This is a genomic window from Thioalkalivibrio halophilus (assembly GCF_001995255.1).
Classification (GTDB): domain Bacteria; phylum Pseudomonadota; class Gammaproteobacteria; order Ectothiorhodospirales; family Ectothiorhodospiraceae; genus Thioalkalivibrio; species Thioalkalivibrio halophilus.
Window position 1 is genome coordinate 1 of sequence record NZ_MUZR01000004.1, and the last position, 93,527, is coordinate 93,527.

At 67.9% G+C, this 93,527-nt stretch carries 74 protein-coding genes, 1 tRNA gene and 1 pseudogene; 42 read left to right on the forward strand and 34 right to left on the reverse strand.

What is annotated here, in order from left to right; genetic code table 11:
• Nucleotides 1-260 (reverse strand): radical SAM protein (locus B1A74_RS01145; RefSeq protein WP_143592220.1); only part of this gene is annotated, 260 nt, incomplete at its 3' end.
• Between the two features lie 224 nt (nt 261-484).
• Between B1A74_RS01145 and B1A74_RS01150 the strand changes: the two genes are divergently transcribed.
• The 3 genes from B1A74_RS01150 to B1A74_RS01160 all read left to right on the forward strand — a co-directional run bounded on the left by B1A74_RS01150 (nt 485) and on the right by B1A74_RS01160 (nt 5,128).
• Nucleotides 485-3,394, forward strand: coding sequence for a molybdopterin oxidoreductase family protein (locus B1A74_RS01150; RefSeq protein ID WP_077243530.1), 2,910 nt, complete (start codon nt 485-487; stop codon nt 3,392-3,394).
• 73 nt (nt 3,395-3,467) lie between these two features.
• Complete coding sequence (locus B1A74_RS01155; protein ID WP_018869064.1) at nt 3,468-4,163, forward strand: 4Fe-4S dicluster domain-containing protein; 696 nt, start codon at nt 3,468-3,470, stop codon at nt 4,161-4,163.
• Nucleotides 4,164-4,189: 26 nt separating this feature from the next.
• Nucleotides 4,190-5,128, forward strand: coding sequence for a dimethyl sulfoxide reductase anchor subunit family protein (locus B1A74_RS01160; protein WP_018947098.1), 939 nt, complete (start codon nt 4,190-4,192; stop codon nt 5,126-5,128).
• A gap of 117 nt (nt 5,129-5,245) precedes the next feature.
• On the opposite strand, the gene B1A74_RS14525 is transcribed toward B1A74_RS01160, so the two are convergent.
• From B1A74_RS14525 to B1A74_RS01175, 4 genes are all read right to left on the reverse strand, one after another.
• Nucleotides 5,246-5,380 carry a hypothetical protein gene (locus B1A74_RS14525; RefSeq protein WP_279625487.1) on the reverse strand — a complete coding sequence of 45 codons (135 nt, stop codon included), beginning with the start codon at nt 5,378-5,380 and terminating at the stop codon, nt 5,246-5,248.
• A 75-nt stretch (nt 5,381-5,455) separates the two neighbouring features.
• A complete protein-coding gene (locus B1A74_RS01165; RefSeq protein WP_077243531.1) occupies nt 5,456-7,318 on the reverse strand; it encodes a diguanylate cyclase domain-containing protein in 1,863 nt (620 codons plus the stop codon).
• Nucleotides 7,319-7,340: 22 nt separating this feature from the next.
• Entirely contained in the window at nt 7,341-11,213 is a 3,873-nt protein-coding gene (locus B1A74_RS01170; protein ID WP_077243532.1) for a PAS domain-containing protein, read from the reverse strand.
• Nucleotides 11,210-12,181: an ABC transporter substrate-binding protein gene (locus tag B1A74_RS01175; RefSeq protein ID WP_077243533.1), complete on the reverse strand. Its 972-nt coding sequence runs from the start codon at nt 12,179-12,181 to the stop codon at nt 11,210-11,212. Before B1A74_RS01175 ends, B1A74_RS01170 begins: the two co-directional genes overlap by 4 nt.
• 103 nt (nt 12,182-12,284) lie before the next feature.
• Between B1A74_RS01175 and B1A74_RS01180 the strand changes: the two genes are divergently transcribed.
• A complete protein-coding gene (locus tag B1A74_RS01180; RefSeq protein WP_077243534.1) occupies nt 12,285-13,955 on the forward strand; it encodes a Na/Pi symporter in 1,671 nt (556 codons plus the stop codon).
• A 9-nt stretch (nt 13,956-13,964) separates the two neighbouring features.
• Here B1A74_RS01180 and B1A74_RS01185 read toward each other — a convergent pair whose 3' ends face one another.
• Nucleotides 13,965-17,486: an EAL domain-containing protein gene (locus tag B1A74_RS01185; RefSeq protein WP_077243535.1), complete on the reverse strand. Its 3,522-nt coding sequence runs from the start codon at nt 17,484-17,486 to the stop codon at nt 13,965-13,967.
• A gap of 519 nt (nt 17,487-18,005) precedes the next feature.
• Between B1A74_RS01185 and B1A74_RS01190 the strand changes: the two genes are divergently transcribed.
• Nucleotides 18,006-19,040 carry an Rpn family recombination-promoting nuclease/putative transposase gene (locus tag B1A74_RS01190; RefSeq protein ID WP_077243536.1) on the forward strand — a complete coding sequence of 345 codons (1,035 nt, stop codon included), beginning with the start codon at nt 18,006-18,008 and terminating at the stop codon, nt 19,038-19,040.
• A 192-nt stretch (nt 19,041-19,232) separates the two neighbouring features.
• Here the strand turns inward: B1A74_RS01190 and B1A74_RS01195 are convergent.
• A tRNA-Arg gene (locus tag B1A74_RS01195) sits at nt 19,233-19,309 on the reverse strand.
• A 160-nt stretch (nt 19,310-19,469) separates the two neighbouring features.
• On the opposite strand from B1A74_RS01195, the gene pgaA reads away from it, so the two are divergent.
• The 5 genes and pseudogenes from pgaA (at nt 19,470) to B1A74_RS14440 (ending at nt 26,866) form a co-directional block, all read left to right on the forward strand.
• Entirely contained in the window at nt 19,470-21,932 is a 2,463-nt protein-coding gene (pgaA, locus tag B1A74_RS01200) for a poly-beta-1,6 N-acetyl-D-glucosamine export porin PgaA (RefSeq protein WP_077243537.1), read from the forward strand.
• Nucleotides 21,932-23,983, forward strand: a complete 2,052-nt coding sequence (pgaB, locus tag B1A74_RS01205; RefSeq protein ID WP_077243538.1) for a poly-beta-1,6-N-acetyl-D-glucosamine N-deacetylase PgaB — start codon at nt 21,932-21,934, stop codon at nt 23,981-23,983. The genes pgaA and pgaB overlap by 1 nt, the downstream gene beginning before the upstream one ends.
• A 74-nt stretch (nt 23,984-24,057) precedes the next feature.
• Nucleotides 24,058-25,323 carry a poly-beta-1,6-N-acetyl-D-glucosamine synthase gene (pgaC, locus tag B1A74_RS01210; RefSeq protein WP_077243563.1) on the forward strand — a complete coding sequence of 422 codons (1,266 nt, stop codon included), beginning with the start codon at nt 24,058-24,060 and terminating at the stop codon, nt 25,321-25,323.
• Nucleotides 25,316-25,747: pseudogene (gene pgaD, locus B1A74_RS14435) on the forward strand (poly-beta-1,6-N-acetyl-D-glucosamine biosynthesis protein PgaD); the annotation flags it as partial. The gene pgaC and the pseudogene pgaD, both read left to right, overlap by 8 nt.
• Nucleotides 25,748-25,981: 234 nt before the next feature.
• Nucleotides 25,982-26,866 (forward strand): c-type cytochrome, encoded by an 885-nt coding sequence (locus B1A74_RS14440; RefSeq protein ID WP_244269148.1) that lies wholly within the window; start codon nt 25,982-25,984, stop codon nt 26,864-26,866.
• A gap of 60 nt (nt 26,867-26,926) precedes the next feature.
• On the opposite strand, the gene B1A74_RS01220 is transcribed toward B1A74_RS14440, so the two are convergent.
• From B1A74_RS01220 to B1A74_RS01230, 3 genes are all read right to left on the reverse strand, one after another.
• Nucleotides 26,927-28,438, reverse strand: a complete 1,512-nt coding sequence (locus B1A74_RS01220; RefSeq protein WP_018947092.1) for a YifB family Mg chelatase-like AAA ATPase — start codon at nt 28,436-28,438, stop codon at nt 26,927-26,929.
• A gap of 90 nt (nt 28,439-28,528) precedes the next feature.
• Nucleotides 28,529-28,798, reverse strand: coding sequence for a ubiquinone biosynthesis accessory factor UbiK (gene ubiK / locus B1A74_RS01225; protein WP_018869073.1), 270 nt, complete (start codon nt 28,796-28,798; stop codon nt 28,529-28,531).
• 48 nt (nt 28,799-28,846) lie between these two features.
• Entirely contained in the window at nt 28,847-29,632 is a 786-nt protein-coding gene (locus tag B1A74_RS01230; RefSeq protein WP_077243540.1) for a pteridine reductase, read from the reverse strand.
• 30 nt (nt 29,633-29,662) lie between these two features.
• Here B1A74_RS01230 and B1A74_RS01235 point away from each other — a divergent pair, with 30 nt between their 5' ends.
• Nucleotides 29,663-30,865 (forward strand): class I SAM-dependent methyltransferase, encoded by a 1,203-nt coding sequence (locus tag B1A74_RS01235; protein WP_077243541.1) that lies wholly within the window; start codon nt 29,663-29,665, stop codon nt 30,863-30,865.
• A 61-nt stretch (nt 30,866-30,926) separates the two neighbouring features.
• Complete coding sequence (tsaD, locus tag B1A74_RS01240) at nt 30,927-31,946, forward strand: tRNA (adenosine(37)-N6)-threonylcarbamoyltransferase complex transferase subunit TsaD (RefSeq protein WP_077243542.1); 1,020 nt, start codon at nt 30,927-30,929, stop codon at nt 31,944-31,946.
• An 18-nt stretch (nt 31,947-31,964) separates the two neighbouring features.
• Here the strand turns inward: tsaD and plsY are convergent, their stop codons facing one another.
• The gene (gene plsY, locus B1A74_RS01245) at nt 31,965-32,609 is read right to left on the reverse strand and encodes a glycerol-3-phosphate 1-O-acyltransferase PlsY (RefSeq protein WP_018947088.1); all 645 of its coding nucleotides are present in this window, start codon (nt 32,607-32,609) and stop codon (nt 31,965-31,967) included.
• A 72-nt stretch (nt 32,610-32,681) separates the two neighbouring features.
• Here plsY and B1A74_RS01250 point away from each other — a divergent pair, with 72 nt between their 5' ends.
• From B1A74_RS01250 to ccoS, 10 genes are all read left to right on the forward strand, one after another.
• Nucleotides 32,682-33,443 carry an alpha/beta fold hydrolase gene (locus tag B1A74_RS01250; RefSeq protein ID WP_018947087.1) on the forward strand — a complete coding sequence of 254 codons (762 nt, stop codon included), beginning with the start codon at nt 32,682-32,684 and terminating at the stop codon, nt 33,441-33,443.
• A complete protein-coding gene (gene bioC / locus B1A74_RS01255) occupies nt 33,440-34,318 on the forward strand; it encodes a malonyl-ACP O-methyltransferase BioC (protein WP_077243543.1) in 879 nt (292 codons plus the stop codon). Before B1A74_RS01250 ends, bioC begins: the two co-directional genes overlap by 4 nt.
• Before the next feature lie 269 nt (nt 34,319-34,587).
• A complete protein-coding gene (ccoN, locus tag B1A74_RS01260; RefSeq protein WP_077243544.1) occupies nt 34,588-36,075 on the forward strand; it encodes a cytochrome-c oxidase, cbb3-type subunit I in 1,488 nt (495 codons plus the stop codon).
• Nucleotides 36,076-36,094: 19 nt separating this feature from the next.
• Nucleotides 36,095-36,829 carry a cytochrome-c oxidase, cbb3-type subunit II gene (ccoO, locus tag B1A74_RS01265; RefSeq protein WP_018947084.1) on the forward strand — a complete coding sequence of 245 codons (735 nt, stop codon included), beginning with the start codon at nt 36,095-36,097 and terminating at the stop codon, nt 36,827-36,829.
• 24 nt (nt 36,830-36,853) lie between these two features.
• Nucleotides 36,854-37,075, forward strand: coding sequence for a cbb3-type cytochrome oxidase subunit 3 (locus tag B1A74_RS01270; protein ID WP_019570135.1), 222 nt, complete (start codon nt 36,854-36,856; stop codon nt 37,073-37,075).
• Nucleotides 37,072-38,004: a cytochrome-c oxidase, cbb3-type subunit III gene (gene ccoP / locus B1A74_RS01275; protein ID WP_077243545.1), complete on the forward strand. Its 933-nt coding sequence runs from the start codon at nt 37,072-37,074 to the stop codon at nt 38,002-38,004. Before B1A74_RS01270 ends, ccoP begins: the two co-directional genes overlap by 4 nt.
• A 146-nt stretch (nt 38,005-38,150) precedes the next feature.
• Nucleotides 38,151-39,557 (forward strand): cytochrome c oxidase accessory protein CcoG, encoded by a 1,407-nt coding sequence (gene ccoG / locus B1A74_RS01280; protein ID WP_018947081.1) that lies wholly within the window; start codon nt 38,151-38,153, stop codon nt 39,555-39,557.
• A gap of 90 nt (nt 39,558-39,647) precedes the next feature.
• On the forward strand, nt 39,648-40,475 hold the full coding sequence (locus B1A74_RS01285; RefSeq protein WP_077243564.1) for a FixH family protein: 828 nt from the start codon (nt 39,648-39,650) through the stop codon (nt 40,473-40,475).
• 39 nt (nt 40,476-40,514) lie between these two features.
• Nucleotides 40,515-43,004, forward strand: a complete 2,490-nt coding sequence (locus B1A74_RS01290; protein WP_077243546.1) for a heavy metal translocating P-type ATPase — start codon at nt 40,515-40,517, stop codon at nt 43,002-43,004.
• A gap of 53 nt (nt 43,005-43,057) precedes the next feature.
• Complete coding sequence (gene ccoS / locus B1A74_RS01295) at nt 43,058-43,333, forward strand: cbb3-type cytochrome oxidase assembly protein CcoS (RefSeq protein WP_077243547.1); 276 nt, start codon at nt 43,058-43,060, stop codon at nt 43,331-43,333.
• A gap of 271 nt (nt 43,334-43,604) precedes the next feature.
• On the opposite strand, the gene rpoH is transcribed toward ccoS, so the two are convergent.
• The 4 genes from rpoH to ftsY all read right to left on the reverse strand — a co-directional run bounded on the left by rpoH (nt 43,605) and on the right by ftsY (nt 47,218).
• On the reverse strand, nt 43,605-44,474 hold the full coding sequence (gene rpoH / locus B1A74_RS01300; RefSeq protein ID WP_024329221.1) for an RNA polymerase sigma factor RpoH: 870 nt from the start codon (nt 44,472-44,474) through the stop codon (nt 43,605-43,607).
• Nucleotides 44,475-44,602: 128 nt separating this feature from the next.
• A complete protein-coding gene (locus B1A74_RS01305) occupies nt 44,603-45,532 on the reverse strand; it encodes a cell division protein FtsX (RefSeq protein ID WP_077243548.1) in 930 nt (309 codons plus the stop codon).
• Nucleotides 45,529-46,206 (reverse strand): cell division ATP-binding protein FtsE, encoded by a 678-nt coding sequence (ftsE, locus tag B1A74_RS01310; protein WP_019570142.1) that lies wholly within the window; start codon nt 46,204-46,206, stop codon nt 45,529-45,531. The genes B1A74_RS01305 and ftsE overlap by 4 nt, the downstream gene beginning before the upstream one ends.
• Nucleotides 46,207-46,213: 7 nt before the next feature.
• Nucleotides 46,214-47,218 carry a signal recognition particle-docking protein FtsY gene (gene ftsY / locus B1A74_RS01315; protein WP_077243549.1) on the reverse strand — a complete coding sequence of 335 codons (1,005 nt, stop codon included), beginning with the start codon at nt 47,216-47,218 and terminating at the stop codon, nt 46,214-46,216.
• Between the two features lie 55 nt (nt 47,219-47,273).
• On the opposite strand from ftsY, the gene B1A74_RS01320 reads away from it, so the two are divergent.
• From B1A74_RS01320 to B1A74_RS01340, 5 genes are all read left to right on the forward strand, one after another.
• On the forward strand, nt 47,274-48,671 hold the full coding sequence (locus B1A74_RS01320) for a M16 family metallopeptidase (protein WP_077243550.1): 1,398 nt from the start codon (nt 47,274-47,276) through the stop codon (nt 48,669-48,671).
• 53 nt (nt 48,672-48,724) lie between these two features.
• A complete protein-coding gene (locus B1A74_RS01325) occupies nt 48,725-49,966 on the forward strand; it encodes a M16 family metallopeptidase (protein ID WP_244269149.1) in 1,242 nt (413 codons plus the stop codon).
• On the forward strand, nt 49,950-50,600 hold the full coding sequence (rsmD, locus tag B1A74_RS01330) for a 16S rRNA (guanine(966)-N(2))-methyltransferase RsmD (protein ID WP_024329226.1): 651 nt from the start codon (nt 49,950-49,952) through the stop codon (nt 50,598-50,600). The genes B1A74_RS01325 and rsmD overlap by 17 nt, the downstream gene beginning before the upstream one ends.
• A 96-nt stretch (nt 50,601-50,696) precedes the next feature.
• Nucleotides 50,697-52,319: a BCCT family transporter gene (locus B1A74_RS01335; RefSeq protein ID WP_077243551.1), complete on the forward strand. Its 1,623-nt coding sequence runs from the start codon at nt 50,697-50,699 to the stop codon at nt 52,317-52,319.
• A gap of 9 nt (nt 52,320-52,328) precedes the next feature.
• Nucleotides 52,329-53,207, forward strand: coding sequence for an NAD(P)-dependent oxidoreductase (locus B1A74_RS01340; protein WP_024329228.1), 879 nt, complete (start codon nt 52,329-52,331; stop codon nt 53,205-53,207).
• Between the two features lie 6 nt (nt 53,208-53,213).
• Here B1A74_RS01340 and B1A74_RS01345 read toward each other — a convergent pair whose 3' ends face one another.
• Nucleotides 53,214-54,119 (reverse strand): fructosamine kinase family protein, encoded by a 906-nt coding sequence (locus B1A74_RS01345; RefSeq protein WP_024329229.1) that lies wholly within the window; start codon nt 54,117-54,119, stop codon nt 53,214-53,216.
• A 71-nt stretch (nt 54,120-54,190) separates the two neighbouring features.
• On the opposite strand from B1A74_RS01345, the gene B1A74_RS01350 reads away from it, so the two are divergent.
• Complete coding sequence (locus B1A74_RS01350) at nt 54,191-54,574, forward strand: group III truncated hemoglobin (RefSeq protein ID WP_024329230.1); 384 nt, start codon at nt 54,191-54,193, stop codon at nt 54,572-54,574.
• Between the two features lie 7 nt (nt 54,575-54,581).
• On the opposite strand, the gene B1A74_RS01355 is transcribed toward B1A74_RS01350, so the two are convergent.
• The 8 genes from B1A74_RS01355 to rpmE form a co-directional block, all read right to left on the reverse strand.
• Entirely contained in the window at nt 54,582-56,675 is a 2,094-nt protein-coding gene (locus B1A74_RS01355; RefSeq protein ID WP_077243552.1) for a transglycosylase SLT domain-containing protein, read from the reverse strand.
• Nucleotides 56,676-56,783: 108 nt separating this feature from the next.
• Nucleotides 56,784-57,326, reverse strand: a complete 543-nt coding sequence (locus B1A74_RS01360; RefSeq protein WP_077243553.1) for a pseudouridine synthase — start codon at nt 57,324-57,326, stop codon at nt 56,784-56,786.
• Between the two features lies 1 nt (nt 57,327).
• Nucleotides 57,328-57,993, reverse strand: a complete 666-nt coding sequence (locus B1A74_RS01365) for a DUF1007 family protein (protein ID WP_024329233.1) — start codon at nt 57,991-57,993, stop codon at nt 57,328-57,330.
• On the reverse strand, nt 57,990-58,934 hold the full coding sequence (locus B1A74_RS01370) for a 5'-3' exonuclease (protein ID WP_077243554.1): 945 nt from the start codon (nt 58,932-58,934) through the stop codon (nt 57,990-57,992). Before B1A74_RS01370 ends, B1A74_RS01365 begins: the two co-directional genes overlap by 4 nt.
• The gene (gene mdh, locus B1A74_RS01375; RefSeq protein WP_018869104.1) at nt 58,918-59,841 is read right to left on the reverse strand and encodes a malate dehydrogenase; all 924 of its coding nucleotides are present in this window, start codon (nt 59,839-59,841) and stop codon (nt 58,918-58,920) included. Before mdh ends, B1A74_RS01370 begins: the two co-directional genes overlap by 17 nt.
• A 25-nt stretch (nt 59,842-59,866) precedes the next feature.
• Nucleotides 59,867-61,087: a malic enzyme-like NAD(P)-binding protein gene (locus B1A74_RS01380; protein WP_018947063.1), complete on the reverse strand. Its 1,221-nt coding sequence runs from the start codon at nt 61,085-61,087 to the stop codon at nt 59,867-59,869.
• A gap of 32 nt (nt 61,088-61,119) precedes the next feature.
• On the reverse strand, nt 61,120-61,977 hold the full coding sequence (locus B1A74_RS01385; RefSeq protein ID WP_024329235.1) for a M48 family metallopeptidase: 858 nt from the start codon (nt 61,975-61,977) through the stop codon (nt 61,120-61,122).
• Nucleotides 61,978-62,188: 211 nt separating this feature from the next.
• Nucleotides 62,189-62,392 (reverse strand): 50S ribosomal protein L31, encoded by a 204-nt coding sequence (gene rpmE, locus B1A74_RS01390; protein ID WP_018869107.1) that lies wholly within the window; start codon nt 62,390-62,392, stop codon nt 62,189-62,191.
• Nucleotides 62,393-62,751: 359 nt separating this feature from the next.
• Here rpmE and rimO point away from each other — a divergent pair, with 359 nt between their 5' ends.
• Nucleotides 62,752-64,107, forward strand: coding sequence for a 30S ribosomal protein S12 methylthiotransferase RimO (gene rimO, locus B1A74_RS01395; protein WP_077243566.1), 1,356 nt, complete (start codon nt 62,752-62,754; stop codon nt 64,105-64,107).
• A 28-nt stretch (nt 64,108-64,135) separates the two neighbouring features.
• Here rimO and B1A74_RS01400 read toward each other — a convergent pair whose 3' ends face one another.
• From B1A74_RS01400 to purH, 3 genes are read right to left on the reverse strand one after another with little or no spacing between them, the layout of a single operon-like run.
• Nucleotides 64,136-66,625, reverse strand: a complete 2,490-nt coding sequence (locus B1A74_RS01400) for a glycogen/starch/alpha-glucan phosphorylase (RefSeq protein WP_077243555.1) — start codon at nt 66,623-66,625, stop codon at nt 64,136-64,138.
• A 55-nt stretch (nt 66,626-66,680) separates the two neighbouring features.
• The gene (purD, locus tag B1A74_RS01405; RefSeq protein ID WP_026279423.1) at nt 66,681-67,970 is read right to left on the reverse strand and encodes a phosphoribosylamine--glycine ligase; all 1,290 of its coding nucleotides are present in this window, start codon (nt 67,968-67,970) and stop codon (nt 66,681-66,683) included.
• Between the two features lie 37 nt (nt 67,971-68,007).
• The gene (gene purH / locus B1A74_RS01410) at nt 68,008-69,573 is read right to left on the reverse strand and encodes a bifunctional phosphoribosylaminoimidazolecarboxamide formyltransferase/IMP cyclohydrolase (protein ID WP_024329239.1); all 1,566 of its coding nucleotides are present in this window, start codon (nt 69,571-69,573) and stop codon (nt 68,008-68,010) included.
• Between the two features lie 489 nt (nt 69,574-70,062).
• On the opposite strand from purH, the gene B1A74_RS01415 reads away from it, so the two are divergent.
• Nucleotides 70,063-70,881, forward strand: coding sequence for a glycine/sarcosine N-methyltransferase (locus tag B1A74_RS01415; protein WP_018947057.1), 819 nt, complete (start codon nt 70,063-70,065; stop codon nt 70,879-70,881).
• A complete protein-coding gene (locus B1A74_RS01420; RefSeq protein ID WP_018947056.1) occupies nt 70,878-71,723 on the forward strand; it encodes a methyltransferase domain-containing protein in 846 nt (281 codons plus the stop codon). The genes B1A74_RS01415 and B1A74_RS01420 overlap by 4 nt, the downstream gene beginning before the upstream one ends.
• A gap of 9 nt (nt 71,724-71,732) precedes the next feature.
• Here B1A74_RS01420 and B1A74_RS01425 read toward each other — a convergent pair whose 3' ends face one another.
• Entirely contained in the window at nt 71,733-72,491 is a 759-nt protein-coding gene (locus B1A74_RS01425) for an arginyltransferase (RefSeq protein ID WP_077243556.1), read from the reverse strand.
• A gap of 134 nt (nt 72,492-72,625) precedes the next feature.
• Between B1A74_RS01425 and metH the strand changes: the two genes are divergently transcribed.
• From metH to B1A74_RS01440, 3 genes are all read left to right on the forward strand, one after another.
• Nucleotides 72,626-76,417, forward strand: a complete 3,792-nt coding sequence (gene metH, locus B1A74_RS01430; protein ID WP_077243567.1) for a methionine synthase — start codon at nt 72,626-72,628, stop codon at nt 76,415-76,417.
• A 174-nt stretch (nt 76,418-76,591) separates the two neighbouring features.
• Complete coding sequence (locus B1A74_RS01435; protein ID WP_018947053.1) at nt 76,592-78,142, forward strand: bifunctional GNAT family N-acetyltransferase/carbon-nitrogen hydrolase family protein; 1,551 nt, start codon at nt 76,592-76,594, stop codon at nt 78,140-78,142.
• Nucleotides 78,143-78,299: 157 nt separating this feature from the next.
• Nucleotides 78,300-79,592, forward strand: coding sequence for a response regulator (locus B1A74_RS01440; protein ID WP_018947052.1), 1,293 nt, complete (start codon nt 78,300-78,302; stop codon nt 79,590-79,592).
• A gap of 35 nt (nt 79,593-79,627) precedes the next feature.
• Here B1A74_RS01440 and B1A74_RS01445 read toward each other — a convergent pair whose 3' ends face one another.
• The gene (locus B1A74_RS01445) at nt 79,628-80,425 is read right to left on the reverse strand and encodes a dienelactone hydrolase family protein (protein ID WP_018947051.1); all 798 of its coding nucleotides are present in this window, start codon (nt 80,423-80,425) and stop codon (nt 79,628-79,630) included.
• Between the two features lie 156 nt (nt 80,426-80,581).
• On the opposite strand from B1A74_RS01445, the gene B1A74_RS01450 reads away from it, so the two are divergent.
• The 4 genes from B1A74_RS01450 (at nt 80,582) to B1A74_RS01465 (ending at nt 83,739) form a co-directional block, all read left to right on the forward strand.
• The gene (locus B1A74_RS01450) at nt 80,582-81,475 is read left to right on the forward strand and encodes an HDOD domain-containing protein (protein WP_018947050.1); all 894 of its coding nucleotides are present in this window, start codon (nt 80,582-80,584) and stop codon (nt 81,473-81,475) included.
• A gap of 117 nt (nt 81,476-81,592) precedes the next feature.
• Nucleotides 81,593-82,177, forward strand: a complete 585-nt coding sequence (locus B1A74_RS01455) for a Slp family lipoprotein (protein WP_281623685.1) — start codon at nt 81,593-81,595, stop codon at nt 82,175-82,177.
• Between the two features lie 47 nt (nt 82,178-82,224).
• Nucleotides 82,225-82,710, forward strand: a complete 486-nt coding sequence (locus tag B1A74_RS01460) for a Slp family lipoprotein (protein ID WP_018947048.1) — start codon at nt 82,225-82,227, stop codon at nt 82,708-82,710.
• Between the two features lie 30 nt (nt 82,711-82,740).
• Entirely contained in the window at nt 82,741-83,739 is a 999-nt protein-coding gene (locus B1A74_RS01465) for a quinone oxidoreductase family protein (protein ID WP_018947047.1), read from the forward strand.
• Nucleotides 83,740-83,781: 42 nt separating this feature from the next.
• Here B1A74_RS01465 and B1A74_RS01470 read toward each other — a convergent pair whose 3' ends face one another.
• The 4 genes from B1A74_RS01470 to B1A74_RS01485 all read right to left on the reverse strand — a co-directional run bounded on the left by B1A74_RS01470 (nt 83,782) and on the right by B1A74_RS01485 (nt 88,379).
• Nucleotides 83,782-84,996: a TraB/GumN family protein gene (locus B1A74_RS01470; RefSeq protein WP_077243557.1), complete on the reverse strand. Its 1,215-nt coding sequence runs from the start codon at nt 84,994-84,996 to the stop codon at nt 83,782-83,784.
• A gap of 64 nt (nt 84,997-85,060) precedes the next feature.
• Complete coding sequence (locus tag B1A74_RS01475; protein ID WP_077243558.1) at nt 85,061-86,137, reverse strand: tetratricopeptide repeat protein; 1,077 nt, start codon at nt 86,135-86,137, stop codon at nt 85,061-85,063.
• Nucleotides 86,134-87,549: an adenylate/guanylate cyclase domain-containing protein gene (locus B1A74_RS01480; protein ID WP_077243559.1), complete on the reverse strand. Its 1,416-nt coding sequence runs from the start codon at nt 87,547-87,549 to the stop codon at nt 86,134-86,136. Before B1A74_RS01480 ends, B1A74_RS01475 begins: the two co-directional genes overlap by 4 nt.
• A complete protein-coding gene (locus tag B1A74_RS01485) occupies nt 87,546-88,379 on the reverse strand; it encodes an inositol monophosphatase family protein (RefSeq protein ID WP_077243560.1) in 834 nt (277 codons plus the stop codon). Before B1A74_RS01485 ends, B1A74_RS01480 begins: the two co-directional genes overlap by 4 nt.
• A gap of 115 nt (nt 88,380-88,494) precedes the next feature.
• Between B1A74_RS01485 and B1A74_RS01490 the strand changes: the two genes are divergently transcribed.
• Both B1A74_RS01490 and B1A74_RS01495 read left to right on the forward strand, forming a co-directional pair.
• Nucleotides 88,495-88,842: a DUF3301 domain-containing protein gene (locus tag B1A74_RS01490; protein WP_018947042.1), complete on the forward strand. Its 348-nt coding sequence runs from the start codon at nt 88,495-88,497 to the stop codon at nt 88,840-88,842.
• The gene (locus B1A74_RS01495) at nt 88,829-89,773 is read left to right on the forward strand and encodes a hydrogen peroxide-inducible genes activator (RefSeq protein WP_018947041.1); all 945 of its coding nucleotides are present in this window, start codon (nt 88,829-88,831) and stop codon (nt 89,771-89,773) included. Before B1A74_RS01490 ends, B1A74_RS01495 begins: the two co-directional genes overlap by 14 nt.
• A gap of 15 nt (nt 89,774-89,788) precedes the next feature.
• Here B1A74_RS01495 and B1A74_RS01500 read toward each other — a convergent pair whose 3' ends face one another.
• Nucleotides 89,789-90,706: a GGDEF domain-containing protein gene (locus B1A74_RS01500; RefSeq protein WP_024329249.1), complete on the reverse strand. Its 918-nt coding sequence runs from the start codon at nt 90,704-90,706 to the stop codon at nt 89,789-89,791.
• Between the two features lie 280 nt (nt 90,707-90,986).
• Here B1A74_RS01500 and B1A74_RS01505 point away from each other — a divergent pair, with 280 nt between their 5' ends.
• Nucleotides 90,987-92,948, forward strand: coding sequence for an ABC-F family ATP-binding cassette domain-containing protein (locus tag B1A74_RS01505; protein WP_077243561.1), 1,962 nt, complete (start codon nt 90,987-90,989; stop codon nt 92,946-92,948).
• A gap of 74 nt (nt 92,949-93,022) precedes the next feature.
• The gene (locus B1A74_RS01510) at nt 93,023-93,319 is read left to right on the forward strand and encodes a hypothetical protein (protein ID WP_077243562.1); all 297 of its coding nucleotides are present in this window, start codon (nt 93,023-93,025) and stop codon (nt 93,317-93,319) included.
• The last annotated feature ends 208 nt before the right edge of the window (nt 93,320-93,527 follow it).

Genomic DNA, 93,527 nt, shown 5'->3' on the forward strand with positions numbered 1-93,527 from the left:
AGCCGCGCCGCCAGATCCGGAATGTTGTGGCGCACCAGCGGCTCGCCCCCGGTCAGGCGCACGCGCCGGGTGCCAAGGCGCCCGAAGGCCGCCATCACCCGCTCGATCTCGTCGAAGGTCAGCCAGTGCTCGGGCACTTCGAAATCGCGAAAGCCCTCCGGCATGCAGTAAAAGCAGCGCAGGTCGCAGCGGTCGGTGACCGACACGCGTACGTATTCGATCGTACGGCCAAAGGGATCCACAAGTCCGCGATCGTTCATCGAAGCTCCCGGCCTCGGGCGAGGCGATATGTTTGGCAGGACATATCGTAGGTCATGCGTGTCAGCATGTCGGAAATCGCACAGTTCCGGCGCAAGAATAAATAAATTCTTTCGCGAATAACTCCAGTCTATGCGTGCATAGAAAAGTCTCGTTGGCACCCGGCTCGCCGGGCATCCACAATACGCGGTGGACAACTGAACCGACAGTCAACGAGGTCGCGCCCATGAGTGCCCTGCCCGAATTCGAAGATCACGGCAAGCAGGAGATCAAGTACACCACCTGTTACATGTGTGCCTGTCGCTGTGGCATCAAGGTCACCGTGGAGGACAACAAGGTCCGCTACATCCAGGGGAACCGGCATCATCCGATCAACAAGGGCGTGCTCTGTGCCAAGGGCAACGCCGGGATCATGAAGCAGCAGTCCCCGGCCCGCCTGCACCAGCCGATGCGCCGCAAGCCGGGCACCGAGCGCGGCGCCGGCGAGTTCGAGCCGATCTCCTGGGACGAGGCCATCGATACCCTGTCCGAACGCCTGAAAAAGATCCGCGAGACCGATCCGCGCAAGCTGGCGTTCTTTACCGGCCGTGACCAGATGCAGGCCCTGACCGGCCTGTGGGCGACCCAGTTCGGCACCTACAACTGGGCGGCCCACGGCGGCTTCTGTTCGGTGAACATGGCCGCCGGCGGCCTGTACACCACCGGCTTCGCCTTCTGGGAATTCGGTGATCCCGACTGGGACCGCACCAAGTACCACATGCTGTGGGGCGTGGCCGAGGACCATGCCTCCAACCCGATCAAGATCGGGCTGGAGAAGCTCAAGCGCAACGGCGGCAAGTTCGTGGCCATCAACCCGGTGCGCACCGGCTACCAGGCGATCGCCGACGAATGGGTGGGCATCAAGCCCGGCACCGACGGCCTGTTCGCGCTGTCGATGCTGCACGTACTGCTGAAGAACAGCCAGTTCGACTGGGACTTCCTGGTGCGCTACACCAACGCCACCCAGCTGGTGGTGCAGACCCCGGGGCAGCAGGGCGACGGCCTGATCCTGCGCGACGACAACGGCAACCCGCTGGTCTGGGAGCTGGAGAAGGAAGACTTCGTTGACGGCAGTCAGGTGGACATCAAGCCGGCGCTGTTCGGCGAGTACACCGCGCCCGACGGCCGCCCGGTCAAGACCGTGATGACCCTGCTGGCCGAGCGCTATCTGGATGACGAGTACTCCCCGGAGAACACTGCCGAGATCACCGGCGTGCCGGCCGAGCAGACCGAGCGCCTGGCGCTGGAGATGGCCCACGTCGCGTTCAAGGAGACCATCGAGCTCGATATCGAGTGGACCGACTCCTGGGGCCGCAAGCACGACAAGGTGTTCGGCCGCCCGGTGTCCATGCACGCGATGCGCGGCATTTCCGCGCACTCCAACGGCTTCCAGACCTGCCGCGCGATCCACTTCCTGCAGATCATGCTGGGTTCGGTGGACTGCCCCGGCGGTCACCTGGCCAAGCCGCCGTATCCCAAGCACGTCCCGCCGGGCATCAAGCCGGCGAAGGAATGCGCGCCGAACACCCCGCTGAAGAGCCCGCCGCTGGGGTTCCCGACCGCGCCGGAAGACCTGGTCATCGATGACGACGGCAACCCGCTGCGCATCGACAAGGCCTATTCCTGGGATGCGCCGATCTCCAACCACGGCATGATGCACATGGTCGTGACCAACGCGGTCAAGGGTGACCCGTACCCGATCGACACGCTCATCTTCTTCATGGCGAACATGTCGTGGAACTCCACGATGAACACCGCCGAAGTGATGGACATGCTGCGGGCCAAGGACGAGAACGGCGAGTACAAGATCCCGTACCTGGTGGTCTCGGACGCGTTCAACTCCGAGATGGTCAGCTTTGCCGACCTGGTGCTGCCGGATACTACCTATCTGGAACGCTACGACACCATCTCCATGCTCGACCGCCCGATCTCCGAGCCGGCCGCGGCGGCCGACTCCATCCGCCATCCGATTCTCGAGCCGGATCGCGACGTGCGCCCGTGGCAGGAGGTGATGGTCGAGCTGGCCGGCCGCCTGAAGTTCCCGGCATTCACGAAGGACGACGGCAGCCGCAAGTTTGCCGACTACAAGGACTTCATCGTCAACTTCGAGAAGGAGCCGGGCATCGGCTTTCTGTCGGGTTATCGTGGCAAGGATGGCCAGAGCCACCTGCGCGGCGAGCCGAACCCGAAGCAGTGGGAGGCGTACATCGAGAACCAGGGGTTCTTCATGTATCACCTGCCGGAGAGCCAGCAGTTCTACCGCTACGCCAACCAGGAGTATCTGGAGCTGGCGAAGCACGCCGGCTGGGTGGGCAAGACCGACCCGATCACCATCGAGCTCTACTCCGAGACCCAGCAGCGCTTCAAGCTGGCCGGTCAGGGCCTGTATGACGGTCCGCAGCCGACGAAACAGGAGCACAAGGATCGCCTGACCGAGTTCTTCGATCCGCTGCCGATCTGGCACAAGCCGCTGGAGCAGACCCGCATCGACGAGGACGAGTACCCGTTCTACGCGGTCAACCAGCGCCCGATGTTCATGTATCACTCCTGGGATTCGCAGAACGCCTGGCTGCGCCAGATCTGTGCCCAGAACTACCTGTACATGAACCGCCAGAAGGCCGAGTCCATGGGCATCGAGGACCTGTCCTGGGTGTGGCTGGAGTCGCACAACGGCAAGATCCGCGTGCAGGTGAAGCTGATCGAGGGCTGCGAGCCCAATACCGTCTGGACCTGGAATGCGATCGGCAAGCAGAAGGGCGCCTGGGGGCTGAAGGACGACGCCAACGAGTCGCAGAAGGGCTTCCTGATGAATCACCTCATCAGCGAGCTGCTGCCGAAGAAGGGCGACCCGGTGGACGATATCACCAACTCCGACCCGGTCACCGGCCAGGCCGCGTGGTATGACCTGAAGGTCAAGATCACGCCGGCCGAGCCGGAGGAAAGGGGCTCCTGGCCGCAGTTCGACAAGGTCAAGGCCACGCCGGGCATGTCCGAATCGCCGGACCAGCTGCGCTACCACGCGCACAAGCCCGTGCACCTGAACCGCGACATCCGCGACGTGCTGACCCGCGGCTCGCTGGACGACGACAAGAACTGAGCCGGCCCGCCCCGTGGCGGCCCGGCGCCGTCACGGGGCTCGCCCGCACGAACGATCTGAGGGAGTACCAACCATGCGTCTTGGACTCGTAATCGACATGGATACCTGCGTGGGCTGCCATGCCTGCGCGGTGGCCTGCAAGCAGTGGAACACCAGCGGCACCACCGGACCGCTGACCGACTATCAGCCCTACGGGGAAGACCCCAGTGGCGTGTGGTTCAACCGCATTCGCCACTATGAGGTCGGGGACTACCCCAACAACAAGACCGTCAACATCCCGATGTCCTGCATGCACTGCGAGCATGCCGACTGCGTGAACGTCTGCCCGACCGGCGCCTCCTACAAGCGCCCGGAAGACGGCATCGTGCTGGTCGACCAGGACAAGTGCATGGGCTGCAACTACTGCGCCTGGGCCTGCCCCTACGGCGCCCGCGAGCTGGACCGCGAAGACGGCGTGATGAAGAAGTGCACCCTGTGCGTGGACCGCATCTACGACGAGGCCCTGCCGCCGGAAGAGCGCCAGCCGGCCTGCGTGATCACCTGCCCGGCGCATGCGCGCTTCTTCGGTGACTTCGACGACGAAGAATCCGAGGTCAGCCGTCTGGTGCGCGAACGCGGCGGGGTGAAGCAGATGCCCGAGCTGGGCTACAAGCCGGTCAATACGTATCTGCCGCCGCGAGTCACCCGCCCCATTCCCACCGACGATGTGCGTGCCAATACGCTGATCAGCTCGGTGAAGGACTGGGTCAACAAGATGGTGGCGCGCTAAAGCGCCGCACCCGGGGAGAAAACACCATGCATCCTGCACTTTCCGTCATCCTGTTCACGGTCACTTCGGGCGCCGGCTATGGTCTGTTCGTCCTGCTGGTGATCTTTCATCTGGCCGGCATCGGTCCGGCGATGAGCCACGGTGAACTGATCGCCCACGGCGTTGCCGCGCTGGGCCTGATTACCTTCGGCCTGCTCCTTTCCACCGGCCACCTGGCGAACAAGAAGAACGCCTGGCGTTCGTTCATGCGCTTCAAGACCTCCTGGCTCTCGCGCGAGGCGGTGTTTGCCGTGCTGTTCTATCCGTTTGCGCTGGTTTATGGCCTCTGCGTGTTGCTGTTCGGTCCGGAGATCGGCCCGCTGGGCATGGTGGCCGGCCTGGTGGCCGCGATCCTCGCCGTGATCACGCTGTTCTCGACGGGCATGATCTACGGCTGCCTGAAGACCATCCGTCAGTGGAACACCGCACTGACCCCGGCCAACTACATCATGCTGGGCGTGGCCACCGGCGCGGTCGCCTATGCGGCCATTGCCAGCGCCTTTGGCAACGCCACCGCGATGCACGCCGGCGTGGCCATCGTGATGCTGCTGATCGCCGCGGTCCTCAAGGGGATCTACTATTTCTGGATCTCGCGCGTGACCGGCCCGACGATCAACACGGCCACCACCTTCAACCGTGCCACGGTGCGGCTGCTGGATACCGGCCACACCGCCGGTACGTTCCTGACCGACGAGTTTGGTTACGACCCGGGCAAGAACACCACGGACATCCTGAAGATGGCGGTGTTCCTGCTGGGCTTTATCGTCCCCGCGCTGGTGTTCGCGGCGGTGCTGACCGGCGCCCCCGCAGCGATCGGCTGGCTGGCCCTGGTGTCTACCCTGATCGGGGTCGGCATGGAGCGCTGGCTGTTCTTCGCCGAGGCCAAGCACGTGGTCCGCCTGTATCACGGTGCCCAGCACACCTGACCCGACGCGGCCGTAGTGCCGCAGCAAAAGACCCCGCAACCGGGTTCCCGGGTGCGGGGTCTTTTCGTTCAGGGGAACCCGACGCAGATGCCCGTCGGGTCGTTCGGGGATGCCGGGTTACTTGTTCTTGCCGGCCTCGCGCACGTTGTGCACGACCACATAGCCCACCCAGCCGAGGAAGACAAGGATGCCTAGCAGGGTCGCAATGGTCAGGATGCCGATCGGGGACTGAAACAGGATTTCGGTAATCATGGCGCTCTCCCTGTGGTATATGCCGCACCTGCTACGAAAATAGACCTGTTCCCCGCGGGGCTGCCATGACCTGTCTCAATCTTTCGGCGGCTCTTCCTCTCTGGCGCTGCCGTTGACGACCACACAGTTGCGTCCCCGGGATTTGGCCGCGTAGAGGGCATCATCGGCCCGCCGCAGCGCATCGTCGGCGCCCCTGTCGTCCGCGCGAAGGATGGTCACCCCGATGCTGGTCGTCACCCCGGTGGTGTTCGGGCGTTCGGGCTGCGGCTCCATCGCCTCCACACGGGCCCGTACGCGCTCCGCGGTGTGCTCGGCGCCTTCCGGCGAGGTGCCGTGGAGGAGGATCGCGAATTCCTCGCCGCCCAGGCGTGCGGCGCGGTCGCCGGCCCGCAGCGCGGATGCGATACAGTCGGCGAACTCGACCAGCACCTGATCGCCGATCTCGTGACCGTAACGGTCGTTGAACCGCTTGAAGTGGTCGATGTCCAGCATCAGCAGGCCGGCGGTGTAGCCCGGTTCCCGGCGCATGCGCGCGTATTCGCGCTCCAGTTCGTCCATGAACAGCCGGCGGTTGGCCAGCCCGGTCAGCGGGTCGGTGCGCGCCAGCGTTTCCAGGCGCTGCTCCATTCGTTTGTGTTCGGTGATGTCCTGGACCACGCCCACCATGCGCCGGGCGTGCTGATCACGGTCGCGCTCGATCACTTGCCCTGCATCCAGCAGCCAGGCCTCGGACCCGGAGGGGTGGCGCACCCGGAATTCCGCGGAATAGCGCAAGGTTTCGCCCGCGAGGTGTCGCTGCAGCGCGGTGTCCCGGCGCTCGCGATCATCCGGATGCAGGACCTGCTCCCACAGCGTTATGGGCCCGATTCCTTCCGCCTCCGCCAGGCCTGTGAGCTCGCCCCAGCGGCGGTCGACATACATCGAATCCTGATCGACCCGCCAGTCCCACAGACCCAGGTGGGCCCCTTCGAGTGCGGCGGCCATGCGCGCCTCCGATTCGCGGACCCGTCCCTCCAGACTCGCGCGGCTGCGGGCATAGCGGATCGCGCGCACCAGGGTGGAGGTCTCGATACGACCCTTGACCAGGTAGTCCGCCGCCCCGGCCTCCAGTGTCCTGAGAGCGAAATCCTCGTCGTCGTAACCGGTCAGCACGATGATCGGCGTCTCCCGGAACCACTCGCGTGCGGCGCGTACGGTGTACAGCCCGGTGCTGTCAGGCAGTGACAGGTCGAGCAGAACGACGGCGGGCGACACCTTGTCCAGGACCTGCGGCACCGCCGACAAACGGTCGACCCAGGTGACGTCGAAGCGATCGCGGGCGGAGCCCCGCAGGCCGAAGCGCACCAGGTCGGCGTCTCCCGGCTCGTCTTCCACCAGTAGCACCGGCACGCCCTCCCTGCGGGTGTCCTCCGGGGCCGTTGCATGGTCTCCGCCTTTCCGGGGCGCTTCCGGCGAGGCGTCGCGACGCTCGGTCGGGGAAGGGGCGGGGGTCGGAGACGGGGCGTGCTCCGCCAGCGGCAGGTTCCAGTCCTGCGCCAGTCGCTGTACCCGGACGCAGAACTGTTCCATGTCCAGCGGCTTGACCATGTAGTCGGCCGCACCGTTTTGCCGGCTGGCGCGGATGTCGCGTTCCAGATCCGAGGTGGACAGGACGACCACCGGGGTCGCGTCCGCCTGATCGGTTTCGCGCAGGCGTTGCAGGAACTCCAGGCCGCCCATGTGCGGCATGTTCAGGTCCAGCAGGATCAGCCCCGGCTGCGGGGCATGGTCGTAGGGCGCCTCACCCGCCAGAAACCGCAGGGCCTCGCGCCCGTCGTTCACGTGATGCAGGCGCGCGGTGACCCCGGCTTCCTCGAAGGCCATGCGCGTCAGGTGGACGTCCGCCGGTTCGTCTTCCACCAGCAGGACGTCGGTGACCGGCTCGGCGTTCTCGCTCATCGGGTGGTCTCCACGGGCCCCTTCATCCGTTCGATTCGTTATCAGTCTGCTCGTCGCCCGGGATCCGGCGGGGTATCCGGAACCAGAAGGTGCTGCCGTGTCCCGGTCCGTCCGATTCGGCGCCGATGCGGCCGCCGTGATGTTCCACGATCCGGCGGCACAGCGCCAGACCGATACCGCTGCCCTCGTATTCGCCGTGACCGTGCAGGCGCGAGAAGACCCGGAACAGTCGATCCTCCTGATCCTGCGGGATGCCAACCCCGTTGTCGCGCACGCGGACCTCCCAGTGGTCGCCATCGATGCGTCCGTCGATGCGGACCTCGGGGCGCGTGTCGCCCGGCACGTACTTCAGCGCATTGTCGATCAGGTTCTGCAGCAGGCGTACCAGCTCGTCCTGGCTGGCGACCAGGCGCGGCCAGTCGCCTTCGACGTCGATGCGCGCGGATGTTTCGGTCACTGCCGGCTGCAGGAACGCCAGAGCGGTGTCCAGGACCTCGCGGGTGTCCAGCGGAGCCATGGGGTCGGTCTTGCGTCCCACTCGGGAGTATTCCAGCAGGCCCACGATCATGCGGTCCATGCGTCGGGCGCCCTCGGTGGCGTAACCGAGGAAACGCTGCTGGTCGGCATCCAGCTGTTCGCCCAGGCTGCGCTCCAGCAGCTGCAGGTAGCTGCTGACCATGCGCAGCGGCTGGCGCAGATCGTGGGATACCCCGTAGGCGAACTGCTCCAGCTCCTCGTTGGAGCGGCGCAGCTCCAGATTCAGCCCTTCCAGGGCCTGTTGCACCCGGTGGCGTTCCAGTACGTTGCCCAGCAGGTCCGCCACGTGCCGCAGGGTCTCGGCATCCTCCGGCCCCCAGGATGCCGTGCCGTGTACGTCCACTACACCCAGCAGGCCCACGGGGTCGCCGGCGGCCTGTAGCGGAGCGGCCATCATCGCCCGTATGCCCAGAGCCCGCATGAGCTCGTGTTCGGCGGAGGAGCTCTCGCCGGTGTGAGCGTTACCGGGCATCTGCATCAGCTGTCCCTGCTCCATCCGTTGCCGCCAGGCCGGCAGATCGTCCAGGTTCAGCGCCTGCAGTTCATCCTTTTTCCGCGGGATGCCCGGGGCCGCCCATTCGTGGGTGTTGTCCATCAGCGACCCGTTGCGCCGCAGCAGAAGAACCGCGGACCGGCTGGCTCCCAGCAGTTCCCCCAGCACCTCCAGCGATTCCTCGATCGCCCGGTCCACGTCGCGTCGGGTCACCAGACGCGTAGCGATGTCGGAGGTCGCGCGGTCGGCGGCCTGGCGCCGGGCCAGGGCTTCTTCCGTGGCCTTGCGTTCGGTGATGTCGAGCACCGTCCCCAGCATCCACAGAGGCGTGCCCTCGTCGTCGAATTCGACCTCGCCCTGCTGGTAGACCGTGCGGATCTCGCCGTCCGGGCGCAGGATCCGGTGTTCCACCCGGTAGGGCACACCCGGGCCGCTCACCGAGGCATCGATGGCCGCGCGGACCGTGTCGCGGTCGTCGGGGTGGACCCGTTCCATGAAGGCCGCCTCGGTCGCGCCCCATTGGTCGTGGTCCAGTCCGAAGATGCGGTAGACCTCCTCTGACCAGCGGATCTCGCCGGAGCGGAAATCGGATATCCAGTTGCCCATGTGGGCGATGCGCTGGGCCTCGGCCAGTTCGTTCTCGCGCTGGCGCAGCTCGGCCTCGACCTCCTTGAGCCGCTGGATGTCGACGTGGATGCCCGTCATTCGCCGCGGCTCGCCCAGCGGGCCCCACTCGACCACGCGTCCTCGACCCAGGGTCCACAGCCATCCACCGTCGGCAAGGCGGTAGCGGAACTCGATGGAGAATTTCCCGCCCTCGGCCAACTGGCGCTGTACTTCCGCTTCCGCCTGGACAAGATCCTCCGGGTGGATCCGGTTGCGCCAGTCCTCGTAGGCCAGCAACCGGCCCTCCCCCGGGTCCTCGCCCAGCATGCGCCAGCACTGATCATCCCAGTGGATCCGGTCTTCCGGGACATCCCATTCCCAGATGCCGAAGCGCGCGGCCTCCTGGGCCAGGCGGAAGCGGGCCTCGCTGTCGGCCAGGGCCCGTTCCATCACCTTGCGCACCGAGATGTCCTGGAAGGACACCACCACGCCGGTCAGTTCGCCGGTGTCGTCGCGCGTGGGCGAGGCGTAGACCAGGACCGGGAAGGCCTCACCGTCCTGGCGCCAGAAATGATCTTCCCAGGCCTCCACCGTCTCGCCACTGAGCAGGACCCCGTGGATCGGGCATTCTTGCGCGGGATAATGCGAGCCGTCGGGATGGCTGTGATGTGTCGTGGCGTGAGAATCCCGCCCCAGGGCCTCGGTCTGGTCGGCGAAGCCCAGCAGGCGACAACCGGTGGGGTTGATGAAGCTGAAACGACCCTCCCGGTCGATGCCGAACACGCCTTCGCCCAGGCTGGCCAGCAGGTTCTCGCGGAAGCGGCGTTCCTCGCTGCGCGCAACCTCCATCGTGAATCGCTGGCTGACGTCGCGCACGATCATCAGCACTTCGCGGTCGTTCAGCGGGACCACCCGGGCCTCGAAATGGCCGGGCATGCCCAGTGCAGTCGTGTCGTATTCGAAGTCGCGGACCTCGCCGCTGTCCAGTGCCTCGCGGATCGCCCGCGTCCCCTGTTCCGCATAGGCGGGCGGGAACAGCTCGTCCAGGCGCCGCCCGAGAAACTCCTCGGGTGGCATCAGCAGCATCTCTTCCGAGACGGCCTCGCATTCGATGAAGGTGCCGTCGCGGTCCATGCGGAACAGGCTGTCCGGCAGGGCCCGCATCAGTGCGCGCGCGTGGGCCTCGCTGCGCTCCAGCGCCGCCGCCTTGTCTTCCAGTTCCCGGCGCACGGTCGTCAGGCGACGGTTCACCAGGACCAGGCCGAGGATCAATGCGAGCATGAGACTGCCGACCACCAGCGTCAGGGTGACCTGCTGGCCGTAGACCTGCATGAATTCCCGCAGGGTAAGCTGCGGGAGGGCATCGAAGGGCGGCAGTCGGAGTTCGCGTGCCAGCTCCTCTACCGGTTCGTAGTCCATGGGTACCGCAAAGCCGTCGATACCCGCGGCCTGCGCGGGTGCCGACTGGCGGTCCAGTTCCAGCAGGGCGACCAGCATGCGGTGACTGAGCTCGCGGGGTACGTGGCCAATCGCGATGAACGGCCATTCCGGATACAGCCGGGTGGACAGCGCCAGCGGGAAATCCGCCATGTCCTGGCGGGCGATCACTCGGATCTCCTCCGGGTCGATCCGACCGGCATCCTGCAGGCGTTCCAGGACCCCGATTCGCACGAACCCCACGTCCGCTTCGCCGTCCAGCACCCGTTCCACCACACGGTCGTGTGGCATCCCGGTGAATTCGATGTCTGCATCACGCGGTGTCGCGCCGCGTTCGCGCAGTTCCCGCGCCTGGGCCTGGTAGCCGCCCAGTGATTCGGGCACTACGGCCGCGATTCGCTGCCCGGCGACGTCTTCCCAGTCCTGGATGTGATCGTGGTCGGCGCGGGTAAAGGCGACTCCGCCGAATCCGCGTACCGGTGTTCCTTTTCGCACCGGGATCAGGGTCGCCAGGGCACCCGACAGATGGCTGTCGCTGCGAATGCGGATGAAATGGGTGGGGTTGGTCAGCAGGAAATCCAGCCGGTTGTTGCGCAGCTCCTGATCCAGCGCCGAGTATTCGGCGATCACCGCGTCCACCGTCACATCATCCAGTTCCGCGTCCAGGTGCTGGATCAGCGGCTCCCAGCGATCCCGGGCCACATCTTCCGGTTCGAAGGCCAGGATCCCCACGGTCACGCTGCGTTCGGCCACCGCCGGTGTTGCCGCCAGCATCAGCAGGGCGATAAGCAGGGGTGCCGCGATCCCGATTGCGTATCTCATCGGGGGTCCTCGCGTGGCAGCAGGTCGTGGCGTACCAGCTCATCTCCAAAGTCGCGGTCCAGCGGTGCGCCTGCGTCTTCCGACAGACCGGCAATCTCCCGTGCCGCCAGCAGGACCCGGGAGTCGGAACCATCCAGAAGCCGGCGGTTGCTGGCCGGGTCCGGCAGCACCAGTCCACGGAAGGTCTCCATGGCGCGGTGGCCGGGGACCCCGAGGCGTTCCGCCATGCGGTAGCCCGCGTCCACCGGATTGGCGCGCAGGTGATGCAGGGCACGGAAATGCGCCGCGATCAGGTGGCGGGTTGATCGCTCGAGGCGTTCCAGGTGGCCGGCCTCGATCGCGAGGACATCGAAGATCGTGTCCGGCATCGCCCGGCTGTCGAACAGGACGTGCGCGCCGTCGTCCCGCAGGCGGTCGGCGACGGGCTGATAGGTCACCACGGCATCCACTTCATCCCGCTCCCAGGCGGCCTCCTGCTCGTCGATGGTCAGCGACACGGTTTTCACCTGGTCACGACCGAGGCCCGCCGTGTCCAGGGTGTGGTGGAGCATCAGGGCCCCCAGGGCCGAGTCTTCCACGCCGACCCGGCGCCCGGCCAGATCTTCCAGGGCCTCGATTCCGGGGCGCGCCAGCACCATGTCGGCCCCCGCGGAGATGTTGAAGACCAGCACGATGCGAAGATCCGTCCCCCGGGCGCGCACCCGCAGCACCTCATCCAGGGTCAGCGCCGCACCATGGACCTCTCCGGTGGCCAGCCGGCGCATGGATTCGCTGGCGGAGGCGGTCTCGCGCAGTCGGACCCGCTCGGGGTCCAGCCAGCCCATGGCCCGCGCCAGGAACATCGGCTCGTAGCCCGGCCATACGTGGCCGGCAATCTCCAGTGGCGGCTCCGGGCGGCCACAGGCCCCCAGCAGGGCGGGGAGGGTGGCGCCAGCGGCGACCAGAAAATGGCGTCGATCCATGTACATGTCCGCGTCTGGCGGGGGCGGCCCGGCTGGTCCGGGCGGTTGATAAGGTGTTCCAGTCTACAGCCTCCCGGTCCGGTGCGTCCCCGTTGGTTACAATGCCGCGATGAATGGCGAATGGATGATCACCTTCGAGATCGCGGCCACGCTGTTCGCCGGCCTCGGGCTGTTCTTCGTCGGTATCCGGCTGATCGGCGAACACCTGCGCCAGCTCGCGGATCAGCGCCTGCGGGCGCTGGTGGGGCGCGCGACCGGTTCCAGCCGCGCGGCGGCCCTGCTCGGTCTGGTCGGCGGGGCCATCACGCAGAGCATCCACGCGGTGATCTTCGTGCTGATCTCGCTGGTGACCGCCGGCGTGCTGGACGCCCGGCGGGCGCAGCCGGTGATCAACTACGCCAACCTCGGGACCTCGCTGCTGGTCCTGATCGCTGCGCTCGATCTGACCCTGCTGGTGTTCATCCTCGTCGGGGTGACCGGACTGCTGTTCTACTTCGATCGCGACCGGTCGGCGCGGGTGCGCCACCTGATCCGGGCCATGCTCGGCATCGGGCTGCTGTTCCTCGGCCTGATGTTCATCAAGGAGGGGGCCAAGCCGCTGAGCGAACTGGCCTGGATGACCGATCTGATGTCGCTGTCGGCGCAGTCGCTGCTGATCGCGTTCGTGACCGGACTGGTGTTCGCGGTGATCGCGCATTCGGCTTCCAGCATCACCATCGTGACCATGGCGCTGGCGGCCGGCGGCGTGATCGATCTCGAATACGGCCTGGTGGTGGTCTACGGGGCGAGCTTCGGCACGGGCCTGTCGACCCTGATCCTGGCCGCCTCGCACAAGGGGCTGGGGCGCCAGCTGGCGCTTTACCAGTTCATCCTGAAGGGGCTCGGGCTGCTGGTGCTGCTGCCACTGTTCTGGATAGAGTTCTATGGTGGCATCCCGTTGGTGGCCGCCGCGTTGCAGGCTACGGGAGCCGGCATCGGCCTGCAGATCGCGTTCGCCTATATCCTCTACCAGGTGGTCTGCGACCTCGCGATGCACCCGGTCCACGGCCGGGTCTCCCGGTTCCTCGAGCGCACGGCCCCGCCCACCGAGGAAGAAGCCCTGGGCAAGCCCCGCTTCATCTATGCCGGGGCCCGCAATGATGCCGGATCGGCCCTGGTGCTGGCGGAACAGGAACAGCTGCGGCTGCTGCAGCGACTGCCCGATTATCTGGACGCCGTGCGTGACGACGCCGATGGCGCCGGACACGATCGGCGGGCCCTGCACCGCGGCAATCTGCAGGTGACCGAGGCGATCGAGCGTTTTCTCGACGATATCCTGTCCGGGGCGCTGAGCGGGGCCACGCTCGACCACGCAATCGTGCTGAAGAACCGCAACCAGCTCCTGCACCAGCTTGAGGAGACCCTGAACGACCTTGCCACGGAGATCGAACGGGCCCGGCGGGCGGGCGCCGGCAGCGAGGCCGGCGCACTGACCCACAACGTGGCCGAGACCCTGCACATGATGCTGCTGACGCTGAATGATGCGGCGCGCACCGGCGATCCCGAGGACATCGCCCTGCTGCAGTCCCTGACCCACGACCGCTCCGAGCTGATGGATTCGATCCGTCGCCGGCTGCTGGCTTCCGGGGATCTGGACGGGGCCGTGCGCGAGGCGGTCTTTGGCGCGACCAGCCTGTTCGAACGCGGTATCTGGGTGCTCCGGCGCTATGCGCTGTTGCTGGACCCGCCGGCGGGTGCGTCGTACGAGGCCGGGCCCGCGACCGAGGGTGTGGCTACGTAGACCGCGTTTTCATTCTTCCGGCCGGGATTCATGTGCGCCGATCAGGGCGCGGATCGCACCGGTCATCTGGTTGCTCAACGCCTCCATCTCGCCAAACCGGGCGAGGGCCCGTGCGGCGTGACCCTCGCGTTTGAGCCGGACCAGCTCGTCGCCCAGCTGATGGACCTGATCGTGCAGGGCGTGGATCGACGGCACGCGGTCGCCGTCGGGGTCATGGGCATGCAGCCAGCGACCGAACGGGCACCGTCGCGGATCCGGCTCGGGCGGCCATTCCGTCCGGTCCTGCAGGAACTCCTGCAGCGAGTTGACCCAGGCGCGGTGGGCGACGATGCCGAACAGCATCGGGCGCAGCTCGTTCGCGACCGGCGTGGCCTGCGTCCAGCTGGCGTGCGGCTGCCACTGCGCCTGCCACGACAGCAGCTGGTCGGCGGGCATGGGGCGGGCGATGGCATAGCCCTGGGCCATTTCGCAGCCCAGCTGCAGCAGCATCTCGCCGTGCAGTTCGGTCTCCACCCCTTCGGCGATCACTTCGCGCTGGAAGCTCCCGGCCAGCCCGATGATCCCGTGCAGGATGGACAGGTCATCCGGGTCGTACAGCATGTCGCGCACGAAGCTCTGGTCGATTTTGAGGGTCTCGACCGGCAGGCGCTTGAGATAGGACAGCGAGGAATAGCCGGTACCGAAATCGTCCAGCGAGAAACGCACGCCCAGTTCCCGGCACTCGTGGATCAGGGACGACACGTGGGTGATGTCCTGCAGGGCGCTGGTCTCGACCACTTCCAGTTCCAGATCCCCGGGCTGTACCCGGGGGTGGCGGGCGAGGGCGGCGCGCAGCCCGGCGATGAAGTAGGGGTCGCTCAGCTGCAGCGCATCCACGTTGACGCTGACCGTCAGCGGGCGGCCCTGTTCGCGCCACTGTTCGATCTGCGCGAGCACCATGTCGATCACCCGGCTGCCCAGCTCCACCATCAGCGGATGGCCTTCCAGCTGCGGCAGGAATGCGCCCGGGGGCCGCAGGCCGTGCTCCGGATGCTGCCACCGGATCAGGGCTTCGGCCCCCACCAGTTCGCCGTTGCGCATCGACACCTTGGGCTGGTAGAAGAGCACGAACTCGTCGTTCGCCAGGCCCTGGCGGATGGCCTCCAGGGCTTCGTGCTGATCGCGCAGGTTGCGATCGAATGCCACATCGAACAGGTGGTAGCGGTCCCCGCCGGCCAGCTTGGCCTGATACATCGCCTGGTCCGCCTGACGCAGCAGCTGGTCGGCGTCCATGGGTTCGGCCTGGGGATACAGGCTGACCCCGAGGCTGGCGGTGACCTGCAGGCGGTGACTGCCGTCGTGCACCGGGCGGGAAGCGGTCTCGCGCAGGCGCTGCAACAGCGGCTGGGCGGATTCCACGTCCGGCAGGTCCAGCAGCACCGCGACGAACTCGTCGCCACCCAGCCGCGCCAGCGTATCGCCTTCGCGCAGGCATCCCTTCAGACGCTCCGCCAGTGCCACCAGCATGCGATCGCCCACCTCGTGGCCGTGACCGTCGTTGATCTCCTTGAAGCGGTCCAGGTCGAGGTAGACCAGCGCCAGTTGTTGTCCACGCCGCGCCTCCTGGGCCATGGCCTGATGCAGACGGTCGGCCAGCAATACCCGGTTGGGCAGCTCGGTGAGCGCGTCGAAATGAGCCATGTATTCCAGCTGACGCTGCTGTTCCTTCAGCGGGGTGATGTCGGAGAACAGCCCGACATAGCGCTGGATCGCGCCCTCGCCATCGCGAACCGCGCTGATGGTCAGCATCTCGGCGTACAGTTCGCCGTCCTTGCGCCGGTTCCACACCTCGCCCGACCAGCTTCCCTCGGCCCGGAGGGTCTGCCACAGGTCCGCGTAGAAGGCCTCGTCGTGCTTGCCGGACTGCAGCATGCTCGGATTGCGGCTCAGCACCTCCTCGCGCCGGTAGCCGGTGATGCGCGAGAAGGCGGTATTCACGTCGAGGATGCGGCCCTGCGGGTCCGTGATGAGGATCCCCTCGTTGGCATGATGGAAGACGCTGGCGGCCTGCATCAGCCGATCTTCGGCCTCGCTGCGCTGCATCTCGGAGGCAACACGGTCAACGAACAGCCCGAGCATCGCGGGGGCCAGTTCGTGCAGGCGCTCTTTCAGCGGCTGGCGACTCAGGGTCACCAGGATGCCCAGGGCCCGGCCCTGCCGATCCATCAGGTTGTGGCCGACATAGGCCTCGATGTCCATCTCCTCGAGCAGGTGGTCCTGCGGGAACAGGCTCCGGATGTTCTCCGGGTAACAGGCGGTACCGTCTTTCGTCACGTTGGCACAGGGGGTGCCAGCCAGATCGTAGCGGAAGGGCGTCAGTGGCTGACCGTCGGCCCAGCCGGCAAACGCCTCCACCCGATGCTGCCCCTCCTCCAGGCGGCCGACGAAGGCGATCTCGGTCCCGAGCGATTCGCACAGCAGGCGGCAGGCACGCTGGAAGAACTCCTCGCCGCCCAGCCGGGCCAGTTCACCGTTGAGCGTGGAGAGGGTCTGTTCGATGAGCTTGTGTTCGGTGATGTCACGACTGATGCCGAACACGCCGCGCACCCGCCCCTGGGGGTCGAACAGCGGCCACTTGTGGGTTTGCACGTAACCCGGGCGGCCATCGGCATCGTAGAACGGGTCGACCCGATTGAGTATTGGCCGGCCCTCGGCAAAGATGGCTTTCTCTTCCTCCTCGTAGATCCGCGCGGTATCCGCGGGGAAGATCTCGCGATCATGCTTGCCCACCATCTCGCGCCAGTCATCGTGCCCGGTGACGCGTGCCATCGGCTGGCTGCAGAAGCGGATGCGGCTTTGCGCGTCCTTGAAATAGATGAAATCGGTGGTCTGGTCGAGGAAGGTGTGAAAGTCCTCGCTGAAGGTCCGCAGGCGCTCTTCGATACGGCGGCGCCGGCGGATGTTCAGCGCCAGGGCGACGACCAGCACGGACAGTACCACCAGGCCGCCGATCAGCCAGTACCGCAGCTGGCGCTCCCGGGCGACGATCTCGGTGGACTGCAGCTCGACCATTTCCTCCAGGCGTTCCTGATAATGCCAGAGGCCCTGCTGGAGGTTGCGGCCGGGGGTGATGTCCTGAATCACCGAAAGCAGCAGGGTCTGGTCGTTGAAGGGGAACGGATGGGAATGCACTTCAACGGTGCGGATCTCGCCATCGGCCAGGCGGTGGCGGAAGATGAAATAGTTGCGCCCCTCGCGCGCGGCCAGCTCGCGTTCCTCGGCGACCTGCTCCGGGGTGAAGGTGTTGATCTGCTGGATCGGCATGCCGCGCAGTTCTTCCCGCGAGTAGCCGTAGAAGGACGCCGCGGCGGGATTGGCATCGACGATCTCGCCGGACTCCGGCTCGATCCACAGCATCACCACCCCGTGCTGATCGAAGACCTCCTCGAACTCGGGTGCCCCGGCTAGCGCCGTCCCCCCGGCGGCCGCCAGGCTCAGCAGCACCAGCAGCCAGGCGGCTCGCAGCCAGTGGGTCGCGTTCGAACGCCTCATGCGCCTCCGGACGCGGGACGCCCGCGTGCACCCGGGCGGCGGGTGGCGGGTGGCGAGTCTGCATCGCGAGGGGGATGCCGGTTTCCGGAAATCATGCGCTACCGATCAGGCGAAAATGCTGGCCAATGTACTGCACGACCGGCCTTGAACACCATATTTTCAAGGCCTCGTGCGCCGAGACCGCAACGGGAAGACCCGTTGAGAAACCGGGGGACGGCAGGGCCATGGGAGCCTGCCACGATTCCGCGTGCTTGAGCCAGTGGAGTCGTTCCGTCAATGCCTGCCCGTTTCGGAACGTCCCCGCAGCGCATGCACAGGAACGTCCGCTGCCAGTGCTCGAATGCGGGGCGCCAGTTTGACGCGGGGGGTGCGCGGGCTCCCCGGGACCCGGCAGGACGTGTATTCGGGATGCTGTACCGGGCTGCCCGGGCGCCGCCGGTGATCTCGGCGGCGATTCTGGTTCGGTGCCGCGAGCGGGGGTAGAGTTGTGAGCCACGCACAATCAGGGAGGACCCAGGGATGGGGCAGGACAAGGACGCTGCGGGCCGGGCCCGTGGGCACGATTACGGGTACAAGCTGCTGTTCAGTCACCCGGAGATGCTGGCGGATCTCATTCGCGGGTATGTCCGCGAGCCATGGGTGGAGCGGCTGGATTTTTCCACGCTGAGCCGGGTGAGTGACGGCTACGTCAGCGAGGACCTGCGCGAGCGCGAGGACGACATGGTCTGGCGCGTGCGTTGGGCGGGGGACGGGCAGTGGCTGTATGTGTATTTGCTGCTGGAGTTCCAGTCCTCGCCGGAGCGGTTCATGGCGCTGCGGCTGATGACCTATCTGGGGCTGCTGTACGAGGATCTGCGCAAGGGCGCTCAATTGACGGCTTCCGGTCGATTGCCGCCGGTGTTGCCGGTGGTGCTCTACAGCGGTTCGCGCCGCTGGCAGGCGCCGGAGGAGGTTGCAGAGCTGATCGAGACGGTTCCGGGCGGTCTGGAACGCTATCGCCCGCAGTTGCGTTATCTGCTGCTGGACGAAAGCCGTTTTCGGGACGACGGGCTGCCGGAGGTGCGCAATCTTGCGGCGGCGCTGTTTGCGCTGGAGAACAGCCGTCGTCCGGAGGACATGGAACGGGTCCTGGAGAGGCTGGTGGCGTGGTTGCGGCGTCCGGAACAGACGGGACTGCGGCGGAGTTTTACGGTGTGGATCAAGCGCGTGTTGCTGCCGGCGCGCGTGCCGGGTGTAGACTTGGAACAGGTAGCGGACTTGCAGGAGGTACGCAGCATGCTTGCGGAACGTGTGGAGGAATGGACCCGGGACTGGAAGCAGCAGGGGATCGAGGAGGGGCGAAGGGAAGGACGCGAACTGGGTCGTGAAGAGGGTCGTGAAGAGGGCCGAAAGGAAGGCGAGGAAGCCGTGCTGCTGCGCCTGGTGGAGATGCGTTTCGGCGCCGAGGTGGCCGAAACGTATCGTGCCCGAATCGAACAGGCGGATTCGGAGACGTTGCTGCGCTGGTCCGAGCGGATTCTGACGGCAAAACGTCCGGAAGATCTCTTCGCCTGACGGCCGGCCGTCAGGCCAGCCGGATGGCCTTCCGTCTGCGTGCTCCGTACGCTCGCCGAGGACCGGTTCCGGCACAAAAGCTCGGAGCCGTGCATCTCGCCTGCCCCGTCTTCAATGTCGTCATCGGCCGTTGTGGGAGGTTCACCGATGAACCACCCGGATCGGATGGCAGGGCCTGGATCTTGCGGGAAATGGCGCGCCCGAGAGGATTCGAACCTCTGACTTCCACCTCCGGAGGGTGGCGCTCTATCCAGCTGAGCTACGGGCGCTTCGCGGCAGTATGCTACGCCTCGGCCGGTTCTGCGTCCAGTCTTTCGTGTGGCTGCGAGTGGATCACGCGTGTCTCACGGGACGCGCTTGTTCGCCCTCGGGGAATCCTGTTTACTCGTCCGCACTTTGCGACAGGGGCACCACGCGGCGGGAAACGGGATGACAGGGATCGGGAGTGCGGGAGACAGGAGCATCCTGCGGGCGCTGGCGGGGCTGGGCCTGACGGTGTTACTGGCCACGGATGTGGCGGCGGGGACTGACGCGGCGCGCGAGGCGGCGGTGGAGGCCGCGCGGGCCGGGGATGGCGCGGCGGCGATCGTCGAGCTCGAGCGGCTGCACCGCAGTGCCCCGACGGATCCGGCGGTGCTGGCGGATCTGGTGGTGGTCCTGCGCAACGAGGGGGAGAACGAGCGCATCGTCGAATGGATGGAGGGCCGCGCGCCGGCCTCGCTGCCGGACTATGCCCACATGAGCTGGGCGGGTGCGCTGCGCGACCAGGGGCGTTTTGCCGACGCGGCCGATGTCCTCGCCGATTCGCGCCATGCCATCGGTCCGCGGGCGCATTTGCTGTACGCGGCGGCGCTCGCCGAATCGGGTTTTCCCGACCAGGCGCTGGAGGCCCTGCCGGCGCCGGGCACCCCCGGCCTGGACGCCGACGAGCATACACTCATGGCCTACGTGCTGCGGATCGCGGGAGAGCCGCGCGCGGCCCTGCGGGCGGCGCGTCATGCGCTGGATGCCGAACCCGGGCTGGAAGATGCGCTGCGGCAGCGGATCCTGGCGCTGTCAGGGGTCGGGGCGGCGGGTTCGGCGCGGCGGCTGGCCGATGCGAATCCCGGCCTGATGTCCGCGGAGCTGCACGCCACGCTGGTCAATGATCACCTCGCGGCGCAGCTCCGCGAGGCGCTGCGGGAACGCCTCCGCCGGGAGCGTGCCGGGCAGATGGCACGGCGCGACGAGCCGGTGGAAGAGGTGCTGGAATCCCTGCAGGTGGCGCGCCTCGGAATGGATCCCGGAGGTACGGCTTTTCGGCGCAACACGCACGATCAGATCTTTGTGCTGCGCGAACTCGGCCGGCATGCCGAAGCGGTGGCCCTGTGGGAAGGCCTGGAGGATCGGGATGCCGCGCCGCCCTACGTGCGCCGCGCGGTCGCCGACGGGTATCTGGCGACCCGGGAGCCGGAGCGGGCCGGAGAGATGTACGCCGCCCTGATTGGGGAATCCGACAGCCCCGACGCCTCCCTGCTGACCAGCCGCTATTTCTCGCTGATCGAGGCCGAGGATTACGCTGCGGCCGCAGAGGTGCTGGAGCGGCTGGTGGATGAAACCCCGATCTGGCTGCGGGTCCCGGAGGAGCGTCCGGCCGACACCCCGAACTGGGAGCGCGTCGGGGTCGAGCAGATGCAGGCGATGGACCGCGCCTACCGCAATCGCGCGGATCAGGCCGATGCCATGCTGGCCGAGCGGATCCGGCGGGCTCCGGCCAACGCCGATTTGCGCAATGCCCATGCCCGCGTCCTGCGCTGGCGGGGCTGGCCGCAGGCCTCGGTCGAAGCCACGCAGCTGGCGGAACTGGAGGCCCCCGAGGCGGCCGATACTCGCCTCAATCATGCCGCCAATGCGCGTGATCTGGGGGACTTCGCGCGCTGGGAGCAGGAGCTGGAGACCCTGGAGCGGGACTTCCCGCGCAACTCCCGGGTGCGGACGCTGGCGCGTCAGTGGGAGGATCGCGGCCGCCCGGCGATCCGCGGCGAGGTGGAGTACGGGCGGACCTCCGGACCGGACGACCAGACCGGACTGACCGGCGATCGCGACCTGCGTACCGAGCTGCGTCTGGATTCGCCATGGAGTCGCCGTAACCACCTGCGGGCCTTTGCGCTGCACCGGACCGAGCAGGGTGAGTATGACGATCGCTGGCTGCGTCAGGACCGGGTGGGCGTGGGCCTGGAATGGGAGGCCCTGCGGCGCAATGCCTGGGTGCGCCTGGATGCCGACCGGCAGGACAGCTCACAGATCGGTGTGGCCGCGGGCTGGTCGCACTGGCTGAACGATCACTGGAATTACAGTCTGGAGGTCGACTCGCGGTCGCTTCACACCCCACTGCGCGCCAGCGATGCCGGGCTTGACGGGGAGCGTCTGAACGGCTCGGTCTTCTGGCGCGCGAGCGAGCGCCTGTCGGCCTACGGCGGGCTGTCCCTGCTGCGCATCGATGACGGCAACCGGCGCGTGTCCGCTACCGCGGGTGCGACGCGCAGGCTGCATGCCTCCGCGCATCACGTGACCGAGGGCGGCGTGGACCTGTTTGCCGAGCGCAATTCGCAGCCCGGCGGGCCCTATTTCAATCCGCGCCACAGTGCCAGTGGTTCCCTGCGTCTGCAGCACGACTGGCTGACCTGGCGCGATTACGACCGGTCGCTGACCCAGGAATTCCGGGTGTCGGCGGGCATGGGTTATCAGGCGGATTTCGGCTCGGCGGCGATCGGGGATGCCGGTTATCACCACCGCTGGCAGCTGGGGCCGCGCTGGTCGCTGCATTACGGAGTCGGGGCCAGTACCCGGGTCTACGACGGCGACCGCGAGCAGCGGTATTACCTGCAGGCCGGTTTCGAGGGGAGGTTCTGATGAAGCGCTGGATGCTGGGCCTGGTCGGGTTCTGGCTGGGGCTGCCGGCGGTGGCCCTGGCGGAAGCGGATACTGCGAACCCCGGGGTGCCGGAGATCCCGGAGGGCCACTATTTCACCCTCGCCTACCACGATGTACGCGACGAGGTGGAGCCGGAGATCGACGCGGACCCCTATGCGGTCAGCACGCAGCGGCTGGCGCGCTGGTTCGAATGGATGCAGGAGAACGACTGGAATCCGGTCTCGCTGGAAGATATCGAGGCGGCCGGCCGGGGCGAGGCATCGCTGCCGCCCAATGCCGTGCTGCTGATCTTCGATGACGGGCTGCGCAGCATGTATACGCATGTGTTCCCGCTGCTGGAGGAGTTCGATTACCCGGCGGTTTCCGCGATTACGACGAGCTGGCAGGAAGCGGCACGGGATGGTCGCGAGGTAGATTACGACGGCGGGCGATTTTCCGATGTGGGGGAAGACTTCGCCGATCCCGATGACCCGCGGATCGTGGCGGCGGGCGGCGAGACGCTGTACGCCGATGATTTCTTCACCTGGGACGAGGCGCGCGAGATGCACGATTCGGGGCTGGTGGAGTTCGCCAGCCACTCCCATGACCTGCACCACGGGATTCTGGCCAATCCGCAGGGCAACACGCAGCCGGCCGCGGTGGTTCGCGAGTACGACCCGGAATCCGGCGCATACGAATCGGAAGAGGCCTTCGAGCAGCGTATCCGCGAGGACCTGGAACGCAGCTCCCGGGTGCTTGAAGAGCGCCTCGGCGAGGCGCCCCGTGCGATCGTCTGGCCCTACGGGGCGGGCACCGAGGCGATCGAGGAGATCGCTGCGGAGGTCGGCATGCCGTATTCCTTTACCCTTGGCAGCCGGCTGTTCAGCCCTGCGGGCCGGCGTGCGGATATTGGTCGGATGCTGATCATGGACGATCCTCTGCCTGCCGATATCCTCGCCGGCATCACCAACCGGCTGGATCCGCCCCGGGACTACCAGCGCGCCGTGCACGTGGACCTGGACTACATCCACGATCCCGACCCCGAACAGACCAACCGTAATCTGGGCCAGCTACTGGACCGGATCAAGGACATGCAGGTGCGCAGTGTCTACCTCCAGGCGTTCGCCGATCCCGACGGGGACGGCAATGCCGATGCCCTGTATTTCCCCAACCGGCACCTTCCCGTGCGCGACGACCTCTTCAATCGCGTCGCCTGGCAGCTGCGTACCCGCGCCGGGGTGGAGGTCTATGCCTGGATGCCGTTGCTGTCCTTTGACCTGCCCGATCGCGAACGGCAGGCCGGGCTCTCGGTGCGTCACTGGACCGCCGACGGCGAGATCGAGCGCTCCGATCGCGACTACCGGCGCATGAGCCCGTTCCTGCCGGAGAGCGCGGAGCTGGTCGGGGAGATCTACGAGGACCTCGGGCGCATGGCGCCCGGCATCCACGGGATCCTGATCCACGACGATGCCTATCTGGGCGACGATGAGGACGCCGCCGCCTGCCTGCCGGAGGCCCGCTGGCCGGGCAGCGACGACCCGATCCGCGAGTGCCGCCTGGAACCGCGCGACAGGACCCGCGCGCTGATCGAATTCGGCGCGGCCATGGTGGAACGTGCCGGACGCCACATCGCGGTCGGCAACGACCTCAGGGTGGCCCGCAACATGTATGCCCGGCCGGTGCTGGATCCGGATGCCGAGGCGCGCTTCGCCCAGGCCCTGGGGCCGTTCGTCGAGCATTACGACGAGGTGGCCCTGATGGCGATGCCCTACCTGGATGGTACCGACCTGCCCGAGGAGAAGTGGTTCGACCGGCTGTTCGAAGCGGTGGATGAACACCCGAAGGGTGTCGATCGCGTGGTGTTCGAGCTGCAGACGCGGGACTGGGAAGAAAACGAGTGGATTCCCACCCGCACCCTGGTCGCCTGGATCGAGCAGCTCAAGCGCCGCGGGGCCGGCCATTTTGCCTATTACCCGGACGATCCCTTCAACGATCACCCCGAACTCGAGGTGATCCGCGAGGGCATGTCCCTGACCGGATTTCCCTACTGACATGCCGGTGCGGGACGGGAAGCGGGCGATCGCCGCATTTCGCGGTCGCCGATCAAGGATGACGGGAGTGCATGATGATCCGTGACGTAATGTTCGCGTTTGCCTTTTTCTACCCGCTGATCATGGCCTGGATGTGGATGTTCGGCGGGCTCTGGTACTACCTGCGCTGGGAACGGGGCAACCGTACGCCGCCACCGGTGAAGGGGGACCCGGGGGTCAGCATCATCATCCCCTGCTTCAACGAAGAGGCCCAGATCCGCGAGACCATCGCCTACGCCCTCGCCTCCGAATACCCGGACTTCGAGGTCATCGCGGTCAATGACGGCAGTGGCGACAACAGCGCCGCGATCCTCGACGAACTGGCGTACGAACACCCGCGCCTGCGGGTCATCCACCTGGCCTCCAATCAGGGCAAGGCCGTGGCCCTGCGCACCGGGGCCCTCGCCGCCCGCAACGAATACCTGGTGTGCATCGATGGCGACGCCCTGCTGCACCCGGAGGCGGTGCACTGGCTGGCGTTTCACCTGGCGTCGGGGCCCCGCGTCGGCGCGGTCACCGGCAACCCGCGTATCCTCAATCGCACCACCATGCTGGGCAAGCTGCAGGTGGGCGAGTTCTCCTCCATCATCGGCCTGATCAAGCGGGCGCAGCGGGTCTATGGGCGGGTCTTCACGATCTCCGGGGTGATCGCGGGGTTCCGCCGGACCGCGCTCGATCGGGTCGGGTACTGGGCTCCCGACATGGTCACCGAGGACATCGACATCTCCTGGCGCCTGCAGATGGATCACTGGGACGTGCGCTACGAGGCCAACGCCCTGACCTACATCTACATGCCGGAAACCCTGCGCGGCCTGTGGAAGCAGCGCCTGCGCTGGGCCCAGGGCGGGGTCGAGGCGCTGGTGCGCCATCTCCCGGATCTGTTCATGTGGCGACGCCGGCGTTTCTGGATGGTGGCGCTGGAATTCGGGGTCAGTGTCCTGTGGGCCTACGTGATCCTGTTCATCATGCTGCTGTTCGTGGTCGGCCAGCTGGTACCCCTGCCGCCGCAGTGGCACATCGAGACCCTGCTGCCACAATGGAACGGGGTGATCCTGGGTGTGACCTGTCTGATCCAGTTCCTGGTGAGTCTCGCGATCGACCGCCACTACGAACCGCGCCGCCGGTTCCTGCGCAACTATCTCTGGATCATCTGGTACCCGCTGGCGTTCTGGGTGCTGTCGGTGTTCACCACCGTGGCGGCTTTCCCGCGTGCGCTGTCCAAGCCGCGCGGCATGCGGGCCCGCTGGACCAGCCCGGACCGCGGCCTGCGGGCGGAAGCGTCGGGAGAGGGCCGTGACTGACGCAAGGCAGCGCCCCCGGATTCCGGAGGTCCTCGATTTTCCCGAGCTGCGCACCGCCCGCCACCGGGGGGTGGGAGCGATGCTGGCGCTCGCCGGGTGGGCGCTCTGGCTCTATCTGCTGACGCCGTTGCTGGCCCTGGGGGGCTGGGTGTTCGGGTTCGGGCGGTTCGAGGAATATGTCCTCGATGACCCGCTGCGTACGGCCTTCACGGTGCAGATCTACGTGCTGGTGGTGATCGTGGCCGGGGCCCTGTTCCTCGGCTGGGCGATCTACAATATGGTCCGTTTCCGCGGACGTGAACGCCGCCGGGCGCCGCCGCCGGTGAATGCCGAGGGTCTGGCCCGCTCGTTCGGGCTCGATCCGTTCGCCGTGCAGCGGACACAGGGTGCCCGGGTCGGCGTGGTGCAGTTTGATGAGGACGGGCGGGTGCTGGATACCCGTCTCCTGGTGCCCTTGTCGGTGGAGAAGGCGGCCGGCCCCCCCGGTGCGCATTCGGAGTATTCGAGTGCTGCACTCGGTTTGTGGCCTGCCGCTGCCGGATGCCCTATACTTCCGCCCCTCGTGCGCGCCCGTGCGCCGCAGCTTTCAGGGCCGCGCCCGGATTCCAGGGGAAACCAAAATCAAGGCCGCATTCGGCCGGATCTCGGAGGGAGAGAAGTGGCGAATCAACCGATCAAGATGGATGCCGGGAACAAGGTGCTGCTGTTCGTCTCGGCGATCGCGCTGGCGGGCGCGGTCATTTTCCTGGTGGCCCAGCTGGTGAACTGGCTCGGCCAGATGGGCACGGCGGAACGCACCACCATCACCGAGGAACAGCTCGCGGAGCGCCTGACTCCGGCGGGGCGGGTCGAGGCTGGCCCGGTCGACGCGGCGGACGAAGAAGCGGCCGATCTGAGTCCCGGGGATGTCTATCAGAATGTATGCGCGGCCTGTCATGACACGGGGGCCTCGGGGGCGCCCATCGTGGACGACACCGATGAATGGTCCTCGCGCTTCAGTGACAAGGGCATGGATACCCTCTTTGATCACTCCCTCAACGGCTTCAATGCGATGCCGGCGAAGGGCGGAGACCCGAGTCTGAGTGACGACGAGGTCCGCCGTGCGGTCGCCTATATGCTGGACCAGGCGGACGTGGATCATGGCTGGTCGCCGGACAACGGTGCCGCTGAGAACGGCAACGATGAGGAAGCCGTGAGCGAGACGGCAGAAGAGGTCGCCGCCGAGGACGAGGCCGCTGCGGAGGAAGCCGCCGCGAACGGTGAGGCCGTCAACGGCATCGATCTCGCTTCCGGCGATGCCACCCGGGCCGAGAACCAGCTGTTCGGCACCTGCGTGGCCTGCCACGGCGCCCGGGGCCAGGGCGTGGGCATCTTCCCGAGCATCGCCGGGAATACGGCGGAGTTCATTGCCGGTCGCCTGGTGGCGTACCGCGCCGGCGAGACGGTGGGTGACGATACCCACCTGATGGCCCCGAACGCGCGCAATCTGTCGGATCAGGACATCGCCGATCTGGCCGTCTATATCGCGACGCTGGAAGAGTAAACCGGGCCTTCGGTCGCAGCCCCGTCGCGGTGCGGAACCCGCGGCGGGGCTTTTTCGTGTCTACTCCACGCGCCAATGGTCCAGGGCACGGAAGCTGAGGGCCTCGGTCAGCTGGGCGCGGCCGATGGTCGGTGCCCCGGCAAGGTCGGCCAGGCTGCGGGCGACGCGCAGGATCCGGTGGTAGGCCCGGGCCGACAGGCGAAAACGTTCCGCGGCGGCATCCAGCAGCGCCCGTTCTTCCTCGGGCAGGCTGGCGTGCTGCTGCAGGGCACGGCCTTCCAGCATCCGGTTCAGACAGCCCTGGCGTTCCAGCTGGAGCCGGCGCGCCGCGGCTACGCGGCGGGCAACCGTGGTGCTGTCCTCGGCGTCCGGGTCGGGGGTGTCGCGGCCGAGTTCCGCCGGCGGAATGCGCGGTACGTCGATCGCGAGGTCGATCCGGTCCAGCAGCGGCGCCGACAGCCGCTTGCGATGGCGCCCGCGCTGCTCCGGGGTGCACTGGCACGCGTTCCCCAGGTCACAATCGAAGCCCTGCGGGCAGGGATTCATGGCGCCGACCAGCTGGAAATGCGCCGGGAATTCGGCCTGGTGGGCGGCGCGGGAGATGTGGATGACGCCGGTCTCCAGGGGCTCGCGCAGCACGTCCAGCACTCGCCGGTCGAACTCGGTCAGCTCGTCCAGGAACAGCACTCCATTGTGGGCCAGCGAGATCTCTCCCGGGCGGGGCGTCCCGCCGCCCCCCACCAGGGCCACGCCCGAGGCTGTGTGGTGCGGCTGCCGGAACGGGCGGCTGCGCCAGTCCTCGTGCAGGTGCCGGGTGCCGCGCAGGCTGTGGATCGCGGCGGTTTCCAGGGCTTCGGCGTCATCCATGGGCGGCAGGAGCCCGGGCATGCGGGCGGCGAGCATGGACTTGCCGCTGCCCGGCGGTCCGACCATCAGCAGGTGATGCCCGCCGGCGGCGGCGATCTCCAGCGCGCGGCGTGCGCGATGCTGGCCGCGTACGTCGGCCAGGTCGGGGTAGGCCGGCGGACACGCCGCCGGAGGTTCGGCGGCGGGCAGGGCGGGGCCCCCGTTGAGGGCCGCGCAGACCTCGCCCAGGTGGCGCGCGGTGACGATGTCGGCACGCCCGGTCAGGGCGGCCTCGCGACCGTCATCGGGGTTCAGGACCAGCTGGTGCCCCGCCTCGCCGGCGGCCAGTCCGGCCGGCAGGGCGCCGCCCACCGGACGGATGTGCCCGTCGAGGCTCAGTTCGCCGAGGAATTCGCGGGTATCCAGGGCGCTCTGCGGGACCTGTTCACTGGCCGCCAGGATCCCCAGTGCAATCCCCAGATCGAAGCGCCCGCCCTCCTTGGGCAGGTCGGCGGGCGCCAGGTTGACGGTGATGCGCCGACGCGGAAACTCGAAGCCTGCGGTCTGGATGGCCGCGCGCACGCGGTCGCGGCTTTCGCGCACCGCGGCCTCGGGCAGGCCGACGATCTGGAAGGCCGGCAGGCCGTTGGCCAGGTGGGTCTCGATGGTGACGGCCGGTGCGCGGATCCCGTCGGTCGCGCGCGCGGTAACAATGGCGATGGGCATCCCTGCCTCTCCCTGTTCGGGCCGGGCGTTCCGGGCCCGGCGGCAACTGGTTGGTGATGGCGCGGCCGCGGGCGGCGCCACATGCGGCGATCAGTTGTCGGAATCGGTGTCCTGCGGCCGGGCGGCCTGCTCGAGGGCTTCCACCCGGGCCTCCAGTTCGGCGAGGCGCTCGCGGGTGCGCTCCAGCAGGGCGACCTGGACGTCGAAGTCCTCGCGGGTCACCACATCCATGCGCTCCAGCCCGGCCTGCAGCGAGCTGCGCACCTGGCGGTGGACGTCTTCCTGCACGCTGCGCACCGATTCCGGCAGGCTTTCGGTAATGCGTCGGGCGAGGTCATCGAAATGTTTCGGGTCAAGCATGCCTGCGGTCTCCGGGTTTCGGTTCTTCCAGTCTAACGCGTTCCGGTGTCATTGCGAGGCCGAGCGGCCGCCATCCACCGGGATCACCTGGCCGGTGATGTAGGGGGATTCCAGCAGCAGGAAGCGCACGGTGCGGGCGATATCCGCCGGCTCGCCGGGCCGCTTGAGGGCCGTGCGCTCCACCATTGCCTCGTGGGGGGCGACGTTGGCCGGGTCTTCGGGAGTGAGGATGGCCCCCGGTGCCACGCCGTTGACGCGCACCTCCGGACCCAGCTCGCGTGCCAGCGACTGGGTCAGGGCATGCAGCCCGGCCTTGGCCGCCGAATACACCGGATAGCCGCTCAGCGGTCGCAGGGCGTGGATGTCGACGATGTTCACCACCGCGCCGCCGCTCGCCCGCAGGGCGGGGGTGCAGGCCTGGGTCAGGAACAGCGGGGCGCGCACGTTGGAGCCCATCAGGTCGTCCCATTGCGCCATGGTGATCTCGCCCACCGGCGTGGGGTAGAAGGTGGAGGCGTTGTTGACCAGAAAGTCCAGCCGGCCGCGCCAGTCATGCGCTTCCCGGGCCAGGGCCTCAGGGGCCTGCGGGTCGAGCAGGTCGGCCTGCAGCGGCCGGGCACTGTCGGGACGCCGGGCGTTCAGTTCGTCGGTCAGCGCTTCGGCATCGGCGCGCGAGCGCCGACAGTGCACGATGACGTCCAGTCCGGCGGCGTGCAGTTCGCGCGCGATGGCCGCGCCGATGCGCCGCGCGCCGCCGGTGATCAGGACCACGCGGCGTTCGCCGCCGTCCTCCGGGGGTTTCGGTGAATCCTTGCCTGGGGCACTCTCTGTCACTGCCAACTCCCTGCATGGAACGAATGACCAATGCCGCCGGCAGAATCTAGCACAGGATCCAGCAGCGACTCCGGGGATCCGGGTGCGGCCCTTTCCGCCCGCCTGGTGGACTCCCTGCAACAGAGCATCCGCGAGGCCGGAGGGTTCCTGCCCTTCGTCGAATATATGGACCGGGCGCTTTATGCGCCGGGTCTGGGATATTACGTCAACGGGGCGCACAAGCTGGGTGCGGGCGGGGATTTCGTGACCGCGCCGGAGATCTCGCCGTTGTTCGGCGAGACCCTGGCGGCATGGCTGGCGCCCGTGCTGCAGCAGGACCTGGACGGTGAGGGGGTGATCCTCGAGTTCGGTGGTGGCACCGGGCGGCTGGCAGGCGACGTGCTGGCGACCCTGCGCGAGGCGGGAGTGCCGTGGGCGGGCTACTGGATCCTGGAGGTCAGTCCGGATCTGCGCGAGCGCCAGCGCGAGTATCTGCAGGCGGTGCTGCCGGCGGAAGACTTCGCGCGGGTGACCTGGCTGGATGCCCTGCCGGGCGAGCCCTGGCGCGGCGTGGTGCTGGCCAACGAGGTGCTGGATGCCCTGCCGGTGGAGCTGTTCCGCTGGCGTGACGGGGCGGTGGGGCAGATGGGCGTGTCCGCGGACGAGGGCGGCCTGGTGCTGGCCGAACGCCCGGCGCCGGAGCCGCTGCGCAGCGCAGTGTACGAGCTGCACGCGCGCTGCGGGCCGTGGCCCGAGGGTTACACCTCGGAGTGGCGTCCGGCCCAGAACGCCTGGGTCGCGGCCGCGGCGGAGCATCTGGAGCGCGGCGCGGTGGTGATCGTCGACTACGGCTTCCCGCGCGACGCCTTCTACGCCCCGGAGCGGCATCAGGGGACGCTGGTGGGCTACCACCGTCAGCAGATGGTGCTGGATCCACTGGCGCAGCCGGGGCTGATGGATCTGACCGCCAGCGTGGATTTTACCGCGGTCGCGGAGGCCGCGGATGCCGCCGGGCTGGAGGTCGCGGTGTACGCCGCACAGGGCGAGTTCCTGCTGGCGGCCGGCCTTCCCGCGCGCTTCGATGCGCGGGTGGGCGACGCCAGTGACGCCGAGACCACCCTGCGTGCGGCGCAGGCGGTGCGCATGCTGACGCTGCCGGGGGAGATGGGCGAGCGCTTTCAGGTGATGGCCCTGACCCGCGACTGCCCGTCGCTGCCGCGGGCCGGCCTTCCCGACCGCCGGGGGCGCCTGTGATGGAGACACGGGGGCGGTGCGGGCACTTTCCCGCCGGGGCGCCGCGGGGCATGATTCCCGGATGAACGTACTCGGCATCGAAACTTCCTGCGACGAGACCGGCGTGGCGCTGATCAGCGACCGCGACGGTCTGCTCGCGCACCGGCTCTACAGCCAGACCGACCTGCACGCGGTCTACGGCGGGGTAGTGCCCGAGCTGGCCTCCCGGGACCATGTCAGGCGCTTGCTGCCGCTGGTGCGCGCGGTGCTGGACGAGGCGGGCATGCGCGGGGGGGAGCTGGATGCCATCGCCTACACCGGCGGGCCGGGGCTGCTGGGCGCGCTGCTTACGGGTGCCGCAGTGGCGCGTTCGCTCGCCTGGGGCTGGGGTGTCCCGGCCCTGCCGGTGCATCACCTCGAGGGGCATCTGCTGGCGCCAATGCTGGAGGGCGAGTTCGAGTTTCCCTTCCTGGTGCTACTGGTGTCCGGCGGCCACACCCAGCTGATCCACGCGCGTGCCCTGGGCGACTATGAGCTGCTGGGCGAGAGCATCGACGATGCCGCCGGCGAGGCCTTCGACAAGACCGCGAAGCTCCTGGGTCTGGGCTATCCGGGCGGGCCGGCGCTGGCGCGGCTGGCGGCCGACGGACAGGCGGATGTGCTGCGCCTGCCGCGGCCGATGCTTGACCGGCCCGGTCTGGACATGAGCTTCTCCGGGCTGAAGACCGCAGTGCTGACGGCCGTGCGCAAGGGCGGACATGCCCCGGCCGACGTCGCGCGGGCGTTCGAGGAGGCGGTCAGCGAGACCCTGGTGGAGAAGACCCGGCGTGCGCTGAAGCAGAGCCGTGCGCCGGCGCTGGTGGTGGCCGGCGGGGTGGCCGCGAACGCGACCCTGCGCGCGGGTCTGGAACGGATGGCGCGCGAGAGCGGCGTGCCGGTGCATTTTCCGCGGGCGGAATTCTGCACCGACAACGGGGCGATGATCGCGCTGGCCGGCCTGCGCCGGTTGCAGACCGGGCGCGCCGCCGAGGCGGTGGACGACGCCGGCACCCCGGTCATCCATGCCCGGGCGCGCTGGCCGCTGGCGGAGCTGACCGGCTGAAGCCGTGCCGCAGCCGTGCTACGCGGAGCCGTCTCCTCCGGCGTCGTCTTCCCCGGAGGCGGGCTTTTTCTTCTCGCCGATGCGGGATTCCTCGCCGCGCATCAGCCGCCGGATGTTTTCGTCATGGCGGATGAACAGGATCAGGGCCATCACCGCGACCAGCGTGACGATCCAGAAATCCGGCTCGCCCGGGGCGAAGGCCAGGTACAGCGGCGCCGCGCCGGCGGCCACCAGCGCCGCCAGCGAGGAATAGCGCCAGATCGCAGCGACCGCCAGCCAGGTCAGCGCGCTCAGCAGGGCGACCAGCGGGTTTAGCGCCAGCAGGACGCCCAGCGCGGTGGCGACACCCTTGCCGCCCTGAAAGCGGTAGTACACTGGCAGGACGTGGCCGAGGAAGGCCGCCAGGCCGACGGCACCCGCGGCCCAGCCCGGCAGGTCCGTCCACTGCAGGACGATGAAGACCGGCAGCCAGCCTTTGGCCACGTCGCCCAGCAGGGTGATCAGGGCCGCCGTGCGCCCGCCGGTACGCAGCACGTTGGTGGCCCCGGGGTTGCGCGAGCCGCTGGTGCGGGGATCGGGCAGCCGCAGCGCATGGCTGACCAGGATCGCGCTGGATACGGACCCGAGCAGATAGGCGAGGACGATGGCAATGGCGCTGAGCATGGTGGAGCGGTTCCGGTTGGCGAATGCGGGCCCATCATACGCAACGGGGCGTGGCCGGGGCAGGGGGCGCTCGTGAGCGACGGCAGCGCCCCCGCGCTGGTTCTGCTGCATGGCTGGGGATTCTCGGGCGCTGTCTGGGAGCCCGTGATCCGTGCGCTGCGGGCGCGGGGGTACGCGGGGAGGATCCATGCCCCGGACCTGCCCGGCCATGGCGCCGCCGGCGGCGGTGACGAGCTGGCCGATCCGGATGCCGTCGCCGCGCAGCTGGTGGCGGGGTTGCCCGACGATCTCGAGAGTCCCGTGTGGGCCGGCTGGTCGCTGGGCGCACTGCCCGCGCTGGCCATCCGGGGAGCAGACGCGCGGGGACGCATCCTGGTGGCGGGGAGTCCGCGCTTCGTGTGCGCGGCGGACTGGCCGGAGGCAATGGATCCCCGCGAGCTGGAGGGCTTTGCCCGCCTGCTCGGCAGCGACACCGGGCGCCTGCGCCGCCAGTTTGCTGCGCTGTGCGCGCGGGGCGCGCAGGAGCCCGCCGCGCTCGCGCGTTCCCTGCGCGGCGGGCTGGAAGCGGCGGCGGCGCGACCCGAGGCCCTGGCGGCGGGGCTCGCCGCGCTGCGTGACGCGGACCGGCGTGGCGATCTGGGCGCCGGGTCGCCGCTGGCCGCGCTGCTGGCCGAAGACGACGCCCTGATCCCGCCGGGTCTGGAACGGCATCTGGCGACCCGGGTGCCCGGGGCGCGCATCCGGCGGGTGCCCGGTCCGCACGCCCTGCCGCTGGCGGCGCCCGATACGGTCGCCGAATTCATCCATGCAACGCTGGCGGAGATCCCCGCATGAGCGACATCGACCCTTCCGGCTTCGAACTCGACAAGGCACGGGTGCGTGAAGGCTTTGCCCGCGCCGCTGCCGACTACGAAACGCACGCGGCAGTGCAGCGCGAGGTTCAGGGGCGCCTGCTCGAACGCCTGGACCTGATCCGCATGCAGCCGGAACGCGTGATCGATCTGGGCTGCGGGATCGGCGAATCGTTCGACGACCTGGCCCGCCGTTACCGCAGCGCCCGCCTGACCGGGGTCGACTTCGCGCCGGCCATGCTGCAGCGAGCCCGCCGGCGCGGGCGCTGGCTGCGGCGCCCGCGGGTGCTGTGTGCCGACATGGAGGCCCTGCCGCTGGCCGACGCCTCGCAGGATCTGGCGATCTCCAGCGCCGCACTGCAGTGGTGCAGCAGTCTGGATCGCGCGTTTGCCGAGGTCCGCCGGATCCTGGCGCCCGGTGGCCTGTGGATGTTCACCACCTTCGGCCCGGCCACCCTGAGCGAGCTGCGTGAGGCGTTCGCCGCGGTGGACGGCGGCGCGGCCGCCCACGTGAATGCCTTCATCGATATGCATGACATCGGCGATGCCCTGGTACGCGCAGGCTTCGCCGACCCGGTGATGGACCAGGAAAGCCTGACGCTGACCTACCCCGATCTGACCCGCCTGGTGCGGGATCTGCGAGGCGTGGGTGTCCGCAATGCCCTGTCGGGGCGCGGCCGCGGGCTGATGGGGCCGCGGCGCCTGGTGGCCGTGGCCGAAGCCTACGCCGAACGATTCGGCGTGGAAGGCCGTCTGCCGGCTACCTGGGAGGTGGTGTACGGGCACGCCTGGGTGCCGGACGCGCCCCCGCCGCGTGCGCCGGAAGGCCGCACCATCCCCATTCGGCCGATCTCCTGACGTCCGCCCCTCGCACTCCCTCGAAAATCCCGCGACAAAATCGCGGGTGCGTGATTTGCCTCAACACCGAGTGGAATCACTCGGTGCACTCTCGCGTCAGGGGTATCCGCCGGTGTATCCTTCAGCGGCCAGAAAGTTCCCCTGCTCTCGAACGAATGTCCGACTGCAGGGGGTGGTCTTGGTTTTTTTTGTCGACCGGTAATGGGGTAGAGTTCTGAGCCCCCGATCCATCGGGACCTTCGTGTTCCCCGCAGCAAGGTGGAAAAGTCATGTCACAAGCAGCCACTACCGCGGGTGCCGCACCCGCAGCGTCAGTCGCTTCAACCGAGCAGTACAATTACGCGATCGTCAAGAAGTTCGCGGTTGCCGCCGTCCTCTGGGGCGTGTTCGGCATGGCCGCCGGGGTCTGGATTGCCTCGCAGCTCGCGTGGCCGTTCCTGAACTTCGACATCGCGCAGATCACCTTCGGGCGCTTCCGCCCGGTGCACACCACGGCGGTGATCTTCGGCTTCGGGGGTAACGCCCTGTTCGCCACGTCCTATTACGTCGTCCAGCGCACCTGTCACGCGCGACTGTGGAACGACTCCCTGGCCAGCTTCACGTTCTATGGCTGGAACCTCGCACTCATTCTGGGTGTGATCAGTTACATGGCCGGGATCACGCAGGGTCGCGAATACGCCGAGTTCAACTGGCAGATCGACCTGATCATCCTGGTGACCTGGGTGGTGTACTTCCTGGTCTTCACCATGACGCTGCTGCGCCGCAACCAGCCGCACATCTACGTGGCGAACTGGTTCTTCATGTCGTTCATCCTTGCGACCGCGCTGCTGCACATCTTCAACAACATCGAAGTGCCGGTGGGCCTGTTCAACCCGCAGTCCTACCCGATGTTCTCCGGTGTGCAGGACGCGATGCGCCAGTGGTGGTACGGCCATAACGCGGTGGGCTTCTTCCTGACCGCGGCCTTCCTCGGGATGATGTACTACTTCGTGCCGAAGCAGGCCGGTCGCCCGATCTACTCGTACAAGCTGTCGATCATCCACTTCTGGGCGCTGATCTTCCTGTACATGTGGGTGGGTGCGCACCACCTGCACTGGACGGCCCTGCCGGACTGGGTCTCCACCCTGGCGGCAACCTTCTCCATCCTGCTCCTGCTGCCGTCCTGGGGCGGCATGATCAACGGGATCATGACCCTGTCGGGCGCCTGGGACAAACTGCGCACCGACCCGATCATGCTGTTCCTGATCACCGCGCTGGCGTTCTACGGCATGTCGACCTTCGAGGGTCCGATGATGTCGCTGAAGAGCGTGAATGCGCTGTCCCACTACACCGACTGGACGGTGGGCCATGTGCACTCCGGTGCCCTGGGCTGGGTGGCGATGATCAGCTTCGGCTCGCTCTATCACCTGATCCCGCGCCTGTGGAACGTGAACCTCTTCAGCCTGAAGCTGGTGTACGTGCACTTCTTCCTGGCGACCGTCGGCATCGTGCTCTACATCACCGCGATGTGGGTGGCCGGTATCGGTCAGGGCCTGATGCTGCGTGCCTTCGACCAGTACGGGAACCTGGCCTACACCTTCACCGAGTCCGTGGTGTTCCTGCATCAGCCGTACGTGGTGCGTGCCATCGGCGGCGGTCTGTTCCTCCTGGGCATGGTGATCATGGCGTTCAACATCTTCATGACGGTCCGCTCGGGCATCAAGGCGGAAGCCCGTGCCCGTCAGGAAGCCATCGAAGCCGAAGCCCGCACGGCCTGATCAGGGGAGAAGAGGAATCATGAAGCACGAAAGCGTAGAGACTAACGCCGGACTCCTGATCGTCCTGACTCTGGCCGTCATCAGTGTCGGCGGCCTGGTCGAGATCGTCCCGCTGTTCTACATCGACGATACCGTCGAAGAGGTGGATGGCGTCCGGCCCTATACCCCGCTGGAGCAGCGGGGGCGCGACATCTACATCCGGGAAGGCTGCTACGCCTGCCATTCGCAGATGGTGCGGCCCTTCCGTGACGAGATGCTGCGTTACGGCAATTACTCGCTGGCGGCCGAGTCGCAGTACGACTACCCGTTCCAGTGGGGTTCCAAGCGGACCGGTCCGGACCTTGCCCGGGTGGGCGGCAAGTACTCCAACGAGTGGCAGGTCCAGCACCTGATCGACCCGCAGTCGCTGGTGCCGGAATCCATCATGCCGGGTTACCCGTGGCTGGCGGAGACGCCTCTGGACATGTCCGATCTCGAGGACCGGATGATTGCCCTGAAGCGCGTGGGCGTTCCTTACTCCCTTACGGAAGAGGAGTACGAGCGTAACGTCGAGAAGTACGGCGAAGAACACGCCCGCATGTTCGACATCAACCGGGCGGAGGAAAACCTGATCGAACAGGCCCAGGCCGAGAACTTTGACGGCAACAGCGCCACCATTACCGAAATGGACGCCATCGTTGCCTACATGCAGGTTCTGGGAACCATGGTCGATTTCAGTGAATACGATGACGGCCACTTTGCCGAATTCCGGTAAGCCGTCAGGGAGCTCGATTCCGTCATGCTGAGTTTGTGGGAATGGATCCAGGACATGGGCAACAGCAAGACCCTGGCCCTGATCCTGTTCATGAGCACGTTCGTCGGGGTGGTGATCTACCTGTTCGCCAGCCCCCGGCGTGCACGGAAATTCGAGACGTATCGCTACATTCCTCTGGATGATGATGATTCACATCGGGAGCCGACGACGTCCCGGCGTGACAAAACCGAGAGTGACGAGCAATGAGCACACAGGACAATCGCAAACCGGGTCAGGGTGAGGTGGAAACCACCGGTCACGTCTGGGACCAGGACCTCGCCGAATACAACAATCCGCTGCCGCGCTGGTGGCTGTGGGGCTTTTACGCCACGGTCGTGTTCGCCCTGGTCTACTGGGTCCTCTACCCGGCCTGGCCCATCGGCGACACCTTTACCAAGGGGCTGGCCTCGGTGACTTACGAGCAGGACGGCGAGGAGGTCACCACGCACTGGAACACCCGTGCGCTGTTCTACCGGGACATGCAGACCGGTGAATACGCCGTGCGCCAGCGCAACATGCTGGAACAGGTTGCGGGCATGGAGTACGCCGAAATCCTGCAGGACGCGGACGCGATGAGCTTCGTGAACGCCTACGCCCAGGGTTCCTTCGGCACGTGGTGCGCGGCCTGCCATCAGGTGGGCGGTGCCGGCGTGATCGGCCAGTATCCCAACCTGCGGAACGACCACTGGAAGTGGGGCGGCACGGTGGAGCAGATCGAAGAAACCCTGGTTCAGGGACGCCTGGGCTACATGCCCGGTTATCGGGGCATCCTTTCGGACCAGCAGCTGGAGAACGTCTCCGCTTTCGTCCTGTCGATGAACGGCTACGACATGGATCCGGCCGCGGTCGAGGCGGGCGAGCGGATCTTCACCGGCACTGACGGCGGCTGCTTCCAGTGCCACGGTACCGGCGGCGAGGGGCTCGAATCCCAGGGTGCGCCCAACCTGACCAATGACATCTGGGGTCTGGTGGACGTCCACGGTGCCGCCGACGATGGGGAGCGTCAGCGTCAGGTCGCGCGTTTCATCGGCAACGGTGCCCAGCGCGAGATGCCGGCCTTCGCGGATCGGCTGTCGGATGAAGAGATCAAGATCCTGACGGCCTACGTGCACTCCCTCGGTGGCGGGCAGCCGTAAGCCCGCTGCTTCTTCCGCGTCGCTATTCGACCGCAAGGGTGCGAGGTTCTTGACCTCGCACCCGTATTAGCTGTTAATGATTCAAATCCCATGGGACACCGGACCTGCGGCGTCCCTGATCCGGGGCCGTTCCCCGGGAGGCATTGATGGCGGAACAGCAGCCGATGTACGAAGCCCGTATCCCGATCCATCCGCGTTCGGTTAAAGGGCGGTTCCGCAACCTCAAGACCGGTATCCTGCTCGTCGCCTACAGCGTTTATTTCCTGCTTCCGTGGATCCGCTGGGAGCGTGAGTACGGCCCGAATCAGGCCATCCTCTTCGATATCCCGGGTCGCCAGTTCTTCCTGTTCGATCTCGTGGTGTATCCCCAGGATATCTTCTGGCTCGCCGGCTTCCTGATGCTCGCTGCCGTCACGCTCTTCTTCGTGACCGGTCTGGCCGGTCGCGTGTTCTGCGGCTATTTCTGTTTCCAGACGCTGTGGACCGACGTGTACATGTTCCTGGAGCGGAAGATCCAGGGTGAGCGGCCCGCGCGGATCCGGCTGTCGAAGCAGCCATGGAATGGCGAAAAGATCCTCAAATACACCGCGACGCACGCCTCGTGGCTGCTGGTTGCGTTTGCCACCGGACTGGGGTTCGTCCTCTACTGGGGTGACGCGCCCACCATCGTGCAGCAGTTCTTCGTCGGCGAGGCCGTGTTTGCAGCCTATGTGACGGCGGGCATCCTCACGGCCACCACCTACACGGCAGCGGGGCTGGCACGCGAACAGGTCTGCACCTTTATCTGCCCGTACGCGCGGTTCCAGAGCGTGATGTTCGACAAGGACACCATGATTGTGTCCTACGACGAAAACCGCGGCGAAGGTTCGGCAGGGCGGGCGAAGCCGGTCAAGGGGTTCCAGACGCGCGAGGAGCGCCAGGCGGCGGGTGTCGGCGACTGCATTGATTGCGGCTATTGCGTGCAGGTGTGTCCCACCGGGATCGACATCCGGGACGGACTCCAGTATCAGTGCATCCACTGCGCGCTGTGCGTGGATGCCTGCGACACGATCATGGACAAGCAGGGCTGGCCCCGCGGCCTGATCCGCTACACCTCCGAACGCGAGCTGGAAGGTGGCAAGACGCACCCGATCCGGCTGAAGACCGTGGGTTACGGGGCGGTGATGCTGGTCATCCTGGGGGCCCTGGTGGCGAGCATCCTGGATCGTCCGCCGATGGATGCCAACGTGAATCAGGTGCGCCAGCCCCTCTACGTACAGATGTCGGACGGCCAGATCCAGAACTCCTACGAAATCCGCCTGAACAATACGAGTCAGGAAGTGCTCGACTTTGAACTGGGGATCGATGGCCTGGACGGTGCCACGCTGGATCTGGGGCAGGTGTCGGACATCCGCCTGGAGCCGGGCGAACGCCTGACGGTGCTGGCGCGAGTGCGCTACGATGTTCCGGCGGATGCCTCCGGATCCCGGATCCCGTTCGACTTCGTGATTACGGATCGTCAGGGTCGGATCGACCCCTACACCATCGGCTCCCAGTTCAGCTACGCGCGCTGACCGGAGGGCGGACCTCTACCCCGGCAAACGGATGTGCCGGGGTTCGCAAACACCGGACGCAACCCCGTCCCCGTGGACGTTGAAGGCATCATGAGCAACCTGGTTATTACCCTTGGCCTGGGCAGTGCCGCCCTGGCGCTGCTGTTCTTCCTGATCTACCGCTTCACGCGCCTGCGCGCCTATCACGCGGCTGCGGTCGTGGTGGCGGTCATGCTGTTCGTGTTCATCCCGGCTTCCATCCTTACCTGGCAGGGGGCGGATGTCTTCGCCATCCATCTGGCGCTGTACGTGATCGTGCCTTACGGGCTCGGGATCGTGTTCAGCCAGAAGGAGGCCGAGGCGGCCGCCGGCAAGGCCCACGTGGGGCGTCTGCACTGGGCGCCGATGGTGATCGTCGGGTTCTTCACCATCATTGCAACGGTTCAGGCCGTGCTGATTACCCTCGCGCACAATGGCATGCCGGACCGTTTCATCGGTACCCTGCTGCCCGAGCCGGACGCCCCCGTGGAGCGCGTGACCTCGGCGTTCCCGGGGCTGGTCGACGGCTTGGAGGATCGTGACCAGGCGCTGGCGGTGCATCGCATGAGCGAACTGGAGGAGCAGGCCTCGCGTGGCTGGGAGATCCGGCAGGGGTGGCTGGGAGAGCCCCGCAAGGGGGAGACCGAGACGCTGCGGGTCGAGGTCCGCGACGCCGAGGGCCGGCCGCTCGAAGGGGCAGAGGTCACGGGTACCTTCCTCTGGCTCGCCGACCATCGCAAGGATCAGCCCTTCGCCATGCGCGAACGGGGTGACGGATTCTACGAGGTCGACGTGGCACTTCCCGAGGCCGGGCGCTGGGATCTGCGCTTCTTCGTCGAACGCGACGGGGCGCAGGTCGAACAGCAGGCGAACACGCGCGTTCACGGTCACTCGGGCTGACGGCGCGGGTCCCGATGAGGCCATGCGTCTGACCCTGTCGTGAGCCAGCATGCGGTGAACGAACCGGCGCTGTCGGATGCGGCGCCGGAGGAGCACTGTTTTCACTGCGGTCTCGAGGTGCCCCCCGGTGCCGACTACCCGGTGGAGTTCGAGGGCGCCTGTCGCCCCACCTGCTGCCCCGGCTGCCAGGCCGTTGCCGGCGCGATCATCGAGCGCGGCCTGGGGTCGTATTATCATCATCGCACCGCGGCGCCGGCCGCATCGGGCGACAGCATCGTCCCCGACGAGCTGCGCGAACTCGAACTGTTTGACGCCCCGGCGGTTCAGCGCCAGTTCGTGACGGCCCGCGAGGCCACCTCCGGTGAACGTCGCGAGGCATCGTTGATCCTCGAGGGCATCACCTGTGCGGCCTGCGTCTGGCTGAACGAGCGCCACGTCCAGGCACTGGACGGCGTCGAGGAATTCCGCGTCAATTACTCCACGCATCGGGCCCGGGTGACCTGGGACCCCGGGCGTCTGGCGTTGTCCGATATCCTGCGTGCGATCCGGGACATCGGTTATCGCGCCCATCCCTACGACCCCGGCACGCGCGAACAGGCGCTGGCCCGTGAGCGCGGGCTCGCCCTGCGTCGCCTGGGGGTTGCTGCCCTCGGCATGATGCAGGTGATGATGCTCGCCGTGGCCCTGTGGCTGGGGGAGGGGGATCCGCAGCACGAGTCGATCATCGATTTCATGCGCCTGGTGGCCGCGATCTTCGCCACACCGGTGGTGCTGTACTCCGCGATTCCGTTCTATCAGAGCGCGTGGCGGGACCTGCGGCACCGACAACTGGGTATGGACGTACCGGTCAGCATCGCGATCATCGCGACCTACCTGGCCAGCGTGTGGGCGGTGTTCTCCGGCACCGGCGAGCATGTCTATTTCGAGTCGGTGGTGATGTTCGTCTTTTTCCTGCTGACCTCGCGTTACCTCGAGCTGATGGCGCGCCAGCATGCGAGCGAAGCGGTGGATCGCATGGACCGTCTGGTCCCGGCGATCGCACGCCGGGTCACCGACAATGGCGAAACCGAGTCGGTGCCCGTGGCGGAGCTCGAGCCCGGCGATCGGGTGCAGGTACGCCCGGGTGAATCCGTGCCTGCGGATGGCGTGGTGGTGGACGGGCGGTCGACGGTGAACCGGGCCCTGCTGACCGGGGAACCCGAGCCGCGCCCGGCCAGTGCCGGTACCGACGTGGTCGGAGGCACGGTGAACGTCGAGAGCCCGCTGGTGGTGGAGGTCCGCCGGGTCGGAGCGGAGACCACCCTGGCGGCGATCCAGCGGCTGCTGGATCGCGCGCAGACCGAAAAGCCCCGGGTCGCGCGCATGGCCGAGGCGGGTACCGGCTGGTTCGTCGCCGCGGTGCTGGTGCTCACGCTGCTGGCCGGGCTTGTCTGGTATTTCCTGATCGACCCGGCCCGGGCCCTGTGGGTGATGGTCGCCATGCTGGTCGCGACCTGCCCGTGTGCCCTCGCCCTGGCGACGCCGGTGGCGCTCACCGCGACCACGGGGACGCTGACGCGCGACGGCGTTCTGCTGACCCGGGGCTTTGCGCTGGAGGTCCTGCCACGCGTCACCACCGTGTGTCTGGACAAGACGGGCACGCTCACCGACGGCCGGCCCCGGCGGGTGGCTACCGAGGTCCATGACCCGGCATTCGATCCCGAGCGCGCGCTGGCGTGGGCCGCGGCCCTGGAGCGGCATTCCGAACACCCGCTGGCGCGCGCGCTGGTCGCCGAGGCGGGCGGGCAGCCGGTCGCGGCCGGGGTCGAAAATCACCCCGGCGAAGGCCTGACCGGCACGATCGACGGGCATCACGTCGCCGTCGGCGGAGCGTCACTGATGCCCGCCGCACCGCCGACCGGTCCGAACACCACGCCCGACCCCCTGGCCTCACCGGTGTGGCTGGCGGTGGATGGGCGAGTGGTGGCGACCTTCTGGCTTGCCGACACCCCGCGCGCCGAGGCCGCGGCCTCGGTGCGGGCCCTGCAGGAGCGTGGCCTGCGGGTCATTCTGCTGACCGGCGACCGGCCCGAGGCGGCGGCGAGGTTCGCCGAGCGGCTCGGGATCACGGAAGCCCACGGCGGCCTGTCGCCGGACGACAAGCTGGCCCATGTGCGCGAACGTCAGGCACGTGGCGAGTGCGTGCTGATGGCGGGCGAGGGGGTCAACGATGCCCCCGTGCTGGCCGGGGCCGACGTATCCCTGGCCATGGGTGGCGGCAGCAGCCTGGCGCGCACCCGCGCGGACCTGGTGCTGCTGTCGGATCGCCTCGACCGCCTGCCGGGCGTGTTCGAGCGGGCCGGGGCGACGCGGCACGTGATTCGGCAGAACATCATCTGGGCCATCGGCTACAACGTCGTGGCCCTGCCCGTGGCCGCCTCGGGCATCCTGACTCCGTGGCTGGCCGCGCTGGGGATGTCGCTCAGTTCGCTGCTGGTGGTGGGCAACGCCCTGCGCCTGCGGCCGCCGCGCCCGCGTGACTCGACCTGAACGGTGCCCGCGCGGGGTTTTGACGCCCGCGGCTGCCTCCGTACACTGGAGGCATGAACATCCTGTACCTGCTCATTCCGCTGGCCATGCTGTTCGCCCTGGTGGTCGGACTGCTGTTGCTGTGGGCGATCCGCTCCGGACAGTACGATGACCTCGAGGGGCCGGCCCACCGTATCCTGATGGACGACGATGACCCCAGGATTCCCACGCAGCCTCCGGCCAGCGGGTCCGGCGGGCGCGGGGCGGCGAAGGAGCGGCGTGAGGACGACGGGCAGGCCCCGACCTCCCGGCGCCCGGAGGAGGCCGGTTCGGACACGCGCGACGGTTGACCCCCTTGCGCCCCTCGCCGAAACGTCTTAATCTTGCCCACGAAAACGTAATGGATCTTGAGGTGGCGTCATGGGTGGCTGGTTTACCTTCGAAAACTTCCCGCTGACCCTCACGGCTGTCCTGGTCGTCTGGTCGTGGTTCAGCTTTTTCTCGGTGATCCTCTTCGGCTGAGGGGCTACCGAAAGACCGCTAACGAAAAAGCCCCCGGCGACGCGAATCGCCGGGGGCTTTTTCGATCACGGCCCCTGCGAAAGGGCGCGGATCCGAGACTCAGTCAGCGAAGGCCGTACGGATCTTGCGGATCGCGGCATTCTCGATCTGCCGGATGCGTTCGGCCGAGACCCCGTATTCCGCTGCCAGCTCGTGGAGGGTCGCCTTCTTTTCGCCCATGTAGCGGCGCATCAGGATGTCGCGCGAACGCTCGTCCAGCTCTTCCAGGGTCTCGCCCAGACGCGAACTGTAATGCGCGTCCCAGTCGGCCTCCTCGGCCACCCGGGCGGGGTCGTCGCTCATGTCCTCCAGGCTCAGGCGCTGTGCCGGTGCGAGGGCTGTCCGTTCGTCGTCATCGTTTTCGGGAAGCGGATCGAAGCTGGTGTCCTGGTTGGCCAGACGGTTTTCCATCTCCCAGACTTCCGCCTCGCTCACGCCGAGGTCCTCGGCCACCGCGGAGACTTCCTCGCGGTTCATCCAGCCCAGGCGCTGCTTGGCGCTGCGCAGGTTGAAGAACAGCTTGCGCTGCGCCTTGGTGGTCGCGACCTTCACAATCCGCCAGTTGCGCAGGATGTATTCGTGGATCTCGGCACGAATCCAGTGAACGGCGAAGGACACCAGGCGCACGCCCTTGTGCGGATCGAACCGGCGTACCGCCTTCATCAGGCCCACGTTGCCTTCCTGGATCAGATCGCCCAGCGGCAGGCCGTAGCCCCTGTAGCCGCGGGCCACGTGCACCACGAACCGCAGGTTGTGCAGAATCAGGCTGCGGGCGGCCTCGAGGTTGTTGCGCTCGTGCAGCTCCAGCGCGAGCTCGCGCTCCTGCTCGGCGTCCAGTACCTCGATCTGCGATACCGCCTGCATGTAATGATTGAGATCGCCCACCGGAACGGGCATGTCCGCGCGATGGGGCATCAGTGCCTGACTCATGGATTTGCATCCCTCCCTTCGTAACAGCTTCAACTTTAGCACTCAAACCATTCGAGTGCTAAACCCTCCGGGAGTTCCGCAATATGGGGTGTGCACCGCCGATTTCAACCCGGGGTCGGTCACGGGGATCACGGGGCATCCCGCAGGGCGTGTCCGCTGCCCAGACGTGCGCCCGCCCAGCCGAGGATAACCGCCGCCATGACCACGCCCAACGCAACCTCGGGGCCCGGTAAACGCAGGGCATAGTCGATATCGAAGGCCCCGGCGGCCGTCTCCAGCGGCTCGCGCGCCAGCCAGGTGCCGAGGTAGAGCAGGAGCACGGCGAACAGCCCCCCGCCCAGCCCGCCATAGACGCCCCCATAGAGCGACGGACGGCGCAGGAAGCGGTGGGTTGCGCCACTGATCCGCGCGATGGTGATCTCCTCGCGCCGCTCGCGCAGTTCGGACGCGCTGGCCAGGGCCAGCACCAGCAGGGCACCCAGGCCCAGCAGGCCGGCGACGATCGTGAGGACCCGCGTACCGAGTTGGTACAGAGCGTTGAGTTGGCGCACCCACTCGTCATCACTGACCAGCGTGGCGTCGGGGAGGCGCTCGGCCAGGGTCGCCTCCAGCCGTACGACGGTCTCGGGGTCGCTGCGGGCCGGCACCACGTCCAGGGTGTCCGGCAGGGGGTTGCCGTCCATCCAGTCGAGCAGGGCCGGATCGGCCAGGTCGGCGCGATAGTCCTCGAGGGCGCGTTCGGCCGGGACGGCCGTCACGCGGCCGACATCCGCGAGCCGCTCCAGCTCCCGCGCGTGCTCCTGCAGTGCGCCGGATTCGCCGGCTTCCAGATAGACCGCGATGCGCGGTTCATGGTCGACGTGCGCGGAGAGTGCCCGCGCATTGTCCAGCAGGACCCACAGGAATGCGGGAAGCGCCAGGATGAACCCCAGCACCGCGATGCTGATCAGGGACATGATCGGGGCCTGCAGCCGCCGTGCGAGGCTGCGCCGGGCGGCGTCCGCGTGGGCCTCGCGCCAGGCGCCCAGGCGGTCGCGCAGGGCCCGGGCGCGGTTCATGCGCCGGCCTCCTGGCGTGCGCGGGCCTCGATGCGCCCGTCCTCCAGATGCAGCACCGGATGCGGCATGCGTTCCACCAGCTCCTGGTCGTGCGAGGCCACCAGCGCGGTCATGCCGATCCGGTTGAAATCGGCGAACAGGGCCAGGATCTCGCGGGACAGTGCCGGGTCGAGGTTGCCGGTGGGCTCGTCCGCCAGCAGCAGGGACGGGCGATGGACGATCGCGCGGGCGATCCCGACCCGCTGCTGTTCCCCGGCCGACAGGGTCTGCGGCCGTGCCCCCTCGCGCTGCAGCAGGCCCACCTTGTCCAGCGCCGCGCGCACCCGGCGGCGGATCTCGGGCCGCCGGTACCCCATGATCTCCAGCGGCAGGGCGATGTTGTCGTACACCGGGCGGTCATACAGCAGGCGGTGATCCTGGAATACCAGTCCGATGCTGCGGCGAAACTGCGGGATGTCGCGCGCGGAGAGCTGATCGAGATCAAAGCCGTTGACCCGCAGGCGGCCACGGGTCGGACGTTCCAGCCCGGCAATCAGGCGCAGAAGCGTACTCTTGCCCGCACCGGACGGGCCGGTGATGAACGCCATCACCCCGGGGTCGATCTTCAGGCTGACCTGACTGAGGGCCTCGGAGTGGGAGCCGAACCGCTTGGTGACGCGCTGCAGAAAGATCATCGGCGGGTCAGTCGTCGTCCCGGCCGAGCAGGGCCCGTACGAAGCGGCGGGCGTCGAAGGGCTGCAGGTCCTCGGGCTTCTCGCCCACGCCAATGAAACGTACCGGCACGCCCAGCTGTTCCGCCAGGGCGAAGATCATCCCGCCCTTGGCAGTGCCGTCCAGCTTGGTGACGACGATGCCGGTCAGGCCCAGCGCCTCGTGGAACTGCTGCGCCTGGCTCAGGGCGTTCTGCCCGGTGCCGCCGTCCACCACCAGCAGAACCTCGTCCGGGGCCTGCGCGTCCAGCCGGCCCATCACCCGCTTGACCTTGCGCACCTCGTCCATGAGGTTGGTCTGGGTGTGCAGGCGCCCGGCGGTGTCGGCGATCATCACGTCGATACCGCGCGAGGTGGCGGCCTGCAGGCCGTCGTAGACGACCGACGCGGAGTCGGCGCCGGTGCCCTGGGCGATCACCGGCACCTCGTTGCGTTCGCCCCACTTCTGCAGCTGTTCCACCGCCGCGGCGCGGAAGGTGTCGCCGGCGGCCAGCATCACGGAGAAGTCGTCGGCGCGGAAGTGATGGGCCAGCTTGCCGATGGTGGTGGTCTTGCCGGCCCCGTTGATGCCCACCACCAGGATCGAGAACGGCCGACCCGGCTCCTCGGGCAGGGTCAGCGGTTCGGAGACCGGTTCCAGCACCTCGATCATCGCGTTTTCCAGCGCGTCCATCAGCGCCTCGGCGTTATCGAGCTCGCGCCGCTTCACCTCGCCGGTGATTCGGTCCATGATCTTCTGCGTGGCTTCCAGGCCGACGTCCGCCATCAGCAGGCGCTCTTCCAGCTCCTCGAAGAGTTCGTCGTCGATGCGCCGGCGGAACAGGCTGCCGAGATCGGCGTTGAGCACCTGGCCGGTTTTGGACAGGCCCTGGCGCAGGCGCTGGAACCACCCGCCGCGCGCCGGTTTTTCCTCGGCGGCCGGCGTGGCGTCGTTCGCGGAGTCTTCGGACTTTTTCTTTTTGCGGAAACCGAACATGCCGGGAGAGGTCTGTTGAGAGATGCACAATCCTAGCACGAGGCAGGAGCGCGAAATGCGTGTTCACGTCCCGGGGTTGGCCCGGTTGCTGTTTTGCCTGACCGCCCTGTTCGCGGCTCCCGCCGCGGCATCCGGTTCCATCACCGACAATGTTGTCGAGACCCGTCTGGACAACGGTCTGACCGTCCTGGTGCTGGAGGATCGGCGGGCGCCGGTGGTTTCCACCCAGATCTGGTATCGCGTGGGCTCGGCCGACGAATACGGCGGGGTCACCGGCATCTCGCACATGCTGGAACACATGATGTTCCGCGGTTCCGAGGCCTTCGAGCCCGGTGAATTCTCGCGCGTCGTGTCGCGCCTGGGTGGTCGCGAGAACGCGTTCGTCGGGCGCGACTACACCGGCTATCACCAGCTGCTGGGCAGCGACCACTGGGAGACCCTGCTGGAGATGGAGGCCGAGCGCATGCAGCACCTGCGCCTGACCGAGGAGGAATTCCTGCCCGAACGCGAGGTGGTGCGCGAGGAACGCCGCCAGCGCGTGGACGACCGGCCCAACGCGCGTCTGCGCGAGGCGTTCATGGCCGCGGCCTTTCATGCCGATCCCTACGGCCAGCCGGTGATTGGCTGGATGAGCGACATTGACGAGTACAGCGTGGACGCCCTGCAGGACTGGTACGACACCTGGTACACCCCGGACAATGCGGTGGTCGCGGTGGTGGGTGACGTCGACGCCGAGGCGGTGGTGGCCGCCGCCGAACGCCATTTCGGCGATATCCCCGCCGGCCCCGGCGTGGAACGTCCGGCACGCAGTGAACCCCCGCAGACCGGTGAGCGCCGCATCACCGTGCAGGTGCCGGCCGAACTGCCCTACGTGATGATGGGCTGGAAGGCGCCGTCGCTGAATTCGCTGGAAGAGCCGGATGATGCCTATGCCCTGCTGGTGCTGGAGGGGGTGCTGTCCTCCGGCGAGGCCTCGCGGCTCGCCCGCGAGCTGGAGCGCGGCCGCGAGATCGCCGGCTCCGCGTCGGCCAGCTACAGCCCGTTCACCCGCCGTGACGGGTTGTTCATGCTGGGCGGCGTGCCGGCCGAAGATGCCGATGTTGCGACCCTGGAGGCGGCTCTGCGCGAGCAGATCGAGCGCCTGCGCGAGGAGCCGGTGGGCGAAGATGAACTGGAACGCGTGCAGGCGCGGGTCGTGGCGTCCGAGGTCTACGGCCGCGACTCGGTGCATGCGCAGGCGTCGCAGCTGGCGATGCTGGAGACGGTCGGCCTCGGCTGGCGCGAGCTGGGCGAGTTCGTCGAGCGGGTGCGCGCGGTCACCGCGGAGGATGTGCGCCGCGTCGCGCAGGAATACCTGGTGCCGGAGACCCTGACGGTGGGGATCCTGGATCCGCTGCCGCTGGACGAGCGCGAGTCGGAGGAACCGGCCGCCGAATATGGAGGTGAGCTGTGATTCGCTGGACAGGAGTGGTGCTGGCGGCGCTGTGCGCGGCGCCTGCGGCGGCGATGGAGATCGATCGCTGGGAAACCGACGAGGGCCTGCAGGTGTTGTTCGTCGAGGCCCCGGAATTGCCGATGGTGGACCTGCGCCTGACCTTTGATGCCGGTGCGGCGAGGGACGGCGAATTGCCGGGGCTGGCGCGCATGACCAGCCGGAGCCTGCGTCACGGCACGACGGCGATGGATGCCGATGCGCTGGCCGAGCGCTTCGAGTCCGTGGGTGCCCGTTTCAGTACCAGCTCGCAGCGGGACATGGCCGTGGTCTCGCTGCGCAGTCTCACCGAGACGGACTGGCTCGACACCGCGATGGAAACCCTGACCACGGTGCTCGCGGAACCCGCCTTCCCCGAGGACGACTTCGACCGGGCGCGGCGTCAGGCCCTGCTGGGACTGCAGCGGGAGCGTCAGGAGCCGGGCAGCGTGGCCGCGCGGCGTTTCCACGAGCTGGTTTACGCCGATCATCCGTACGCCAACTGGCCGGCGGGGGATCGCGAGAGTCTGGAGGCGCTGAGCCCCGAGGACGCGCGCGGCTTCTTCGAGCGGTATTACACGGCGCGCAACGGCGTGCTGGCGATCACCGGCGGCGTGGATCGCCGGCAGGCCGAAGCTCTGGCGGCGCGTGTCTCGCAGGCCCTGCGCCCCGGTAAACCGGCCGAACCCCTGCCGCCGGTGCCGCCGTTGGAGGGTGCGGTGACGGAGCATGTCCCGTTCCCCTCGGAGCAGGCGCACATCCGCATCGGCGCACCGGCTCTGCGGCGTGGTGACGATGCCTATTACCCGCTGACCCTGGGCAACCACGTGCTGGGCGGAGGTGGTTTCACCTCGCGTCTGTTCCGCGAGCTGCGCAGCGAGCGCGGACTGGCCTATTCCGTCAGCAGCGGGTTCGGGTCGCGCGCCGCGGAGGGACCGTTCAACGTCTCGATGCAGACCGGCACCGAGCAGACCGCCGAGGCGGTGGAAGCCCTGCACGAGCAGATCCGGCGCTGGCATGCCGAGGGCGTGGAGCCGGCCGAGCTGGAGGCCTCGCGCGCCAACGTGGTCAACGGTTTCCCGCTGCGCCTGGCCTCCAGCTCGGGGATCGTGTCGCATCTGGCCCTGATCGGTTTCTACGATCTCGGCTCGGACTATCTGACGCACTACCCCGCACGGATGGAAGCGGTGACGCTGGACGACGTGCAGCGGGCCATACGGGAACGGGTCGATCCGCAGGCCCTGGTCACGGTGATCGTCGGTGGCGAAGAACCGTAGGCGCGGGGCGGGGGCCGCGGGGCGGCGTGGCCACGAGTCCCGGGTCCGCATCATCGGCGGCGCGTGGCGGCGGCGCTGGCTGTCGGTGGCCGACGTGCAGGGCCTGCGTCCTACCGCCGACGCCCTGCGCGAGACCCTGTTTAACTGGCTACAGCCGCATCTGCCCGGTGCGCGGGTGCTGGACCTGTACGCCGGTACCGGGGCCCTGGGGTTCGAGGCGGCCTCGCGCGGGGCGCAGTCGGTGCTGCTGGTGGAGCGCGACCGGCGTGCCGTCGCGCGGCTGCAGCAGGCCGTCGAAGAGCTGGGCGCCAGCGGCGTGGAGGTGCGCTGTGCCGATGCGGCGCGTCTGCTGGAGGCGGGCCCGGACGCCGCCGCCCCGTTCCACGTGGTGTTCCTCGACCCACCGTTCGAGCGCGACCTGCTCGCCCCGGCACTGCGCACCCTGGCGGGCGGGGGCTGGCTGGCGCCCGGGGGGCGCGTGTATGTCGAGCTGGAAGCCCATCGCGACCCGGCGGAGGTGACGGGGGCGCAGTGGCACATCCTGCGCGAGCGCACCGCCGGACAGGCCCGCGGGCTGCTGCTGGAGCCGGCGGAGCCGCTTTTTTGCAGTGCCCCGGGGCATTCGCTACCGTAGGATGATCCGTTCAAGGCATTTCCATCCGCGTGCGGGGCCGGCGTCAGCGTCCCACGACCCGGCCGCCACGCTACCCATGCAAAAGGGGAGTCATCCATGGATGAATCATCCACTCCCGGTCTGTCCCAGACCCGCGTCCGCGGTTTCGGGGTCATCTGCAGTCCGGTCTTCATCATCGCCAGCATCATCATCGTGGCCTTCGTGGTTTTCGGGGCGGCGTTTTCCGAGACGGCCGAGGGCCTGTTCGTGCAGACGCGCGACGGCATCTCCCGTTACCTCGGCTGGTACTACATGCTGGTGGTGACGATCTTCCTGATCTTTGCCCTGTACCTGATGTTCAGCCGCTACGGCGGGGTGCGTCTGGGCGATCAGTTCGAGGCGCCGCGGTTCAGTTACGCGTCCTGGTTCGCGATGCTGTTCTCCGCCGGCATGGGCATCGGGCTGCTGTTCTTCTCCATCGCCGAGCCGATGTACCACTACATGTCGCCGCCGCATGCCGAGGGTGAATCCAGCGCGGCGGCGATGGAGGCGATGCGCTACACCTTCTTCCACTGGGGGCTGCACGCCTGGGCGATCTACATCATCGTGGGCCTGTCGCTGGCGTATTACGCTTACCGGCACAATCTGCCGCTGCTGATCCGCTCCTCGCTGTACCCGTTCATCGGCGACCGCATCTACGGCCCGTGGGGACACCTGGTCGACATCCTTGCGCTGTTCGGGACGATGTTCGGGGTCGCGACCTCGCTGGGCCTGGGCGTCATGCAGATCAACTCGGGCCTCAACTTCGTCTTCGGCATCGAGGAAAGCACGCTGAACCAGGTCGTGCTGGTCGCGATCATCACCCTGATCGCGGTGGGTTCCGTGGCCCTGGGCGTGGATCGCGGGATCAAACGGCTGTCAAACTTCAACATCGGCCTGAGCGTGGTGCTGATCGCGCTGCTGCTGGTGCTCGGGCCCACGCTGTTCATCCTGCGGACCCTGGTCGAATCCACCGGCGTCTATGTCCAGAACCTGCCCGCGATGAGCCTGTGGGCCGATACCATCGAGGATTCCGGCTGGGCCACGACCTGGACCATCTTCTACTGGGGCTGGTGGATCTCCTGGGCGCCGTACGTCGGCATGTTCATCGCGCGGGTCTCGCGCGGGCGCACCATCCGCGAATTCGTGACCGGCGTGCTGCTGGCGCCGACCGCGGCCGGGTTCGTCTGGCTGTCGGTGTTCGGCGGCACGGCCATGGGCTTCCAGCTCGAAGGCGTGGCCGACGTGGCCGGGCAGGTCTCGGAGCAGATGGAGACCGCACTGTTTCTGACCATCGAGGCCCTGCCGATGCTGGACTGGATGGCGATCGCGGTGATGAGCGCGGCAACCCTGCTGATCGTCACCTTCTTCGTCACCTCCTCGGACTCCGGTTCGCTGGTGATCGACACCCTGGCCTCGGGTGACGTGCGCAATCCCACCGTGACCCAGCGCGTGTACTGGGCCGTGGCCGAAGGGGTCGTGGCCTCGGTGCTGCTGGTGGCCGGGGGGCTGGGCGCGCTGCAGGCGGTGGCGATCAGTGTCGGTCTGCCGTTCTCCATCGTGATGCTGATCATGATGGTGGGGCTGTACCGTTCGCTGCAGCAGACCGAGGCGATCACGCCCAGCCGCTATCAGCGCGAAGCCCCTCCCCCGCACACGTTGTTCGGCTACACCGAAGACCTCGACCACAAGATCCGCTAGGAGGCATCGATGTCACAGGTGGCACTGCTGGGCTGCGGGCTGATGGGAACCCCCATGGGCCTGCGGCTGATGGAGGCGGGGTTCCCGTTGCAGGCGTACAACCGTACGCCGGCGCGGGCCGAGGATCTGGTCCGCGCCGGCGCGACCGTGTATTCGACCCCCGACGGGGCGGTGCAGGGGGCGGACTGGGTGGTTCTGATGCTCAGTGATGCACGGGCCATCGAGGCCGTGCTCGCCGATCTTTCCCCGGGAACGGTCGACGGGCGCTGTTTCATCCAGATGGGCACCATTCTGCCGGCCGAGAGCCGGGTCCTGGGCGAGCGCGTGCGCGCGGCGGGCGGTTGCTACGTGGAGGCCCCGGTGCTGGGGTCCATCCCCGAGGCGCGGGAGGGCCGGCTGCTGATCATGGCCGGCGCCGAGCATGACGTGGACGTGGAGCGGGCCGCCCCGGTGCTGGAAGCGCTGGGCAGTACCGTCCGGCACGTGGGTGCGACCGGCCAGGGGGCGGCGCTGAAGCTGGCCTTCAATCAGCTGATCGCCAGCCTCACGGCGGCATTCTCCCTGAGTCTGGGGCTGGTGCGGCGCGAGGGCGTGGAGGTCGACACCTTCATGGAGATCCTGCGCGAAAGCGCCCTCTACGCACCCACCTTCGACAAGAAGCTGGACAAGATGTGCTCGGGGGACTTCGGCACCGCCAACTTCCCGGTCAAGCACCTGCTGAAGGACGTGCGCCTGACCCATCAGGCAGCCGCCGACGCGGGGCTGTCCGATCCCTGGTTGCCATTGCTGGCGGATCTGCTCGAACAGGCCGCCGATCGGGGGCTGGGCGATGCCGACTACTCGGCCATCTATTCGTCCATCGTGCCGGAGGCCGGCAACCGCAGCTGACCCGCGTCAGCGCACTTCGGCGAGCAGCTGCTGTGCCATGCGATCGGCCTGCGAGCCGTAGCCGCCGCCGAACAGGTGGTCGTGGTTGAGGATGTGGTACAGGTTGTACAGCGTCCGGCGGGTGGCATAGCCCGGATCCAGCGGCCGCTGTTCGGCGTAGGCCGCGAAGAAGTCCCGCCCGGGGTGGCCGAACAGCTCCATCATCGCCAGGTCGGCCTCCGGGTCGCCGTAATAGGTGGCCGGGTCGAACAGCGTCGGCCGGCCGTCGCCGAGGAAGTCCCAGTTGCCGCTCCACAGATCGCCGTGCAGCAGGGACGGCTGCGGGCGGTAGTCGGTGAAGAAGCCGTCCAGGCGTTCCTCCAGCTCGGCCAGGGTGTCCAGACGCCCGCGTGGGGCCCCGCGGTCGCGGGCCAGGCGACGCTGGAATCCCAGGCGCTCCTCGCGATAGAAATCCACCCAGTCCGCATGCGGCCGATTGGACTGCGGCGTGGATCCGATGAAATTGTCCTCGTCGAGGCCGAAGCGGCTGGCGGTATGCCCGTGCATGTCCGTGATGCCACGCGCCAGCGCCACCGCGTCGCGCGGGCCGCCCAGGTCCAGGTCCTCGATGATCAGGAAGCGGGCCCCGCCGGCCTCGCCGGTGCCGATGACCTCCGGGATCTTGAGCACCTCGCAGCGCTGCAGCTCGGTCAGCCCGCGGGCCTCGGCGGCGAACATGCCGGCGTGGTCGCCACGGTTGAGCTTGACGAAGAAACGGCGGCCGTCGGTGCCCTCCAGACGCAGGGCCTGGTTGATGGAGCCGCCGGAGCGCGCGCTGCGGCCTGTCGCCTCGAACGGCACTCCGGTATGGTCCGTGATGCACCGGGCCAGGGCGGCGGTCAGGTCGTCGTCCCGTGCGCTGCTTCGCGTCATGCGTCTGTCTCCCGTGGCGGATGTGGCTGACAGGTTAACCACTACACACCCCGAACGTCAGGAGTCCCGAGATGGCCTTCCGCAAACTGGAACCGCTGTGCGACAAGATCGGGGCGGACCAGATCCGCGCCGTGATCGACGAGTTTTACCGCCGGGTGTCGGCCGATCCCCGGATCGGGCACCACTTCGAGCGCATCGAGGATTTCGAGGATCACGTGCGCCGGATCAGCGATTTCTGGTACCAGAACCTGGGCGGGCGTCTGGAACAGCCTCCGACCATCGACATGGTGGGCAAGCACGCGCCGCTGAAGCTGACCGAAGACGATCTTCAGGCCTGGATGGAGCACTTCCGCGCGACCACCGACGAGATGCTGGATCCGGCGCACGCGAAGGAATGGCAGCAGCTGGCCGAGGGTATCGCCAGCCGCATGCGTCAGGACATCCTGACCGGCTGAGGCGGCGTCAGCAGGGGGCCGCGCCGCCGCCGGGAAAGCCGCAGTAGCCGCGATTCAGGGCGATGTCGTCCCCGCCGTGCACCTCGCGCAGATGGGCCTGACGGGCCTCGGCCAGGTGCGATTCCGCGGTGACCGGGTACAGCAGGCTGGCCATCGACGGCGGTTCCTGGCCGAGACGCACGGCGTACAGGATGCGGTAGGCGTACACCCGGCGGATGTACTTGCGGGTCTCGGAGAACGGGATCAGTTCCGCCCAGATGTCCGCATCCAGGGTCTCGCCGTCTTCCGGCAGCCATTGCCGGACCCGGTGGGCCCCGGCGTTGTAGGCGGCGGTGGACAGCAGCCCGTGGCCGCCGAAGCGCTCCTGATTGCGCCCGAGATAGTAGGTGCCCAGGCGGGCATTGTTCGCGGGCTCGAGGATGTCCCAGTCGGAATTCACCTGCACGCCCGCGGCCGAGGCGATGTTGCGCCCGGTGGCCGGCATGATCTGCATGATGCCCAGTGCGCCCGCGTGTGAACGCACGTCATGCAGGAATGCGCTCTCCTGGCGCGCGACCGCCATGGCCCAGGCCGGATCAATGCCCTGGTCGCGGGCGCCGGCAACGATCAGATCGTCGAAGGCCAGCGGAAAGCGCAGTTCGACATCGTCCCACTGGCGCGCGCGGGCCACGGTGAAGATCGCCCGGTCGTACCAGCCCCATTCGGCGAACTCGTGTGCCGCGGCCACCCGCTCGTCGTTGTCCATGCGCGCGACCGCATGCTGCCATTCGCGCCGCGCCTCGGCGTGGCGATCCAGCCGCAGTAGTTCGCGCATCCGCAGCATCGCGGGCTGGTTGCGTACGCGCACCCGCAGGCCGTTGTCCAGATCCGCGCGCCGATGTCCGATACGGTAAGGCTGCCCGATCCGGTCGGCGGCGAGAAACCCGTGGAAATTGCGTTCGGTGGCGGCCCGCTCGTAATGATCGCGGGCGCTGTCCGCATTGCCCAGGGCCTCTTCGGCGCGCGCGAACCAGTAGTGCCACTGGGCCTCTTCGCGGGTTTCGCGCGGCATGGCGCGGACCGCGTCGCGCACGGTTTCCCAGTCCCCCGCCCGCAGGGCCACGCGTACCTGCCACTGGCGCAGCTGGGCGTCGAAGACCTCTTCGTCCAGTCCGGCGAGGAACTCGGGGGCCTCGTCGCGGTAGCGCACCGCCAGGCGCAGGCCCAGGGCGTGGGCCACCGCGTTGCGGCCGTCGCTATCCAGGGTCGCCGGGCCGTTCGCGGCCCGCTCCTGCCAGGCGTCCAGGGCGGCGTCCAGGTCGGAGCGGATCCAGCGTTTCCAGGCGTCCTCGGCCATGGGGCCGGCCTGCGGGTGGTCGCCGGCGTCGAAGTCGGCCCGGGCGACCCGACGCGGCCGTTCCCGGAGGTTGAGCCAGCGCTCGGCCCAGGCTTCGTCGTCACGGTCGAGGTAGCGGCGCAGGTAGCGGGCCAGCCCGGTCTGGCCGGCGTCCATGGCGAGGGCGAAGCGCTGCATCGCCAGTTCACTGGTCAGGCCGTCGGCATCCCGCCAGGCGTCCAGAGCCGGGTCACAGGCCGAGGGCCGCGAATGGCCGTGCAGCCAGATCGACTCGATGTCCTCCAGCGCGGCGTCGTCCTCGCCTCGGTCCAGCAGGGCCTGGCGGCGATGGCAGTCCTGGGTCACCCCCATGGAACGCTGGTCGTCGACCATCTCCAGCAGGGTATCCCATTCGGATTCCTCGCCCAGATGGCGCAGGTAGTTGGCGTACAGGCGGTCGGCCAGCGGGGTATCGCCGTGATGCTCGAGGAATTCCCGCACCGCGTCGGGCTCCGCACGCCCGAGGTTGCGGGCGAGGCGGCGGTAGTCGAGATACGGGGCCAGGGGGTAATCGGCCAGGGTCTCGCGGGCGCGCTCGAACGCCTCGGTGTGGCCGCGATTGAGCGCCCGTTCGGCGGTGACGAACAGGCCGCGCTCGAAGGCGTAGCGAGTTTCTTCCGCGCCGGAACCGGAGTCCGCGGCAGAAGGGCCGCCGACCAGCAGGGTCAGGGTCATGGCGAGGACCATGCCGGGGGTGCCGGCGATCAGCCGCTGACGAATGCGCATGCCTGTGTCTCCTGAGCCTCCGCGTATTCCACCATCATCCGTCAGGTCCGGCGGGCTGGCAATCCCCGCGCCCGTGTTTTGCGCGGCATGACGCGCAATGCCGTCCGATCAGCCGGAAAGCAGCAGGCTCTCGCCGCGGGCCAGCCCGTCGAGGGTCCAGGAGGCGACGCGGTAGCGCACCAGGCGCAGGGTGGGGTGGCCGACCGTCGCGGTCATCCGCCGGACCTGACGGTTGCGCCCTTCGTAAAGGGTGATCGCAAGCCAGCGGGTGGGGATGTGGCGGCGAAAGCGCACCGGCGGGTCGCGTTCCGGCAGGTCCGGTGGGTCCATACGGTCGACCTTCGCCGGCAGGGTGAGTCCGTCGCGCAGTTCGACCCCGGTGCGCAGGGCCTCCAGCGCGGCCTCGTCGGGCTCGCCTTCCACCTGCACCCAGTAGGTCTTGCCCGCGGAGTCGGGGCCGGGGCGGGTGATGCGGGCGTTCAGAGCGCCATCGTCGGTGAGCACCAGAAGGCCCTCGGAATCGCGGTCCAGACGTCCGGCCGGGTGCACGCCGGGCAGGTCGATGTAATCGGCCAGGGTGGGACGGCCCTCGCGGTCGGTGAACTGGCTGAGCACGCCCCAGGGCTTGTGGAGCAGCAGGATCCGGCTCATGTCAGTCGCAGCGCAGGGTCACCCGGTCGGCGAAATGGCGCCCGAGGTTCTCCTCGGGCTCCGCGCCATAGTCCAGGGCCATGGCGCGGGCGACCATCGCCGGGTCGGGCCGTGGCCGGTCGACCTCGACTTCGCATTCCGGTGCCCCGCGCACCTGCGGAGGGCGTTCGTCAGGGTGCAGGATCTCGATGAAATAGGTGGGATCAAAGACGCGGTAAGCCACCGGCGTCCGCGCCGGGTCGGGCGCACCCTCGAGCGCCAGGGTGAAGCGGTATTCCAGGGTGTCTCCGTCCTTTTCCATCCGCGCCTCGCCCTCCGGCCGCACCTCGATCGCGTGGCCTTCGGCCTCGAAGTGTGTGTACCAGTCGTATTCCTCCAGATTGTCGAGGATCTCGCGCGCCAGCGCGTTCAGGCGCTCGACGTCGCTGTCGCCCTCCTGGTGGGCCAGGGCGTCTTCGTGGAGGTATTCGGAGTACATCGGGTCGAATTGCCACAGGTGATGCATGCGCACCAGCTGGCCGGTGGCGTCGCGCTCGAAATCGACCTCGAGATCGATCCAGGCGTGCGGATGGGCGGCTGCGGTGCCGGGCAGGCCGGCCGTCGCGGCCAGCAGCAGGAATGCGGCAAGGCGCGTCGCCAGGCGCGGTTGAATGCGGACCGGGTTCATGCCGGGATGGCCTCCGGGGTCGGGGCGGCCACATGCAGCAGCCGCTCGTGGTAGTCGGGGTGCACGCCGAGGTCATGCAGCCGGGCGTGTATGTCACTGACCGGTCCGCGCGGCTGCAGTTCGGCGGGCAGATCGGAACCCCGGGGGAGTCCCGGGACGTCGTCCACCAGACCGGTCAGCCGGCGCGACAGGCGCAGGCGTTCGGGATCGGCGGCGATCGCCTGCGCGAGGGCGGTGGCGCGGCGCAGGTTGCAGCGGCGAACCGCGTCGGGATCGGCAAGCACGCTTTCCAGGTCACCCAGGCGGCGCAGGATGCGGGCCGCTCCGCGCGGCCCCAGTCCGTGGATGCCCGGGATGTTGTCGCTGCGGTCACCGGCCAGAGCCAGCAGGTCGGCCACCTGGTCGGGGCGCACGCGCAGGCGTTTCTCGAGGGCCCGGCGGTCCATGGGCCGGCCGCGTTCCGGGTCGTGCAGGTGGTCCCGGTCGCCGAGGATGGTCTGTGCCAGATCTTTGTCGGCGCTCATCACCGCGACCGGCAGTCCCGCCGTGCGCGCGTTGCGGGTCAGGGTGGCGATCAGATCGTCGGCCTCGTATTCGGGGTGTGAGAAGCGGGCCAGCCCGAGGGCGTCCAGCAGCTCGCCGATCCGCTCGAACTGAGCCCGCAGTTCGGGGGGTGCCGGCGGACGATGGGCCTTGTACCCGGGGTCGAGGCGGTGGCGGAAACCGCGCCGCAGCGAGGTGTCGAAACAGAAGCCCAGCGGCCCCGGGGCACGCCGTGGCAACCACTGGCACAGGGAGTGGACGAAGCCGTGCAGCGCACCGCCGGGCCGGCCCTGCGGGTCGGGGTCGAGGCCGCGCGCGAACCAGGCACGGAACACGAAGATGCTGGTGTCCACGACCGTGCAGGTCGGGCACGGGGCGGGGTCACTGCAGGCGTTCAAGATCCTTCCGGATGCCGGCGATGGAACGCTCGAGATCCGCCTGTTCGTCGGCCTGGAGATCCAGTTCCACGATGCGTTCCATGCCCCCCTGGCCGAGGATGCAGGGGACGCCGGTGGCGACATCGCGCTGGCCGTATTCGCCGTCCAGCAGCGCGACCGTGGGCAGGACCCGGCGCCGGTCGAGGGCGATCGCCTCGACCATCTCGGCGATCGCCGCGGCCGGGGCCGCATAGGCGCTGGAGGTCTGCTTGAGGGCGAGGATCTCGGCGCCGCCGTGGCGGGTGCGCTCGACGATGGAGTCGAGGGTTTCGCGGTCGAGGAACCGGTCCAGCGGGATGCCGTTGACATGCGAGTAGCGCAGCAGCGGGACCATGGCGTCGCCATGCCCGCCCAGCACCAGGGCCTGGATGTCGTGCACCGACAGGCCGGTCTCCAGCGCGATGAAGGCGGCCATGCGCGAGGTGTCCAGCACGCCCGCCTGGCCCATGATCCGGTCGCGGCTCCAGCCGGTCTGCTGCGCCGCGCGCCAGGTGAGCACGTCCACCGGATTGGAGACCACCAGCAGGCGGCTGTCGGGGGCGTGGCGCCGGACCTGGTCGAGGATTTCGTCGAGGATCGCGACGTTCTTGTCGAGGACATCGGAGCGCGACATGCCCGGCTTGCGTGGCAGCCCGGCGGTGATGATCACCAGTTCCGCACCGGCGATGACGTCCGCCTCGTGGGAACCGGTCAGGCGGGTGTCGAAGCCCAGCAGGGGCGCGGTCTCCTGGATATCCAGTGCGGCCCCGGCGGCGGTCCCTTCATGGACATCCAGCAGCGCGATCTCGCGGGCGAGGTCACGGCGGGCAAGGAACTGCGCGGTGGATTCCCCCACCCGCCCGGCTCCGACGATGGCGATCTTCTGCATGGCCTGCGCTCCTCGGACTGTGTGTTCAGGTTCGCGCCACGCCGCTGTCGCGGGCCGCCCGGGCCACCGCCTCCGGGATGGTCTCGATCAGGCGCGGATCGAACGGCGTGGGCAGGATGTAGTCCGGTCCGAACTCCAGGTGGTCGCGGCCGTAGGCGTCCAGCACGCTCTGCGGCACCGGTTCGCGCGCCAGGTCGGCGATCGCGTGGGTGGCCGCGACCAGCATGGCGTCGTTGATGCGTCGGGCGCGCACGTCCAGCGCCCCGCGGAAGATGAACGGGAATCCGAGCACGTTGTTGACCTGGTTGGGGTAGTCGGAGCGGCCGGTCGCCATGATCAGGTCGTCCCGGGTCTCGCGGGCCAGGTCCGGCTGGATCTCCGGGTCCGGATTGGACAGGGCGAAGATCACCGGGTTCGGCGCCATGCTCCGCAGCATGTCCGGGGTCAGGATGTCCGGGCCGGACAGCCCGATGAACACGTCCGCGTCGCGGCAGGCGTCCTCCAGCGTGCGGTCCTCGGTGTCCACCGCGAAGATCTGCTTGTGTTCATTGAGGTCTTCACGGTGGCTGTGGATCACGCCATTGCGGTCGACCATGTGGATGAGGTGCTTGCTCGCACCCAGGCGCACCAGCAGCTGCATGGATGCGATGCCGGCAGCTCCCGCGCCCACACAGACGATTCGGGCGTCGGCCAGGTTCTTGCCCTGGATGGACAGGGCGTTGAGCAGGCCGGCGGCGGTGATGATGGCCGTGCCGTGCTGGTCATCGTGGAACACCGGGATGTCCAGGCGTTCGCTCAGGCGGCGTTCGATCTCGAAACAGTGCGGCGCCGCGATGTCCTCGAGGTTGATGCCGCCGAAGCCGCCGGCGATGCGCGCCACGGTATTGATGAAGTCCTCGGGCTGGGCGGCGTCGACCTCGATGTCGAACACGTCGACCCCGGCGAAGGTCTTGAACAGCACGCCCTTGCCCTCCATCACTGGTTTGGAAGCCAGCGCGCCGGTGTTGCCCAGGCCCAGAACCGCGGTGCCGTCGGTGATCACGGCCACCAGGTTGCCCTTGCCGGTATAGCGGTAGACCTCGTCGGGGTTGTCGGCGATGGCGCGCACCGGGGCCGCCACGCCGGGCGAATACGCCAGCGACAGGTCGTCCTGCGTGGCGGTGGGCTTGGTGACGTGGATGGCCAGTTTCCCGGCCGGTTCGCGGGCGTGGTAGTCGAGGGCGCGCTGATTGAAATCGTCGGACATGATTGCGAACGGGCCTTGTGCGGGCGGTGGGTTCAGTTGACCGGGTGGGTCGGCAGATCATTGCGGTCGCGGGCCGCCTCGTACAGCGGTCGTACCTCGTCGGCCAGCCGGGCGAGCTCGCGCTGGCGCCCTTCCGGCGCCGGGTGGGTGCTGAGGAACACCGGGTGGCGGCTGTCGCCGGACTGCTCGGCCATCTTGCGCCACAGCGCCGGGGCGGCGTCGGGGTCGTAGCCGGCGCGGGCCGCCAGTTCGATGCCGATCTCGTCGGCTTCGGTTTCCATGCGCCGGCTGTGGGGCAGCTGCACCGCCAGCACCGCGCCCAGCGCGGCGCCGGTCAGCGCCAGCTCGGAGCGGTCGCCGGTGATGGCGAAGCCGGTGACCGCCAGATTGGAGGCCATCGCCACCGACATCTTCTCGGCGCTGTGGGCGGACAGGGCATGGCCGATCTCGTGGCCGATGATCTGCGCCAGTTCGTCGTCGGTCAGTTCCAGCTGTTCGATGATGCCCGAGTAGATCGCCATCTTGCCGCCGGCCATGGCGAACGCGTTCAGGGTGTCCGGCGCCTCGATGACCGCGATCTCCCAGTCCCAGTCCGCGGTTTCGGGGCGGTACTCGATGGCCTGTGCCACGACCCGGCCGGTGATGCCGTGGACCCGTTCGGTCATCTCGGGATCGGTGTTGATCCGCCCCTCCTCGCGCGCGCCGGACAGCATTTCGACGTAGGCCTCGCGCGAGGCGTCGATCGCCTGGTTTTCGGAGACCAGCATTAGCTGGGAGCGCCCGGTCACCGGGTTGGTGGTGCAGGCGGGCAGGCCCAGGGCCATGCCCAGCACGGCGATCAGGGCCAGTACCGGCAGACGCCGGCGCAGCGGACGGAACAGCGAGTTCATGCGTGACCAGTTCATGCGGTTTCTGCCTGCAGGACCCGCGGGGTCGCGGGATAATGACACCCCTTCAGCATACACCCTGCGGGCCGCGGAGCGGAGCCCGCACGCAAACGAGGGCACCCCGAAGGATGCCCTCGCCGGATCGGCCACGCTGGCGGGGCCGATGGGCCGCCGCCTGCCTGCGGGGCCGCGTGATGCGACCTCGCGCGGGACTTCAGAACGCGAAGCGGCGCTTGAACTTGTCCACCTGGCCGGCGGTGTCGACGATCTTCTGCTTGCCGGTGTAGAACGGATGGCACTGCGAGCAGACGTCCAGGTGCATCTCGTCCTGACCCAGGGTGGAACGGGTCGTGAACTTCGTGCCACAGGTGCAGATCACGTTGACTTCGCGGTATTGGGGATGGATCTCGGCTTTCATGGTCGACTCACGCGTGTTCGGGCGAAAAGTGCGCTAGCATAGCCGCCTCCTGTGGCCGGGCGCAAGTCGACGGCGGTCTTCGCGGCAGGCGGCCGCCGGTCCGGCCAGGTGGTTGTCCTGCGGGGCGTTGTGCCGGGGCGCGCGAGTTTTCCCCGAAACCTGTGGAAAACTTTGTGGACGAACTGTCACTGGATGGCGCCAGCGGCTTGCTGTGGCGCAGGGCCTTGAGTTGGTCAAGTTTTGTTCATTGTTGGTATGTTCCTGAAAATAAAGAATACTTTTTGTGTCAATGGGGCCGGGCCTGGCGCTGACCGGGGTCGGGGCCGGCGTGAAAGGGCGGGAGTCGCGTTGTGAATAACATGTCCGCATTGTCAAGCGCAGTGCCGCAGGTCGGCTTTGTCAGCCTTGGCTGCCCCAAGGCGCTGGTCGATTCCGAGCGCATCCTGACCCGGCTGCGTGCCGAGGGCTACGGGATCGTCGGGGACTACACCGGGGCGGACCTGGTGGTGGTCAATACCTGCGGGTTCATCGACGAGGCGGTGGAAGAATCGCTGGGGGCGATCGGCGAGGCCCTGGCGGAGAACGGGCAGGTGATCGTGACCGGCTGCCTGGGCAAGGATGCCGAGACCATCCACGAGCGCCATCCGGACGTGCTGGCGGTCACCGGGCCGCATGCCTACGAGGACGTGGTCACGGCGGTGCACGAGCACCTGCCGCCGCCGGCGGGCACCTTCGAGACCCTGGTGCCACCGGAGGGCATCCGCCTGACGCCGCGCCACTACGCCTATCTGAAGATCTCCGAGGGCTGCAATCACCGCTGCAGCTTCTGCATCATCCCCGGGCTGCGCGGCGACCTGGTCAGTCGCTCGATCGGCGAGGTGCTGGCGGAGGCGGAGCGCCTGGCCGAGGCCGGTGTGCGCGAGATCCTGGTGATCTCGCAGGACACTTCCGCCTACGGCGTGGACGTGAAATATCGTACCGGCTTCCACGGCGGGCGCCCGATCCGCTCGGATATCGCGCACCTCGCCGAGGCCCTGGGGCAGCTGGGCATCTGGGTGCGGCTGCACTACGTCTATCCGTATCCGCATGTGGATCGCCTGATCCCGCTGATGGGCTCCGGCGAGGAGGGCGGACTGCTGCCCTATCTCGACATGCCGCTGCAGCACGGCCACCCGCGGGTACTGAAGGCCATGCGCCGTCCGGCCGCGGCGGAGAAGGTGCTGGAGCGGATCGCCGACTGGCGCGCGCGGCGCCCCGATCTGACGCTGCGTTCGACGTTCATCGTGGGCTTTCCCGGGGAGACGGAGGCCGAGTTCGAGACCCTGCTGGACTTCCTGCGCGAGGCGCAGCTGGACCGCGTCGGGGCCTTTGCCTATTCGCCGGTGGACGGGGCCGAGGCCAATGCCCTGCCGGACCCGGTCCCGGAGGCCGTGCGGCAGGAGCGTCTGGCGCGTTTCATGGAGGTGCAGGCGGAGATCAGTGCCGAACGGCTGCGCCGGCGGGTGGGCACGCAGCCGGTGGTGCTGGTGGACGGCACCGACGAACACGGCATCGTGGTCGCGCGCTCGGCCGCGGAGGCGCCGGAGATCGACGGGGTGATCCGCGTGCCGGATGCCGATCCCGACTCAGTGGAGGCGGGGGACTTCATCGAGGTGCGGGTCACCGCCGCCCGCGAGCACGACCTGATCGCCGAGGTCGCCGACCCGGACGAGTGACCGGGGCGGCCTCGCTCGGCGGTCGTGTTCAGCCGCCGTTGCGCTTCGGGGCCACCGGTTCCGGCGTGGCGTCCCAGATCTTCTCCGCGTAGTCGCGCACCGTGCGGTCAATGGAGAAGTAGCCCATGCGCGCGATGTTGGTGAGCGCCGCGGTGTTCCAGCATTCCGGCTGCGCATACAGCGCGTCGGCCCGCTCGCAGGCCTCGCGGTAGGCGGGGTAGTCGGCGAGCACGAAGAACGGGTCCTGGTGGCGCAGATAGTGCCCCAGTTCTGCATGGGTGGCGTTGTCGTCGCAGGTGAAATAGCCCTGCTCGATCATCTCCACCGTGCGGCTCAGCGCGGGCCGGCCGGCGAGCATGGCCTCGGGGACCTCGCCGCGGGCGCGGTGGGCGACCACCTCGGACTCGGTCATGCCGAAGATGAAGATGTTGTCCTCGCCCACCGCGTCGCGGATCTCGATGTTGGCACCGTCCAGCGTGCCGACGGTCAGCGCGCCGTTCAGTGCCAGCTTCATGTTGCCGGTGCCCGAGGCCTCGAAGCCCGCGGTGGAGATCTGCTCCGAGAGGTCCGCCGCGGGGATGATTACGGTCGCGGCGCTGACTTCGTAGTTGGGGATGAACACGCACTTCAGGCGGTCGCCCACCTGCGGGTCGTGGTTGATGACGTCCGCGACCTCGTTGATGACCTGGATGATGTCCTTGGCGCGCTGGTAGCCGGGGGCCGCCTTGCCGCCGAAGATCACCACCCGCGGGGGGACGTTCTCGCCGTCGCGGATGCGGTTGTACAGCTCGATGACGTGCAGCAGCTTGAGCAGCTGGCGCTTGTATTCGTGGATGCGCTTGATCTGCACATCAAAAAGCACGTCGGTGCGGATGCGGATGCCGGTGCGCTCGCGCACCAGCGTGGCCAGGCGCTCCTTGTTCTTGCGCTTGACCTGCTGAAACTTCTGTTGAAGCTCCGGATCCGCGACCCAGGGCTCCAGCGCGCGCAGGCGTTCAAGGTCGTACTGCCAGTCGTGACCGATCTTTTCACCGAGGAACTCGGTCAGCTCCGGATTGGCCTGGATCATCCACAGCCGGGGGGTGACGCCGTTGGTGACATTGACGAAGCGTTCCGGCCACAGCTGGTAGAAATCGGCGAACAGGGTCTGTTTCAGCAGCTCGGTATGCAGGGCGGCGACGCCGTTGATCTGGTGTGAACCGACCACCGCCAGATGGGCCATGCGGACGTTCCGGCCGCCTTCCTCGTCGATCAGCGACAGCCGCTTGAGGCGCTCCTCGTCGCCGGGGAAGCGCCGGCGCACCATCTCGAGGAATTCGTGGTTGATGCGGTAGATGATCTGCATGTGCCGCGGCAGCACGCGGGTCATCAGGTCCACCGGCCAGGTTTCCAGTGCCTCGGGCATCAGGGTGTGGTTGGTGTAGGCGAATACCTGTCGGCAGAGCTCCCAGGCACGGGCCCAGTGCAGCCCGTGACGGTCCATCAGCAAGCGCATCAACTCCGCCACCGCGATCGCCGGGTGGGTGTCGTTCAGCTGGATCGCGACCTGGTGGGGCAGGTCGTCCAGGGTATACCCGAGCTCGGTGTGGCGGTCGAGGATGTCGTGCAATGAGGCGGCGACGAAGAAGTACTCCTGCTTCAGCCGCAGTTCTTTGCCGATGGCGGTGGCGTCGTTGGGATAGAGCACCATGGAGATGCTCTCCGACTGGCTCTTGTCGGCCACGGCGCGGATGTAGTCGCCCTCGTTGAAATAGCGCAGATCGAAGTCGCGGGTGGCCTTGGCCCCCCACAGGCGCAGGTTGTTGACGTTGCGCCGGCCATAACCCGCGGTGGGGTAGTCATAGGCCATGGCCAGGATCTGTTCGCCGTCTTCCCAGGAGTAATGTACCGAGCCGTCGTTCCGGTGGTGTTCCACTACCTCGCCGTAGAAGCGGATCGGGTATTTGCGTTCCGCGCGCGGGAACTCCCAGGGGTTGCCGTAGCGCAGCCAGTTGTCCGGGTGCTCGACCTGACGGTAGGGCTCGAATTGCTGGCGGAACATGCCGTATTCATAGCGGATGCCGTAGCCGAAGCCGGGATAGCCCTGGGTTGCCAGCGATTCGAGGATGCAGGCGGCCAGGCGCCCGAGGCCGCCGTTGCCCAGCGCGGCGTCATCCTCCCAGGCAACGATCTCGTCGTAGTCCTGTCCCAGCTGAGCGAGGGCCTCGCGGGTCTCGTCGAGGATGCCGGTGTTGCGCAGGTTGGCCTCCAGCATGCGCCCGATCAGGTACTCCATCGACAGGTAATAGACCCGCTTGACGTCTTCCGCGTCGAACTGGCGGCGGGTCAGCAGCCGGCGTTCGATCATGCGTTCGCGCACCGCGAACGAGGTGGCATCGAGCCAGTCGCGCTGGGTGGCCTGTTTCGGATCCTTTCCGACGAACCGCACCATGGCATCGCGGATGGACTGTTTCAGGCCCTCGGTATCGTGCGGGAGCGGGCTGAGCGGGGGGGCCGTAGTGTCGGCGCTGGTGGACATCTTTTTTCTCCGGGGGGTTGCGGCCGGACACGCCCGCCATCGACCCCGGCGCCGTTCAGGCGGGGCGGTCGATGGCGCGGTGTCCAATATCGGTACGGAAGTATATACCCTCGAAGCGGATTTCCCCGAGGGCGGTGTAGGTCTTTTTCTGCGCGTCGGCATAATCGGTCCCCAGACCAACCACGCACAGCACGCGGCCTCCGGCGGTGATGACCTGCCCATGGTCGTCGATGGTGGTGCCGGCATGGAACACGCGGGCGTCGGGAAGCGGCTCCACCGCCTCCAGGCCCTCGATCACATCGCCCTTGCGGTATGCGTCCGGGTAGCCCTCGGCGGCGGCGACCACGCCCAGCGCCACGCGCGGGTCCCAGCGGGCTTCCACCTGGTCGAGCCGGCCGTCCAGCGCGGCCTCGACCAGACCCGCCAGGTCGCTTTCCAGGCGCATCAGGATCGGCTGGGTCTCCGGGTCGCCAAAACGGCAGTTGAATTCCAGCACCTTCGGGTTGCCGTCGGCATCGACCATGATCCCGGCATACAGGAACCCGGTATAGGCCTCGCCGTCGGCGGCCATGCCGCGCACCACGGGTTCGATGACCTCGTGCAGGATGCGGTCGTGCAGGGTGTCGGTGACCACCGGGGCCGGCGAATAGGCACCCATGCCCCCGGTGTTGGGGCCACGGTCGCCGTCATCGCGCGCCTTGTGGTCCTGCGAGGAGGCCAGCGGCAGCACGTGCTCGCCGTCCACCATGCAGATGAAGCTGGCCTCCTCGCCCTGCAGGAATTCCTCGACGACCACCCGGTGCCCGGCCTCGCCGAAGGCATTGCCGGCCAGCATGTCGCGTACCGCGGCGCGCGCCTCGTCCGTGGTCTGCGCGAGGATCACGCCCTTGCCGGCGGCCAGGCCGTCGGCCTTCACCACGATGGGCGCGCCGTGGGTGTCGATGAACGCCAGCGCGGCGTCCTCGTCCTCGAAGCTGCCGTACGCCGCCGTGGGGATGCCGTGGCGCTGCATGAAATCCTTGGCGAAGGATTTCGATCCCTCCAGGCGCGCGGCGTCGGCGGTGGGACCGAAGATCGGCTGGCCGGCGGCGCGGAAGGCATCCACCACGCCCGCAACCAGCGGTGCCTCGGGCCCGACCACGGTGAAGGCGACATCCTCGTTCCGGGCCACGGCTAGCAGGCCGTCGATGTCGGTGGCGGCGCAGTCGACGTTCTCGCAGCCGGGTTCGCCGGCGGTGCCGGCATTGCCCGGCGCGACCAGCACCCGCGCGACCCGCGCGGACTGCGCCAGTTTCCAGGCGAGGGCGTGTTCGCGCCCGCCGCCGCCGATCACCAGTACGTTGATGGCCGTTTCGTTCATGAGCGTTCTCCTGCGGCCGCGATCAGTGGCGGAAGTGGCGCATGCCGGTGAAGACCATCGCGATGCCGTGCTCGTCGGCCGCGGCGATGACTTCTTCGTCGCGCATCGAGCCGCCCGGCTGGATCACCGCGGTGATGCCGGCGCTGGCGGCGGCATCGATGCCGTCGCGGAACGGGAAGAAGGCGTCCGAGGCCATCACCGAACCGGCCACCTGCAGACCCTCGTCGGCGGCCTTGATCCCGGCGATGCGCGCGGAATACACCCGGCTCATCTGGCCGGCGCCCACGCCGACGGTCTGCTGGTCGCGGGCATATACGATGGCGTTGGATTTTACGTACTTGCCCACCTGCCAGGCGAAGGCCAGGTCGCGGTTCTCCTGCTCGGTGGGTGCGCGCGCGGTGACGATCTTCAGGTCTGCGTCGGCCAGCGAGCCGCGGTCGGTGTCCTGCACCAGCAGTCCGCCCCCGATGCGCTTGTAGTCCAGCCCCGGGGCGGCGGGGGCGTCCGGGATCTCCAGCACGCGCACGTTCTTCTTCGCGCTCAGCGCGCGCAGGGCGCCGGGAGTGATCTCCGGCGCCATCACCACCTCGACGAACTGGCGACTGATGATGGCCTGCGCGGCGTCACCCTCCAGCGGGCGGTTGAACGCGATGATGCCGCCGAAGGCCGAGGTCGGGTCGGTCTGGAACGCGCGCTCGTAGCTCATCAGCTGGGACGGGGCGACCGCGACCCCGCAGGGATTGGCATGCTTGACGATCACGCAGGCCGCTTCGTCGAATTGGCGCACGCACTCCCAGGCGGCATCGGCATCCGCCAGGTTGTTGTAGGACAGCGACTTGCCCTGGTGCTGGCGGTAGCTGGCGAGGGCCCCCGGAGCCGGCTGCGGGTCGCGATAGAACGCCGCCCGCTGATGCGGGTTTTCGCCGTAGCGCAGGGATTCGACGCGCTCGAAAGTCGCGTTGAGCTGGCCCGGGAAGTCTTCCTGGTGACCGTCGTCATCCAGTGCCGACAGATAATTGCTGATCGCCGCATCGTAGCGGGCGACGTGATCGAACGCCGCCACGGCGAAGCGAAAGCGCAGCGGGGCCGGGATGCCGCCGTGTTCGTCCAGGGCGTCAATGATCGTGCGGTACTGGCCCGGGTCGGTCGCCACGGTCACGTCACGGTAGTTCTTGGCGGCCGCGCGCAGCATGGCCGGGCCGCCGATGTCAATGTTCTCGATCGCATCGTCCAGGGTGGTGTCGGGCCGGGCCACGGTGTTCTCGAAGGGGTACAGATTCACCACCAGAAGATCGATCGGAGGGATGTCATGGGTCTCCATCGCCCCGGCGTCCGTGTCCCGCCGGCCCAGCAGGCCGCCGTGCACCCGCGGATGCAGGGTCTTGACTCGTCCGTCCATGATCTCGGGGAAGCCGGTGTGTTCCGAGACCTCGGTCACCGGGATCCCGTGTTCGCTCAGCAGCCGCGCGGTACCACCGGTGGAGAGCAGTTCGACGCTGCGTTCATGGAGGTGGCGGGCGAGTTCCACCACGCCGGTTTTTTCGGAAACGGACAGCAGCGCGCGGCGCACGGGAGCCTGAGTAGTCATGGGACCTCGAAATCGCGTCAAAACGGCCATTATAGCGAAGGTGCCGGCCTTGTCGCGGCCGTTCGGGCGGGTGGGGTGCCGGACGGTGCGGCCGGTGGCGGGTTTGTAATTTGGGCGCAAAACCTTTAGCGTATAAAAACACTTTCGGACACAACGCCTGCGTTCCGACGCAACGCATGGCACCGTTTGCGATCCCCGAGCCAGGCGAGCGAAAGCCGCCAGACCACGGCTCGGCACCCGGGCAACCACCGAATCCTTCCGGGTGTCAGGAACCGCCGGCCAGGCCGGCGCCGGATGCTGGAAACAACGCATCCGTCTCGGGAGCCCGCGATGACGGGCCGCCCGTACCCGGTCCTCGCAGGAGAAGTTTCATGCCAGCGACCCGGGATGCGAGGTCGTTTTCGGTCATGCAGGTGTTGTAACCCGGTGCGTCCGCGGCCACGAGGGCTGCGGGTGCACTTCATTGCAGCAAAGCCAAGAGGAATCACCATGTCAGCGAACGTGAAGAACGATCAGGACTTCGGCGAGAAGCCGACGGAAACCCGCGATACCGACCATTACCTTGAGGAATACACCACGGGTTTTGTCGACAAGTGGGACGATCTGATCGACTGGGACAGCCGCGCCAAGAGCGAAGGCACGTTCTTCATCGAGGAACTGAAGAAGCGCGGCGCCAAGCGCGTGCTGGACGTCGCGGCCGGTACCGGCTTCCACTCGGTCCAGCTGATCGAGGCGGGCTTTGACGTGGTCACCGCCGACGGCAGCCCCGAGATGCTCGTCAAGGCCTTCGAGAACGGCCGTTCGCGCGGCCACATCCTGCGCACGGTGCAGGCTGACTGGCGCATGCTCAACCGCGACATCCACGGCCACTACGACGCCGTGGTCTGCCTCGGCAACTCGTTCACCCACCTGTTCAACGAGCACGACCGCCGCAAGGCCCTGGCCGAGTTCTATGCCGCGCTGCGCCACGACGGCGTGCTGATCCTCGACCAGCGCAACTACGACACCATCCTGGATCACGGCTACTCGTCCAAGCACACGTACTACTACTGCGGTGACAACGTGCAGGTGGAACCGGCCCACGTCGACGAAGGCCTGGCCCGTTTCCAGTACCGCTTCCCTGACGGTTCCGAGTACTTCCTGAACATGTTCCCGCTGCGCAAGGCCTACGTCCGCCGCCTGATGCGCGAGGTCGGTTTCCAGAAGATCGACACCTACGGGGACTTCCAGGAGACCTATCGCGAGGCCGACCCGGACTTCTTCATTCACGTCGCCGACAAGACCTATATCGAGGGCGAGGATCGATGAGCCAGGAGTATTCTGACGTCGTTGAAACGGCGCGCGACTATTACAACAGTGCGGACGCCGACACCTTCTACAAGATGGTGTGGGGCGGTGAAGACCTGCATATCGGCCTGTACGAGTACCAGGACGAGCCGATCGGTGATGCCAGCCGCCGTACCGTCGCCCACATGGCCGACCTGCTGGGCGAGCCGCAGCCGGAATGGCGCGTGATCGACATGGGCGCGGGCTATGGTGGCGTGGCCCGCTACCTGGTCGAGAACTACGGTTGTGACGTGACCGCGCTGAACCTCTCCGAGAAGGAGAACGAGCGCGATCGCGAGATCAACAAGGCGCGCAAGCTGGACCACAAGATCACCGTGGTCGACGGTTCCTTCGAGAAGGTGGACGAGCCGGACGCGACCTACGACGTGGTGTGGTCCGAGGATTCGTTCCTGCACAGCCCGAACGAGGACAAGTACAAGGTCATCCAGGAGGCGGCGCGGCTGCTCAAGCCGGGTGGCTGGCTGATCTTTACCGATCCGATGCAGACCGATGACTGCCCCGGGGGCGTGCTGGACCCGATCCTTGCGCGCATCCACCTCGATTCGCTGGCCTCCCCGTCCCTGTACCGCGATGCGGCGCAGAAGGCCGGGCTGCGCGAGATCGGTTTCGAGGAGCATTCCGGGCAGATCTCGACGCACTACGGTCGCGTGAAGCAGGAGCTGGAATCCCGCGAGGACGAGCTCAAGCGCTTCATCTCGCAGGACTACATGGACCGCATGAAGCAGGGCCTGCAGCACTGGGTCGACGGGGGCAACTCCGGGTACCTGACCTGGGGCATCTTCCGCTTCCGCAAGCCGGACTAAGAAGGCCCGTTATCGCGGGTCCCGCGGGCGTGCGTCGTCCGGGGCCCGCCAGATTCCGCCCCGTCGACCCTCGGCGGGGCGGAAGTGTATCTTGTAGTCCATGCGGGGTGCGTTCGGGATCCAGTACCCGAGATAGACATGCGGCAGGCTCAGGTTCCGCGCATGCTCGATCTGGCACAGGATGCCGAACGTGCCCAGCGCACGGGCCGGAAGATCCGGCTCGTAGAAGGTATACATGGCCGACAGCCCCTGCGGCGTATGATCGGTGATGGCGACGCCGAGCAGTTGTCCGGCGCGGCGGAACTCCAGCAGCTCCACCGGGGCGCTGCGTTCCGTCAGCATGCCGGCGTATTCCTCGCGATTCATCTGCTCCATGCCGCCACCCGCGTGGCGGTTGCGCAGATAGCGCAGGAACAGCGGCATGTGTTCGTCCAGGTCGGCCTCGGTGCGACCGTCCCCCGCCCCCGGCGGGGCGCGATGTTTGATATCGAGGTCGGCGTTGGCGCGCAGGCAGCGGCGCTGGCTGCGGTTCGGCCGGAAGGTGGGCACCGGGATGCGCACCGGCACGCAGGCATCGCAGGCCGGGCAGTGGTGGCGATAGACAAAACGGCCGCTGCGGCGAAAGCCCTCGGCCAGCAGGGCCCCGAAGCCGGCGGCATCCAGCCGGGCCTCGGGGTCGACCAGCAGGGACTGCATCTCGCGCCCGTCCGTGATGTACGGACAGGGCTGTGGGGCGGTCAGATACCAGCGGATCGGGGATTCCTGCATTCCGCTATCGTGACAGCTCCGGCCCGGGGCGCCAATGCGTCCCGGGCCGTGACCCCGCCACCGGCGGGACATGACCGGAGTTCGATGCCCGGCATGCTAAAGTAATGACATTTGAAACCAATGGTGTACCGCACATGACGGCAACGCGACAAGATATCGAGAACGCCCTGAAAGAACGCATCCTGATCCTGGATGGCGGTATGGGCACGACCATCCAGCTGTACGAGCTGGGGGAAGCCGATTATCGCGGCGAGCGCTTCAAGGACTGGGAATCCGACCTGAAGGGCAACAACGACCTGCTCTCCCTGACCCGCCCGGACATCATCGAGCAGATCCACAATGATTACCTCGAGGCCGGCGCCGACATCATCGAGGCGAATACCTTCAACGGTACCCGCATCGCGATGGCGGACTACCACATGGAGGACCTGGTCCCCGAGCTGAACCGCGAATCCGCCAAGCTCGCGCGCAAGGCCGCCGACGCCTGGACCGCGAAGACCCCGGACAAGCCGCGTTTCGTTGCCGGCATCCTTGGCCCGACCAACCGTACGGCCTCGATCTCCCCGGACGTGAACGACCCGGGTGCGCGCAACGTCGATTTCGACACCCTGGTCGCTGCGTACAAGGAGGCCGCCGAGGCCCTGATCGAGGGCGGCGTCGACCTGCTGCTGATCGAGACGGTGTTCGACACCCTGAACGCCAAGGCCGCGATCTTCGCGGTCAAGACCCTGGAAGACGAGCTCGGGAAGGACCTCCCGATCATGATCTCCGGGACCATCACCGATGCCTCCGGGCGCACCCTGTCGGGCCAGACCACCGAGGCCTTCTGGAATTCGGTACGCCACGCCAACCCCGTGTCCATCGGCCTGAACTGCGCCCTGGGTGCGAAGGAAATGCGCCAGTACGTGGAAGAGCTGTCGCGCATCGCCGATACCCACGTCTCCGCGCACCCGAACGCCGGTCTGCCGAACGAATTCGGCGACTACGACGAGAGCCCGGAGCAGATGGCTGCGGATGTCGGCCCGTGGGCCGAACAGGGCATGCTGAACATCATCGGCGGCTGCTGTGGCACCCTGCCCGAGCACATCCGCGCCATGCGCGAGGCGGTCGAGAAATTCCCGCCGCGCAAGGTGCCGGAGGTTTCTCCGGCCTGCCGTCTGTCTGGTCTGGAGCCGTGCAACATCACCGACGACTCGCTGTTCGTGAACGTTGGCGAGCGCACCAACGTGACCGGCTCGCGCAAGTTCCTGCGCCTGATCCAGAACGAGGAATACGACGTCGCGCTGGAAGTCGCGCTGAACCAGGTCGAGGGCGGTGCCCAGATCATCGACGTCAACATGGACGAGGGCATGCTGGAGTCGCAAGATGCGATGGTCCGCTTCCTCAACCTGCTGGCCGGCGAGCCCGACATCGCTCGTGTGCCGGTGATGATCGACTCCTCCAAGTTCGAGATCATCGAGGCGGGCCTGAAGTGCGTGCAGGGCAAGCCGGTGGTCAACTCGATCTCCATGAAGGAGGGCGAGGAGAACTTCATCAAGCAGGCCGAGCTGTGCCGCCGCTACGGGGCCGCGATCGTGGTCATGGCCTTCGACGAGGACGGCCAGGCCGACAACGAGCAGCGCCGCGTCGAGATCTGTACCCGGGCATACAAGCTGCTGACCGAGAAGGTCGGCTTCCCGGCCGAAGACATCATCTTCGACCCGAACATCTTCGCGGTCGCGACCGGGATCGAGGAGCACAATAACTACGGCGTGGACTTCATCGAGGCCACCCGTCGCATCAAGAATGATCTGCCGCACGCGCTGATCTCCGGCGGCGTGTCGAACGTGTCGTTCTCCTTCCGCGGCAACGAGCCGGTCCGCGAGGCGATCCACGCCGTGTTCCTGTACCACGCCATCAAGGCGGGTATGGACATGGGGATCGTTAACGCCGGTCAGCTGGCGGTGTACGACGACATCGACGAGAAGCTGAAGGAAGCGGTCGAGGACGTGGTCCTGAACCGTCGCGACGACGCGACCGACCGGCTGCTCGAGCTGTCCGAGGAATACAAGGGCCAGGGCGGCGGCAAGAAGGAAGAGAACCTCGAGTGGCGCGAGTGGGAAGTCAGCAAGCGCCTCGAGCACTCCCTGGTCAAGGGTATCGACACCTACGTGGTGGACGACACTGAAGAGGCCCGTCAGGCCTACGACCGCCCGATCCAGGTGATCGAGGGGCCGCTGATGGACGGCATGAACGTGGTCGGCGACCTGTTCGGCGAGGGCAAGATGTTCCTGCCGCAGGTGGTCAAGTCCGCGCGCGTGATGAAGAAGGCCGTGGCCCACCTGATTCCGTACATCGAGGCCGAGAAGACCGGTACCGAGAACAACGGCAAGATCCTGATGGCCACCGTGAAGGGCGACGTCCACGACATCGGCAAGAACATCGTCGGCGTGGTCCTGCAGTGCAACAACTTCGAGGTCATCGACATCGGCGTGATGCAGCCGGGTGCCGAGATCCTGAAGGCCGCCAAGGAGCATGATGTCGACGTCATCGGCCTGTCCGGCCTGATCACGCCCTCGCTGGAGGAGATGGCCAACTTCGCCGCCGATCTCGAGCGCGAGGGCATGACCACGCCGCTGATGATTGGCGGCGCGACCACCTCGCGCGCCCACACCGCGGTCAAGATCGAGCCGAACTACTCCGGCCCGGTGGTTTGGGTGAAGGACGCCTCGCGTGCCGTGGGTGTGGCCCAGAGCCTGATCAGCCCCGAACTGCGCGAGAACTACGCCGCCGAGATCCGCGAGGAATACGAGAAGCTGCGCGTGCAGAACGCCGGGCGCAAGAAGAAGGTCCAGTGGCTGTCGCTGGAGAAGGCGCGCGCCAACAAGCCGGAGATCGACTGGTCCGCCTACGCCCCGGCGAAGCCGAAGGCGCTGGAGACCGAGGACCTGCCGGGCGAGCCGACCGTGCTGCATCCGCACGGCGATGGCTCGGTGCTGCTGCGCTTCGATGACTTCGACCTGAACAAGGTCAAGGAGTATATCGACTGGACGCCGTTCTTCCATTCCTGGCAGCTGCATGCGGCCTATCCGCGCATCCTCGAAGACGAAAAGGTCGGCGAGGAGGCACGCAAGCTGTTCAAGGACGGCCAGGAGATGCTGCAGCGGATGATCGACGAGAAGTGGGTCACCTGCCGCGGCGTGGTCGGCTTCTTCCCGGCGAACAGCGTCGATCACGACGACATCGAGGTCTACACCGACGAGAACCGCAGCCAGGTGCTGAAGAAACTGCACCACCTGCGCCAGCAGACCGAGAAGCGTCGCGGTCAGCCCAGCCACTCGCTGGCGGACTTCGTCATGCCGAAGGAGGCCGGTGGCCCGGACTACATCGGTGCGTTTGCCGTCAGTGCCGGCGGTGACGTGGATGCGAAGGCCGAAGAATATGAAAAGGCCAACGACGACTACCACGCCATCCTTGTGAAGAGCCTGGCGGACCGCCTGGCCGAGGCCTTTGCCGAGTGCATGCACGAATACGTGCGCAAGTACTACTGGGGCTACGTCGCGGACGAGCAGCTCGAGAACGAGGACCTGATCGAAGAGAAGTATCAGGGCATCCGTCCGGCACCCGGTTACCCGGCCTGCCCCGAGCACACCGAGAAGGCCACGCTCTGGGAGCTGCTGCAGGCGGAGGAAAACGCCGACATGACGCTCACCGAGAGCTATGCCATGCTGCCGGTGTCGGCCGTCTCCGGCTGGTACTTCGCGCACCCGGAGTCGCGTTACTTCGGCCTCGGCAAGGTCAACCGCGACCAGGTCGAGGACTATGCGAAGCGCAAGGGCATGTCGTTCGAGGAGGCCGAGCGCTGGCTCGCGCCGAATATCGGCTACGACGACAGCGACGAGGCCAAGGCGGAAGCCGCGGCCGAGCGCGAGGCGCGCAGCGCGTAACCGCAGGGTCCGCCCTGCGACCCGAATCAGGCCCCGCCCCGTGCGGGGCCTTTTTCGTGGGTGGAATACCGTGGAAGACCTGTCCCGGTTTCCGCGCGTCGCCGGATGTTTGTATCCTGCAGGCATGACCCGGCGGGCGCCCGCGCCCGTCGCCCCATACCAACGGAGCCCCGCATGACCTCAGGTCAGGAAAGCGATTCCACCCAGCACGTCCTCACTCTGCGCCAGACCCGACTGGAGGACTACGACGACATCCGCGAAATCATGGAGCGGGTATACCAGGACCTGGACGGGGCCTGGAGCGAGGCGCAGTTCCGCTCCCAGGTGACGCGCTTTCCCGAAGGGCAGATCTGCATCGAGGACAACGGGAAGGTGGTGGCGGCGGCGATCAGCCTGATCGTCGAGTACAAGCGCTTCGGCGATCACCACAACTACTGGCAGATCACCGGCAACGGCTTTCTCACCACTCACGACCCGGACGGGGACACGCTCTACGGCGTGGACATCTTCGTGCACCCCGATTACCGCGGCCTGCGGCTGGGGCGGCGCCTGTACGACGCGCGCAAGGAGCTGTGCGAAAAGCTGAACCTGCGCGCGATCGTGGCCGGCGGACGCATCCCCGGATACGAGGCCCATCGTGAAGAGATGACGCCGCAGCAGTACGTGGAGAAGGTCAAGAACCACGAGGTCACCGATCCGATCCTGACCTTCCAGCTGGCGAACGACTTCCACGTGCGCAAGATCATCACGGACTACCTCCCGGACGACGAAAAGTCCGGGGCGTATGCCACGCTGATCGAATGGCTCAACATCTACTACGAGGAAAAGGAAAAGCTGATCGGCGGAAGCCGCTCGGACGTGCGCATCGGCGTGGTCCAGTGGCAGATGCGGCCTACCGCCGACCTCGATGCCCTGTTCCAGCAGGTGGAGTACTTCGTGGACGCGGTGTCGGGTTACCGCGCCGACTGCGTGCTGTTCCCGGAGTTCTTCAACGGACCGCTGATGGGGGCGTTCAACCAGGACTATCCGGCCGAGGCCGTGCGCCGGCTGGCGGAGTACACCGAGGACATCCGCGAGGAGATGGTGCGCCTGGCGCTGTCCTACAACATCAACATCGTCGCCGGGTCGATGCCCGAGTACCACGACGACGTGCTGCGCAACGTGTCCTACCTGTGCCGCCGCGACGGGACCTGGGACCGCCAGTACAAGCTGCACGTGACCCCCGACGAGATCGGCTACTGGGGCCTGCAGGGCGGTGAGGAGGTGCATGTCTTCGACACCGACTTCGGCAAGATCGGCATCCTCATCTGCTACGACGTGGAGTTTCCCGAACTTCCCCGCGTGATGGCCGATCATGGCCTGCAGATCCTGTTCGTCCCCTACTGGACCGATACCAAGAACGCCTACCTGCGCGTGCGTCGCTGCGCCCAGGCCCGGGCCATCGAGAACGAGTGCTACGTGGTCATGTCCGGTTCGGTGGGCAACCTGCCGCGGGTGGAGAACATGGACATGCAGTATTCGCAGGCTGCGGTGTTCACTCCGTCGGACTTTGCCTTCCCGCATGACGCGGTGGCGGCCGAGGCGACTCCCAACACGGAGATGACCCTGATCGTGGATCTCGACCTGGACAATCTCAAGGAACTGCGCAACCACGGTTCGGTGCGCAACCTGCGCGACCGCCGGCGGGACCTCTACGCAATCGACTGGAAATCCAGCCCCGTATAGTACGGCCTGGATCCAAAACGTGAAGGGCGTCCGGGGGTGTCCGCCCCGACGGGGTGGCTTTGTTCGGCGATCGTCCGTAATCTGAAGCATGGACAGGTCGATCGGTGCGTGCGCGCGGGAGGCCACGGAAAGGCATCGAGGCATTCAGGGGGTAACCATGGCGGAAGCAGTGACGAGCGAAACGCCCGGGGCCGGCGCCGGCAAAGGCGGGCCACGTACGGCCGTTCTGGTCGTGGATGACTCCAAGGTCATCCGCGTGGCCCTGCAGCGCATCCTCCGGGATACCCATACCGTGTACGAGGCCGCGGACGGGGAAGAGGCCTGGGCCCGGATGCAGGAGCAGAACGACATCGGTCTGGTGCTGACTGACCTCTCCATGCCGAAGCTCGACGGGCAGGATCTCCTGATGCGCATCCGGGACGGCGCCGACGGCGTGCCGGCGGATCTGCCCGTGGGGATCGTTACGGGGCAGGAGAATGACGAACAGTCCGAGGAAGACTGGCGTTCCATGGGTGCGAACGCCGTGCTCAAGAAGCCGTTTGTCCCCGGACGGGTCCGCGAGGTCGTGGCCGAGCTCCTGCCCGAACACGCCGCACCCGATGAAGAGACCGAGGCCGAGCTGCGCCACCTGCGTGACGAGGTCGAGCGGCTGCGCCGGGAACTCATGCTGCGTCAGAGCTCCTCCGGCGACCGCGAGCTGCACAACGAACTGGAGCGGCTGCGCCAGGCCCTGGCGGAATCCCGCGATGATGCCACCGCGGCCTATCAGCGCGCCGACGAATATGAGGAAAAGAGCCGTTCGCTCGAGCAGGAGCTGGAAGAGGCGCGCCAGCGCCTGAGCGAGGCCAGCGAGACCCTGGAGCAGGCACAGGAACAATCGGCGGAGGAGGCCGGGGCCGCGTCCGACGACGACCGCCAGCAGCGGGTGACCGAGCTGGAAGGCGAGGTGATCCGGCTGGAGCACGAGCTGGTCGAGCTGGAGCGCGAACGGGACAAGGCCCGGGAAGAGCGGGATGCGGCAAACAAGACCGCCGAGCGCCTGCGCAGGGAGCGCAATCAGCAGACCGAGCGCGCATCGGCTGCCGAGACTGCACAGCACGAGCTGAAGACGCAGTGCTCCGATCAGGGGAGTACGCTGGGTCAGCTCCGCGCCAGCCTTGAACAGCGGGAACGCGAGCTGTCCGAGGCGGTGCACAAGAACAAGTCCCTGCGCGCGCGCATCCGTGATCTGGAGCTGGAGCTCAACGGGGGGCCGAAGGCCGCGCCGGTGGCCGAGGAGTCTTCCACTGACCAGGGGGGGGAGCCCCCGACCCCGACCGGCTCCGGGAAAGCCAGCTTCGATCCGCCCAGTGATCGCCTGTGGTCGCGGCCATGGTTCCGCGGGGTGCTGGTGGCCGCGGTGCTGGCCGTGATCTTCCTGGGCGTACTGATCTACCTCCGGGGGTTCTGAGCCCCCCGGAGGTTCGTGCAGCGCCCGCGTCGGGTCTACTTCAGGCGACGCTCCAGGGCCCCCAGCAGGTGCTGCCAGGAATCCCGGTCGGCGCGTTCGTCATAGCCCACCGGCATGTCGAAGCGCTCGGCGATGCTGTCGGCGTCGGGGTTGGTAAAGCTGTGCAGCACGCCACCGAAATCCACCAGGGTCCAGTCCGCGTCGGCGTTGTCCATCTCCTCGCGGAAGGCATCCACCTGTTCCTTCGGCACCATCGGGTCGGCCGCGCCATTGAAGACCAGGACTTCGGGCTTCAGGGTGTCGGCCGACGCCGGGTGCTCGGTGGCCAGTGCGCCATGGAAGCTTGCCACCACGGCCAGATCGGCTCCGGCGCGTGCTGCTTCCAGCGCCACCGTGCCGCCAAAGCAGTAGCCCACGGCCGCCACCGGCTGGTCCGCGGTCTGATCGTGGCCGCGCAGGTAGTCATGCGCTGCGCCGAAGCGCTCTAGCATCATGTCCCGGTTTTCGCGCACCTGCCCGGCGAATTCGCCGGCCTCGGACGGATGGTCCGCGGTGCGGCCGTCGCCGTACATGTCCAGCGAGAAGGCGGTGTAGCCTTCCGCGGCCAGCTGCTCGGCGCGGCTGCGGGCGTAGTCGTTGTGTCCCCACCATTCGTGGACCACCAGCACGCCCGGGCGCGGACCGTCGACCGACGGATCCCAGGCGATAAAGCCCTCGAAGGTCTGGCCGTCGTGCTCGTAGGTCACGGATTCGGTGTGCAGGTCGGCCAGCGCCAGGCCGGGGAACAGTGCGGCCAGCGCCACGGCGGCACTCAGGGTTCGCAGTGGTTGCATGGGGTGTCTCCTTGTCGAATCGCCGAATCGGCTTTTCGAGTATGGTCCCGCTCCGGAATGCGAACAAGAGCGCCCGTTCCGGGATGCGTCGGGGCAGCGCAGGGGCTAAGCTTGAGGAGCGGCGCGGAAGGGCAATGCCGCACGGGAGGAGATCCGATGAGCGACGAGACGGGCTTTGCAAGCCTTGAGGCCCGGGTGGAGGCGGCGGACCGGCTGCTGGCCATGCCGCAGGTGGTTTTCGAGGTCTCGCGGCTGCTGGACGACGACGAAAGCACCCAGCCGCAGATCGCTGCGGCGCTCGGGCGTGATCCCGGTCTGGTGGCCCATGTGCTGCGGCTGGCCAACAGCCCCGCCTATGCGCCGGCCCGTGGTGTGGATTCGATCGAGCGGGCGGTGGCGATGCTGGGGCGCGACGTCCTGCAGCGTCTGGTGGTGGCGAGTGCCGTGACGCGCTCCATGAACACCCTCCCCGAGCAGGAGCGTCTGCCGCTGGAGACCTTCTGGCGTCATTCGGCCTACTGCGCCGTCATCGCCCGGCAGCTGGCGCAGGAGGTGGCCCCGCGTGCGGCCGGCGTGGTCTTTCTGGCGGGATTGCTGCACGACCTGGGCAAGCTGCTGCTGTTCTCGCAGTCGCCCGAAGCGGCACACCGCGCCTTTCTGGCGAGCCTGGATACCGCGCAGGGCCCGTCGCCGCAGGCCGCCGAGCGCGAACAGATGGGCTTCGACCATGCCCGTCTGGGCGGGGCGCTGGCCGAGCGCTGGGGGCTGCCCGAGGCCCTGGTGGAGGGTATTGCCTGGCACCATGATCCGCTGTCCGCCAGCGATCGCCATCGACCCTCGGTGGCGCTGGTGCATCTGGCCAACACCGGCGCTCACCTCGCCGAGATCGATTCGCGCGACTGGGCCGATGCGCCGCCGCTGGAAGAACAGGCCTGGGCGATCGCCGGGGTCTCGCCGGAGATGCTGCTGCAGGCGGTGGAAGACGCCCAGCACGAGGTCCTGGCGGTGCAGGCCCTGTCCGATCCGGAGGTGGGTACGCCGGCCGGCTGATGGCCATGCGAGAACCCGGGCGGGGCGTCGGCGGTCTACCGGAATGACTGTGAGGAACTTGCCATGCCCCGTTGCTCCCGCGCTCGCTCTGTTCCCGGAATACCGTGTTCCAGCCGCATGGTCCGGTTGGCACTGCTGCTGATCGTCGGCCTCGGCGTGGCCGGCTGCGCCTCGGTGCCCGAACGGCTGGGGCCGCTTCCCGACCAGCGCCTGGATCTGGCCGCGGTGCGTGCCGATGTGGCTGCCGCCGAAGGTGCGCTCGTGGTCTGGGGCGGGGTGGTCGCAGAGGTCGAGAATACTGACGACGGGACCCGCCTGGAGATCGTCGCGCGCCCTCTGGGACGCGATGCGCGGCCGCGGGAAACCGATGTCTCCCCCGGGCGGTTTCGCGTGTGCGCGGACGACTTCCTCGAACCGCGAGACCATGCCCCGGGGCGCGAGGTGACCGTGCGCGGACGGATTGCGGGCAGCGAAGAAGGCCGCATTGGCGAGCATGCCTACGAGTTCGTGCGGCTGGAGGCCGAGGTCGTGCATCTCTGGGACCGACGTCCGTTTCCGCAGGACCGGCGGTACGATCCCTGGTACGACCCGTGGTATGACCCGTGGTACCACTCGGGCATGCCCCGCGGTTACTACGGGCCCGGCTGGCGTCACCCCCGTCCGCTGCATCACCATCCGTATCACGACGGGCACTTCCGGTGAATCCGATGTACGAATACAGATCCGGTAACCGTTGTTTGTCCCGTCGCGTGTCGGGCGTTGCGCGGGCTCTCCTGGCGGTCCTGCTGGCGCTGGTGCTCGCGGGTTGCGCGGCCACGCCGCTGGAGGCGCCGCGCCCCGCCGAACCGGTGGAGCCGCGCGCGGTTACCGCCGAGCGGCTGCCGCAGACCGACCAGATGTGGGGCGGCGTCATCGCCGAGGTCGACCACGGCCCCGAAACCACCGTGCTCGAGGTTCTGGCCTATCCGTTACGGGGGCAGGAGCCACGCACCGGGGCGGCCAGTCAGGGGCGTTTCCGGGTCGTGGTGGACGGCTTCCTCGATCCGGTGGATTATCGCCCCGGGCGCCGCGTGACGGCCACCGGGCCGGTCACCGCGGTGGAGACTGGCCGGATCGGCGAGGCGGAATATCGCTTCCCGGTGCTGGAAGCCCGGCAGCTGCACCTGTGGCCGGTGGGCGCGCCGTCCGCACCCGGCCGCGTGAACTTCGGCATCGGTATCGGGATCGGACTGTGACGTTTCCAATCGTTCTATTCAGGGAGTGACATGCAAGCCATTCTGTTCAACGAGCCCGGCTCCGCCGACGTTTTATACCTGGGCGAATGCCCCGATCCGGTGATCCGCGAACCCGACGAGGTGCGCGTGCGCCTGCTGGCGGCCGGCGTGAACCCGGTCGACACCAAGGTCCGTGCCGGTGGCATGCTGGTCGAGGGCGCGCCGCACAACACCCCCGGCTGCGACGGGGTGGGTGTTGTCGAGGCCTGCGGCGACGCGGTGAAGCACGTTCGCCCGGGGCAGCGCGTGGCGTTCTGTTTCGGTGGCACCGGCGCCGATCCGGGGACCTGTGCCGAACAGGCGCTGGTGCCCGAGGCTGCCCTGGTGCCCGTCCCCGACGGAGTCTCCGACGCCGAAGCGGCGGCCCTGCCGCTGGCCTGGATTACCGCCCGGGAAGCGCTGTTCGACCGTGGCGGGCTGCAGAAGGGCGACTATGTCCTGGTCCATGCGGCCAGTGGAGGAGTCGGACAGATGGCGGTCCAGCTGGCGCGGGCCGCCGGTGCCCGAGTGCTCGGGCTGGTGCGCAGCGATGCCGGTGTGGAGGTGATGCATGCCCTGGGGGCGGATCACGTGGACATCCGCAGTGACCGAGCCGCGACGGATATCGCCGCCTTCACTGACGGGCGTTATTTCGACCTGGTGCTGGATACCGTCGGCGGTGACACCTTCGTCGAGGGACTGGGGCAGATCCGCTTCGGCGGCCGCCTGGTGACCCTGCTGGCACCCCCCGACGGCATGGACTGGAACCCGGCGCGGCTGCAGAACGCGGCCATCCATCTGGAGCTGATGCTCACCCCGATGCTGCAGCGCAGCCGGACGGGGCTGGCGCGCCAGGCGAAGGTCGTGGCCGATGGCCTCGCGCGACTGGCCGCCGGTACTCTGGAGGTCAATGTCGAGGATGTCCTGCCGCTGGCGCAGACCGCGGAGGCGCACCGGCGGATCGAGGCCGGCGGGCGCCGGGGCAAGCTGGTGCTGCGTATCCCCGATTGAGGCGGGCCCGATTGAGGCGGGCCTGACTGAGAAGCCGGTTGTTCAGCCGCCGAAAAGGTGGCTGAATACCCGCGCACCGCCGATGTAGGTGCCGGCGGCGGAGCCCAGGGTGGTCAGCAGAAACACGAGCAGCACGCGGGAGACGCGGTTTTGCCACCACCCGCGGGCGTGGGTGGTGTCCTGGGGCAGGCGGGCAAAATCGGACACGCGGGGCTTGCGCAGGAAGATCTCCGCGGCGGCGGCGACAAAACCGACACCGATGGTGGGGTTCAGGGAGGTCAGCGGGGCGGCCAGCGCGGCGGTCAGGAGGGTCAGCGGATGGGCCAGGGCGATCGCCGCTCCCACCGCGGCCAGGCCGCCATTGATGACCACCCAGTCGATGATCATCCGGATGCCGATGTCGGGGTTGCGCAGGAATCCGATCACGAAGCCGGTGAGGATCACCCCGACCACGACCCACGGGATGACCTTCGGCCAGCGGGCCTTCGGCGGGGCCTGGTCGAGTTCGTCCAGGATCTCGTCGGGCGGCCGTTGCTGCTGACCGATCTGTTCGGCGATGCCGGCCAGATGCCCGGCGCCGACCACTGCGAGGATGCGCCGGTGCTCGCCGCTGGCGGCCATGCGGCGCAGATGCGCGGCCATGTACAGGTCGCGTTCGTGGATCAGCGTGCCGTACAGGGCCTCCGACTGTTCGGCGAACTCGCTGAAGGTGTTTTCCAGCATGTCGCCTTCCTTCAGACGCTCGATCTCGCTCTCGTCGATCTTTTCGCGGCTGAGCACGCTGCCCAGCAGGCCGCCGACCAGGCCCATGCGCTGCCACCACGGCACGGCCCGGTAGGTGCGTCGGAGGGTCAGTCCCAGGTCGCGGTCGATCAGCGCCAGCGGCACGCCCTGATCCAGGGCGCCGTCCATGGCCGCGCGCATTTCCGCCCCCGGCTCAATCCCGTACTGCTCGGCCAGACGCTGCTGATAGGCCCCCAGGGCGAGACTGGCGGCGATCATCGGGGCCTGGCCCTGACGGATCACGCTGAACAGGTCCATCCGGCCCAGCGCATCCGGGTCCAGCATGGCCCGCTGGCGGCTCTCGCACAGCTCGATGGCGACCGCGTCGAAGCTTTCGGTGTCGATCAGGCTGCGTACCCGGTCCGCGCTGGCCCGCGAGACATGGGCGGTGCCCAGCAGCACGACCTCGGTGTCCCCCAGCTGCAGTACGCGATGGGGTTCGCTGGCGATCAGGTCCTCGACGTTCGGAGTCATGTTCGGGCCGGTGGGCTGTTTTCGGGTGATCGAATCCTATCAGGCTCGTTCGCCGCCTGCCGGTTCACGGGGCGGGCCGCAACGGCTCACCCGGGGTCTCCGGCCCGTCCGCCGGGCCGCGCAGGGACTCCAGACGCTCCAGCACGCGCCGGCCGCGTTCACGGGCGCTGCGCAGCCCGGCGTGTTCGGGATCGAGTTCCAGGGCGCGTTCCCAGGTGTCCAGGGCGTCGTGAATGCGGCCGGCGGCGTAATGCGCGCTACCCTGTTCCAGCAGCTCGGCCGTGTGTGCGTCGCGTTGTTCTTCCCAGCGCTCGCACAGGGCATCGTGGCGGTCACGAGCGCTGTCACCCAGGCGGTCGGTGGCGATATTGCGGCAATGCTGCCGGGCCGCGATCAGGTCTTCCTCGTGCAGCGCGCGTTCCAGTGCATCCAGCAGCGCCGTGCTGTCTTCCTGATTCACTGGTTCGGGGTCCGGCCGGATCTCGGCTTCCAGCTCGGCGATGCGCCGGTCGCGTTCCGGGTCGGGTTCGAGTTCGCGCGCCAGTCGCAGACGCTCCAGTGCGGTCTCGGGGGCGGCGTCGCGGGCGTCGCGGTCGAGCTCGGCGGCGATGCGGGCGCCACGGCGGCGCAGATCGTCGATGTTTTCGGGCAGGGTGTCGTCGTCACGCGCCAGCGGCTGCATGATGTCCAGCAGTCGCAGGCGTTCGGCCAGGGCCTGCGCCTCCATCACTCGGTGGCGGCGCTCCAGGGCGCTGAGACCGGTTCGGCGGTCACGTTCCAGCTCGGCGATGCGGCGCTGGCGTTCCTCGCTGGCCGGCAGTCGGGCATCGGCCTCCTCAAGGATGTCCAGGGCCCGCCCCACGGCACCTTCGGCCGCCTGGTTCCCGGCCTCGCGCAGGGCGTTCTCGGCGGCCTCGGCCGCGCGGGCCTCGATGGTCTCGCGACGGTCTTTGCGCGCTGCCCGCTCCTCGTCGGGCAGCGCGTCGAGGGTTTCCAGTGCCGCCCGATATTCGCCTTCGGCCACCAGCCGGTCGACGCGCGTGTCAGGGTCCTGAAGCGGCTCCAGCAGGGCGCAGCCGTGCAGCGTGGCGAGCGCCAGCAGCACCGCGAGCAGGGTGTAACGGATCCGGCGTCGAGTCATGCCGTGGTCCGCGTGGGGTGCACCCGCACCACGTCGACCGGCTCGCTCAGGCCGTGGAGGGCATGCTGGCCGAGGTCTTCCTGCACCAGTTTCCCGGTGTTGTGTTGGCTCATCTGAGGATGCTCCATGAAATCGCGCGTGGTGACGAGGCCCCCGGGGGGCGCGATGGTCACCAGGCGGGCGGCCAGATTGACCGTCTCGCCCACCACCGTGAACTGCATGCGTTCCCGGGCCCCCATGTTGCCCGCCAGCATCTCGCCGGCATACAGGCCGATGCGGAATTCCACCCGCCGTTCGCCGCGTGCCTCGCGCTCCGCATTGATGCCGGCGATGGTGTCCAGCAGCGCCAGGCCGGTACGCAGGGCGGTGATGCGGTGGTCGGGGTCGGGCCGGGCCGCGCCGAAGACCGCCATTGTGCAGTCTCCCATGTACTTGTCCACCGTGCCGCCGTGCTCCGCGATGCACTCGGTCATGGGGCCGAAGAACTCGTTGAGCATGCGTCCGAGTGCCTCCGGGGTGCACTGCTGGGACAGGGCAGTGTAGCCGGTGATGTCGGCGAACAGCACCGAGCCCTCGACCGCGCGGCCGCCCAGCTCCACGCGGTCCAGGTTGTCGAGGATGTCCTCGGCCACGCCGGTGGAGACATAGCGTCGCAGCGCGGCCTCGACCTGGTCCTTGCGCAGCAGATCGTGGGCCATGGTGTTGAACGCCTCGGTCAGCTGGGTGATCTCGTCGCGCCGCAGCACCACCCGCGGGTCGTCCTGGTCGTCCGGGCCGGGCTGCATGCGTTCGCGCATGGATTCCGCCAGGCGTTCCAGCGGGCGCACCAGGCGCTTGGAGATGTCGATGGCGAGGATCAAGCTCAGCAGGAACACGATCGCGGCGGTGATGACGCCCGCATTGACGGTGTTGCGCATCAGTTCCTGCATCGGTGCCGAGTCGATCCGGGCCTCGATGTAACCCACCTGGACGTCCTGGAACCTCACTTCTCGCCGGTAGGGTTCGGCCCCGGCAGTCAGCGGCCACACCCCGTCGGCGGCGTCGTCGGCTGGCGGCGACCCGGCCGCGGCGACCCGGCCGCGGTCGATGGCATAGGCGGCAATGTACTCGACCCGACCGTCCTCGACCAGCGAGTTGAGGAGGGTTTCCAGCGTGAGGTGGTCTTCGGCGAGGATCAGTTCACCCGAGGTGCGGGCCACCGGAGCCACGGTCAGTTCCGCCTGGGCCTGGATCTGGTTGTTCAGCACCGTGCTGACCTGGCTGAGGATCACCCATGCAAGCACGCCGATCCCGGTCAGGGTGAGCCCGGCGATGACCGCGACGATCTTCCAGGCGATCGGCAGATAGCGGGGCGTGAAATCCGCGGCGCGCCACTGTTCCGGTCGGCCCCCGCGACGGAACAGCCGCATCATGCTGACGCTCCGGATCCCGGCGGGTCGAGATGTTCGGTGATCCAGGCATGCCAGACGGCCTGCAGCTGCGGGGTGCGGGCCGCGATCGCCGGGCGGCGGGCCAGATCGCGGCGGAATACCGGTGCGCCGGACAGGTCCGCCATCGCGCCGCCCGCACGTTCCAGCATCAGGGTGCCGGCGGTGCTGTCCCACAGCGCCTGGCCGCCGTGCAGGTACAGATCCGCACGCCCGGCCGCCAGCCATGCCCATTCCAGGGCGCAGGCGCCCAGGTTGCGCTGCGAAGCGAACGGGGCCGCGTCCAGCAGCGCCCGTCCCAGGGTGCGGGGAACGCGCTTGTAGTCGACCAGGGCGATGCAGCGCCGGATTTCGGGTGGAGCGGTGGCGGCGGTGTCCGGCTCGCTGCCGTCCAGCAGCAGCGGGCCGTCCTCCGTGACGGAAAACAGTTCGCCGCGCACCGGGTCGAGGGTGGCCCCGTGGGTTACCCGCTGGCCCTCGATGCGTGCCAGGGAGATGGCGAAAAACGGCAGCCCGGTGGCGAAATTGCTGGTGCCGTCCAGGGGGTCCAGCAGCCAGAATGCCGGGGCTTCGTCGAGCACGCGCTGCTGTTCCGGTTCGTCCTGTTCCTCGCTGAGGACCGGTTCGTCGATGCCGCAGTCCCGCAACAGGTGGCGCACCGCGGAATCCGCGGCATGGTCGGCCGGGGTGATCACCGATCCGTCCGCCTTGTAGTCCACCCGTGTGCCGCTGGCGAAACGCGGCAGGAGCTCTTCCCGACCGATGGTCCGCAGGCCTTCCAGAAGGGCGGAGAATGGGATGCTGTTGCCGTTCATGCGGTTTCCTGGACGGGGCCGGGCCTCGTCTGTGCGGCGCCGGGACCCAGGGATGGCGGCACATCCGGCGGATCGGCGGGCGTTTGCGGTGTCAGTATGCGTATCATACCGATCCATGACCGGTGTGTTGATCCTGTTAGCCCTGGCCGCGCTGGTGGCCTACCTGAACGCCAACTGGCGGGCGCACGAGCGCGCGCGGCATATCGCGCGGCAGGCATGCGACCGCGCCGGCGTACAGTTTCTCGACAGCAGCGTGGTGCGGCGACGGCTGCGGCCGGTGCGTCATCGGGGCAACCCGGTGCTGCGGCGCGAATACGTGTTCGAGTTTGCCGGCGACGGCGTGGAACGACGGCGGGGCTGGCTGATCCTGCGCGGGGCGGCGCTGGAGCGCATCACCCTGGACTGGCCCGAAGGCGGGCGAACGGTGGATGAAGTCGGAGGCGGCAGTCATGACTCTGAGTGAGTTGCGCTACGCGGTGGCCGTGGCCGATGCGCGGCATTTCGGCCGGGCGGCGGAGGCCTGTCACGTGTCGCAGCCGTCGCTGTCGGTGGCGGTGCGCAAGCTGGAGGACGAGCTGGGCGTTATGCTGTTCGAACGCGGCCACGGCGAGATCAGCGTGACGCCGGCCGGGGAGCGCGTGATCGCCCAGGCACGGCAGGTGCTTTCCGAGGCGGAGCAGCTGCGCAACGTGGCGGCGCAGAGCCAGGACCCGATGGTGGGGCCGCTGCGGCTCGGGGCGATCTACACTATCGCGCCGTACCTGCTGCCGGAGCTGATCCCGGTGCTGCACGAACGCGCGCCGCAGATGCCGCTGGTGATCGAGGAAAACTACACCAGCCGGCTGCGTGAACGCCTCAAGCAGGGCGATCTGGACGTCATCATCGTGTCGCTGCCGTTCGAGGAACCGGGGATCGTGACCCTGCCGCTGTATGACGAGCCGTTCGTCGGCGTTCTGCCGGGGAGTCATCCGCTGGCGGAGCGGGATACGGTCGAACTGCAGGAGATGGCGCAGGAGACCCTGCTGCTGCTGGGTGCGGGGCACTGTTTCCGCGATCAGGTGCTGGAACGCTGCCCGGAGTGTCAAAAAACCGTCACCGCGGACGGCAGCACCCCGAGCAACCTGGAGGGTTCCTCGCTGGAGACCATCCGCCACATGGTCGCCTCCGGGATGGGTGTGACCATCCTGCCGTGCACCGCCGCCGGGGCCGACCGCTACGCCCAGCGGCTGCTGGCGGTCCGGCGTTTCGAAGAGCCCGTGCCGTCGCGCCGCGTGGCGCTGGCCTGGCGCAGCCGGTTCCCGCGGCCGGAGGCGGTGGAGGCCCTGCGTCAGGCGATCCTGCAGACCCCGCTGACCTGCGTGGACTTCATCCGGCCGGGAGACGGCGACGGCTGACCCGCTGCCGGTCCGTCAGTGTCGGGCCAGCACCCGGTCGCGTCCCGAGGTCTTGGCCGCGTAAAGGGCCTCGTCAGCCGTCTGATAGAGGCTTTGCAGGGTCGTGTGGCGGCCCAGCGCGGCCACGCCGATGGAGGCGGTGACGGCGGCCACCCCGTCGCTTTCGACGGCGGCGTCCTCCTCGCCACGCGCGCAGACCCGCACGCCACCGATCGCCTGCCGGATCCGTTCGGCGCAGTCCATGCCGGCGCGCAGGTCCGCCCCGGGCAGGACCACGAGGAACTCCTCGCCCCCCATGCGCACGGACAGGTCTGACTGACGGGTGGATTCGCGCAGGGTACGGGCCACCTCGCGCAGGATCTCGTCGCCCACGGTATGGCCGAAGCGATCGTTGAGCTGCTTGAAGTGGTCCAGATCCACCGCCAGCAGCGACATCGGGCGCTCCTGACGCAGACAGTCGGCCAGCCACTGCTCGCCCTGGATCTCGAAGGCCCGCCGATTGCCCAGGCCGGTCAGCTCGTCGCGTTCCAGGTTGGCCCGCAGCCGCCGGAAGCGCCAGGCGTTGTGCAGGGCCGGGGCCGCCAGGCCGAGGATGGATTCCACCAGGGCCTGTTCCTGGTCGTCGAAGCGCCGGCCGCGCATCAGCACCAGGGAGCCGAGGTCGGTGCCGTTGTAGCTGAGGGCGTATTCGATCCGATGGCGGTCCGCTTCTCCGCCTTCACGGATCTCGCCGTCGTCGGTGGAATAGATCCAGCCGCTGTGCTCCAGGTGGCCGACCAGATGCTCGTTGATACGGTCGATCACCGCGCCCAGCTCCAGCGTGGCGGTTACCGTCTGGACGAATCCCAGGGCGTCCAGCGGCGCGTTGCGCTGCGGTCCCCCGCCGTTGCTGGAGACCAGGCGCAGGTTGGTGGCGTTGTTGTCGCTGTTCATGGCTGCCTCGCGGTGATCGATGATTCCTGGCCGAAGCAGAAGCGAGAACCGTGCCAGGTTCACAAAATGCTGTTTCCGATTGGCTTTTTGCCAGTCGAGGCGGGCGGGGTGTCGGGTTGCCGGCACTTTTTTCGGGCGGGCCGGAAAAAATCCGCCGGGTCGACCGGCAAAAAGCGGCAGGATTTCGACGCCATTCAGGATGGCGGCACGCCACGTGCACATCGAACGGCGTTTCCCTATGCTGCCGCACCGTACAGGCCACTGTGGGAGAAGCGCCGCCATGATCCGCATGCACAACGTCGAACTGCGACGCGGACGCCAGATCCTGCTGCAGGGGGCGGAACTCACCGTGCACCCCGGCTGGCGGGTCGGCCTGACCGGCGCGAACGGTTCCGGCAAGTCCAGTCTGCTGGCCGCGCTGCAGGGCGAACTGTCACTGGATGCCGGATCCATCGAGCAGCCGGACGACTGGGTGGTCGCGCATCTGCCGCAGGAGGTTCCGGGCAGCGCGCGCCCGGCGGTGGAGTACGTGCTGGACGGTGACGCCGAACTGCGCGAACTGCAGCGGCGCCTCGAGGAAGAACACGACGGGGACGGGGCGGAACAGGCGCGGCTGTACGCGCGCCTGGATGCGATCGACGGCTGGACCGCCGAGGCCCGCGCCCGGCGCCTGCTGGCCGGGCTCGGGTTTTCCGACGCGGACGGCGACCGGCCGATGTCGGATTTCTCCGGCGGCTGGCGCATGCGCCTGGGGCTGGCGCGCACCCTGATGACCCGCTCCGACCTGCTGCTGCTGGACGAACCCACCAACCACCTGGACGTGGAGACCATCGTCTGGCTGGAAGGCTGGCTGGCCCGCTATCCCGGCACCGTGATCGTGATCGCCCACGACCGGCGTTTCCTCGACGCCGTGGTCACGCATATCGCCCATATCGAACGCGGCGCCCTGACCCTGTACAGCGGCGGCTACACCCAGGCCGAGGCCCGGCGCGCCGAGGCCATGGCGCAGAGCGAGGCGGCCGCGGCGAAGGTGGCCGCGGAACGCGCCCATCTGGAGCAGTTCGTGCGGCGTTTCCGTGCCAAGGCCAGCAAGGCGCGCCAGGCCCAGAGCCGGCTCAAGCGGCTGGAGGCGCTGGAGGACGTCGCGGTGATCCGGGCGGCGCGCCCGGTGCACCTGCACATCCCGTCGCCCCAGCGGCTGCCCGACCCCCTGCTGGCCCTGGACCACGCGACCGTGGGCCATGGCGAGTCGCGGCGTCTGCATCCGGCCAGCCTGCGGCTGCGCCCGGAGGACCGGGTCGGGATCCTTGGTCCCAACGGTGCCGGAAAATCGACGCTGCTGGCCCTGCTGGCCGGCGAGCTGGAGCCGGATACCGGCGAACGGCAGCCGGCCCCGGACCTGCGCATCGGTTATTTCGCCCAGCATCAGCGCGAGCAGCTGGACCTGGCCGCCTCGCCGCTGGCGCATCTGCAGCGGCAGGATTCGCGCGCTGCGGAACAGGACCTGCGCAATTTCCTCGGTGGGCTGGGGTTTGGCGGCGAGCGGGCCGACCGTCCGGTGGGCGAGTGCTCCGGGGGCGAGCGCGTGCGCCTGGTGCTGGCACAGCTGATGTGGCAGGCGCCATCGCTGCTGCTGCTCGACGAACCCACCAACCACCTGGATCTGGACATGCGCGAGGCGCTGGGCGAGGCGCTGGAGGCCTACGCCGGGGGACTGGTGGTGGTGGCCCACGACCGCGAGCTCCTGGCGCGGGTCTGCGACCGCTTCTGGCGGGTGGAGGACGGTCATCTGAGCGAATTCGACGGCGATCTCGATGACTATGCTCGTGAACTCCAGGAGCGTCGGAGCCGGGATGAAGCGGGACCGGAACCGGCCGGGCCGGGTGGTGCGGCGGTGGCTTCCGGAGATGAAGCCGGGGGTGGCCCGGCGTTGTCGCAGAAGGATCGCCGGCGCGAGGCGGCGCGGGCACGCGAGGCCCTCAAGCCCCTGCAGCAGCGGGCCGACCGCGCCGAGGCGGAGTGCGCGCGCCTGCAGGAGCGGCTGGACGCGATCGAGGCCGAACTGGCTGACGGCGAGCTGTACACCGGTGATGCCGAGGCCGCGGACCGCCTGGCGGCGCTGACGCGCGAGCAGGGCGAGCTGCGTCGCCGGCTGGAGGACCACGAAGGGGAATGGATGGAGGCCATGGAGGCCCTGGAAGCGGCACGCCCCGATGCCGGAGGCTCCCCGGCGGAGAAGTGAAAGGCCGACCCTTGAACTCGGAAATTTTCGGGTCTATATAAACGGGTGAGTGCAACGAAACGAGGAGTCATGCGATGAACGCACAGGAGCTGAATCGTCGTTGTGTCGAACTCTTCCATCACCCGGACGCGCAGAACCACATGTGGCATCCGCGGATGTTCTGGGAGACGAATCAGGTCGAGAACCCGAAGCCCGAGGACCTGCAGCAGCCGAAGGTGGATCTGCGCGAACTCGAGGTCCTGCTGTCCGAGGTCACGCATCAGCCGTCGCAGTGCGCGGACGAGCTGGAAAAGGAAGAGCCGGGTCGTGTGTCGCTGATCCGGCACATGACCGATCGCGGCGACATGCCGTTTCTGCATCGCCCGCATTGAACAACGCCGGGGTTGTCCGGTGCCGGATCGGCCAGGGGCTGGCCTCCTGCATGGCGGGGTGGGTCATGGCCGCAGGAGGCCGGCCCTCCGGCCGATGGCGGCGGTGGGCCGGTCCCCGGCCGTTGGTGCAGCGGTTGGGCCTGATCGGCCAGGGGGCTGGCCTCCTACGGGGGTGTGGATGGGTGCCCGTTCGGTAGGAGGCCGGCCC

Coding starts and splice junctions, on each gene's coding strand:
- B1A74_RS01465 (WP_018947047.1), top strand. CDS start 82,741: ATGCAAGCCATTCTGTTCAACGAGCCCGGCTCCGCCGACGTTTTATAC.
- B1A74_RS01150 (WP_077243530.1), top strand. CDS start 485: ATGAGTGCCCTGCCCGAATTCGAAGATCACGGCAAGCAGGAGATCAAG.
- B1A74_RS01415 (WP_018947057.1), top strand. CDS start 70,063: ATGTCAGCGAACGTGAAGAACGATCAGGACTTCGGCGAGAAGCCGACG.
- ccoO (WP_018947084.1), top strand. CDS start 36,095: ATGAAGCACGAAAGCGTAGAGACTAACGCCGGACTCCTGATCGTCCTG.
- B1A74_RS01480 (WP_077243559.1), bottom strand. CDS start 87,549: ATGATGCGGCTGTTCCGTCGCGGGGGCCGACCGGAACAGTGGCGCGCC.
- rpmE (WP_018869107.1), bottom strand. CDS start 62,392: ATGAAAGCCGAGATCCATCCCCAATACCGCGAAGTCAACGTGATCTGC.
- B1A74_RS01340 (WP_024329228.1), top strand. CDS start 52,329: ATGTCACAGGTGGCACTGCTGGGCTGCGGGCTGATGGGAACCCCCATG.
- ftsY (WP_077243549.1), bottom strand. CDS start 47,218: ATGTTCGGTTTCCGCAAAAAGAAAAAGTCCGAAGACTCCGCGAACGAC.
- B1A74_RS01360 (WP_077243553.1), bottom strand. CDS start 57,326: ATGAGCCGGATCCTGCTGCTCCACAAGCCCTGGGGCGTGCTCAGCCAG.
- ccoG (WP_018947081.1), top strand. CDS start 38,151: ATGGCGGAACAGCAGCCGATGTACGAAGCCCGTATCCCGATCCATCCG.
- B1A74_RS01385 (WP_024329235.1), bottom strand. CDS start 61,977: ATGAACTCGCTGTTCCGTCCGCTGCGCCGGCGTCTGCCGGTACTGGCC.
- B1A74_RS01345 (WP_024329229.1), bottom strand. CDS start 54,119: ATGACGCGAAGCAGCGCACGGGACGACGACCTGACCGCCGCCCTGGCC.
- B1A74_RS01155 (WP_018869064.1), top strand. CDS start 3,468: ATGCGTCTTGGACTCGTAATCGACATGGATACCTGCGTGGGCTGCCAT.
- B1A74_RS01285 (WP_077243564.1), top strand. CDS start 39,648: ATGAGCAACCTGGTTATTACCCTTGGCCTGGGCAGTGCCGCCCTGGCG.
- ccoS (WP_077243547.1), top strand. CDS start 43,058: ATGAACATCCTGTACCTGCTCATTCCGCTGGCCATGCTGTTCGCCCTG.
- B1A74_RS01450 (WP_018947050.1), top strand. CDS start 80,582: ATGAGCGACGAGACGGGCTTTGCAAGCCTTGAGGCCCGGGTGGAGGCG.
- B1A74_RS01165 (WP_077243531.1), bottom strand. CDS start 7,318: ATGAGCGAGAACGCCGAGCCGGTCACCGACGTCCTGCTGGTGGAAGAC.
- ccoP (WP_077243545.1), top strand. CDS start 37,072: ATGAGCACACAGGACAATCGCAAACCGGGTCAGGGTGAGGTGGAAACC.
- pgaC (WP_077243563.1), top strand. CDS start 24,058: ATGATCCGTGACGTAATGTTCGCGTTTGCCTTTTTCTACCCGCTGATC.
- B1A74_RS01445 (WP_018947051.1), bottom strand. CDS start 80,425: ATGCAACCACTGCGAACCCTGAGTGCCGCCGTGGCGCTGGCCGCACTG.
- B1A74_RS01185 (WP_077243535.1), bottom strand. CDS start 17,486: ATGAGGCGTTCGAACGCGACCCACTGGCTGCGAGCCGCCTGGCTGCTG.
- B1A74_RS01365 (WP_024329233.1), bottom strand. CDS start 57,993: ATGAACCCGGTCCGCATTCAACCGCGCCTGGCGACGCGCCTTGCCGCA.
- B1A74_RS01350 (WP_024329230.1), top strand. CDS start 54,191: ATGGCCTTCCGCAAACTGGAACCGCTGTGCGACAAGATCGGGGCGGAC.
- B1A74_RS01325 (WP_244269149.1), top strand. CDS start 48,725: ATGGAGATCGATCGCTGGGAAACCGACGAGGGCCTGCAGGTGTTGTTC.
- B1A74_RS01335 (WP_077243551.1), top strand. CDS start 50,697: ATGGATGAATCATCCACTCCCGGTCTGTCCCAGACCCGCGTCCGCGGT.
- B1A74_RS01235 (WP_077243541.1), top strand. CDS start 29,663: ATGCCGCCGGCAGAATCTAGCACAGGATCCAGCAGCGACTCCGGGGAT.
- B1A74_RS01475 (WP_077243558.1), bottom strand. CDS start 86,137: ATGACTCGACGCCGGATCCGTTACACCCTGCTCGCGGTGCTGCTGGCG.
- B1A74_RS01380 (WP_018947063.1), bottom strand. CDS start 61,087: ATGTCCGACGATTTCAATCAGCGCGCCCTCGACTACCACGCCCGCGAA.
- B1A74_RS01490 (WP_018947042.1), top strand. CDS start 88,495: ATGACCGGTGTGTTGATCCTGTTAGCCCTGGCCGCGCTGGTGGCCTAC.
- pgaB (WP_077243538.1), top strand. CDS start 21,932: ATGAAGCGCTGGATGCTGGGCCTGGTCGGGTTCTGGCTGGGGCTGCCG.
- B1A74_RS01305 (WP_077243548.1), bottom strand. CDS start 45,532: ATGAACCGCGCCCGGGCCCTGCGCGACCGCCTGGGCGCCTGGCGCGAG.
- B1A74_RS01320 (WP_077243550.1), top strand. CDS start 47,274: ATGCGTGTTCACGTCCCGGGGTTGGCCCGGTTGCTGTTTTGCCTGACC.
- B1A74_RS01420 (WP_018947056.1), top strand. CDS start 70,878: ATGAGCCAGGAGTATTCTGACGTCGTTGAAACGGCGCGCGACTATTAC.
- B1A74_RS01425 (WP_077243556.1), bottom strand. CDS start 72,491: ATGCAGGAATCCCCGATCCGCTGGTATCTGACCGCCCCACAGCCCTGT.
- B1A74_RS01485 (WP_077243560.1), bottom strand. CDS start 88,379: ATGAACGGCAACAGCATCCCATTCTCCGCCCTTCTGGAAGGCCTGCGG.
- B1A74_RS01455 (WP_281623685.1), top strand. CDS start 81,593: ATGGTCCGGTTGGCACTGCTGCTGATCGTCGGCCTCGGCGTGGCCGGC.
- B1A74_RS01495 (WP_018947041.1), top strand. CDS start 88,829: ATGACTCTGAGTGAGTTGCGCTACGCGGTGGCCGTGGCCGATGCGCGG.
- B1A74_RS01440 (WP_018947052.1), top strand. CDS start 78,300: ATGGCGGAAGCAGTGACGAGCGAAACGCCCGGGGCCGGCGCCGGCAAA.
- plsY (WP_018947088.1), bottom strand. CDS start 32,609: ATGCTCAGCGCCATTGCCATCGTCCTCGCCTATCTGCTCGGGTCCGTA.
- mdh (WP_018869104.1), bottom strand. CDS start 59,841: ATGCAGAAGATCGCCATCGTCGGAGCCGGGCGGGTGGGGGAATCCACC.
- metH (WP_077243567.1), top strand. CDS start 72,626: ATGACGGCAACGCGACAAGATATCGAGAACGCCCTGAAAGAACGCATC.
- B1A74_RS01435 (WP_018947053.1), top strand. CDS start 76,592: ATGACCTCAGGTCAGGAAAGCGATTCCACCCAGCACGTCCTCACTCTG.
- B1A74_RS01270 (WP_019570135.1), top strand. CDS start 36,854: ATGCTGAGTTTGTGGGAATGGATCCAGGACATGGGCAACAGCAAGACC.
- rpoH (WP_024329221.1), bottom strand. CDS start 44,474: ATGAGTCAGGCACTGATGCCCCATCGCGCGGACATGCCCGTTCCGGTG.
- bioC (WP_077243543.1), top strand. CDS start 33,440: ATGAGCGACATCGACCCTTCCGGCTTCGAACTCGACAAGGCACGGGTG.
- B1A74_RS01180 (WP_077243534.1), top strand. CDS start 12,285: ATGAATGGCGAATGGATGATCACCTTCGAGATCGCGGCCACGCTGTTC.
- B1A74_RS01220 (WP_018947092.1), bottom strand. CDS start 28,438: ATGCCCATCGCCATTGTTACCGCGCGCGCGACCGACGGGATCCGCGCA.
- B1A74_RS14525 (WP_279625487.1), bottom strand. CDS start 5,380: ATGATTACCGAAATCCTGTTTCAGTCCCCGATCGGCATCCTGACCATT.
- rimO (WP_077243566.1), top strand. CDS start 62,752: ATGTCCGCATTGTCAAGCGCAGTGCCGCAGGTCGGCTTTGTCAGCCTT.
- pgaA (WP_077243537.1), top strand. CDS start 19,470: ATGACAGGGATCGGGAGTGCGGGAGACAGGAGCATCCTGCGGGCGCTG.
- tsaD (WP_077243542.1), top strand. CDS start 30,927: ATGAACGTACTCGGCATCGAAACTTCCTGCGACGAGACCGGCGTGGCG.
- B1A74_RS01190 (WP_077243536.1), top strand. CDS start 18,006: ATGGGGCAGGACAAGGACGCTGCGGGCCGGGCCCGTGGGCACGATTAC.
- B1A74_RS01170 (WP_077243532.1), bottom strand. CDS start 11,213: ATGAGATACGCAATCGGGATCGCGGCACCCCTGCTTATCGCCCTGCTG.
- B1A74_RS01355 (WP_077243552.1), bottom strand. CDS start 56,675: ATGCGCATTCGTCAGCGGCTGATCGCCGGCACCCCCGGCATGGTCCTC.
- ccoN (WP_077243544.1), top strand. CDS start 34,588: ATGTCACAAGCAGCCACTACCGCGGGTGCCGCACCCGCAGCGTCAGTC.
- B1A74_RS01510 (WP_077243562.1), top strand. CDS start 93,023: ATGAACGCACAGGAGCTGAATCGTCGTTGTGTCGAACTCTTCCATCAC.
- B1A74_RS01505 (WP_077243561.1), top strand. CDS start 90,987: ATGATCCGCATGCACAACGTCGAACTGCGACGCGGACGCCAGATCCTG.
- B1A74_RS01470 (WP_077243557.1), bottom strand. CDS start 84,996: ATGACTCCGAACGTCGAGGACCTGATCGCCAGCGAACCCCATCGCGTA.
- purH (WP_024329239.1), bottom strand. CDS start 69,573: ATGACTACTCAGGCTCCCGTGCGCCGCGCGCTGCTGTCCGTTTCCGAA.
- B1A74_RS01400 (WP_077243555.1), bottom strand. CDS start 66,625: ATGTCCACCAGCGCCGACACTACGGCCCCCCCGCTCAGCCCGCTCCCG.
- B1A74_RS01500 (WP_024329249.1), bottom strand. CDS start 90,706: ATGAACAGCGACAACAACGCCACCAACCTGCGCCTGGTCTCCAGCAAC.
- B1A74_RS01175 (WP_077243533.1), bottom strand. CDS start 12,181: ATGTACATGGATCGACGCCATTTTCTGGTCGCCGCTGGCGCCACCCTC.
- ftsE (WP_019570142.1), bottom strand. CDS start 46,206: ATGATCTTTCTGCAGCGCGTCACCAAGCGGTTCGGCTCCCACTCCGAG.
- ubiK (WP_018869073.1), bottom strand. CDS start 28,798: ATGCTTGACCCGAAACATTTCGATGACCTCGCCCGACGCATTACCGAA.
- B1A74_RS01160 (WP_018947098.1), top strand. CDS start 4,190: ATGCATCCTGCACTTTCCGTCATCCTGTTCACGGTCACTTCGGGCGCC.